The sequence below is a fragment of the Silicimonas lutimaris genome, assembly GCF_047314965.1.
Taxonomy (GTDB): Bacteria; Pseudomonadota; Alphaproteobacteria; order Rhodobacterales; family Rhodobacteraceae; genus JAVJUV01.
This window is the reverse complement of the sequence record NZ_JBLBVK010000050.1, coordinates 1-110,516: the sequence shown is the minus strand read 5'-3', so window position 1 is coordinate 110,516 and position 110,516 is coordinate 1. Positions and strand designations below refer to the sequence as shown.

At 60.7% G+C, this 110,516-nt stretch carries 116 protein-coding genes and 1 tRNA gene (1 of these 117 running past the window's edge); 87 read left to right on the top strand and 30 right to left on the bottom strand.

What is annotated here, in order from left to right:
- From ACKLNI_RS12220 to ACKLNI_RS12200, 5 genes are all read right to left on the bottom strand, one after another.
- On the bottom strand, positions 1 to 1,032 hold the 5' portion of the coding sequence (locus ACKLNI_RS12220) for a tripartite tricarboxylate transporter permease (protein WP_413719348.1). 471 nt of this gene lie to the left of the window's left edge; only the first 1,032 of its 1,503 coding nucleotides appear in the window; the start codon lies at positions 1,030 to 1,032; its stop codon lies beyond the left edge, outside the window.
- Positions 1,033 to 1,599, bottom strand: a complete 567-nt coding sequence (locus ACKLNI_RS12215; protein WP_413719347.1) for a hypothetical protein — start codon at positions 1,597 to 1,599, stop codon at positions 1,033 to 1,035. It lies immediately after the preceding gene.
- Between the two features lie 52 nt (positions 1,600 to 1,651).
- A complete protein-coding gene (locus ACKLNI_RS12210; RefSeq protein WP_413719346.1) occupies positions 1,652 to 2,767 on the bottom strand; it encodes a Bug family tripartite tricarboxylate transporter substrate binding protein in 1,116 nt (371 codons plus the stop codon).
- 31 nt (positions 2,768 to 2,798) lie between these two features.
- Complete coding sequence (locus ACKLNI_RS12205; protein WP_413719345.1) at positions 2,799 to 3,392, bottom strand: carboxymuconolactone decarboxylase family protein; 594 nt, start codon at positions 3,390 to 3,392, stop codon at positions 2,799 to 2,801.
- 125 nt (positions 3,393 to 3,517) lie between these two features.
- On the bottom strand, positions 3,518 to 4,204 hold the full coding sequence (locus ACKLNI_RS12200) for a FadR/GntR family transcriptional regulator (RefSeq protein WP_413719344.1): 687 nt from the start codon (positions 4,202 to 4,204) through the stop codon (positions 3,518 to 3,520).
- A gap of 199 nt (positions 4,205 to 4,403) precedes the next feature.
- Between ACKLNI_RS12200 and ACKLNI_RS12195 the strand changes: the two genes are divergently transcribed.
- The 10 genes from ACKLNI_RS12195 (at position 4,404) to ACKLNI_RS12150 (ending at position 14,339) form a co-directional block, all read left to right on the top strand.
- Entirely contained in the window at positions 4,404 to 5,567 is a 1,164-nt protein-coding gene (locus ACKLNI_RS12195; protein WP_413719343.1) for a zinc-dependent alcohol dehydrogenase, read from the top strand.
- An 11-nt stretch (positions 5,568 to 5,578) separates the two neighbouring features.
- Positions 5,579 to 6,493, top strand: coding sequence for a dihydrodipicolinate synthase family protein (locus ACKLNI_RS12190; protein ID WP_413719342.1), 915 nt, complete (start codon positions 5,579 to 5,581; stop codon positions 6,491 to 6,493).
- A gap of 141 nt (positions 6,494 to 6,634) precedes the next feature.
- Positions 6,635 to 7,696 (top strand): C4-dicarboxylate TRAP transporter substrate-binding protein, encoded by a 1,062-nt coding sequence (locus ACKLNI_RS12185; protein ID WP_413719341.1) that lies wholly within the window; start codon positions 6,635 to 6,637, stop codon positions 7,694 to 7,696.
- Positions 7,697 to 7,762: 66 nt separating this feature from the next.
- On the top strand, positions 7,763 to 8,263 hold the full coding sequence (locus ACKLNI_RS12180) for a TRAP transporter small permease (RefSeq protein WP_413719340.1): 501 nt from the start codon (positions 7,763 to 7,765) through the stop codon (positions 8,261 to 8,263).
- Between the two features lie 4 nt (positions 8,264 to 8,267).
- Positions 8,268 to 9,623 (top strand): TRAP transporter large permease, encoded by a 1,356-nt coding sequence (locus ACKLNI_RS12175; RefSeq protein WP_413719339.1) that lies wholly within the window; start codon positions 8,268 to 8,270, stop codon positions 9,621 to 9,623.
- A 9-nt stretch (positions 9,624 to 9,632) separates the two neighbouring features.
- Positions 9,633 to 9,938 (top strand): DUF1330 domain-containing protein, encoded by a 306-nt coding sequence (locus ACKLNI_RS12170; RefSeq protein ID WP_413719338.1) that lies wholly within the window; start codon positions 9,633 to 9,635, stop codon positions 9,936 to 9,938.
- Between the two features lie 13 nt (positions 9,939 to 9,951).
- Complete coding sequence (locus ACKLNI_RS12165; protein ID WP_413719337.1) at positions 9,952 to 10,923, top strand: quinone oxidoreductase family protein; 972 nt, start codon at positions 9,952 to 9,954, stop codon at positions 10,921 to 10,923.
- A gap of 10 nt (positions 10,924 to 10,933) precedes the next feature.
- A complete protein-coding gene (locus ACKLNI_RS12160; RefSeq protein ID WP_413719336.1) occupies positions 10,934 to 12,310 on the top strand; it encodes an SLC13 family permease in 1,377 nt (458 codons plus the stop codon).
- Between the two features lie 83 nt (positions 12,311 to 12,393).
- A complete protein-coding gene (locus ACKLNI_RS12155) occupies positions 12,394 to 13,467 on the top strand; it encodes a Gfo/Idh/MocA family protein (protein ID WP_413719335.1) in 1,074 nt (357 codons plus the stop codon).
- Between the two features lie 11 nt (positions 13,468 to 13,478).
- A complete protein-coding gene (locus ACKLNI_RS12150; RefSeq protein ID WP_413719334.1) occupies positions 13,479 to 14,339 on the top strand; it encodes an NAD(P)-dependent oxidoreductase in 861 nt (286 codons plus the stop codon).
- Between the two features lie 2 nt (positions 14,340 to 14,341).
- Here the strand turns inward: ACKLNI_RS12150 and ACKLNI_RS12145 are convergent, their stop codons facing one another.
- The gene (locus ACKLNI_RS12145; RefSeq protein WP_413719333.1) at positions 14,342 to 15,229 is read right to left on the bottom strand and encodes an AEC family transporter; all 888 of its coding nucleotides are present in this window, start codon (positions 15,227 to 15,229) and stop codon (positions 14,342 to 14,344) included.
- Between the two features lie 319 nt (positions 15,230 to 15,548).
- Here ACKLNI_RS12145 and ACKLNI_RS12140 point away from each other — a divergent pair, with 319 nt between their 5' ends.
- From ACKLNI_RS12140 to ACKLNI_RS12125, 4 genes are read left to right on the top strand one after another with little or no spacing between them, the layout of a single operon-like run.
- Positions 15,549 to 16,103, top strand: coding sequence for a tripartite tricarboxylate transporter TctB family protein (locus ACKLNI_RS12140; RefSeq protein ID WP_413719332.1), 555 nt, complete (start codon positions 15,549 to 15,551; stop codon positions 16,101 to 16,103).
- Complete coding sequence (locus tag ACKLNI_RS12135) at positions 16,100 to 17,578, top strand: tripartite tricarboxylate transporter permease (protein WP_413719331.1); 1,479 nt, start codon at positions 16,100 to 16,102, stop codon at positions 17,576 to 17,578. The genes ACKLNI_RS12140 and ACKLNI_RS12135 overlap by 4 nt, the downstream gene beginning before the upstream one ends.
- 40 nt (positions 17,579 to 17,618) lie before the next feature.
- Entirely contained in the window at positions 17,619 to 18,578 is a 960-nt protein-coding gene (locus ACKLNI_RS12130; protein WP_413719330.1) for a Bug family tripartite tricarboxylate transporter substrate binding protein, read from the top strand.
- A gap of 55 nt (positions 18,579 to 18,633) precedes the next feature.
- Entirely contained in the window at positions 18,634 to 19,113 is a 480-nt protein-coding gene (locus ACKLNI_RS12125) for an OsmC family protein (RefSeq protein WP_413719329.1), read from the top strand.
- Positions 19,114 to 19,117: 4 nt separating this feature from the next.
- Here the strand turns inward: ACKLNI_RS12125 and ACKLNI_RS12120 are convergent, their stop codons facing one another.
- A complete protein-coding gene (locus tag ACKLNI_RS12120) occupies positions 19,118 to 20,170 on the bottom strand; it encodes an Ldh family oxidoreductase (protein WP_413719328.1) in 1,053 nt (350 codons plus the stop codon).
- 44 nt (positions 20,171 to 20,214) lie between these two features.
- Between ACKLNI_RS12120 and ACKLNI_RS12115 the strand changes: the two genes are divergently transcribed.
- On the top strand, positions 20,215 to 20,619 hold the full coding sequence (locus ACKLNI_RS12115; RefSeq protein ID WP_413719327.1) for a cupin domain-containing protein: 405 nt from the start codon (positions 20,215 to 20,217) through the stop codon (positions 20,617 to 20,619).
- On the opposite strand, the gene ACKLNI_RS12110 is transcribed toward ACKLNI_RS12115, so the two are convergent.
- From ACKLNI_RS12110 to ACKLNI_RS12100, 3 genes are read right to left on the bottom strand one after another with little or no spacing between them, the layout of a single operon-like run.
- Positions 20,592 to 21,404, bottom strand: a complete 813-nt coding sequence (locus tag ACKLNI_RS12110; RefSeq protein WP_413719326.1) for a beta-keto acid cleavage family enzyme — start codon at positions 21,402 to 21,404, stop codon at positions 20,592 to 20,594. The genes ACKLNI_RS12115 and ACKLNI_RS12110 overlap by 28 nt on opposite strands.
- Complete coding sequence (locus ACKLNI_RS12105) at positions 21,401 to 22,429, bottom strand: Gfo/Idh/MocA family protein (RefSeq protein WP_413719325.1); 1,029 nt, start codon at positions 22,427 to 22,429, stop codon at positions 21,401 to 21,403. The genes ACKLNI_RS12110 and ACKLNI_RS12105 overlap by 4 nt, the downstream gene beginning before the upstream one ends.
- Complete coding sequence (locus tag ACKLNI_RS12100) at positions 22,426 to 22,932, bottom strand: flavin reductase family protein (RefSeq protein ID WP_413719324.1); 507 nt, start codon at positions 22,930 to 22,932, stop codon at positions 22,426 to 22,428. Before ACKLNI_RS12100 ends, ACKLNI_RS12105 begins: the two co-directional genes overlap by 4 nt.
- Positions 22,933 to 23,048: 116 nt before the next feature.
- Here ACKLNI_RS12100 and ACKLNI_RS12095 point away from each other — a divergent pair, with 116 nt between their 5' ends.
- Positions 23,049 to 23,954 (top strand): LysR family transcriptional regulator, encoded by a 906-nt coding sequence (locus tag ACKLNI_RS12095; protein WP_413719323.1) that lies wholly within the window; start codon positions 23,049 to 23,051, stop codon positions 23,952 to 23,954.
- Positions 23,955 to 24,071: 117 nt separating this feature from the next.
- Here the strand turns inward: ACKLNI_RS12095 and ACKLNI_RS12090 are convergent, their stop codons facing one another.
- Positions 24,072 to 24,719, bottom strand: a complete 648-nt coding sequence (locus ACKLNI_RS12090) for a hypothetical protein (RefSeq protein WP_413719322.1) — start codon at positions 24,717 to 24,719, stop codon at positions 24,072 to 24,074.
- Between the two features lie 231 nt (positions 24,720 to 24,950).
- Positions 24,951 to 28,253 (bottom strand): lectin-like domain-containing protein, encoded by a 3,303-nt coding sequence (locus ACKLNI_RS12085; protein ID WP_413719321.1) that lies wholly within the window; start codon positions 28,251 to 28,253, stop codon positions 24,951 to 24,953.
- Between the two features lie 499 nt (positions 28,254 to 28,752).
- Between ACKLNI_RS12085 and ACKLNI_RS12080 the strand changes: the two genes are divergently transcribed.
- The 3 genes from ACKLNI_RS12080 to ACKLNI_RS12070 are packed head-to-tail and all read left to right on the top strand — an operon-like array spanning position 28,753 to position 31,045.
- Entirely contained in the window at positions 28,753 to 29,553 is an 801-nt protein-coding gene (locus ACKLNI_RS12080; protein ID WP_413719320.1) for an amidohydrolase family protein, read from the top strand.
- Positions 29,550 to 29,921 carry a hypothetical protein gene (locus ACKLNI_RS12075; protein ID WP_413719319.1) on the top strand — a complete coding sequence of 124 codons (372 nt, stop codon included), beginning with the start codon at positions 29,550 to 29,552 and terminating at the stop codon, positions 29,919 to 29,921. Before ACKLNI_RS12080 ends, ACKLNI_RS12075 begins: the two co-directional genes overlap by 4 nt.
- On the top strand, positions 29,918 to 31,045 hold the full coding sequence (locus ACKLNI_RS12070; RefSeq protein ID WP_413719318.1) for a cytochrome-c peroxidase: 1,128 nt from the start codon (positions 29,918 to 29,920) through the stop codon (positions 31,043 to 31,045). The genes ACKLNI_RS12075 and ACKLNI_RS12070 overlap by 4 nt, the downstream gene beginning before the upstream one ends.
- 234 nt (positions 31,046 to 31,279) lie before the next feature.
- Here ACKLNI_RS12070 and ACKLNI_RS12065 read toward each other — a convergent pair whose 3' ends face one another.
- The 5 genes from ACKLNI_RS12065 to ACKLNI_RS12045 all read right to left on the bottom strand — a co-directional run bounded on the left by ACKLNI_RS12065 (position 31,280) and on the right by ACKLNI_RS12045 (position 37,784).
- Positions 31,280 to 32,350 (bottom strand): ABC transporter ATP-binding protein, encoded by a 1,071-nt coding sequence (locus ACKLNI_RS12065; protein WP_413719317.1) that lies wholly within the window; start codon positions 32,348 to 32,350, stop codon positions 31,280 to 31,282.
- Complete coding sequence (locus ACKLNI_RS12060) at positions 32,347 to 34,566, bottom strand: ABC transporter permease (protein ID WP_413719316.1); 2,220 nt, start codon at positions 34,564 to 34,566, stop codon at positions 32,347 to 32,349. Before ACKLNI_RS12060 ends, ACKLNI_RS12065 begins: the two co-directional genes overlap by 4 nt.
- Positions 34,567 to 34,569: 3 nt before the next feature.
- Complete coding sequence (locus ACKLNI_RS12055; protein WP_413719315.1) at positions 34,570 to 35,595, bottom strand: ABC transporter substrate-binding protein; 1,026 nt, start codon at positions 35,593 to 35,595, stop codon at positions 34,570 to 34,572.
- A gap of 63 nt (positions 35,596 to 35,658) precedes the next feature.
- A complete protein-coding gene (locus tag ACKLNI_RS12050) occupies positions 35,659 to 36,126 on the bottom strand; it encodes an NUDIX hydrolase (protein WP_413719314.1) in 468 nt (155 codons plus the stop codon).
- A complete protein-coding gene (locus ACKLNI_RS12045) occupies positions 36,123 to 37,784 on the bottom strand; it encodes a Na/Pi cotransporter family protein (RefSeq protein ID WP_413719313.1) in 1,662 nt (553 codons plus the stop codon). Before ACKLNI_RS12045 ends, ACKLNI_RS12050 begins: the two co-directional genes overlap by 4 nt.
- A 169-nt stretch (positions 37,785 to 37,953) precedes the next feature.
- Between ACKLNI_RS12045 and ACKLNI_RS12040 the strand changes: the two genes are divergently transcribed.
- From ACKLNI_RS12040 to ugpC, 10 genes are all read left to right on the top strand, one after another.
- Complete coding sequence (locus ACKLNI_RS12040) at positions 37,954 to 38,769, top strand: DeoR/GlpR family DNA-binding transcription regulator (RefSeq protein WP_413719312.1); 816 nt, start codon at positions 37,954 to 37,956, stop codon at positions 38,767 to 38,769.
- A gap of 48 nt (positions 38,770 to 38,817) precedes the next feature.
- Positions 38,818 to 39,792, top strand: a complete 975-nt coding sequence (gene phnD, locus ACKLNI_RS12035; RefSeq protein WP_413719311.1) for a phosphate/phosphite/phosphonate ABC transporter substrate-binding protein — start codon at positions 38,818 to 38,820, stop codon at positions 39,790 to 39,792.
- Between the two features lie 63 nt (positions 39,793 to 39,855).
- On the top strand, positions 39,856 to 40,653 hold the full coding sequence (gene phnC / locus ACKLNI_RS12030; RefSeq protein ID WP_413719310.1) for a phosphonate ABC transporter ATP-binding protein: 798 nt from the start codon (positions 39,856 to 39,858) through the stop codon (positions 40,651 to 40,653).
- On the top strand, positions 40,650 to 41,465 hold the full coding sequence (phnE, locus tag ACKLNI_RS12025; RefSeq protein ID WP_413719309.1) for a phosphonate ABC transporter, permease protein PhnE: 816 nt from the start codon (positions 40,650 to 40,652) through the stop codon (positions 41,463 to 41,465). Before phnC ends, phnE (ACKLNI_RS12025) begins: the two co-directional genes overlap by 4 nt.
- Positions 41,465 to 42,280, top strand: a complete 816-nt coding sequence (phnE, locus tag ACKLNI_RS12020) for a phosphonate ABC transporter, permease protein PhnE (RefSeq protein ID WP_413719308.1) — start codon at positions 41,465 to 41,467, stop codon at positions 42,278 to 42,280. The genes phnE (ACKLNI_RS12025) and phnE (ACKLNI_RS12020) overlap by 1 nt, the downstream gene beginning before the upstream one ends.
- Entirely contained in the window at positions 42,244 to 43,182 is a 939-nt protein-coding gene (locus ACKLNI_RS12015; protein ID WP_413719362.1) for a TIGR01459 family HAD-type hydrolase, read from the top strand. The genes phnE (ACKLNI_RS12020) and ACKLNI_RS12015 overlap by 37 nt, the downstream gene beginning before the upstream one ends.
- A 97-nt stretch (positions 43,183 to 43,279) precedes the next feature.
- Positions 43,280 to 44,581 (top strand): sn-glycerol-3-phosphate ABC transporter substrate-binding protein UgpB, encoded by a 1,302-nt coding sequence (gene ugpB, locus ACKLNI_RS12010; protein ID WP_413719307.1) that lies wholly within the window; start codon positions 43,280 to 43,282, stop codon positions 44,579 to 44,581.
- Positions 44,582 to 44,631: 50 nt separating this feature from the next.
- Entirely contained in the window at positions 44,632 to 45,513 is an 882-nt protein-coding gene (gene ugpA, locus ACKLNI_RS12005) for a sn-glycerol-3-phosphate ABC transporter permease UgpA (protein ID WP_413719361.1), read from the top strand.
- A gap of 17 nt (positions 45,514 to 45,530) precedes the next feature.
- Positions 45,531 to 46,367, top strand: a complete 837-nt coding sequence (ugpE, locus tag ACKLNI_RS12000) for a sn-glycerol-3-phosphate ABC transporter permease UgpE (protein ID WP_413719360.1) — start codon at positions 45,531 to 45,533, stop codon at positions 46,365 to 46,367.
- Between the two features lie 5 nt (positions 46,368 to 46,372).
- Positions 46,373 to 47,377: a sn-glycerol-3-phosphate ABC transporter ATP-binding protein UgpC gene (gene ugpC / locus ACKLNI_RS11995; protein WP_413719306.1), complete on the top strand. Its 1,005-nt coding sequence runs from the start codon at positions 46,373 to 46,375 to the stop codon at positions 47,375 to 47,377.
- Here ugpC and ACKLNI_RS11990 read toward each other — a convergent pair.
- Positions 47,309 to 47,761 (bottom strand): hypothetical protein, encoded by a 453-nt coding sequence (locus ACKLNI_RS11990; protein ID WP_413719305.1) that lies wholly within the window; start codon positions 47,759 to 47,761, stop codon positions 47,309 to 47,311. The genes ugpC and ACKLNI_RS11990 overlap by 69 nt on opposite strands.
- A 228-nt stretch (positions 47,762 to 47,989) precedes the next feature.
- Positions 47,990 to 48,079: transfer RNA gene (locus ACKLNI_RS11985), tRNA-Ser, on the bottom strand.
- A gap of 123 nt (positions 48,080 to 48,202) precedes the next feature.
- Here ACKLNI_RS11985 and ACKLNI_RS11980 point away from each other — a divergent pair.
- The 8 genes from ACKLNI_RS11980 (at position 48,203) to ACKLNI_RS11945 (ending at position 55,422) form a co-directional block, all read left to right on the top strand.
- Positions 48,203 to 49,027 (top strand): hypothetical protein, encoded by an 825-nt coding sequence (locus ACKLNI_RS11980; RefSeq protein ID WP_413719304.1) that lies wholly within the window; start codon positions 48,203 to 48,205, stop codon positions 49,025 to 49,027.
- A 209-nt stretch (positions 49,028 to 49,236) separates the two neighbouring features.
- Positions 49,237 to 49,902, top strand: a complete 666-nt coding sequence (locus tag ACKLNI_RS11975) for a 50S ribosomal protein L21 (protein WP_413719303.1) — start codon at positions 49,237 to 49,239, stop codon at positions 49,900 to 49,902.
- A 6-nt stretch (positions 49,903 to 49,908) separates the two neighbouring features.
- Positions 49,909 to 50,178: a 50S ribosomal protein L27 gene (rpmA, locus tag ACKLNI_RS11970; RefSeq protein ID WP_413719302.1), complete on the top strand. Its 270-nt coding sequence runs from the start codon at positions 49,909 to 49,911 to the stop codon at positions 50,176 to 50,178.
- A gap of 154 nt (positions 50,179 to 50,332) precedes the next feature.
- Positions 50,333 to 50,872, top strand: coding sequence for a GNAT family N-acetyltransferase (locus ACKLNI_RS11965; RefSeq protein ID WP_413719301.1), 540 nt, complete (start codon positions 50,333 to 50,335; stop codon positions 50,870 to 50,872).
- 4 nt (positions 50,873 to 50,876) lie between these two features.
- On the top strand, positions 50,877 to 51,908 hold the full coding sequence (locus ACKLNI_RS11960; protein ID WP_413719300.1) for a GNAT family N-acetyltransferase: 1,032 nt from the start codon (positions 50,877 to 50,879) through the stop codon (positions 51,906 to 51,908).
- Entirely contained in the window at positions 51,905 to 52,939 is a 1,035-nt protein-coding gene (obgE, locus tag ACKLNI_RS11955) for a GTPase ObgE (RefSeq protein ID WP_413719299.1), read from the top strand. The genes ACKLNI_RS11960 and obgE overlap by 4 nt, the downstream gene beginning before the upstream one ends.
- Positions 52,927 to 54,027, top strand: coding sequence for a glutamate 5-kinase (proB, locus tag ACKLNI_RS11950; protein ID WP_413719298.1), 1,101 nt, complete (start codon positions 52,927 to 52,929; stop codon positions 54,025 to 54,027). Before obgE ends, proB begins: the two co-directional genes overlap by 13 nt.
- Before the next feature lie 129 nt (positions 54,028 to 54,156).
- Positions 54,157 to 55,422, top strand: a complete 1,266-nt coding sequence (locus ACKLNI_RS11945) for a glutamate-5-semialdehyde dehydrogenase (RefSeq protein ID WP_413719297.1) — start codon at positions 54,157 to 54,159, stop codon at positions 55,420 to 55,422.
- On the opposite strand, the gene ACKLNI_RS11940 is transcribed toward ACKLNI_RS11945, so the two are convergent.
- Entirely contained in the window at positions 55,412 to 56,008 is a 597-nt protein-coding gene (locus tag ACKLNI_RS11940) for a histidine phosphotransferase family protein (RefSeq protein ID WP_413719296.1), read from the bottom strand. The two genes, ACKLNI_RS11945 and ACKLNI_RS11940, sit on opposite strands and share 11 nt — an antisense overlap.
- Positions 56,009 to 56,044: 36 nt before the next feature.
- On the opposite strand from ACKLNI_RS11940, the gene ACKLNI_RS11935 reads away from it, so the two are divergent.
- From ACKLNI_RS11935 to olsA, 3 genes are all read left to right on the top strand, one after another.
- Entirely contained in the window at positions 56,045 to 56,230 is a 186-nt protein-coding gene (locus tag ACKLNI_RS11935) for a DUF3553 domain-containing protein (RefSeq protein ID WP_413719295.1), read from the top strand.
- Positions 56,231 to 56,350: 120 nt separating this feature from the next.
- The gene (gene olsB, locus ACKLNI_RS11930) at positions 56,351 to 57,127 is read left to right on the top strand and encodes an L-ornithine N(alpha)-acyltransferase (protein WP_413719294.1); all 777 of its coding nucleotides are present in this window, start codon (positions 56,351 to 56,353) and stop codon (positions 57,125 to 57,127) included.
- Positions 57,127 to 57,957, top strand: coding sequence for a lyso-ornithine lipid O-acyltransferase (gene olsA, locus ACKLNI_RS11925; RefSeq protein ID WP_413719293.1), 831 nt, complete (start codon positions 57,127 to 57,129; stop codon positions 57,955 to 57,957). The genes olsB and olsA overlap by 1 nt, the downstream gene beginning before the upstream one ends.
- A gap of 214 nt (positions 57,958 to 58,171) precedes the next feature.
- Here olsA and ACKLNI_RS11920 read toward each other — a convergent pair whose 3' ends face one another.
- A complete protein-coding gene (locus ACKLNI_RS11920) occupies positions 58,172 to 58,792 on the bottom strand; it encodes a thiamine phosphate synthase (protein ID WP_413719292.1) in 621 nt (206 codons plus the stop codon).
- A gap of 93 nt (positions 58,793 to 58,885) precedes the next feature.
- Complete coding sequence (locus ACKLNI_RS11915; RefSeq protein ID WP_413719291.1) at positions 58,886 to 59,215, bottom strand: TfoX/Sxy family protein; 330 nt, start codon at positions 59,213 to 59,215, stop codon at positions 58,886 to 58,888.
- A 68-nt stretch (positions 59,216 to 59,283) separates the two neighbouring features.
- Between ACKLNI_RS11915 and ACKLNI_RS11910 the strand changes: the two genes are divergently transcribed.
- The 4 genes from ACKLNI_RS11910 to ACKLNI_RS11895 are packed head-to-tail and all read left to right on the top strand — an operon-like array spanning position 59,284 to position 63,093.
- A complete protein-coding gene (locus ACKLNI_RS11910) occupies positions 59,284 to 60,018 on the top strand; it encodes an RNA methyltransferase (RefSeq protein ID WP_413719290.1) in 735 nt (244 codons plus the stop codon).
- A gap of 54 nt (positions 60,019 to 60,072) precedes the next feature.
- Complete coding sequence (ctaA, locus tag ACKLNI_RS11905) at positions 60,073 to 61,212, top strand: heme A synthase (protein WP_413719289.1); 1,140 nt, start codon at positions 60,073 to 60,075, stop codon at positions 61,210 to 61,212.
- Complete coding sequence (locus ACKLNI_RS11900; RefSeq protein WP_413719288.1) at positions 61,212 to 62,681, top strand: carboxypeptidase M32; 1,470 nt, start codon at positions 61,212 to 61,214, stop codon at positions 62,679 to 62,681. Before ctaA ends, ACKLNI_RS11900 begins: the two co-directional genes overlap by 1 nt.
- The gene (locus tag ACKLNI_RS11895) at positions 62,671 to 63,093 is read left to right on the top strand and encodes a PaaI family thioesterase (protein WP_413719287.1); all 423 of its coding nucleotides are present in this window, start codon (positions 62,671 to 62,673) and stop codon (positions 63,091 to 63,093) included. The genes ACKLNI_RS11900 and ACKLNI_RS11895 overlap by 11 nt, the downstream gene beginning before the upstream one ends.
- 9 nt (positions 63,094 to 63,102) lie before the next feature.
- Here the strand turns inward: ACKLNI_RS11895 and ACKLNI_RS11890 are convergent, their stop codons facing one another.
- The 3 genes from ACKLNI_RS11890 to moaA all read right to left on the bottom strand — a co-directional run bounded on the left by ACKLNI_RS11890 (position 63,103) and on the right by moaA (position 64,668).
- A complete protein-coding gene (locus ACKLNI_RS11890; protein ID WP_413719286.1) occupies positions 63,103 to 63,294 on the bottom strand; it encodes a hypothetical protein in 192 nt (63 codons plus the stop codon).
- A 51-nt stretch (positions 63,295 to 63,345) separates the two neighbouring features.
- Complete coding sequence (locus ACKLNI_RS11885) at positions 63,346 to 63,516, bottom strand: hypothetical protein (RefSeq protein ID WP_413719285.1); 171 nt, start codon at positions 63,514 to 63,516, stop codon at positions 63,346 to 63,348.
- Between the two features lie 144 nt (positions 63,517 to 63,660).
- Positions 63,661 to 64,668, bottom strand: a complete 1,008-nt coding sequence (moaA, locus tag ACKLNI_RS11880; RefSeq protein WP_413719284.1) for a GTP 3',8-cyclase MoaA — start codon at positions 64,666 to 64,668, stop codon at positions 63,661 to 63,663.
- A gap of 112 nt (positions 64,669 to 64,780) precedes the next feature.
- Between moaA and ACKLNI_RS11875 the strand changes: the two genes are divergently transcribed.
- Both ACKLNI_RS11875 and ACKLNI_RS11870 read left to right on the top strand, forming a co-directional pair.
- Positions 64,781 to 65,194: a hypothetical protein gene (locus ACKLNI_RS11875; protein ID WP_413719283.1), complete on the top strand. Its 414-nt coding sequence runs from the start codon at positions 64,781 to 64,783 to the stop codon at positions 65,192 to 65,194.
- Positions 65,184 to 66,788 (top strand): AMP-binding protein, encoded by a 1,605-nt coding sequence (locus tag ACKLNI_RS11870; RefSeq protein WP_413719282.1) that lies wholly within the window; start codon positions 65,184 to 65,186, stop codon positions 66,786 to 66,788. The genes ACKLNI_RS11875 and ACKLNI_RS11870 overlap by 11 nt, the downstream gene beginning before the upstream one ends.
- Before the next feature lie 124 nt (positions 66,789 to 66,912).
- On the opposite strand, the gene ACKLNI_RS11865 is transcribed toward ACKLNI_RS11870, so the two are convergent.
- Entirely contained in the window at positions 66,913 to 67,218 is a 306-nt protein-coding gene (locus ACKLNI_RS11865) for a hypothetical protein (protein WP_413719281.1), read from the bottom strand.
- Between the two features lie 124 nt (positions 67,219 to 67,342).
- Between ACKLNI_RS11865 and ACKLNI_RS11860 the strand changes: the two genes are divergently transcribed.
- Entirely contained in the window at positions 67,343 to 68,305 is a 963-nt protein-coding gene (locus tag ACKLNI_RS11860; protein WP_413719280.1) for a LysR family transcriptional regulator, read from the top strand.
- Positions 68,306 to 68,340: 35 nt separating this feature from the next.
- Here the strand turns inward: ACKLNI_RS11860 and glmS are convergent, their stop codons facing one another.
- Both glmS and glmU read right to left on the bottom strand, forming a co-directional pair.
- Complete coding sequence (gene glmS, locus ACKLNI_RS11855) at positions 68,341 to 70,155, bottom strand: glutamine--fructose-6-phosphate transaminase (isomerizing) (protein ID WP_413719279.1); 1,815 nt, start codon at positions 70,153 to 70,155, stop codon at positions 68,341 to 68,343.
- A 5-nt stretch (positions 70,156 to 70,160) separates the two neighbouring features.
- On the bottom strand, positions 70,161 to 71,510 hold the full coding sequence (gene glmU / locus ACKLNI_RS11850; RefSeq protein ID WP_413719278.1) for a bifunctional UDP-N-acetylglucosamine diphosphorylase/glucosamine-1-phosphate N-acetyltransferase GlmU: 1,350 nt from the start codon (positions 71,508 to 71,510) through the stop codon (positions 70,161 to 70,163).
- Positions 71,511 to 71,632: 122 nt separating this feature from the next.
- Here glmU and ACKLNI_RS11845 point away from each other — a divergent pair, with 122 nt between their 5' ends.
- The 40 genes from ACKLNI_RS11845 to ACKLNI_RS11650 all read left to right on the top strand — a co-directional run bounded on the left by ACKLNI_RS11845 (position 71,633) and on the right by ACKLNI_RS11650 (position 106,566).
- The gene (locus ACKLNI_RS11845; RefSeq protein ID WP_413719277.1) at positions 71,633 to 72,298 is read left to right on the top strand and encodes an HAD-IA family hydrolase; all 666 of its coding nucleotides are present in this window, start codon (positions 71,633 to 71,635) and stop codon (positions 72,296 to 72,298) included.
- Between the two features lie 73 nt (positions 72,299 to 72,371).
- Positions 72,372 to 73,163 (top strand): GNAT family N-acetyltransferase, encoded by a 792-nt coding sequence (locus tag ACKLNI_RS11840; RefSeq protein ID WP_413719276.1) that lies wholly within the window; start codon positions 72,372 to 72,374, stop codon positions 73,161 to 73,163.
- Positions 73,164 to 73,230: 67 nt separating this feature from the next.
- The gene (locus ACKLNI_RS11835; RefSeq protein WP_413719275.1) at positions 73,231 to 74,394 is read left to right on the top strand and encodes an isovaleryl-CoA dehydrogenase; all 1,164 of its coding nucleotides are present in this window, start codon (positions 73,231 to 73,233) and stop codon (positions 74,392 to 74,394) included.
- Positions 74,391 to 74,513 (top strand): hypothetical protein, encoded by a 123-nt coding sequence (locus ACKLNI_RS11830; RefSeq protein WP_413719274.1) that lies wholly within the window; start codon positions 74,391 to 74,393, stop codon positions 74,511 to 74,513. Before ACKLNI_RS11835 ends, ACKLNI_RS11830 begins: the two co-directional genes overlap by 4 nt.
- 5 nt (positions 74,514 to 74,518) lie before the next feature.
- Positions 74,519 to 74,800 (top strand): hypothetical protein, encoded by a 282-nt coding sequence (locus tag ACKLNI_RS11825; protein WP_413719273.1) that lies wholly within the window; start codon positions 74,519 to 74,521, stop codon positions 74,798 to 74,800.
- Between the two features lie 214 nt (positions 74,801 to 75,014).
- Entirely contained in the window at positions 75,015 to 75,833 is an 819-nt protein-coding gene (locus ACKLNI_RS11820; protein ID WP_413719272.1) for an EcsC family protein, read from the top strand.
- Positions 75,830 to 76,327, top strand: a complete 498-nt coding sequence (locus ACKLNI_RS11815; RefSeq protein WP_413719271.1) for a lysozyme inhibitor LprI family protein — start codon at positions 75,830 to 75,832, stop codon at positions 76,325 to 76,327. Before ACKLNI_RS11820 ends, ACKLNI_RS11815 begins: the two co-directional genes overlap by 4 nt.
- Entirely contained in the window at positions 76,324 to 77,928 is a 1,605-nt protein-coding gene (locus ACKLNI_RS11810; RefSeq protein WP_413719270.1) for a carboxyl transferase domain-containing protein, read from the top strand. The genes ACKLNI_RS11815 and ACKLNI_RS11810 overlap by 4 nt, the downstream gene beginning before the upstream one ends.
- Positions 77,929 to 77,998: 70 nt before the next feature.
- Positions 77,999 to 79,921, top strand: a complete 1,923-nt coding sequence (locus ACKLNI_RS11805) for an acetyl/propionyl/methylcrotonyl-CoA carboxylase subunit alpha (RefSeq protein WP_413719269.1) — start codon at positions 77,999 to 78,001, stop codon at positions 79,919 to 79,921.
- Positions 79,918 to 80,586 carry a glutathione S-transferase family protein gene (locus ACKLNI_RS11800; protein ID WP_413719268.1) on the top strand — a complete coding sequence of 223 codons (669 nt, stop codon included), beginning with the start codon at positions 79,918 to 79,920 and terminating at the stop codon, positions 80,584 to 80,586. Before ACKLNI_RS11805 ends, ACKLNI_RS11800 begins: the two co-directional genes overlap by 4 nt.
- Complete coding sequence (locus tag ACKLNI_RS11795) at positions 80,579 to 81,436, top strand: hydroxymethylglutaryl-CoA lyase (RefSeq protein WP_413719267.1); 858 nt, start codon at positions 80,579 to 80,581, stop codon at positions 81,434 to 81,436. Before ACKLNI_RS11800 ends, ACKLNI_RS11795 begins: the two co-directional genes overlap by 8 nt.
- A complete protein-coding gene (locus ACKLNI_RS11790; RefSeq protein WP_413719359.1) occupies positions 81,433 to 82,221 on the top strand; it encodes a crotonase/enoyl-CoA hydratase family protein in 789 nt (262 codons plus the stop codon). Before ACKLNI_RS11795 ends, ACKLNI_RS11790 begins: the two co-directional genes overlap by 4 nt.
- A gap of 62 nt (positions 82,222 to 82,283) precedes the next feature.
- Positions 82,284 to 82,712: a hypothetical protein gene (locus ACKLNI_RS11785; RefSeq protein ID WP_413719266.1), complete on the top strand. Its 429-nt coding sequence runs from the start codon at positions 82,284 to 82,286 to the stop codon at positions 82,710 to 82,712.
- Positions 82,713 to 83,183: 471 nt separating this feature from the next.
- Entirely contained in the window at positions 83,184 to 83,549 is a 366-nt protein-coding gene (locus ACKLNI_RS11780) for an NADH-quinone oxidoreductase subunit A (protein WP_413719265.1), read from the top strand.
- A complete protein-coding gene (locus ACKLNI_RS11775; RefSeq protein ID WP_413719264.1) occupies positions 83,540 to 84,073 on the top strand; it encodes a NuoB/complex I 20 kDa subunit family protein in 534 nt (177 codons plus the stop codon). Before ACKLNI_RS11780 ends, ACKLNI_RS11775 begins: the two co-directional genes overlap by 10 nt.
- An 18-nt stretch (positions 84,074 to 84,091) precedes the next feature.
- Complete coding sequence (locus ACKLNI_RS11770) at positions 84,092 to 84,700, top strand: NADH-quinone oxidoreductase subunit C (RefSeq protein WP_413719263.1); 609 nt, start codon at positions 84,092 to 84,094, stop codon at positions 84,698 to 84,700.
- 6 nt (positions 84,701 to 84,706) lie between these two features.
- Positions 84,707 to 84,892: a hypothetical protein gene (locus ACKLNI_RS11765; RefSeq protein WP_413719262.1), complete on the top strand. Its 186-nt coding sequence runs from the start codon at positions 84,707 to 84,709 to the stop codon at positions 84,890 to 84,892.
- Entirely contained in the window at positions 84,889 to 85,746 is an 858-nt protein-coding gene (locus ACKLNI_RS11760) for a sulfotransferase (RefSeq protein ID WP_413719261.1), read from the top strand. Before ACKLNI_RS11765 ends, ACKLNI_RS11760 begins: the two co-directional genes overlap by 4 nt.
- Positions 85,747 to 85,750: 4 nt before the next feature.
- A complete protein-coding gene (locus tag ACKLNI_RS11755) occupies positions 85,751 to 86,959 on the top strand; it encodes an NADH-quinone oxidoreductase subunit D (protein ID WP_413719358.1) in 1,209 nt (402 codons plus the stop codon).
- Between the two features lie 75 nt (positions 86,960 to 87,034).
- A complete protein-coding gene (gene nuoE, locus ACKLNI_RS11750) occupies positions 87,035 to 88,093 on the top strand; it encodes an NADH-quinone oxidoreductase subunit NuoE (protein ID WP_413719260.1) in 1,059 nt (352 codons plus the stop codon).
- Between the two features lie 110 nt (positions 88,094 to 88,203).
- On the top strand, positions 88,204 to 88,830 hold the full coding sequence (locus tag ACKLNI_RS11745) for a hypothetical protein (RefSeq protein WP_413719259.1): 627 nt from the start codon (positions 88,204 to 88,206) through the stop codon (positions 88,828 to 88,830).
- 125 nt (positions 88,831 to 88,955) lie between these two features.
- Entirely contained in the window at positions 88,956 to 89,180 is a 225-nt protein-coding gene (locus ACKLNI_RS11740) for a DUF5337 domain-containing protein (RefSeq protein ID WP_413719258.1), read from the top strand.
- 45 nt (positions 89,181 to 89,225) lie between these two features.
- A complete protein-coding gene (nuoF, locus tag ACKLNI_RS11735; RefSeq protein ID WP_413719357.1) occupies positions 89,226 to 90,521 on the top strand; it encodes an NADH-quinone oxidoreductase subunit NuoF in 1,296 nt (431 codons plus the stop codon).
- 5 nt (positions 90,522 to 90,526) lie between these two features.
- Positions 90,527 to 90,862 (top strand): hypothetical protein, encoded by a 336-nt coding sequence (locus ACKLNI_RS11730; RefSeq protein ID WP_413719257.1) that lies wholly within the window; start codon positions 90,527 to 90,529, stop codon positions 90,860 to 90,862.
- 6 nt (positions 90,863 to 90,868) lie between these two features.
- On the top strand, positions 90,869 to 91,096 hold the full coding sequence (locus ACKLNI_RS11725) for a hypothetical protein (protein WP_413719256.1): 228 nt from the start codon (positions 90,869 to 90,871) through the stop codon (positions 91,094 to 91,096).
- A 117-nt stretch (positions 91,097 to 91,213) separates the two neighbouring features.
- Positions 91,214 to 91,615, top strand: a complete 402-nt coding sequence (locus tag ACKLNI_RS11720) for a DUF5333 domain-containing protein (RefSeq protein ID WP_413719255.1) — start codon at positions 91,214 to 91,216, stop codon at positions 91,613 to 91,615.
- Positions 91,616 to 91,660: 45 nt separating this feature from the next.
- Positions 91,661 to 93,664: an NADH-quinone oxidoreductase subunit NuoG gene (gene nuoG, locus ACKLNI_RS11715; RefSeq protein ID WP_413719254.1), complete on the top strand. Its 2,004-nt coding sequence runs from the start codon at positions 91,661 to 91,663 to the stop codon at positions 93,662 to 93,664.
- 88 nt (positions 93,665 to 93,752) lie between these two features.
- Positions 93,753 to 94,790, top strand: coding sequence for an NADH-quinone oxidoreductase subunit NuoH (nuoH, locus tag ACKLNI_RS11710; RefSeq protein ID WP_413719253.1), 1,038 nt, complete (start codon positions 93,753 to 93,755; stop codon positions 94,788 to 94,790).
- A 3-nt stretch (positions 94,791 to 94,793) separates the two neighbouring features.
- Entirely contained in the window at positions 94,794 to 95,288 is a 495-nt protein-coding gene (gene nuoI, locus ACKLNI_RS11705; protein WP_413719252.1) for an NADH-quinone oxidoreductase subunit NuoI, read from the top strand.
- Complete coding sequence (locus tag ACKLNI_RS11700) at positions 95,285 to 95,692, top strand: carboxymuconolactone decarboxylase family protein (protein ID WP_413719251.1); 408 nt, start codon at positions 95,285 to 95,287, stop codon at positions 95,690 to 95,692. Before nuoI ends, ACKLNI_RS11700 begins: the two co-directional genes overlap by 4 nt.
- The gene (locus ACKLNI_RS11695) at positions 95,689 to 96,303 is read left to right on the top strand and encodes an NADH-quinone oxidoreductase subunit J (protein WP_413719250.1); all 615 of its coding nucleotides are present in this window, start codon (positions 95,689 to 95,691) and stop codon (positions 96,301 to 96,303) included. The genes ACKLNI_RS11700 and ACKLNI_RS11695 overlap by 4 nt, the downstream gene beginning before the upstream one ends.
- 3 nt (positions 96,304 to 96,306) lie before the next feature.
- On the top strand, positions 96,307 to 97,161 hold the full coding sequence (locus ACKLNI_RS11690) for a hypothetical protein (protein ID WP_413719249.1): 855 nt from the start codon (positions 96,307 to 96,309) through the stop codon (positions 97,159 to 97,161).
- A gap of 13 nt (positions 97,162 to 97,174) precedes the next feature.
- A complete protein-coding gene (gene nuoK / locus ACKLNI_RS11685) occupies positions 97,175 to 97,480 on the top strand; it encodes an NADH-quinone oxidoreductase subunit NuoK (protein ID WP_413719248.1) in 306 nt (101 codons plus the stop codon).
- Between the two features lie 7 nt (positions 97,481 to 97,487).
- The gene (gene nuoL, locus ACKLNI_RS11680; protein ID WP_413719247.1) at positions 97,488 to 99,617 is read left to right on the top strand and encodes an NADH-quinone oxidoreductase subunit L; all 2,130 of its coding nucleotides are present in this window, start codon (positions 97,488 to 97,490) and stop codon (positions 99,615 to 99,617) included.
- A gap of 4 nt (positions 99,618 to 99,621) precedes the next feature.
- On the top strand, positions 99,622 to 101,190 hold the full coding sequence (locus ACKLNI_RS11675; RefSeq protein WP_413719246.1) for an NADH-quinone oxidoreductase subunit M: 1,569 nt from the start codon (positions 99,622 to 99,624) through the stop codon (positions 101,188 to 101,190).
- Entirely contained in the window at positions 101,190 to 102,626 is a 1,437-nt protein-coding gene (gene nuoN, locus ACKLNI_RS11670) for an NADH-quinone oxidoreductase subunit NuoN (RefSeq protein ID WP_413719245.1), read from the top strand. Before ACKLNI_RS11675 ends, nuoN begins: the two co-directional genes overlap by 1 nt.
- A 95-nt stretch (positions 102,627 to 102,721) precedes the next feature.
- Positions 102,722 to 103,474 (top strand): biotin--[acetyl-CoA-carboxylase] ligase, encoded by a 753-nt coding sequence (locus ACKLNI_RS11665; protein WP_413719244.1) that lies wholly within the window; start codon positions 102,722 to 102,724, stop codon positions 103,472 to 103,474.
- Positions 103,475 to 103,484: 10 nt separating this feature from the next.
- Complete coding sequence (locus tag ACKLNI_RS11660; protein WP_413719243.1) at positions 103,485 to 104,258, top strand: type III pantothenate kinase; 774 nt, start codon at positions 103,485 to 103,487, stop codon at positions 104,256 to 104,258.
- On the top strand, positions 104,255 to 105,919 hold the full coding sequence (locus ACKLNI_RS11655; RefSeq protein ID WP_413719242.1) for a ribonuclease J: 1,665 nt from the start codon (positions 104,255 to 104,257) through the stop codon (positions 105,917 to 105,919). The genes ACKLNI_RS11660 and ACKLNI_RS11655 overlap by 4 nt, the downstream gene beginning before the upstream one ends.
- Positions 105,916 to 106,566, top strand: a complete 651-nt coding sequence (locus tag ACKLNI_RS11650) for an HAD-IA family hydrolase (protein WP_413719241.1) — start codon at positions 105,916 to 105,918, stop codon at positions 106,564 to 106,566. The genes ACKLNI_RS11655 and ACKLNI_RS11650 overlap by 4 nt, the downstream gene beginning before the upstream one ends.
- On the opposite strand, the gene ACKLNI_RS11645 is transcribed toward ACKLNI_RS11650, so the two are convergent.
- Both ACKLNI_RS11645 and ACKLNI_RS11640 read right to left on the bottom strand, forming a co-directional pair.
- Positions 106,563 to 107,984: a DEAD/DEAH box helicase gene (locus ACKLNI_RS11645; protein WP_413719240.1), complete on the bottom strand. Its 1,422-nt coding sequence runs from the start codon at positions 107,982 to 107,984 to the stop codon at positions 106,563 to 106,565. The genes ACKLNI_RS11650 and ACKLNI_RS11645 overlap by 4 nt on opposite strands.
- Before the next feature lie 413 nt (positions 107,985 to 108,397).
- The gene (locus ACKLNI_RS11640; RefSeq protein ID WP_413719239.1) at positions 108,398 to 110,212 is read right to left on the bottom strand and encodes a creatininase family protein; all 1,815 of its coding nucleotides are present in this window, start codon (positions 110,210 to 110,212) and stop codon (positions 108,398 to 108,400) included.
- Positions 110,213 to 110,516 lie beyond the last annotated feature (304 nt).

Sequence of the window (110,516 nt, the reverse complement as noted above, 5' to 3'; positions counted from 1 at the left end):
CTCAATCGTCGGGCCAACCACGACGTTCTTCAGTGTGAGCGCGGCCAGAAGTGCCGCCGCCGCCGCGTTGCCCGGAATGCCGAGTGCGAGGGTTGGCAACATCGATCCGCCGATGTTGGCGTTGTTTGCCGTCTCGGCGCAGACCAGTGCCTGGTAGCTGCCTTTGCCCCACTTTTCGCGCTCCTCCGGTTTCGCACGACGGCGCCCGATATCATACGCGAGGAAGGAGGCGACGTTCGCTCCTGCGCCGGGGATCGCTCCGATGAAGGTGCCGAGTATGCCGGAACGCGCAGCCGCGGGCGAGTATTTCGCCAGGAGACGGAATGGCGGGAAGACGCGCCCCACCTCTGATGGAATCGTGGGCAGTTCCTTGTTGGGCAGGGTGCGCAGGATCTCGGCCAGACCGAACAGCCCGATCAGGACTGCCACATAGGATATCCCGTCGAACAGAGCGAATGAGTCGAAGGTGAAGCGCGGAACGCCGTGGATTTCGTCCAGCCCAACGAACGCGACGAGCATGCCGAGCCAACCTGCGATCCAGCCTTTCAGGGGCATTGACCCCGCCGCCATGGTGCCTGCGACCATGATTCCGATCACGGAGAGCCAGAACATCTCCCACGATTTGAAATTCAGGGCAAAGGTCAGGATCAGTGGAATGAACATGATGAGAAGAATGATCCCGATACCACCGCCGATGAAGGACGAAGCGATGGCCATTCCAAGAGCCTGGCCGCCTTCGCCGCGCTGTGCCAGTTGATGCCCTTCGATCATCGTCGGCACTGCGTCGGGCGTTCCGGGGATATTGATCAAAACCGCCGAGATCGCGCCGCCGAACACGCTGCCTGTGTAGACCCCCAGCATGAAGGAAATGGCGACATCCTGGCTCATCCCGGCCGAGAGGCCGATCAGAAGGCCCATCGCCATAGTGGTCGAAAGGCCGGGCAGGGCGCCCCAGATTATTCCAAGGCAGACCCCGGCAAGGGTCATGAAAAGCAGGCTTGGTGAAAGCGCCAGCAGAAGTCCGTCGATCATCTAGAAGCTCCCCGGCAGGGGAATGCGGAAGATCAGCTGAAAGACCAGTGACAGGATGACCGTCCATGTGACGCTCACAGCGACGGTGATCCAGATCGGGCCCCGCCAGCTGACATGGATGATCGCTGCAAGTGCAATGATCGTCGCCGGTTCGAACGCTGTCAGGCGAAGCGTCGTGCCAAACACGGAGAAGATGTATTGAAAGGCCAGAAACTGGAGTGCCGCGATATAGACCGCGACGGCGATGGCGAGCAGGAGCGATCGCAGGTCGGTGCCGAGGTCCCGGTCCGAGAAAGCCGGCAGGTGGATGCCGCTGCGGCGCCGGGCCAATGCCGAGGCGCCAAGTCCAAGGGCCATGAGCAAGAGTGACGCCGCCACGATGAAGGGCAGAAGACCGGGCGCGGTGGTGAGTGCGCCGGGGACCGGAAGCGCGACAGACGCGGCCATGATGACCAGTGAAATCGCGATCAGGACCGCCGAGGCGATCAGATCGAGAGTGGGAGAGGCAAAGCCGGATCCGGCTTCCTCTCCCTCAAACTTGACGTCGGGTTGATCGGTGTTGGTCATGGTGTGCTGGAGGTTTGCCGGAGCCGGCGTAAAGTCGGCTCCGGCAGTTCCGTCAGGAGTTGGCTTTGATCGGCGGAGCGACATAGCCCTCGGGCGGCCACCAGGTGTCGAAGTCGGCTGGCGCCGGCAAACCCAAATCAGCGGCGGTCTTCACTTCGGCGCCGATCTGATCTTTGTACTTGTTGAAGACTTCGGTCGTGATCGCTTCCATGAGTGCGCCTTCACGATCCGCTTCCTCGCCGATTTTCACATCGGAGATGAAGTACTGGGACTCGAGCATCTCGAGGAACCCTGCGGAAGTCGCGGCGGCGACGAACGCATCAGAGATTTCCTGAAGCACTTCCGGCGGCAGGTCCCGCTTGACCATGAAGTTGTAGGTGGCGCCAACCGGCGTGCCGGACGCGGACGGAATCGCCGTGCCGAGAGTCGGCAGCACTGTTCCGTCGTCGAGCGTGATGTCCTTGCCGGTCGTTTGCAGGAGGTTCCGCAGTTCGCCCGAGCGGATCAGGTCGATATGCTCGTGCAGGCCGCCGCCGGCGATGTCGGTCTCGCCTTGCAGACCCGCCAATGTGGCAGGCTGGCCGCCCTTGTAGGGCACGTATTTCAGCTCGATACCCGCCGCGTTCGCGATGATGAGCGCCAGTTCGTGCCAGACGCCGCCGGTGCCCGAGGTGGAGATCGTAAGCCCGCCGGGATTTGCCTTGGCGGCGGCGATCACGTCGTCGATGGTCTGGAACGGGCTGTCCTTGCGGACCGACCAGGATGCAGACGCAGCGCCGGCCTTGAACGGCAGCCAGTCCTTCCAGGGTGTGAAGTCAGCGTGACCCATCACGCGAACGAACCGGTTGTAGTTCGCTCCGCCGAGAATGGTGTAGCCGTCCGACGGTGCTGCGGCGACAAACTGGGTGGCGACGCCGCCGACCGCGCCGGGCTTGTTCAGAACGTTGATCGTCCAGCCTTTCGCGGCGGCCATCTCTTCGGCCAGTTTGCGCATGATCGTGTCGGTGCCGCCGCCGGGCGCATACATCACCACAACGTTGATCGGGCGTTCCGGATAGGACTGGGCGAAAGCCGCAGTCGGGATCGTAATCTGAAGCGCAGTGAAACCTGCCGCCGCCCCGCCGATAAATGACCGACGGCTGGGTCCTTTCTTGATTGAGTTTGACATGTTTTCCTCCCTTATTTTGATCTCGGAGAGATCAGCTCTGGCCTGATTTCAAGGTTTCGGGCCCATGATAATTCTTTGATTTCACGAAAGAAGTTACGCTGTCCTCGATGTCGGTCTCCATCAACGCATTCCAGCGGTTGTTGAAGCCGAAGAGCGAGATTACCGCGCCGATCTCGACGACCTGTTCGGGTGAGAAGTGACGGCGGAGTTCGGCCATGTCTTCGGCGGTGGCGAAGGACGGGCACTGTCCGCCGGTGACCGCGACGCGAAGGGCGGCGCGTTCTGCGTCCGAGAAGACCGGATTGGTCTCGAACTCCCACAATGCTTCAAGCTTGTCCTCGGGAACGCCGTTGTCGGCACCGTTCTTGAACGTATGGGCCGAGCAGTATTGGCAGCCGTTCGAAAGGCTGGTGACGTGGGCGACCATCCAGCGGAGGGCCGGGTCGACTGTTCCGGGCGAGCGGACGACGGCTCGGATCAGACCCAGCACGGCCTTGGCGATTTCGGGGCGGTGCGAGAGCGTCAGCATTGAATTCGCGACGAAGCCCGTCGCGGATGCCAGCCATTCGATATCCGCTTTCGCGTCTTCCGACGCTGCGAGATCTACGGGTGCGACATGGGGCATCGTGCTTCTCTCTTCGTCGGTCAGGGGGCCGGGCTGGCCGTCAGATCGGGATGGCCCAAGAAGACGGGCAGTACGGCTTCGCGCGTCGTATGTGGAATGTTCCGGGCGTCGGTAGCCATCACGTGTCAGTCATCCTTCAGGAATGTCGCGCGCACCGATTTCAGGTGGTTGCGCATAGCGGCGTGGGCGGCTTTTCGGTCACGACTTTCAAGTGCAGAGATGATTTCGTCATGTTCCGCGAAAGAGTGGTAGTCGGCCGGTGGTCCATCTTGTGGGAGTTCAAGCTTGGACCACACGACCGATACCCGGACCGCGTTAACGATCCTGTGCAATTCGGCCAGTAGGGGGTTGCCGGAGGCTACGGCGATCAGTTCATGCAGGCGTGCATCCAGCTGTTCATATTCCGTCCAGTCGGCGGCATTGCGCATTCCCTCGGAAAGTGCGCGGGCCTCGGTCAGGTGTCGCGGCGCGGCGTGGATGGCGGCGTGCGCTGCGAGTTCCGGTTCCAGAGAGAGGCGCGCCATCATCGCGGCGTGCGGGCTGGTGATCTCCGCCAGACGCATTACAAGCGGTTCACTGCTCTTGTCGGCGGCGGCGGGCGCGCGAAGGAACGTGCCGCGCCCCACATGGCGCTCGACGACACCTTCGGCCTCGAGTGCCGTCAGCGCCTTTCTCAATTCGCCCCGCGATACGCCCAATTGCACGCTGAGATCCCGTTCCGGTGGCAGCCTGTCACCAGGCGTCGCGCCGGAATTGGCGAGCCAATTCGCCAATTCATCGCGGGATGTTTTTGTCGCACTGAAGTAGTTCATTGGTTAACCAATTTGTGTCGACTCGTATTCTAGAAAGAGTGCAGACCAGTTATGAAGTCAACAGTATTATTTTGTTTACCTGACCTGATCGTCCGGGTAAGTAAATTACAAAAGGATCCGGTTTGGTCCAGATTTGCGCATATTGGTTAACCAATATGCGAACGACTCGACCGGAAAACAGGGGGAGGTCAGCGTCATCATGCGCAACGCCGACGGTGTGAAATACTCTGATGCGATGCCAGTGCCGGAGCATATGAAGGCCTGGGTATTGGGAGACCCCGACGAGTTGAAACTTGTCGACAAGGTTGTTCCCGTGCCGGGGCGGGCCGAAGCCTTGGTGCGGATCGATGCCGTCGCAATCTGCGCGACCGATCTTGAGATCATTACTTATGGCACGCCTGCCATGTTCGAGGGGGGTGCGCCGTTCAACAAGAACTTCACGCCGGGCCACGAATACATGGGCACGATCGCAGCCCTGGGGCCGGGTGTTGACGAGTTCGAGATCGGCGACCGGGTCACGGTCGAAATTCACGCAGGCTGCGGTCAGTGCAAGCGTTGTCGCATGGGCATGTATACCTCGTGCCACAACTACGGGCTCAACTACGGCGAGAGAAACAAGGGGCATCGCGCCAACGGCTTCACGACCAATGGCGGGTTCGCCGAATATGCCGTCAACAACATCAATACGATGATCAAGGTTCCCGACGACATGTCGGATGCCGAGGCGACGCTGGTGGTCACGGCAGGGACATCGATGTACGGCCTCACCGAACTTGGCGGTCTGGTTGCCGGCGAGAGCGTGGTGGTGATCGGACCGGGGCCAATCGGGCTTCTGGCAGTTGCGGTTGCAAAATCGCTGGGCGCCAGTCCGGTGGTTTTGGTCGGAACCCGCGAGAACCGCAACAAGATTGGTCTGGAGCTCGGCGCAGATTACGCCATAGACGCGCGCAACGAAGACGTCATGGCAAGGGTCAAGGAGATCGTCGGACCCAAGGGGGCCGACTATGTCGTTGATTGTGCCGGCAGTGAGCAGACGGTCAATCAAGCCATTCATATGACCAACCGCGGCGGCAAGGTGTGCCTTGCGGCGTTTCCGAAGAAGCCGGTTCAGTTCGACCTGGGCTATCTTGCGGTGAACAACATCTACCTTTACGGCATCCGGGGCGAAGGGAAATCAGCCACGCACCGGGCCATGGCCTTCATGGCCGAAAAGCGTTTCGATGCGACCAAGGTCCATACGCACACGTTCCCGATGGACGATCTTCCGAATGCGCTGCGCCATGCGCGCGAGCGGATAGACGATGCCATCAAAGTGGTCGTATCGATGCGAGACAGCAATACTAAGGCGGCAGCCGCAGAATAGGACGAACCAATATGTCGAAGGCAATACGAGGGATATACGCGGCGGCAGTCTCGCCATTTCGCGAAGACGGATCGCTCGATATCCCGAAGCTGATCGCTTATTGCAATCATCTCATCACCGATGGCGGGTGCGATGGCGTGGCTCCGACCGGAACGACGGGCGAGGGCAATTCGATCTCGATGCGCGACCGTCTGGCATTGCCCGGTGCCTTTGCGGAGGCGGGGTTCGATCCGAGCCGCGCGATCTTCGGAACCGGCGCATGTGCTACCGGTGACGCTGTCGAGTTGACTTCGACGGCCGTCGCGGCCGGCTTTACGAACGTTCTGGTTCTTCCGCCGTTCTACTACAAGAACCCCAGCGACGAGGGGCTTTATGCCTATTTCTCGCAGCTTGTGGAGAAGGTGGGCGATGACCGATTGCGCGTCTATCTCTACCATTTCCCGCAGATGTCGATGACGCCGATCCCGGTCGATGTCGTTGTTCGTCTCAAAAAGGCATTTGGGCCGGTGATCGCAGGTCTGAAGGACTCGAGCGGAGACATGTCGCAGTCGCTGGCCTTTGCCAAGGCCACGGGCGGTGTCGATGCAGACTTTGACGTCTATCCGTCGAGTGAGGCCTTCCTGTTCGAAGGGCTTGCCGGTGCGTGCGCCGGCATCATCTCGGGTTCGACGAATGCTTTTGCGAACTATGCCAAGCAGGCGAAAAGCGAAGGACCTGACAGCGAGGCATTCGCTCTTGTAAAGGCAGCCCGTGCGGTGGCGTCGAAATACCCCCTCATGGCTGCCATGAAGCAAATGGAAGCGTGGCGTACTGGCGATGACAGCTGGACGCGCATGGCGCCGCCGCTGGTTCCGCTGACCGCGGAGCAGCGCACTAATCTCAAGGCCGACGTGGACGGGCTGAAGGCCCCTGCGCCGGCAGCATGAGGACGACACGACCAACAAAGCGGAGGCGGGTGGCCACACATACCAGCCGAGTGAGCAGTGAGATAATCGAGAGTTCCGCGCCGTGATCCCTGCAAATTGGAGGCGGCGAAATCGGATAAGGGTCATCCAAGGGAGGAAGAGATGAACAAACTATTCGCAACTGGTGCCGCTGCTATCGCGGCATTGTCCTTCGGGACGGCAGCCAAGGCGGAGGACATCACACTACGGATCGGGTCAGGACACCCGCCGGGCGTGGTTTATGCCGGGCTCATGATCAACTATTTTCAGAAAGAGCTGAAGGAACGCGTCGAAGCCCGCACCGACCACACGGTGAATTTCGTCGAGGGCTATTCCGGCTCGATCGTGAAGGTCACTGAGGTGCTTGAAGGCGTTCAGGACGGTATCATCGACATCGGTGGTTTCTGCTTCTGCTTCGAGCCATCGAACCTGCCTCTGCATGCCTTCCAGGTGATGATGCCGTTCGGGACCATGGACCCCGAAATGTCGCTGAAGATCGCTCAGGAAGTCTATGCCGAGGTTCCGTACCTTACGGACGTCTTCGAGGACAAGTTCAACCAGGTGCTGCTGAGCCGGATCGCGGACGGCGGCTATAACCTTGGTACATCGTTCCCGTGGGACGATCTTTCGGACCTTCAGGGCCAGAAGATCGCGGGTGCCGGTCTGAACCTGAACTGGCTGAAGCTGGCGGGTGTGTCGGAAGTGCAGTCGTCGCTGGCGACGGCTTACACCGAGATGAACACAAACGTTTATGAAGGCTGGATTATGTTCCCGTCGGCTTGGGTGAACCTCAAGCTCTACGAGCCGGGTCCTTACTACACGCTGATTGGTTTTGGTTCGATGACGTGGCACGGACTTACCATCAACAAGGACACCTACGACGCGCTGCCCGACGACTTCAAAGAGATCCTTCACGAAGTCGCCGCCGACTATGAGCAGCAGACCGGGATCGTGAATGCGTCGGAGTACGATCGTCTTGTCGATGAACTCCGCACGCTGATCACCGTGACCGAGATCGACCCGGCGGTTCGCAAGGCATGGGCCGAGAGCCTGGCAGCATGGCCGCAGTCGCTGGCCGACGAGCTTGAAGCGCAGGGGCTTCCTGCCAAGCAGGTCCTGAACCTCGTGCTCGACCGGGCTGAAGCGAACGGCTACGAGTGGCCGGTGCGCTACGTGGTCGAGTAACCGAAAGAGCCGGACGCTTCGCCTCTTTGGCGGAGCGTCCAGAATTCTCCAAACGCAGAGGCCGCGATGGCATTGGTTCGACTGAGTGACCGGCTCACCAAATTCTTGATGATCCTTGGTGCTGTCTGGGCATTCTTTCTGTGTTTCTTCATTCTGGCTGACATCATCACTCGGGCGCTGAACATACCTATCTCGGGTACGAAGGAGATCGTGGCGAATTCGGTGGTGATGATCGTCTTCCTTCAGATCGGATACGCTGTTCGCAGCAACTCGATGCTTCGGGCGGATTTTCTGGTCACGGCGATGCCTAAGCCGGTGCAAAAGCTGTTACTGATCTTTGCTTTCGCACTGGGCGCCGCGCTGTTCTTTTTCCTTCTGAAAGCCGGGATCAAACCCGCGATGCGATCCTTCACGAACTGGGAGTTCGACGGCGAGGGCGCCTTGCGGGTTCCGGTCTGGCCTACGCGGTGGATGATCATCTTTGGAGCGGGACTCGCGGGTATAAATTACATCCTGTTGGCCATTGTCGAAATCTTCGACCTTCGGGTCGAGCGTATGGAACTCTGAAGCGATGTTCGATTTCGGAACTGCCGGACTGATAATCGCTCTCCTGATGGGGCTGGTGCTTCTGGGCGTCCACGTCGCCGTCGCGTTGGGCGTCACTAGCGCGGTCGGCATCTATCTTGTCACCGGCAAGATGCGCATCGTCGAGGCGACCCTCGCTTCGACAGCTGCCGAGGCGCTTAGGGATTTCACCTTTGCGGTGATCCCCCTGTTTATGCTGATGGGAGAGTTCATCGGCAGATCCGGGGCGATCACCGACATTTATGTGGCGATAAACAGGGGACTGAAAAAGATCCCTGCGCGCCTGGCCATTGCCACCGTGCTTGGCAACACTGTCTTCTCGTTCGTGACGGGCGTTTCCATTGCTTCCGCTGCGGCCTTCAGCCGGATTGCCTATCCCGAGATGAAGGCGCACCGCTATGACCGCGGTTTCTCGCTGGGGGCAATTGCCGGCTCCAGTTGCCTGGGCATGCTGATCCCTCCTTCGGTTCTGATGATCGTCTGGGGCATCCTGACGGAGCAGTCCATTGGTAGGCTGTTCCTGGCCGGAGTCCTGCCGGGTATCCTGCTGGCGACATTGTTCATTCTGTACATTGTCGTCCGAGCCTTGATGAAGCCCGAGTTGGTGGGAGAGGGCTCGGCCCATATCGATCACGACAAGGTGCGTGTCGAAGACGGCTTCGACAGCACCCAAGTCGAGCTTCCGACCGGACAGTTCCTGACCTCACTGGCCGGTGTCGTCGGCATCATCGGCGCTGTTCTCGGCGGTATCTGGTTCGGTGTCTTCACACCGACAGAAGGGGCCGGTGCCGGCGCGGCGCTTGCGCTGATCCTTGCATGGATCAAGGGGATGCGCTGGCGCGAATTCATCGACGCCATCTACTCGGTCGGCAAGACCGCGGCGCCAATCATGATCCTGTTGTTCGCGGCAGCGCTTTATTCCCGGACGCTGGCCATGACCGGTGTCACCAATGCCATCCGCGAGTTCTTCATGGCGAGCGGTCTGGAGCCCTTTGTGGTTCTGGCGATCATTATCCTGATCTGGTTCATCCTTGGAATGATCATCGACTCGATCTCGATCATGTTGCTCACCGTGCCAATCGTGGAACCTGTCGCTCTCGCCTTTGGCTTTGATCAGCTGTCCTTCGCCATCGTCGGCATCATCGCCATCGAAGCCGGCCTGCTAACCCCGCCTTTCGGTCTTCTGGTCTATACAGTCAAGGCAGCGATCAATGACGACCAGATCGGCGTTCAACGGATCTTCTACGCCTCGATACCCTATTGGCTGGTGATGCTGATCGCGGTTCTTCTGATCATAATGTTCCCCAGCATCGCCAATTTCCTGCCCAATCTTCTGATGTGAGGACCCGACATGCCCGCCTACTGGATTGCCCGCGCCAAGATCAACGATCCCGTGGAATACAAGCGCTACACCGATCTTGTGCCGGCCATCATCGAGAAATGGGGTGGCAAGGTTCTGGCGCGGGGCGGCAAATACGAGATCATGGAAGGCCCGGAGTACTTTCACCGTTTCGTCGTGATCGAATTTCCGACGCTTGAAGCTGGGACGGCATGTTTCAAGTCCGAAGAGTACAATGCCGCCGCCGCCTTCCGCCGTGCCAATGGCGCCGGTGAGGTGCAGACCGTGGTGGTTGAAAGCGGCGACGCTACGACCTGAGGAGAAGAGCAACATGTCACAACGCGTAATCATGAATGAGACGGGCGCGCCCGAGGTCATGCAGATCGAGGAAATCGAACTGCCGCCGCCTGGCGAGGGAGAAGTGCAGATCCGTCAGACCGCCATCGGTTTGAACTACATGGATATCTATCAGCGCTCTGGCTACTATCCGATGAAAGTGCCGAGTCCGCTGGGACTGGAAGCGGCGGGTGAGATCATTGCGATCGGAGCCGGCGTGACCGGGCTCAATGTCGGTGACCGGGTGGTCTATGGCGGTGTTCTGGGAGCATATGCGTCTGCCCGAAATGCGCCTGCGGCCCGTGTCGTGAAGATTCCGGACGGCATTTCCGACGAGATCGCGGCGGCGTCCCTGATGAAGGGCATGACCGTCGAGTACCTGCTTGAGCGGACTTACAAGGTGAAGCCGGGGGACAAGGTTTTGTTCTATGCGGCGTCCGGCGGCGTGGGACAGATCGCAGGGCAGTGGGGCAACTACCTTGGCGCCGAGATGATCGGCGTCACCTCAGGGGCAGAGAACTGCAAACGTGCGCTTGAGCAGGGGTATGCCCATGCTATCGACCGCAAATCCGAAGACATCGTCCAGCGGGTCAAGGAAATTACCGGAGGCGTTGGTGTTCCCGTTGTCTACGACAGCATCGGGAAGGCGACGTTCGAAGCGTCTCTGGCGTGCCTTGCCACCTATGGCATGTTCGTCTCCTTCGGCGCTACAACCGGTGAAGCCCCGGCCGTCGCCCCAAGCGTGCTGCAGCACGGCGGATCGCTTTACTTCACGCGGCCGACGCTTGCCAATTACGTGGGACCGCGCGCCGACCTGGAGCATTCGGCGGGCCGGGTATTCGAGATGATCCTCGGCGGCCACGTCAAGGTGAACATCAACCAGCGACGTCCTCTTTCCGAGGTTGCGGCAGCGCATGCCGATCTGGAGGCGGGGATGACGACCGGTTCGACGATCTTCTTGCCGTGAGCCGGGCATCTTGCGTGGATTGACCGCCAGCGGAATTGCGAGCCTTGGTGTCGCCCTGGGGGCCACGATTTCCTTTTGGGGTCTTTACCAGGGGGACGCCGGTGACATCTGGAAGGCCGCCGGTATCGGCTGCGCCGCGCTTGTCCTCTTCGCGACACGGGCGGTGCCCGAGATCGTCACGGCGTTCGGCATCTTTCTTGCCGCTCTTTCGCTTGGAGTGGTCCCACGTGAAATTGTCTTTTCCGGCTTCATGTCGGGCGGTTTCTGGCTTTTGGTTTCGGGCATCATTCTCGGAGCCGCGATCACTGCGACAGGCCTTGCCGCGCGCATTTCGGAACGGATGATCGAGTTTACCGGCCCGTCCTATCCGAGAGCCATTCTTGTGATCGCAACTGCAGGAATGGCATTGGGCGTTCTGATCCCGTCAACCATGCCACGCATTGTGGTGATGATTCCTATCGCCGTGGCTCTTGGCGAGCGGCTTGGTCTTGCCTCGGACGGGCGTGGTGCGGTTGGATTGATCGCAACCGCCGCAACGGCCACGCTGCTGCCGACCTATACCATTCTGACCGCGAACCTTCCGACTATCGTCCACGTGGGGGCGATGGATCAGCTCTATGGAATCCACAGCACATATTCCGGATATCTGCTCCAGCAGTTGCCAGTGAACATCCTTAGGTTCGGGCTGCTGGTTGCGCTTATGGTTACCTTCACGAGAGAACCGGTCTCTTCGATCGCTTCGGCTGACGGTGGAAATGAGCCGGTCCGGCCTGAGCAACGCCGCCTTCTCGTCGTGCTGGCTGCGGCGATCCTGATGTGGATGACCGATTTCATCCATGGGATCCCCCCTGCGTGGGTGGCGCTTGCGGCGGCCACAATCGTGATCTGGCCGCGGTTCGGAATGCTGAAACCGACAGCCATGCGGGAACAGATCGACCTGACGCCAGCGATCTTCTTTGCCTCGATCGTGACAGTTGTAGCCGTTGCGCGAGAAGCCGGACTGGACCAGCGCCTTGCCGACATCATCATCGGCGCGCTGCCGCTGAACGGGCAAGGCGGGCTGTCGTCGGTCTATGCTGTCTACGGTTTCTCGTTGGCGCTGTCGCACCTCACGACCGCGCCGGCTGCACCCGCGGTACTCGTGCCCTTCGCCGCGCCGCTGGCTGAGACAACCGGGTTGTCGCTTGAGGCGATCTCGATGACCCAGATCATCGGCATTTCCACGCCCGTGATCCCGTATCAGGCCCCGCCGCTGATCGTGGCAATGTCGCTTTCGAAGGTGCCGAATGCGGTATTTCTGCGCCTGTGCCTCTGGCTTGCCCTGGCGATCACCGTCGTGGGGATTCCTGTGACATACTTCTGGTGGCAACTCATTGGTTTTGCTTGATGTCAGGCATAAGAATTTATTGTTGGCGGCCAAAACGGGCGCGGGCTAACTGAGCCTAGGGCGGTCATAATGGGAGGAGATCGATGGCGAGCACAGAAGTAGCGGTAATCGGAACCGGTTGGTGCGGGGGCATCAGGGCCGAGATGCTGTCGAAGTCGGCCCTCGTCGATGCTCTGCATATCTGTGAAATCAAGCCGGAGCGTCTTGAAGAGGTTCGCGCGCTGACAAATCCGGCAACCGCGACGACTGATTACCAGGAGATTGTCGCCAACCCGAATATCAGCGTTGTCTATATTTCGACCACGCCGGAGCCGACCCATTATCCGATCGCTCGAGATTGCCTGAAGGCGGGCAAGCACGTTCTTCTGGAGAAGCCGATCGCGCTGGAGTTCTGGGAAGCAGACGATCTGATCGCGCTGTCGAAGGCGGGCAATCTGAAGTTCACGATCGGGTATTCACAGCGGTTCAATCCCAAGATCGCGTATGCCAAGAAATCCATCGCTGAAGGCAAGCTGGGCAAGATCGTCAACGTGATGGTCAGCCGCCACTTGTCGCGCAATCTTGGAAAGAAGATCGCCAATCGCGTGAAGCTTTCGCCGGCTGCAATGGAGTCCACTCACGATCTCGACTTCGTGTTCTGGCTTCTGGAGCACACCAAGCCTGTCAAGATCTACAGCCAGGGCGCCTACGGCTACATGAAGGAACTGAACGGCTCCTACGATTGCATGTGGTCTACCATAAACATGGAAGACGGTACGCTGGTTGTGGTTGGCGGCGGTTGGAACCTGCCTCCGAGCTATCCGAACTACTGCGGGACATGGATCGAGATCACTGGTACCGAGGGCGCTCTAATCCTCGACGATACGGCGCGGGATCACTGGTTGAACACCGTGGCAGAGGGGACGCAGTATCCCATGTCGACCATGCCGGGTGAGCACTTGGATCATGTCTTTGCAGGGCAGATGGGCCCCGAGACGATCCATTTTCTCGAAGACGTCCTGATGGACCGCCCCGTGATGGTCGAGGGAACCCATGCGAGGATGGTGATGGAAACCTATTCGGCGGCCGATCTATCGGCGGCGATCGGAGAGCCTGTTTCGCTTCCCCTTTCGAACCACTCGATTGCCCAACTGGCCGATCTGAAGGCCTCGACATAAGGGGGCGCGCCGTGGTGAGGACGGTTGGACTTTTCGGGCTGGGGCTGATTGGCATGGCCCTGGCGCAGCGGTTTCTGGCGGCGGGCCACGATGTCCTTGGTTTCGATGTGGACGGGACACGGAAGGCGCTGCTCGAGCAGAAGGGCGGGACCGCTACCGATCCGACGTCGATCTGGCAAGCCGACATAGTCCTTTCGGCCGTCTTCAGTACTGAGCAGCTTGCGGACATTATCGCCGACGCGCCGGACGGCACCGGGAAAGTCCTGGTGTCGATGAGCACGTGCGATCCGGACCAGATGGCTGATCTGGAACGCGCAGCCCAAACCCGTTCAATCTGTCTTGTCGAGGCGCCGATCTCGGGCACGAGCCTTCAGGTCCAGAACGGTACGGCGCTCCTCTTGCTGGCCGGGGTGTCCGAAGGGCTTGATCTGTTTGAGGAAATCGCCGATGCGATTTCGCCCAACCGAGAGCGGGTCGGCGAGATCGGCGATGGTAACAGGACCAAACTGGCAATCAACTGCGTGCTTGGTCTGAACCGTGCCGCAGTTGCCGAAGGGCTGGTATTCGCGGAGGCACTTGGGCTTGACCCCGAGACTTTTCTGCAAACCGCTTTGCGGTCAGCGGCGCGGTCAGATGTAATGGCCGCGAAAGGGTCGATGATGGTCGCACGGGACTTCAAGCCGCTTGGCCGGATCGTTCAATCGCAGAAGGATTTCAACCTGATCCGAGAAATGGCCGCCCGGAATGGGCATGGCCAATTGCCGATGGTCAGCCGCTACCTCGACCTCATGGAGAACGCAGTGGGCGCGGGCGAGGGCGACCTCGACAACTCCGCGGTATTGCTTGCCGTGGAGCGGGTGGCAAAATCCTGAGCCTAGCCTGCCAGATAGATCGCCGTTGTGATCAGGAAGGGCAGGCAGGCGAAGTTCAGAACTGTTGAACTGACGACGAGCCCCGCCACTCGTTCGGGGTTGCGGCCGTAATGTTGGGCGATGACATATGTGATGAGCGCGGAAGGCATTGCCGAGAGAAGGAAAATCGCGCCGGCCTCGACACCTTCAAGCCTGAAAAGCATGACCAGAGAGAGCCCGGTGGTCACGCCGACCGCCAAGCGCACGCCTGCAAGAAAGATCGACGTCTTGATGTCGCTGACCTTAAGGCGAACCAGCGCGCCTCCCAAAAGGATCAACATGATGGGGATCATTATGCCTCCCAAAAGCGCGGTCGTGTCTGCGATGACAGCCGGGACGGTCAGATTTGTGGCGCGGAACACGATCACTGCGATAATTGCCCAGACGAGAGGTTCCCGAAACAGTTTGCGAAAGCCCGGGTTGCCTGTGACGACGGCCGGAACAACCGTGTATTGCACCAGTGCGATCATGAAGAAGAAGGCTGCTCCGATTGTCAGGCCTGGCTCGGCAAAGGCGAAGAAGACAAGCGGCAGCCCGGCATTTCCGGCGTTGGGGAGTGACAGCGGAGGCAGAAATGTTCGAAGGGGCAAGCGCAGGGCAGACAGAATTGCCGTTGCAAGCGCACCTCCCACAATGACTGCGGCAACCGATATGACGACGATGCGCGCCAGAGACTCGTCTGGAAGGCTGGTGCTTGTCAGTGACGAAAACACGAGCGACGGCGTGCCGATCATCATCGCTAGTCGGCTCAGTGTTTCGGATTGAAAGCCAATACCTCGATATTCAAGGAAAAACCCGATTCCGGCCACGACGAAGACCGGGGCGATGATGTTCAGGATTTCGCTTGTCACCTAGACCCGCTTCCGGAGTTTATGGCTTTCACCTCTTGTGGTACCGGGGCGACGAAAGGTCAAATGCCAAGCGGCCCGGGAGCGTTCAAATAAGCCACTAACACCCATCACGATTCGTAATTTCCCAGTGACAGGAAGCGGATCTATCCATTTAATATAAATAATGAAACCGGGGAGGAGGTCTCCGCAAAATCGGCCATTGAGAGAGGACGCAGCGCCTCTCGTCACGTGGGATTTTGTCGGAAATTCCTGCTTCTCGCGCAGCGCGGCCCGGAAGCCGAAGCTGCTTCGATAGGGGGAGATCGCGGGTGGTTGAAACATGAAGTATATCAAGCTCCTCACCGCGGAAGCCTGGCTGGCCGGCGGTCTGGCGCTTTTGGGACTCCTCGGCTTCGTTTTCATGTCGCAGCTGGTGGCGCCTCCCAAGCTCTTGTTCGGACGCTCTCTGACGGCAATTCCACCATCCTTGTTCCCTGCGCTTGTCCTCGGATCGCTGGCCGTTCTGGCCGCCGCATTGCTTTATTCGCGGCGTGGCTCGTTGCTGGCATCGGAGAGCAAAACCTTCGAAGAGGGCGCGTTGCGCCGCGTGGTGATGCTGTTCGGCGTCATGTTTTTCTATGCGCTGACAATGCAACCTTTCGGCTTCTTCATCTCGTCGGCTCTCTCCATGGCCGCGGTTTCATGGATAGCAGGTAACCGATCGGTTTTTCAGATTATTGCCGTTTCCGTGCTCTGCCCGATAGGACTTTACCTTGTTTCGACGCGAGGCCTGGCTGTTTCGTTACCGGAACTCAGTTCAATCGAGTTTCTCTATGCCCGGGTTTTCGATCCCTCGCCGGTAGCCGGGATCGGTGCTGAGGGAGCCTCGCAATGATTGAGCAGTTTGCAGAAGGCGCTGTCATGGCATTCCGCGCCGACACGATGCTGATGATCGTGATCGGGCTGTTTTCAGGAATGCTGGTTGGGGCGCTTCCCGGTTTTACGACACTGATGGCGATGGCCATTCTGTTGCCCCTATCGTTCTTCCTTGATCCGCTGGTCGGTATCCCGTTCCTTCTGGGCGTCTACAAGGGGGGTATTTTCGGAGGTTCCATCCCGGCAATCCTAATTTCCATGCCGGGGACTGGGGCCGCGGTTGCGACATCTATCGACGGGTACAAGCTGACCCAGAAGGGCGAGTCTCGGAAGGCGCTGGACATGGCGCTGTTCTCGTCGGTCATTGGCGACACGTTCAGTGACATTTTCACGATCCTAATGATCTTCCCCATCGCCATCCTGATCATGCAGTTCGGGCCGCCCGAATTGTTTGCCGTCCTGCTATTGAGTCTCGTGATCATCGTCGCAACTTCCGGCAGTAACCCATTGAAAGGGTTGGTGATGGTTTTGTTCGGTCTTTGGCTGGCGCAGATCGGAACGGACCCGATGGGTGGCGTCGAGCGCTTCACCTTCGGCATCTTCGACCTGAAATCAGGCATACCGCTTCTTCCCATGCTGATCGGCGTCTTCGCTTTGCCCGAACTTGTTTATGCAGTGATGCGAAATGAGAAGGTTGGCAGCTTCGCCAAGCTGGTTGGCGCTCGGTTGAGCATGGCTGAGTTCAGGCGTTGCATCCCGACCATCCGTCGCTCGACCCTGATCGGGACCGCGATCGGCATTGTTCCTGGCCTTGGCCAAGTCGTCGCGGCGGTTATGGGATATTCCGCAGCCAAGAACGCCTCCAGTCATCCCGAGACGTTTGGCGAGGGAGAAGTTGAAGGCGTGGCCGCCGCCGAAGCAGCCAACAACGCCGTCAACGGGCCGACGCTTGTTCCTCTGCTCACACTGGGCATACCGGGGGACAACGTCACCGCGATCCTGCTAGGCGCTTTCGTGGCGCAGGGGTTGAGGCCCGGACCGCAACTCTTTGAAGAGCAAGGCGCAATTGTTTTTGGCATTTTGGTGGCGATGGTGCTGGCGAACCTGATGTTCTTGATCGTCGGATATTTGTCCATCCCGTTTTTCGCGCGCATAGTGACCGTCAAGACGGGGCTTCTGGTTCCTATCGTGGTGATGTTCGCTTTCGCCGGCGCTTACGTCTTCCGTTCTGAAACGACCGATGTTCTGATGCTGGTCGGTTTCGGCCTGTTCGGGCTACTGGCGCGGGCGGCGAGGTTCGACGTGATGCCCATGGTGATGGGATTCATTCTCGGCGGGCCGCTTGAATACGCCTTCGGCCAGACGGTCGCAATGGCCGGAAACACACCAATGAGCTTCATATTCACAGAAAGACTGGGCATGGTCTCTGTACTGATCGCAACGCCGATCATCGGCTATGTTCTTTGGCGAAGAATGAAAACCGTCACATCCTAGAATGACGGAGACTTAATCAGATCCAACCGAGGAGGACGATATGTTTCTGAAATCTCTTAAGAAAACCGTGGGTGCAGCGCTTGTTGCTACGCTCGGTCTCGGGACCGCCGCATATGCGGAATACCCGGAAAAACCGATCACGCTGGTCATTCCGCTGGGTGCGGGCGGGTCACATGACCTGAACGCGCGAGTAATCACTTCGATCATCCCGCAGTACCTAAACCAAGCGATGATCGTGCGCCTCAGCCCCGGCGCAGGCGGACAGAAAGGCACCCAGGAGGTCGCCAATTCGGCAGCGGACGGATACACGCTGCTATTCTCGCACAACTACATCGACATGCTGCAGCAGCACGTCGAAAACCTTCCCTATGATCCGAACGCGGACTTTGTTCCTGTGGCACGCGTGAACTATGCGCCGATTGCAGTGGTTGTGCGCGGCGACAGCGAATTCAACACCTTCGAGGAACTGATAGCCGCAGCCAAGGCCAATCCGGGAAGCATCGACATGGCTCACTCGGGCAACTGGGGAGCGCTCTTCGTACCTGCTGCCCAGATCATGAAGGCCACGGATTCGGTCTTCAACCTCGTGCCTTTCCAAGGTGGCGGCCCCGCCATGCAGGCGCTGCTTTCAGGTGACGCCGACATGACCATGGCTTTCCCGTCCACGCTTTCCGCGCTGCTTGAAGCAGGGAAGGTCAAGGTTCTTGCGACCGCTGGCGACGAGCGCATTTATGAGGATGTGCCGAGCTTCGCCGAAGTGGGCGTTGGAGGCGACGTAGGCTTCATGCACCGTGTGGTTCTGGCACCTGCCGGAACGCCGGAAGACGTTCTGGATAAGCTTGAGCAGGCTTTCACCGCCTTGCAGGAGGACACGACTTACAAGCGAATGATGGAACGCCTTGGTGAGAACACTGACCACATCGGTCGTGGGCAGTACCAAGAGATGCGCAAAGCGCAGAACGGTGCCTACAAAGACCTCGTGTCGTCCATCACCCAGTAGTCGAGTGATGCCGGGCAGCCGTGACTGCCCGGCAACCGCCAAGCGGAGCAAGTGAATGGCGATCAAGGAAAAACCGATCTGGACGTTTCGCACGCTCGCCCGTCAGGAGACGCGGACCAAGTCCCGTGCCTGGTCAAGGGATGTCGAGATGGTCATCGACGAGCCCATAGAGCGGGGCGGAACCAACGAGGGGCCGATGCCGGTCGAGATGGTTTTCGCCGGTCTCGCCGGGTGCACACACGTCATTTCGAACAAGTTGGCCAAGGCCAATGACGTGGTGATCGAGGACATGGAAATCGACATTGTCACCACGATGGACAGCCACGGCACCCGCCTTATCAAGCCCATCGACGTTCCTTTTCCGAAGGTGATCATTAACATAACTGCCACGATGAGCGGTCATCCCGAGAATATCTCAGAAATCGTGACGAAGCTGAAGGAGCACTGCGCACTTGCCATGATGCTGCGCCAGTCCGGCAGCGAAGTGATCGAGCACTGGACCATCAACGGAGCCATCTGGAACGAGGCTGCATGAGCCGTCAGAGACGGTCTATTCCCAAATCATCAGCGAGGGCATCGAGACGCGCTCCCAGGGCCTGAGGTATCGGAATCCCGTTCGCCTGACGCTCAGCGGTCGTGGCTGCCAGTCTTTCGCCCGGTAGCCTGATCGCATCTACGCCGGGGAGGAGGGCAGAGGATTTCATCTCTTCCCAGATTTCGTCGACCTGCGTCTTGAAGGCTTCGACATCCGCGAAGGCAGCGATATCGAGCGCGATTACAAACTGACCGGTGTTGGTTGTCGCTTTGGGGTCGGCGTTGAAGTCGACCACGTCCTTGCCGAAGGCAGCACCGTTGAGCGTACCGGCCAGAAGCCCGAAAATTAGCGACAGCCCATAACCCTTGGGACCACCGATAGGCAGGAGCAGGCCTTCTCCGGACCGCCTCGGATCCGTGAGGGGCTGTCCCTGTTTGTCGATCATCCAACCCTCGGGCATCGTCTCGCCGCGGTCAGCCGCGGTTTTGACCTTTCCGTAGGCGGCAACCGTGGTCGCCATGTCGAGTACGATGGCCGGTCGGGTGTTGGATGGTATCGCGACTGAGATCGGGTTGGTGCTGAGGAGCAAATCGGTGCCACCCCAGGGAGGCATATGGTTAGCGCTGCCAACCGCCACGTAGAGACCGATCATGTTGCGTGCCAGGGGCATGCGCGCATAGAGGAACGCTGGCCCCGCATGGTTGGAGTATCTCGCTCCAACCCAGGCCACGCCACAGGTCTTCGCTTTTTCCATCGCCAGTTCTGCCGCCCGGGACATCACCAGATGACCGGGTCCGTTGCCGCCGTCCAGAAGCGCGGTGGCAGTTCTTTCGGAGATGATTTTGATCTCCGGGTCGACCGACATGCCTCCGGCGCGAATGCGCCCGATGTATTGCGGAAGGCGAAATACCCCGTGTCCATCCTGTCCGCCGATATCCGCCTCGGTCATCAACTCGGCCATGCGCGCGGCGTTGTATTGAGGCATGTCGCAGGCCCGAAACGCCGAGGCTATAAAGCTGCGAAGGCGATCTGCTTTGACGTTGCGCTTCTCTGTCATTTCTAATTCACTCCCCTTTGAAGGCCCCCACGCGGAGATATCCCATGAGCACGCAAGCTATTGTTTCCTATGACTCGATTTCGCCCTTCGCCCGCGGCGACGGTGTTGAAACCCGCCTGATGATCGGGCGCGAGCGTGTCGAGAATCCACCATTTACCACGGGCACGACCGTCTTTCCTGTTGGTATGAAGGCCCCCATGCACAGCCACAACTGCGACGAGCAGGTCACGGTACTCGAAGGCCGGGCCCTGGCGGAAGTTGCGGGTGTTCAGACGGAGCTTGGTCCCATGGACACGAGCTTTATCCCCGCCGACATGCCCCATCGCTTCCTGAACATCGGCGATACCCCTCTGAAGATCCTCTGGATATACGCGGCGGCCGAGGTCACGCGCACCTTCACTGAGACAGGGGAGACCGTGCCTCATCTGTCGTCCGGCGACAAAGTCTGAGATAGCGCATTCAACGCGGCACATACCTCGGCGACCCGCTCAGCGTTGTCTTTGGCGACCGAACCGTTGGCGTTCCAAAGTGAGTTCTCGAACCCGACCCGCATCTTTCCGCCTCTGCGCGCCGCTTCCACAAGGCAGGACGTTTCCGCCGTCCCGAATGCGCAGAGCATCCAGTCGAACGACAGGGCGTCCTCCTGCTGTGGCTCGATCAGGGACAGGAAGCCATCAAGGTCGGATGGGCTAGGGAGGTCGGTTCCGGTGTAGGAGCCAAGGACCAACTGCAACTGGTGCTTTTGGCCGGGGATCAAGCCATCGCGGATGCAAGACAGAAGCCAGCGCAGTTCGTCTGGCGAATAGACGATGTGATGAACGCCCACCCCTTCGTTCATCGCCCAGTAATAGAAGGCCTGTGCCTCGTCCGCATCGCTTGGGTTGGCAAGCATCTCGCGCAAGGCTACCGACACCGAGGCGGGCTTAAGATCGCGGATCATGGCTCGTTGGGCGTCGGCGTCGTACCGGCCTCCAGCCTCGCTCGTGACTTGCAGGAACAGCCCCGGGGCCGCCTCGGATAGCGCGGCAAGTGCTTCGCGGTATAGACCGGCATCGAGACTGTGCCGGACGTCCTTATCACGCACGTGCAGGTGAATGCCGTCCGCGCCGGCTTGCTGGCAGGCAATGGCGGTTTCAACGGTCTCGTCGATCGTGATCGGCAGCGCCGGGTGGTCGGCCTTGCTGCGCCTCGCGCCGTTCGGCGCGACCATCAATCGGGGCAGGGGGGCTGTCATTCCAGTTCGGAGATTTCGACTGTGCGCCGGTCTTCGGCCGAACGCGTAATGGCTTCCAACACTTCGATGTTATGTACCATCTGCTCGGTGGTGAATGGATAGTCTGCCTGTCCCGCGATCGCTGCCGCAAAGGACTCGAGGTTGCGTACGACCGAGTCCTCCCAGGCGAGCACCTTGTGAACCGTGTCTTTGCCAGTCTCGGCCACGAGGTAATTCACCTTGCCACCCGGCGTGTCCGGATGGCTTTCGTTCAGGATTTCGATCCACTGCCTCGTCCCAAAGACATGCATCCGGATGAAATGCGGGGTATGCAGAACCGCTGACAGCGTCGCCGTCATGCCTTCTTCAAAGCCGAGTTGCGCGGTGACGACATCGCCTGTTTCCCAACCGAGGGAACGGCTGGCTGTCATCGCCTGCACGGTCTTCACCCGTCCGAAGAAAGAAATCAGAAGATCTGTCAGGTGAATGCCCATAGCGGTCATGCCGGCGGCAGGCGCGACGGCTTTCGACGTCCGCCAGTCGCCTTTCGGGACGGCGATCAGCTTGTCATGCGAAAAAGCGGCTTCGGCATGCATGATCGTTCCAAGTTCGCCGGCGTCGATGGCCGATTTCAAGGAGACCATCGCAGGTTCGAAGCGCCGTTCGTGGCCGATGCCCAGTTGCACGCCTGCACTTTCAACCGCCGCGACCGAGCGGCGCGCACTGGCGGCCGTCAGTCCCAATGGTTTTTCGCAGAAGACATGCTTGCCAGCGCTGGCACAGGCGATCACCTGTTGTTCGTGAACGGGGTTGGGCGTGGTCAGAACAACCGCATCGATATCGCTGCGCGCCAGTGCGGTATCCAGATCTGAAAGTGGTTCCAACCCTTCCGCACGAATGTCGGCATGCACGGACAGCACAGGCTCGATGATCGCGATGACGGAGATGCTGTCATGCTGCCTGAGCCGGTTCACCATATGACGCCCCCACCAACCGAAACCGGCGATGGCGATGCGCAACGAATTATTCTCAGCTGATCCGCTCATTCGGCTGCCCTCAATGACGTGAATTGACCACGGAAGAAGACGAGCGGCTCGCCCTCTCGACCGTGGATGGCCCGGACCGAGCCAACGATGATGTGATGATCTCCGCAGGGGATCATCTGTTTGACGTCGCATTCCAAGGTTGCAAGGGCGTGTTCCAGAACCGGTACACCGCGCCATCCCCGTCGCCACGCAATCCCTTCGAACTTGTTTTCCAGAGGCTTCGCGAAACGAAAGACCTTGTCCTTATCCTGTTCCTGCATGACGTTCACGGCGAAGGCGCTGTGTTGTTCGAAGGCGGGACGAGAGGGCGCTGTCGAGACAATGCTCCAAAGGATTTCAGGCGGGTCCAGCGACACCGATGCGAAGGAATTGACAGTAAGTCCCAGCGGCTGGTCCTTGTCGCCGCAAGTGGTAATTACCGCGACTCCCGTTGCAAAGCGGCCAAGGACATCGCGCAGTTCCCGCGAGTCGAACGGGGCTGAATGGGAGCTGTGCATATTCATCCATTTCTCCAGTTTACACCCTCATAGATAGCGGTCTGAGGGTGTTCAAAAACTAATAATTGATGATAATCTCGATCTGAACTTCTGATAGCGAAACGGTAGCTGGCGGGGATTTTGTGAAACTTCAGCACCTGAAGTACTTCTTGGCCGTTTTCGAGGAGGGTTCGTTTTCGGCCGGGGCGCAGCGCGTGAATGCGACGCAGTCGGGGCTGTCGATGCATATTCGCCAGCTTGAGGACCGCTATCAGGTCCAACTGCTGCACCGCAGTTCGACCGGCGTCACGCCGACCGAGGCGGGTAAGCGCTTCTATCGCGATGCTGTTCGGGTCGTTCACGCCGCAACCGAAGCAGAGGCAAATCTTCGTGCGTTGTCCGGTGCGGTCACGGGGCATGTCACTGTCGGTTTGATGCCTACATTCACGCGCGCGGTGCTGGGACCGGCAGTGGTTCGTTTCGCGGAAGAGTATCCCAACGTGAAGATCACCGTCCGCGAAGCTTATTCCAGCGAACTGTCGCGGCAGATTCTTGCAGGCGAGCTGGATTTTGCGGTGGTCCCTGCATTCGATGTAGACGTCCGGTTGCGCGCGAACCTTATGGGATCGGATCAGGAGTATCTTGTCGTTTCCAAGGATAGCCCGATCAAGTCGGACGGTCCCGTTCATCTTGCCGATCTTCCACCCTTGAATCTGGTTCTGCCCAGTCCTGAAAACGTCCGGCGCCGCAAGATCGATCAGTACTTTGCGACGAACGGGATCGAGACCGGACGTCTCATGGAACTCGACTCCATGTTCTCGACACTTGATCTCGTGGCCCGGTCGGATTGGGCAACGATCCTACCAGGTATCATGTGCCTGCCGGATCTAAAGGGTGAACGGCGTCGTGTCATTCCGTTCACGGGGCCGCGGCTTTCGGTTGACTACATAAGGATTGAACCGATGTCTGTTCCCTTGAGCGATGCGGGGCAGGCGTTCTACGGCTTTCTGATGGACGAATTGGTGTCGGCTCTGGACGAACTCGGCTAGCCGGCGCCGGTAAGAGGCATATTGCAGCCACTGCGATATAACCGGAGGAATTCCGTCAGTCTTCTATCACTTGCCTCTATGCGCATCCTTCCTGAAGGCGGGGATGCGAGTCGGCGCTCAATTGAAAGACATTCGAATGAACCGGCCGGTCGTTTGGGTGCGAACACGCCGATTTTTCATCTTGGGAGGTCGGAGCGTCAGGGTTATCCGCTCGAGAATTGGGACGAGAGACTTCTCGGGGCCTTCGACGACACTTATCGTTTGCGTTCCTGTCTTGAGGCGCATTTTCAGTTTTGCCGGTAGCGCTGCGTCCCCGGACCTGATGATGAAGAAGCTTTCGATGTCGGAGACGGCATAGGTCGCCCGCAAGTGGAAATCGCCTTCAATGTTCACCGTTCCGATACGGATTTCACTGCGCGCCGCATCTACCTGAATTCTTTGGCGAAAGCCCTTGTTTGCCCATCGATGCAAAGCAACGCCCACAAAAATGAAGGCTGCCAACAACGCGACCTGGCTTGTCCAGAGTGCTGTTCCGTTTGTCGTGCTTGGCAGGAACATCATGGGCAAGAACAGAAAGATTCCTCCTGCGGGAATGAAGAGCACCCCGGTCAGTTTGAACAGGAATTCCAGGAGAAACGCACGGTCATACCTGGATGTCGGCATCGCTGCGACGTTGAAACCCGAGTTCGTGACATTCACGCGAAGCTGAAGTGAATCCCGTGATCTGCTCGCTGAGGCCCATAGTCCTCCGACAAGTGCGTTCATATGTCCGGCTACCCAAATATCTCAGTATTAATCTCTATTGACCAAGAATCTGACCATTGTGGGGCGAGGGCTGTTGACCACCGGAATTGGCCAATTCCCTCAGGCAGGACACTCGCCAGGCAAGCTCGTTGAAACGAACAAAGATAAAAAAAGTTTGGCGGTGAGGTTATACCTCATCGCCGTCAGTGAAAGAGCGCGACCGTATGGCTCCGCTTCAGAAGGTTGTGGGAACTACCCCAAAATCACATCGCCGAAGTCGCTGTCGAGCGCGAGCTCGAACTCGTCAGCCGTGACCGTAAACGTGATCATTGCGGATGCCGTCCGGCCGTTGCCGTCGGAGATCGTGTACTCCAAGGATGTATCGATTGCTTCTCCCGGAGAGAGGTCGGCGAACTCGAACTCGGCATCGCGGAAACGGACTCGACCGTCCGTGTTCAGAGCGATCTGACCACCGTTAGAGGCATCGCGCCATCCCTGCCAGCCACTCGTTGTTACGGTGTCGCTGCCAACTGCAACGATAGCCACAGCGTCGCCATCGGGATCGCTGTCGTTTGCGAGAACGTTTTCACCTTCGAGTTTCCGCGCAGTGCCAGTGCCGTCGTATAGTTGCGAGGCCAGGATCGTGCCATTTTCGTCGTCGTTTGCAACTGGCGCAGCATTCGGGCCGGTGATCGCATCGCCTTCAATCACAAAGGTAATCGTTCCAATATCTCTTCCGCCATTTCCATCGGAGACAGTGTACGTGATCGATGTCTCGACCACCTCTCCAAGTCGCAGATTGGCGAAGTCGCCGTCGGCATCCCGAAACTGAACCCGGCCGTCGGTATTCAGGACGATCTGCCCGCCTTGCGACGCATCCCGCCAGCCTTGCCACCCAGCCCCGGTGACCGCCACACCGTCGATCGCAACGATGGTTAAGCTGTCGCCATTCGCGTCGCTGTCATTCGACAGGACATTCGGGCCGCTGATCTTAACTGCGGTTCCGTCGGAGTTAAGCGAAGAGGCAAGGATGTTCGACGACGTGTCATCGTTGGCTTCCGGGGAAGAATTCACTCCAACAACGGCAATACCCTCAATGACGTAAGTTACGGTTGCATCAGAGGTTCCGCCATTCCCATCGGAAATCGTGTAGGTAATCGATGTCTCCGCCCGTTCGCCAAGGGGAAGTTGACTGAAATCGCCATCGGGATCGCGAAACTGGACCCGCCCGTCGGTGTTCATGGCAATCTGGCCGCCGTTGGAAGCATCCCGCCACCCTTGCCATCCGCTACCCGTTACCGCGACACTATTGATTTCAACGATACTTAACCCATCGCCATCATCATCGGTATCGTTCACAAGGACATTCGTTCCATCAACCTTCAGCACTTGACCTGTTGACGAGGTCAGTTCCGAAATAAGAAACGGACCGTTCTCATCGTCACTTGCCAGAGGCGTGGTGTTAGTTGACGTCTCGCCTTCGAAGTAACCGGTGAACCCGTTGATGCGAACAGCCTGATTGTTCCCTGCGCCACCGGTGGATGCCGTGATTGCAAGATAGGCCGCAGTTTGTCCGCCGAAGTGGGTTCCTGTCAGATCACCTGTCAGGCTGTCGATCAGAATTCCATCAAGTGTATAGCTTATCGTCTGCGTCTGGGCGTCCCAGATCACCACGACATCGTGCCAGAGGCCATCTTCAAGCGGAGCCAGCGCCGTATGCGCTCCGACTTCGGTCAGCGCTCCACCATTGGTCGTTATGAACCCGGAATGGGTGTCGCTGACTTCGGCGCCAGCGTTATTCCAGGTGTCGAATTCGATCCCGAACACATTGGCAATTCCGGAAACTCCGAGACTCCCGCCCTGACCACCGACCGCGTCCGAGGTGTACGGGTCGTTGTGGAACGCAATCGCCATCCCATCGGCTGCGTCCTTGTCACCCAGATAAAGCGAAACGTTGAGGGTGAAGTCCTGTGCGAAATCTATACGTTGATTGGTCACAACGCTACCGGAAGACCAAGTTTGGTCCGGTGTCAGGAGAAACTCGTTGTCGGCGGCCTGCAAGTCGGCTTCGCCATTCAATGTCACGAAAGCGCCAAGCTGCGGCAGGTACCGCTCGCCGCCGAGCCCGACCATGATGGTGGCGGCCTCCGATGGAACTCCATTTTCATCCAGAACGAAGACCATCCAAGCGCCCGGCGTGAGGATATTCGAATTGCTGCCCGGATCGACCGTGACGATGCCGGAGGCATTGTCGACAGAGAAATTCGCTTCGATAAATCGCGTTTCCATGTTCAACGTGTGCGTGACGGTCCCGCTTTTCACCATGGTTACGCGGGTAACGCTTGTCGGGTCATCGACGGTGAGCTGAAAACTTGCCCTTTGTTCGATGGTTCTGGGCGCCTCGAGGATGTCGATCGCATCCGCCCGCGCTCCGGCGCCGCTCTCGAACAGCATTTCAGGGTAGTAGAACTCGCCGTTCAACTGTGTGAATGGGCCAGGCGCGCCGCCTCCCAGGGACAGGACAGAGCCATCGGGCAGGAGAATGGCGGTGGAGTGATAGAGCCGTCCATTGGCTTCGCCATCGCCGATCGTGACTGTCCCGGTCGAAGGCGAAAAGATCACCGCATCGGTGTAGAGTGTACCCAACCCGCCGACATCCGTCGCGCTGCCGCCTCCGAACACACCGACGTTGCCGTTGGCGAGGACCGTCATGTTCGAGAAATATCTGGGCGCTCCAATATCCGCGACCATGGAAGCGACCGGAGAGGCGCCCGAGACATTCACCGACCAGAGTTCGCCTGCAGTCGACATGATCAGGAATGTATCCACGCCGTACATGACCGCCGGCAGATTATTGGCAGAACTGAATGGCAGATCACCGTAATACGCGATTGATCCATCCCCGGATGGATCAAGGCGATACATCGTGCCTGCGCCAAGATTCGTTATGATGGCGACGTCACCGTCGGACGTCTCCCAAGCGCGGGGGTAGAACCAGCCCGATGCAATTGCGCCCGAGGCTGCGCCATCGAGCGTCTTGAAGCCGCCTCCCGGTGTGTAGAGCTCGGGGGTTCCCTGTCCGACCTTGTTCTCATCGATTCCGCCCAGAACGAGGATCTTGCCATTGGAAAGCGTCACGGCAGTTGCATACCACCGGGCGTAAGTCAGACCGGTTTCTGTGGTCGGCAGTGCGGATAGGGCAAGTGTCTCCGTGTCGAGGACGTTCACATCCTTGACGCCCGCGTTGACGGTTCCCAAGGGCCGTGCATCACCGCCAATGATCAGAATGTCGCCGGTTTCGGGTACGAGTACCGAGACTGAGCAAAAGATGTCGGTGCCCGTGGAGTTGGGCAGCGTATAGTGCGTGTCGGTCTGGTAGTCCCAGATGTCATAAAAAACCTGGCCGCCTTGCATGCCCAGTTCATCGGTCCCGAACGTCAGCAGCTGGTTGTCTGCCGTCAAGGTTGCGTGGATGCCGATCAGCGGCCACTCCTGCACGCCGGTCCATACACCGCCACCGTCAACATCAATTGAAGGAGAGAGAGAATCTGACATTTGAAATACCCCAACTCATAAAAAAGCGGGGCTTCGGGGTGTGTTCACCCTGGCTCTCTGAATTGAGAAAATTGCCCCACCCAACTCAACTGCGGGCACGCTATCCGAACTCGTCATCTTTGCAAGGTTTTTTTGCGGGCTGCACTAACGCCAGGTACGTTGCGGATTTATCTTTGAAATCCAGATTGATAGCCGGAAAACCTCAAAATCGCAGGCCATTTAAGAAGTGTTAGTTGAACCCACGATTGCGCGAAGTGGATTGAACCTGCAGCGTTCGTATCGATTTGCCTGCAACCTTGGGTGGAACATGGACTCTTGGGCGGAATGACCGCATTCCGACGACCTTCGGGAGCGCAAGCTTCCGAACAGGGAATTGCCATATTTTGAGTCTCCCATTAATAATATCGATAATTTTTGGTGACTTGCAGGGGCGCCGGTGTCCTTACCAGTCACTTCGGTGTCAGATGGGGCCATTTGCCTGAGGAGTTGAGGTATTTCGATGTTTAGAGCTTTGATCTTTTGGATATTTGCAGGTGGTTTCGCCGCGGCCGAGCAGTTGCCGATATTCGATGCCCATATCCACTACAGCCATGACGCCGTGCGCATGGTGCCCCCCGAACAGGTGGCGGCCATTCTGCGCGAGGCAGGCGTGGTTAAGGCGCTTGTGTCGAGTTCCGACGATGACGGAACGCAAAGGTTGCAAGCCGCCGCGCCGGAAATTGTCATGCCGGCGCTGCGGCCCTATCGGAGAAGAGGGGAAACCGGTACATGGATGCACGATCCTGAGGTGATCGACTACCTCGAAGCTCGACTGGCCGAACATGAGTATCATGCCATCGGGGAATTTCATGCGTTTGGCGACGACATCAAGACTCCGGTCGTACAGCGCATGATCGAATTGGCTCGGGAACGCGATTTGCTTTTGCATCATCACGGTGACCGCGAGGCATTGGATTTAATTTTCGAGGCTTGGCCGGAGGCGCGTGTACTTTGGGCACATTCGGGCTTTTCCCGGCCAGATCAAGTTGCAGACGCTCTGGCCAACTATCCTCGACTTTGGGCCGATCTGGCTTTCCGGTCGGACATGGCCGGGCGAGACGGGGTTGATCCGGAATGGGAAAAGGTATTTCTGGCTTATCCAGACCGCTTCATGGTGGGCACCGATACATACACGCCGGAACGCTGGTACTTTGTGGGGCCGCATGCGGACATGTCGCGCGCGTGGCTGGCGGGTTTGCCCGACGAACTTGCGCGCAAGATCGCTTTCGAAAATGCGCAGCGGATGCTTTCTCCGGAATGAAGGCCACGGTTTGCGCGATCTGCATGCCGTGCATCGGTTGGGCCTGCGATGCCGGGGGCACGCCGATGGCACCGCTGAGCTTGGGAGCGCCGGAGGTATCGGTAAGTTTTGGCCGTCCGCCGGTAGCCCGGCCGTTCTCGATGGAGCTGACATTCTGTGAAGGTGCGCCTGACCGGTTCGAGATCGACGTCTCCATGCCGGCTCACCAACACGGCATGAATTATTCGCCCAAGATATCGGAACTGGGCGAGGGGCGGTTTCTGGTGGAGGGTATGTTCTTTCACATGCCCGGCGTGTGGCAGATTCGAGTTGATGCCGAAACGGCTCGCGGGCCTGTCGGCTATGTATTGGATATCCGTGCTCAATGAGGCGATTATTTTTCGCGCTGTGCCTGATGTTCGTGGCGGGCGGAGCCTTGGCGCAGGTTATCCTTTCCGATGACGAGATCGCCCTTGCGCTGGCTCATGGACCTTGGCCCTCAGAGTGGAGGCCTGATTCATCCAATCGCGTCTCGGGATTGTCTAAGGCCGTGACACTTGGCGAGGCGCTGTTTCACGATCCGATTCTGTCGCGGGACGGAACTATGAGTTGCGCCACCTGCCATGTTCCAGAAAACGGCTTTTCCGATGGCCTCACTCGAGGTCAGGGCCGCGTCGCACTTGATAGAAATACCCTGTCACTGTGGAACCTGACCCAGCACCGGTGGTTCGGTTGGTCTGGCGATACCGACAATCTCTGGGCGCAAAGCATGACGCCCATCCTGAACCCCCGAGAGATGGGCCACGATACGGAAAGCCTGAAGGTTGCACTTTCTTCATCACCCCATGTCGAAGCCTATGAAGCGCTATTCGGCAGGTTGGACCAGCATGAAGGTCAAACCATTGCGGTCAATGTGTCGAAGGCGTTGGCGGCGTTCCAGGAAACTCTCGTCACCGGGGTCACGCCGTTCGACAGTTTCCGACTCGCGTTGGAAAATGGGGACGTCGTGACAGCGGGTCTCTATCCGCTGGCGGCCCAAAGGGGATTGCGCATCTTCGTGGGAAAAGGTCGTTGTGCTGTCTGTCATTTTGGGCCGGCCTTCACCAACGGTGAGTTTCACGATGCGGGCGTGCCATACTTCATGGCCGGCGCTGGCGTTGATCAGGGGCGCTTTGGCGGGCTGACAGCGCTCTTCGCCAGCCCGTACACACTGGACGGGGCGTTTAGCGACGATCCTGACAGAACCGGAGCCTGGGCGGTACGTGGAGTACAGAGATTGCCGAACGATTTCGGCTTGTTCCGCGTCCCAGGACTTCGGAACGTTGCTCTGACCGGACCTTACATGCACGACGGAAGCCTTCCCGATCTTCATGCCGTTGTCAGGCACTATAACGAAATCGATCTCGAGCGCATGCATGCCGACGGTGAAGCGATCCTGCGTCCGCTTGGTCTGTCGGATGGCGAAGTGAATGACCTTGTCAGCTTCTTGGAGAGTCTGACTGAGGGGCGATGACGCGGGACTTCTAGCCATTGATTTGAAGCCCACCAGTATTTCCCAAGACCAATGCCGTTCCTTCTGTTTTCGCAGAAACATTTGAACAGCGTTTTCCGCTGGGCGTCGGTCTTACGTTCAAAACCAAAAGAGAAGGGAACAGGCGCCAGACGTCGCATTGCTTCTGCGATATCGGCCTCAGTCACTCGGTTTGCACGGTGACATTGGGTTGTGCGAGGAAAAGTGGCGTCGGCCTCATTCAGGGAGCAGGACGGGTCCCTTTTCGGCCAGGCCGAGGCGGATTTCGGTTCCCGGTTCCAACGGCGCGTCGACATCGTCGTGGACCGCGAATACCTGTCCGAAGTCACCCGTCAGCGTATATTCCATCCGCACGCCTACATAGGTCGCCTTGGCCACTGTAGCGGCGAAGCCTTCCTCGGTGCCAATCCGGAGTCGCGAAGGCCGTACTGCAAGCGTAGCGTTGCCAGGCGAAAGGCCCCGCGCTGGCAACACGTGGCGGTGGCCGCCAATCTCGATTGTGGCCATATCGCCATCTACGCTGACAATCTGGCAGGCTAGCAGATTTGCCTCGCCAATGAAGTCCGCGACGAAACGATCATTTGGTGCGTCGTAGAGTTGTCGGGGTGTTCCGATTTGCGCGATGGCAGCATTTCGCATGACGACGATTTCGTCCGAAACCGCCAGCGCCTCCTCCTGATCGTGAGTGACGTATACTACAGTGAGACCAAGGTCTTGCTGGATGGCGCGTATATCCTCACGCACCTGACGGCGGAGTTTGGCGTCGAGGTTCGATAAGGGTTCGTCAAAGAGGAGTACCTGCGGTTCCAGTACCAGCGCACGTGCCACGGCTACGCGCTGTTGCTGGCCGCCAGAGAGTTCGGACGGCAAGCGGTTGTCGAAGCCTTTGAGGCCAACAAGGTCCAATCCGGTCAGCGCCCGCGACCGAGCTTCGGGTTTTCCGAAACCGGAGAAGGTCAGGCCGTACATCACGTTCTCGAGAACGGTCATGTGCGGAAACAGTGCATAGGACTGGAAAACCATCGAGACGTCGCGGTCGGTGGCCGGCAGTTTCGTCACGTCGCGGTCTCCGATCATGATCTTGCCGGACGTCGCCATTTCAAGGCCTGCGATCATTCGCAGAGTCGTGGTTTTTCCGCATCCCGAGGGTCCGAGGAGGGTGACGAGCTTTCCCGCCTCGACGTTGAGGTTGATCGCGTCAACGGCGACGACGTCTTTCCCGAAGACCTTGGAGACGTTTTCGAAGCGGACCGGTGCGGCTTTGGAGCCGATTTTCGTGTCGGTCATTTTGTCTTCTCCGTTCCGTGATGGGTGCGCCGCCCGATCTGCACCCGGCCAACAAGAAGCTGCAGTAGTCCGACTGCCGCTAGCATCACGAAGATCAGCGTTGTGGAATAGGCGATGGCGAGGCCGTAGTCGTTATTCTCCACGCGTCCGATGATGTAGCTGGTGGCCATGTCGTATTCCGCCGACACGAGGAAGATCACCGCCGAGATCGCCGTCATGGCGCGTACGAAGCTGTAGACAAGCGCGGCGAGGATCGCCGGGCGGAGCAGGGGCAGGATCACGCGGCGGAAGGTCTGCCACGAGTTCGCGCCAAGGGTGAGGGAGGACTCATCTAGGCTGCGGTCGAGCTGGCTCATGGAGGCAATTCCGGCCCGGACGCCCACGGGCATGTTCCGGAAGATGAAGCTGATGACGAGGATCACCCCGGTGCCGGTGATCTCGATCGGGGGCACGTTGAAGGCGAGGATGTAGCTCACTCCGATGACCGTTCCGGGAATGGCGAAGGACAGCATCGTGCCGAACTCGAATGCGTTTTTTCCTGCAAAGCTTTGTCGTGTGAGCAGGTAGGCGGTCACGAGGCCGACCGCTGCGGTTAGTGGCGCCGCGATGGCTGCGATCATGATCGTGGTCCAAAAGCTGTCCCAGGCCGCGCCAGTCCACCGGATACCCTCGTCCTCGAAGCGGACTGAAAAGGCCGTAACATAGTGTTTGAAGGTCAGCGAGTTGTTGAGGCCCCAAAGCTCTACCATGCTGCCGTAGATAATCATCACGTAGACGATTGCGGTGAACAGCGCCCACCCGATCGCGATCACGAGAACCGGTATTGCAAGGCCTCTGGGCATCGGCGGATGAACGCCTGCATCGCCTTTGCCGGTCACGGTCGTATAGCTCTTCTTTCCGAGCCAAGCGCGCTGGGCATAAAAGGCCGAAAGCGTGAAGAAGAGGAGCACCATCGCGAGGACGGCGGCGCGGCCCTGATCGTATTGTGCGCCAACGATGGCGAAGAAGATCTCCGTCGACAGAACGTCGAAATTGCCGCCAAGAACCAACGGGTTGCCGAAGTCAGCCATGCTCTCGATGAAGCCCAGCAGAAAAGCATTGGCGAGACCCGGGCGCATCAGCGGAAGTGATACCGTGCGGAACGTCTGCCATTTGTTCGCGCGAAGCGTTTGTGCAGCCTCCTCCATCGAGGGGGAAACACCTTCCACGACGCCGATGAGGACGAGGAAGGCGATGGGCGTGAAGGCAAGGGTTTGGGCGATTAGAATGCCTGGCAGCCCGTAGAGCCAGCGCGTGGGCTGAATGCTGAACAACTCGGCAAAGAAGACAGTCACCGTTCCCGAAAGCCCGAAGAGCAGGATCAGTGCGAGGCCGATTACGAAGGGCGGCGTGATGATCGGGAGGACGGTCAGCGCCCGCAGCGCGCGCTTGTATCGGAAGCCCGAACGGGTCACGACCAACGCAAAGGCAAGCCCCAGAACTGTCGTGATAAGGCCGACCGCGATGGCGAGAAAGAGCGAATTCCACGCCGCTCCGCACCGCGCGCCCCAAAAACATCCAAGCCCCCAAAGCCGATCATCGAAGAATTTGGACAGGAAGACCGCGACGGAATAGGCGCCGTCCTCGGTGATGAAAGCAGCGAACAGCATCTTCGCGATGGGAAAGAATACGAAGGCAGTGACAATGGCGATAATGCCTCCGATGGCACTGACCACGAAAACGTCGCCGTTGATCGCCCCCCGCGCGGCAATGCCTTGGGTCAGCAGGAAAAGGAAGGCGGCGGCACATATCATCGCGCCGTATCCCATGCCGAACTGCCTGTCGCCGAGTTCGCCGAAGAGCGCCTCGAGCCAGCTGTAGGTGTAGCCGCGCACACCGATCCCGAAGCCCTGCGCGATGAGCCATCCGAAGCCGAGAGCACCGGAAAGGATCAGGATGCGGGCATAAAGCGGATCGGATTTGAGGCGTCCGACGACCAGGAAAGGCAGTGTCAGAGGAACGAGAAGCGGCGACAGCCAAAGCTTTTCGCCTTGCCCGATCAGGAAGGCGGCAGGCGCGTAATCTTCATCGAATGGATATCCGTCGGTAAGCCAAGCGAACGACCAGAGGCCATCCTCTACCATATACCATGGCAGCAGGCAGAACCCTACCCACCCGGCGAGGATCCAGAAGATCAGAACCGGGTGGGCGGTCTTGTTTGAAGTGTCGACGCGCACGTCTTACTGCGGCAGGACCGAAACTTCTTCGTCCCACTTTTGCAGCAGGCGCTTGCGCTCATCGGAAGAGCCGTACTTCACGAAGTCGTAGTCGATGAGCTTGATCGTGGACATGTCCGGCGCCTTGTCCGAGGTCATGGCACCCTTGTTCGACGGAACCTGGAACGCATTGACCTGAAGCGCGAGGTTCTGCGCTTCGGCCGAAAGCGCCCAGTCGTAGAACTTCTTGGCTTCTTCCTCGTTCCGCGCGCCGTCGATGATCGACATGGAGCCGATCTCGTAGCCGGTGCCTTCGCACGGCGCCACGACCTTGATCGGGAAGCCTGCGACCGCTTGTGCCACAGCATCGTGCATGAATACGATGCCGATGGTATTTTCCCCGAGACCGGCAGCCTTAATCGGGGCGGAGCCGGACTTGGTGTACTGGTTGATGTTGGCGTGGAGCCCCTTCATGAACTCGAAACCTTCATCTTCACCGAAGATTTGAACCATCGATGCAAGGGTCGTGTAGGCGGTGCCCGACGAATTCGGGTTCGCCATCTGCACATGTCCCTTGTACTCGGGTTTCAGAAGGTCGGCCCAGCACGCGGGTTCCGGCAGGCCGTTCGATGCCAGCAGATCGGTGTTGTAACCATAGCCAAGCGCACCGGAATAGATTCCGATCGTGCGGTTGCCGGCGCTTTCGGCCTGGCTGATCGCCCAGCCATGAAGCTGATCGCGCATCGGCGAAATGTATTCCATCGTCAGGCCTTCTTCGGCGGCCTGAAGATGGGGATCTCCGGTGCCACCCCACCAGACGTCGCCTTTGGGGTTCGATGCCTCGGCGCGGATCTGGGCGAAGGTCTCGCCACTCGACTTCCGCGTCATGTCGACATCGATTCCGGTGGCGTCCTCGAAGCTACGCGCCATGAGTTGGCACCAGTCTTCCTGCGCCGAGCAGTACAGTGCCAGCCTGTCGGCCTGAGACGCGCTGACCGATGCTGTCAGAGCAATCAACGAGCCCGCGAATGTTGCAGTAATTTTTTTCATGTTTCTCCTCCCTTGGAATTCAGATTGCCCGGTTTGACCGGTGCGTTTTCAGTTTGCCCGCTTTCACGAGGCCTTTCGCATGTCTTCAATGATCGCCAACCTGCAGGTGTCCTTTCCCAGTTCCTTAAGCAGATCAGACAGTTCCTCCTCATTCACGAGTTTCGCCGCCTTTCGCGGCGAGAACCAGTGCCTTTTTCTCTCGTTGCGCTCTTTCCAGCGCTTTTTCAACCGCTCGACGATCATGGGATAGACGACAACCCGGCATCGGACATGTGTCCGACGGTTCAGGCGCTTGTCATAGTGATAGGTGCCGATCGGGTTTTCCGAGATGAATCCCACAGCGCCTGCTTCTTCCAACGCCTCAATCTCGGCGGCTCGCCAAGGTTTCTTTCCGTCCATGAGCCAGCCTTTCGGCATCACCCAGCGCCCGCTGTCGCGGGAGGTAATCATGAGAACGCGTAGCTTGCCGTTCCTGTCCCAGTGAACGGGCAGGGCGGCGATCTGCTCAATAAGGTCCTTCCCGACGCTCATGCGGGCCCCTTCGCGCCATGCGGCTGGACCAGCCGGCTATCCAGAAGGTCGCCGGTTTCCTCGGCTATCGGATACGCCACGTAGCTGAGGGCTGCATTGATCTGCTTGAGAAGCCGGAGTGTCTCTTGGTGGATATTGGTGGTCTCGATGCTGGCGGTTGCACCCTGCTGCAGGCGCTTGAGGTGCTTTTCCTGCAGCTTTTGCTCTTCGAACCTGATCCTGTCCTTTTCCGCGACAAGCTGCCTGGCGGCCTCGGCATCGCCCGTCGTCAGAACGCTCAAAGCCAACTGGCCGTTTGTCGAGACCTGGTCATGAAAGTTCTCGATGTCCTTAAGGCCTTCTGGCGAGAAGGTGACAGCTTCATCGTGCAGTTTGCGCGCCAGGGCCAACAGGCTGACCGCGATCCGGTCCGCCGCTTCCTCGAGATTGTTCGCCGTCGCAACGATCTCGAGAGTTCTTTTGTCGTGAACTTGCGGAAGTTCGTTTTCGCGTAACTGCGAGATATAGATCTTGGTCTCGAAGTGCATGCGGTCGATGTCATCCTCGCGCCGCTCGATCATGCGCGCGAGATCGGGATCCCATTCCCGGAAAAGCCGCATGACGGGAACCAGTATGGCCTGCACGGTCTCGGCCATTCGCAGCAGTTCGCGCTGGGCGCAGGCAAGCGCCAGAGGAGGATGGTCAAGCGCACCTTTATCCAGTGCGCTGACAGTCTCGGTCGAGGTGTCAGGGTGTCTTGGCAGGACTTTTTCCGCCAGCCTGGTCATCAGGCCGACGAGTGGCAGGGCGAGCAACAGAAGAGTGGCGTTTAGAAACAGGTGAAGCAGCACGGCCTGTTGGCCGGGCGGGAGTCCAAGAGTCGCGAGGTTAAGAGTGCCAGCGATAAGCAGCCCGAGAAACAAGAGCGTGATCCCCCCGCGCGCCAGAAGATTCCCGAGAACCAAAAGCCGTGCGGGACGTTCTGCGGACCAGAGCAGTACGAATGGAATAACCGCGCCGCCAAGGTTCGCTCCAATGACCAGAGCCAGGGCCACCGGAGCCGCGATAACATTACTAGCCGCAAAGGTCGCGAATGTTAGAACCGCCGCCAGGCTGGAATGCATCGCCCAAGCAAGAATTGCACCGATGACATATGCGCTTACAAGATCGGCTTCGAAGTAGGCCGTGATCGCCAAAACGATCTGGTTTTCGACAATGGGTTCCGCCGCATCGCGTATCATGCCGAGCGCGATCAGAACTAGCGCGAAGCCGATAACGATGCGGCCGATCTGCTTGGTCTTGCGCTGGCGTGCATTGAAGAAGATGGCGACACCCAAGAGCAGGACAAATGGTATCAACGCCTTAATGGGCAGAAAAAGGACCTGCGCCATCATCGCCGATCCAAGATCGGCTCCCAAAAGCAAAGCGAGGGCGGAATGAGGGGGCAGCATCCCAGATACCGCGAAGCCAGCGCCGATCAACGCCACTGCAGTAGAGCTTTGCATCAGCATGGCCGCCAGGCCGCCGCCTGCCGCTGCCGAAAGCGTATTGTTCGACAGGTTTTTGAGGGCGCGCTTCAATTCGGGTAGGAAGGCGCGTTCGACACCTGTCCGAATGAGCCGAACGGACCAGAGCAGAAGGGCGACTGATGCCGCGAGGTTCACGGCAAGGACTATCATCCGCTGGTGTCTCCGGTCTTGGTTTTCCGGCGCATTTGGTGTCGAGGACCCCTCAAACTCCTGAGTCTGGTCAAATTCACACCACCCATTAGAGGCTTATGCAACAAAAATATTTGCAAAATGACAGAAACACCACAAAAGTGCATCGGGAAGGAAAGCGGTATTTTGAATGTCGAAGGCAAAAACGCTCAAAACCGATACGGAAAAAAGGCGCGACCGGCTGAAGAAATCCGATCGCCGGAGACAGATTTTGCTGGAACTCAAGTTGCGTCCGCATGTCCGTATCAGTGAGTTGGCGCGGCGGTTCAGTGTTTCGACCGAGACGCTCCGTCGTGATTTCGACGCACTGGCTGACGACGGCCTGATCGCGCGCGACCACGGTGGAGCCTCAGCGCCCACGCAGGGGCACTATCCAAGCCTGGATGAAAGAACGAACGCACGGATCGAGGAGCGAAAACGCATCGGGCTGGTCGCAGCGGGTCTGATTCAGGATGGCGAGACGGTGATGATCGATTCCGGCTCCACCACGATCCAGATGGCGCGCGCGCTGGCCTACCGCGGCACGCAGTGCACTGTCATCACGAATTCGATTCCAGTGGCCATGACGATAGGGCACGGTGCGACTGAGGTTCTTTTGTGCCCGGGCGAATACCTTGCCGCCGAATCAGCGGTAATTGGTACAGAAACGCTTGAATTTCTTGCGCGGTTCAACGTCGATCGATGCATGATCGGCGCGTCAGGCCTTTCGTCGGAGGGGCCGTCCGAGACGATCCGGGGATTCGCTGCGGTCAAACGAATGATGCTTCACAGAGCGGCCAAGCGTCATTTGCTGATCGACTCGCATAAATTCGGATACAAAGGACTGGCACAAGTCGGCGAGATTGCCGATCTCGACTCGGTTGTCATGGACGCGCGACCGCGGGGAGACTTGCTGGCCGCTCTTGAAGGGGCCAATGTAGAAATCATCATTGCTGATGCGGAGTAACAGAAAACTTAAAGCGGCGGTGAAGCCGCGTTACTGGGAGGAACCAAAATGAAACTGGATATCAAACTCTTGCTGGGAGCCTCGGCGATTGCGCTTCTGTCTCTTGGCAGCACTGCCACGGCACAGGATTGTCCGCGCGGTGACCTGGACGAGCGGTTTTGCGATGTCGACGGCGACCTGATCGCGGATATACCGACCGATCCGGCGGATCAGATCGACCCTGACACGTTGATTTTCGCCTACACGCCGGTTGAAGATCCTGCGGTCTACAAGACCGCGTGGTCGGATTTTCTTGAGCATCTTGAAGCCGAGACGGGCAAGGACGTTGTTTTCTTCCCTGTACAGAACAACGCAGCGCAGATTGAGGCGATGCGGTCGGGCCGTCTCCACATCGCGGGCTTCAACACCGGATCGAACCCCCTTGCGGTGAACTGCGCCGGTTTCCGGCCCTTTACCATCATGGCCTCGAAGGACGGCAATTTCGGATACGAGATGGAGATCATCACCTATCCGGGCTCGGGAATCGAGAAGGTCGAGGATATCAAAGGCAAGCAATTGGCCTTTACCTCGCCCACGTCGAACTCCGGTTTCAAGGCGCCGTCCGCGATCTTGAAGGCTGACTATGACTTGATCCCCGACCGTGACTTCGAACCGGTGTTTTCGGGAAAGCACGACAACTCGATCCTCGGTGTGGCCAACAAGGACTATCCTGCGGCTTCGATCGCAAACTCGGTCAAGTCGCGAATGATCAGCCGGGATGTGATCAAGGAAGATGACGTCATCACGATCTACAAGTCGCAGACCTTTCCGACGACCGGGTTTGGCGTGGTTTATAACCTGAAGCCGGAGCTTCAGGAAAAGATTCGCAACGCCTTTTTCAATTTCGAGTGGGAAGGCACGACGCTGCAGGCCGAGTTCGAGAAGTCGAACGAGGGTCAGTTCCTTGAGATGACATACCAGGAGTTCTGGGAAGTGATCCGCAAGATCGATGCCGCCAACGGTGTATCTTACGCCTGCGAGTGATCCGCTGAGCAACAGACAGGCCCTTTCAGGGCCTGTCAGACCGCCGCGTTAAAGGGCAATTTCATGCTGCGTCTTCAAAAGCTTACAAAGACATACAAGACAGGCGATCAGGCGTTGAAGGCGATTGATCTGGACGTACCAAAGGGGCAGGTTCTCGCGTTGATCGGGCCATCGGGCGCGGGCAAGTCCACCATGATCCGCTGCATTAACCGTCTGGTCGAGCCGACCAGTGGAGCCGTGATGCTTGACGACACGGATCTGGCAAAGCTGGGCTCGGCTGCTCTGCGGAGGGCGCGACGTGAGATGGGGATGATCTTCCAGGAATACGCGCTAGTCGAACGGCTAACGGTCATGGAAAATGTCCTGTCGGGCCGGCTTGGATATGTTGGATTCTGGCGGAGTTTCCTGCGCCGCTATCCGCAATCCGATGTGGATGAGGCGTTCCGCTTGCTGGATCGCGTTGGACTTCTCCACATGGCCGATAAGCGGGCTGACGAATTGTCCGGTGGTCAACGTCAGCGGGTTGGCATCTGCCGCGCGCTTATCCAAAACCCGAAGCTGCTGCTGGTTGACGAACCGACCGCTTCGCTCGATCCCAAGACCAGCCGCCAGATCATGCGGCTGATTACCGAACTGTGCCGGGAGCGAGGTTTGGCAGCCATCATCAACATCCATGATGTAGCGCTGGCGCAAATGTTCGTGCCGCGCGTTGTCGGGCTTCGGTTCGGCGAGATCGTCTACGACGGCGGTCCGACCGGGCTGACACCGGACAAGCTGACCGAGATTTACGGAGAGGAAGACTGGGAAGCGACCATCGAAACAGTCGAGGAAGATGACGACGATATCGAGGCAGCAGTATGAGCCACCGTGAACTGGACGATATGCTGCGCAAGGGATGGCGGAAGCCGCACTTCGTCCGCAACCCGCTTTTGCGCTGGGGGCTGGGTGCGGGCTTTGTCGCTTATCTGATTGCCGCCTTCATGACGATCGAGGTCGATTGGGGCCGGGTCTATGAGGGGCTGGATCGGGGATGGGCGTTCGTCCTGGCGTTCTCCAGCCCGGATTTTGTGTCTCGTTGGAGCGACATCTGGGATGGCCTTCTTGAGAGCATCGTCATGACGGTGGCGGCCTCGGTGGTGGGTATCCTGATATCCATTCCGATTGGGCTGGGCGCCGCGCGCAACATCGCGCCTTTGCCGGTCTACGTCGTTTGTCGCGGGATCGTCGCGATCAGCCGGGCCTTGCAGGAAATCATTGTCGCAATTCTTCTCGTCGCGATTTTCGGGTTTGGGCCGCTGGCGGGTTTCCTCACACTTTCGTTCGCGACCATCGGGTTCCTTTCGAAGCTTCTGGCTGAAGATATCGAGGCGATGGATAAAGCGCAGGCTGAAGCCATCAAGGCCAGCGGTGCACGCTGGATGCAGTGGATCAACTATGGGGTGCAGCCTCAGGTGATGCCGCGACTGGTGGGACTGTCGATGTACCGGATCGACATCAATTTTCGAGAGAGCGCCATTCTTGGCCTGGTGGGTGCGGGCGGGATTGGCGCGACGTTGAACACTGCATTCGACAGGTATGAGTACGACACGGCAGCAGCGATCCTGATCCTGATCATCGGGATCGTGATGGCGCTTGAGTACCTCTCGGGCATAATCCGCGCGAGGGTTCAGTAATGCCGGTGCTGGATCAAGGAAATGTGCAGGTTTGGCGCCGCCGCACCTCGGTCGAGGCTCTTGTCCGCTGGTTTGGATGGCTGATCGGGATCGCGGTCTTTCTTTACTGCTGGCAGAAGATTTCCGAGGCCACGACCTGGTTCTTCGTCTGGGATGCACCGCGCATTGCGGGGGATATCTGGACGAGGGCTACTCCGCCGCGGTGGGAATATATCACACAGTTGGGCCGACCTATCTGGGATACGCTGAACATAGCGACCCTAGGCACGCTTATTGCCTTGTGTATGGCAGTGCCTGTGGCTTTCCTTGCTGCACGGAATACCACTCCGTCGGCACTTTTCATCCGACCTATCGCGCTTCTGATCATTGTCTCTACCCGTTCGATCAATTCGCTGATCTGGGCGCTCTTGCTGATCGCGATTATCGGGCCTGGGGTGTTTGCGGGGGTCGTCGCGATCGCCATTCGTTCCATCGGGTTCTGCGCAAAGCTTCTTTACGAAGCGATCGAGGAGATCGACCATTCACAGGTCGAGGCGATTGCAGCAACCGGGGCAAGCCGCTGGCAGGTCATGGCCTACGGGATCGTGCCTCAAATTCTGCCCGCGTTTGCGGGCATCGCAGTCTTTCGGTGGGACATCAACATCCGCGAATCCACGGTGCTGGGACTTGTCGGCGCGGGCGGCATCGGTTTGCAGCTTTCGGCCTCCTTGAACGTTCTGGCTTGGCCGCAAGTGAGCCTGATCCTCATCGTCATTCTGGTGGCCGTCATCATCAGCGAATGGGTTTCTGCAAAGGTGCGGGGAGCGATCATTTGATATCGATCTCGGCAGAAGAGGCCTTCAACGCCTACGAGGCTGTCAGGCACAGGCTGCCCATTTCAACTGGGAACGCGAGTCGTGCCGAGAAAGTTGAGACATTGGCAGATATAGCCGACCGGTTCGATGTTTTTCTTCTGGACGCTTTCGGTGTGTTGAACATAGGAGAGACTGCAATCCCCGGAGCCTGTGTCCGGGTGGAATCCCTCAAAGCTGCCGGCAAACGGGTTCTTGTGGTGTCAAATGCCGCGAGCCTTCCAGAAACCGAATTGCTGAAAAAGTACAATAGTCTCGGGTTTTCCTTCGTGTTGGAAGATATCGTGACCAGCCGCGCGACACTAGCGGCCGCAATGCCGGACAAAAAGGGCACCCGTTGGGGCGTCATGGCGGCAAGCTCGGCGCAGCTTGATGATTTGGGCGATATGCGCTTCTGCGTGCTCGAGGATGATCCACAGGCGTTCCAGCTGGTGGATGGCTTTCTTCTGATCGGTAGCGCGTCGTGGACGGAACACCGGCAGTTGATGCTCGAGGATGCTCTTAGCGAAAGGCCGCGCCCGGTTCTTGTCGCCAACCCTGATATCGTGGCACCGCGTGAGACCGGATTTTCAGCCGAGCCGGGTCATTTCGCCCACCGATTGGCAGACCTGACCGGCGTGACTCCGGAGTTTTTTGGCAAACCTTTCCGGAACATCTTCGATCTGGCCTTTGAGCGCCTTGGGACGGTCGACAAATCACGGGTTGTCATGGTGGGCGATAGCCTTCACACCGACATTCTAGGTGCGCAGGCGGCGGGGGTTTCTTCGGCGCTTATGGCAAATTTCGGCTTTTTCGCGGGCCACGACATTGAGCGGGCAGTCGCCGCTTCCGGGATCGTGCCCGATTTTATTGTGGAGCGTCCATGACATATTTTTCTGTCATACGCTGTTCACAGAGCGCGATGATAACGCGCGGCACGGGATGGAATTTCCATCCAAACACGCAAACAAAAGGGAGAGTTACATGAAACACACCGTCAGTATTCTTGCCGCTTCGGCGGTTCTGGGTTCCGCGCAGGTCGCCATGGCCCAGACTGAGATCGAATTCTGGCATGCCTTCACCGGGCGTCTGGGCGATTTGGTTGCCGAGCAGGTCGAGACGTTCAACGCGTCGCAGTCCGACTACAAGGTCGTGGCCACGCACAAGGGCAACTATTCGGAGACGCTGAACGCCGGGATCGCGGCGTTTCGCGCGGGCGAACAGCCCGACATCCTGATGGTGTTCGAGGTCGGTACCGCCACGATGATGGCCGCCAAGGGTGCGATCAAGCCGGTCTATGAAGTCATGGGCGATGGGTTCGACCAGTCAAAATATATCGGTTCGGTCAAGGGCTACTACACCTCGCCCGATGGCAACATGCTGTCCTTGCCCTTCAACTCGTCCACGCCTGTTCTCTGGGTCAATCGCGACAAGCTGTCGGAAGCAGGCGTCGACCCTGATACCGACTTGTCGACCTGGGAGCAGGTTGGTGAAGTGCTTGACCAGTTGAAGGCGGCGGGCGTGGATTGCCCGATGACCACTGCGTGGCAAAGCTGGATTCATCTGGAGAACTTTTCGGCCTATCACGACACCCCGTTCGCAACGAAGTCGAACGGATTTGACGGTGCCGATACAGAACTTGCGTTCAACAGCCCGGCGCAGGTGGCGCATATCGGAGCGATGGGGGAGTGGGCCAAAGACGGCAAGTTCATTTATGCCGGACGCCGGAACGAGGGCGGTGCGAACTTCCGCGCTGGCGAATGCGCTCTCTTCACCGAGTCGTCGGCAGGTTACGCCGGCATCAAGTCCGAGGCGCAGTTCGATTTCGAAGTACGTCCGCTGCCCTATTGGAAGGCAGTGGCCGCCGAACCGCAGAACACCATCATCGGTGGTGCCTCGCTTTGGGTGATGGAGGGCCAGTCGGACGAGGAATATGCCGGCGTCGCCGCCTTCATGGACTTCCTGTCGTCTCCCGAGATCCAGGCTAAGTGGCATCAGGACACCGGCTATCTGCCGATCACCGCCGAGGCCGGCGACCTTACGCGGAGCCAGGGCTTCTATGACGCGAACCCCGGCACCGACATTGCGGTAATTCAGATGACGGCGAAAGAGCCTACGGCGAACTCAAAGGGCCTTCGGCTGGGATCGTTCGACCAGATCCGCGGGATCATCGACGAAGAGCTTGAAGCTGTCTGGTCGGGTGACAAGGACGCGCAAACGGCGCTCGACTCGGCGGTCGAACGCGGAAACGCGCTGCTGCGTCGTTTCGAGCAGGCCTCTCGCTAAGCATTGGTGTGCCGCCCCGGCTTTTGTCGGGGCGGCCCTTCTGAATGACCATGGAAAAACGCGTCACTTTCAAGGGAATCTGGCTGCCGCTTCTGCTGGTTCTGCCGCAGATTCTGATCACCGCCATTTTCTTCTTCTATCCGGCCGGGCAGGCGATCTGGCAATCGCTGTTCATCCCCGATCCCTTTGGTCTGTCCATGCAGTGGGTCGGACTTGGCAACTTCGAGTTCCTGCTTTCAGACCGGTTTTATCGCGCGTCCTTCGTTACGACGGCGGTGTTCTCGATCCTTGTCACCCTGGTGTCGATGGGGGTCGCGCTTTATCTTGCGGTTCTGGCCGACCGACTGATCAAAGGGTCTGGCACCTATCGCACGCTTCTCATCTGGCCCTACGCCGTTGCTCCGGCGGTCGCGGGCGTCCTGTGGCTGTTTATGTTCAACACGCGCGTCGGCGTGGTGACGTGGTATCTGGGCCTGCTGGGCTATGACTGGAACCACGTCCTGAACGAGGGCGAGGCTATGGGCCTTGTCGTGGTCGCCAGCGCTTGGGGGCGGATCAGTTACAATTTCCTGTTCTTCCTTGCCGGGCTTCAGGCGATCCCGAGATCGGTGATCGAGGCCGCCGCGATAGATGGCGCGCATTTCTGGACGCGTTTCCGAACGATCGTCTGGCCGCTTCTGTCGCCCACCACCTTCTTCCTGCTGGTCGTCAACATAATCTATGCCTTCTTCGAGACCTTCGGGGTGATCCACACGATTACCAGCGGTGGACCGCAGCAAGCCACCACGATCCTCGTCTACAAGGTCTATGCCGACGGGTTCGTCGGCCAGGATCTGGGATCGTCCGCAGCGCAATCTGTCATCTTGCTGTTCATCGTGTCGATTCTGACCGTGGTGCAATTCAAGTACATCGAACGCAGGGTGCATTACTGATGGCTGAGCGGAACGGTATGGTTGAGAAGCGTGGTGCGGGCCTCTGGCTGACCCATCTGGGGCTGATCATCGGTGTTGCCTTCATCTTTTTCCCGATCTGGCTGGCTTTCGTCGCTTCGACCGTCGAACAGCAGGAAATCGTGCGGCCGCCGATGCCGCTCTGGCCAGGCGACCAGTTCTTTGAGAATTATTCCAAGGCACTGACTTCGGGCGTAAATGCCCCGGTTGCGGCGATGTTGGGCAATTCTCTGATCATGGCGATGGGTATCGCTTTGGGAAAGATCGCGATCAGCCTTCTGTCGGCCTTCGCGATCGTCTACTTCCGGTTTCCAGGCCGTAAACTGTTCTTCTGGCTGATTTTCCTGACGCTGATGTTGCCCGTCGAAGTCCGGATCGTGCCGACCTACGAGGTGATTGCCAACTTCGGGATGCTGAACAGTTATCAGGGCCTGATCCTGCCGCTCATCGCCTCGGCCACCGCCACCTTCCTCTTCCGCCAGTTCTTCATGACGGTGCCGGATGAACTCGCCGAAGCAGCGCGGGTCGACGGTGCGGGGCCGATGCGGTTCTTTTTCGACATACTTCTGCCGATGAGCCGAACAAATATCGCGGCCCTGTTCGTGATCCTCTTCATCTATGGCTGGAACCAGTACCTCTGGCCTCTGCTGATCACGACCGACCCCGAAATGAATACGATCGTCATGGGCATCAAGCAGATGTTCCCGTCCGGTGACGATATCGCAGATTGGCCGGTGATCATGGCAACCTCGATCCTTGCGATGGTGCCCCCTGTGATCGTGGTCGTGGGGATGCAGAAGCTCTTCATCCGCGGACTTGTGGAAAGCGAGAAGTAAGATACATGGCGACGCTGACACTGAAAAAAGTTAAGAAATCCTTCGGAAATACCGATGTTATTCATGGGGTTTCTGTGGATGTGGCGGACGGCGAGTTCATTGTGATCGTCGGCCCATCCGGCTGTGGCAAGTCCACTCTACTTCGAATGGTTGCAGGGCTTGAAACGGTGACCTCCGGCGACATCCTGATCGGCGGGCGGCGGGTGAACGATGAGGAGCCGATGGACCGGGACATCGCCATGGTTTTCCAGAACTACGCGCTGTACCCCCATATGTCAGTATTCGACAACATGGCCTACGGGCTGAAGATCGCAAAGGTTCCCCGGTCCGAAATCGAAGAACGGGTGGCTCAGGCGGCGAAGCTTTTGCAGCTTGAGCCCTATCTGCGGCGCAAACCTCGTGAATTGTCCGGAGGTCAGCGTCAGCGGGTTGCCATGGGGCGGGCCATTGTGCGGAAACCGGCGGTATTCCTGTTCGACGAACCCTTGTCGAACCTTGATGCCAAGCTGCGCGTCCAAATGCGGTTGGAGATCAAGGCGCTGCAGCGAGAACTGGGGGTGACGGCACTCTACGTTACCCACGATCAGGTCGAGGCCATGACCATGGCCGACCGGATGATTGTAATGAACGGCGGGGTTGCCGATCAGATTGGTGCCCCTTTGGAGGTCTATGCCAATCCGGCGACCGAATTTGTCGCGGGATTCATTGGTTCGCCTCCGACGAACTTTCTGGTCCAAGGCTTGATCGGGGGAGATGGCGAACATCGCATCGGTATCCGTCCTGAACACATGCGACTGTCCGGCGCCGGTGCCGGGAAGCTCGATGCGCGAGCGGCCTATAGCGAGGCGCTTGGTGCCGAGACGTTGGTGCATGTCAAATGCGCCGACGGAACGCAGGTTACCGTCCGGCAGGACGCCGCTTTAGATATACCGGAAGAGGGCTCAGAGGTGGGACTTGACTGGGACAAGCCGAACGAGATGCGTTTCGATGCCGAGGGCAAGCGCCTCTGAGCGATGGCTGTTGCCGGAAATGGAGGATCGATCGAGATTCTCGGTCCTGCGGATCTGGACTAAAACATCAAGGTGCGCCTTGGCTCGGTTCATCTCGGCTCTGAACTGAGACCGAGCAAGATCGTGGAGACGTTCGCAGTGGTATTGGACGGCATTGAGGCGGCGGTTCTGTCGCTTCTTCTGCCAATCCGCCAGATTCGCCCGCGCAGCGAAGCACGGCTGGCGATTGGTGAAGCCGCTATGGCGCGAGAAGAAATCCTGATCACCAATATCGCTAGTGTTGAACAATGGCGCATGGCTCCAGGCAAGGGAGACGACCTTGTTGCCGTTGCCGCCCCGAAGGCATCGCGGCGAATTGCCTTGGCGAGCTTCCTGCAAAGGCATGGGCTTGTCCGCATCCTGCGGGGAACAAGGCTGCGTCATCGCGGACCTCGGAGCAAAGCCCGTAATCGCCAGATGCACCTTGAAACGCGGTCTTTGACGCCTTCGGACAGAATCGGCACAATCCCAGCGCCAAACGTAAGTGGTGGTATGTGGAGCAGCTTAGTAGTCCCCAGAAATACCGGATAACTCCGGCTTCGTCAAAAAAAGCAAGGCAGAAATGGGGAAGAGTGGCGGAGAGACAGGGATTCGAACCCTGGGTGGACTTGCGCCCACAACGGTTTTCGAGACCGCCCCGTTCGACCACTCCGGCACCTCTCCGCGGGGGTCTGGAGTGGCGGAATAAGTGAAGCTTGAACGCCGCGCAACCCGTTTTCGCAAATTTTGCTTCGATGACCTTTAACGAGTGGATAATGGCCCCTAGTTTCAAATCAGGAGGGCAGAATGACCAGATCGCCCGTTGCCGTCATCGCTGTCGTTTTTTCCATCCTATCCGGTCCCGGTTGGGCCGCCAGCAAGGCTGAACTCGACCTCTTGCGCAAAGCGATGTCCATTGAGCGGCTTCTCGAAATCATGCGCGAGGAAGGGTTGAGTCAATCCGAAGATCTGCGCGAAGATATGTTTCCCGGACGCGGGGGGACAGCATGGCGGATGGCCATATCTGGCATCTATGACGTGCCGGAAATGCAGACACGGTTCAGCGAGGCCTTCGACAAGGAACTGGCCGACACAGACGTGACGCTTCTCATCGATTTCTTCACGTCGGCGCGGGGACGGGAGATCGTGCGGCTGGAGCTCGAGGGCCGTTCCGCTCTTCTGGAACCGGGCGTTGAAGATGCGGCCTACGAGGCGTTTTCGCGTATGGAAGCGGAAGGTGGACCGCGGGTCACGCTGTTGCGTGACTTCGTCGAGGTCAATGACCTTGTCGAATACAACGTGATGGGTGCGATGAACGCGAACCTGTTCTTCATGCGCGGTTTAAGCGACGGGGACGGTTTCGAAATGAGCGAGGCCGACATCCTGGCCGATATCTGGTCCCGCGAGGCGGAGATTCGCACGGACACATCGGACTGGCTGTTCGCGTACCTTGCGATGGCGTATCAGCCACTTGGTTTCGAGGACTTGCGCGCGTACTACGAGTTTTCGGCAAGCCCGGCTGGGCAGGACTTGAACCGGGCGTTATTCGCGGGCTTCGACACCATGTTCAACGAGATGTCATTCGCGCTTGGTCGGGCCGTCTCGCGCTTCATGATCGGCGAGGACCTCTAGCGTCTGACGGTTTTGGCGCGGGGTGTTCTTGAGCGGAAGACAGGGCTTGACTTGGCGGCCCGTTCTGACGATAAGCCGGGCTTCGGCGGGCAGGTCCCGCCTTCTCATGTTAAAAACCGTCCCGCAAGGGCGCGCTGTTCGAGGTGGCGAGACGCCGCAAACGCCGGGAAGCCGGGACCGAAGGACGCGGGATACGAAAGGAATATCAGATGTTTGCGGTCCTGAAGACCGGCGGCAAGCAGTATCGGGTTCAGGCGGGCGATGTGCTCCGCGTCGAGAAACTCGCAGCCGATGCCGGCGAAAAAGTTCAGTTCAACGAGATTCTGATGGTGGGCTCCACCGTCGGTACCCCCATGGTGGACGGTGCGGCCGTGCTGGCCGAGGTCATCGATCAGATCAAGGGCGACAAGGTCATCCACTTCGTCAAGCGTCGCCGGAAGCACGGCTCGAAGCGCACGAAGGGCCATCGTCAGCAATTGACGCTGCTGCGCGTGACCGACATCCTGGAGAAGGGCGCCGATAAGTCGGGCGTGAAGGCCGCTATCGGTGCCGGTTCGGTGTCGACTGCCGCAGTTGCCGCCGCAAAGCCCGCCAAGAAGGCCGCCGCATCCAAGGAAGAGGCTCCGAAAGCCGAATCCAAGAAAGCAGCGCCCAAGGCCGCCGCTGGCGCCGCCGACGACCTGAAGCAGTTGTCGGGTGTCGGACCGGCGCTGGAGAAGAAGCTGCATGAAGCCGGTGTCACCTCTTTCGCGCAGATTGCCGCGTGGGGCGAAGCCGAGATCGCCGAGTTCGACGAAAAACTGTCGTTCAAGGGCCGTATCGAACGCGAGGGCTGGGTCGAGCAGGCCAAGGCACTCGCAGCCGAGAAGGAGTAACACAGCATGGCACACAAGAAAGCAGGCGGTTCCAGCCGTAACGGCCGCGACTCAGCCGGTCGTCGCCTTGGTATCAAGAAGTTCGGTGGTCAGGTTGTGATCCCGGGCAACATCATCGCGCGCCAGCGTGGTACCAAGTGGTGGCCGGGCGAGGGCGTCGGCATGGGCAGGGATCACACCATCTTCGCGACCGTCGAAGGCAACGTGACCTTCCACAAGGGCCTCAAGGGCCGCACGTTCATTTCGGTGCTTCCGGAGGCTACCGCCGCAGAATAAGCCGATCCTGAACAGGCTGAAAGCAAGGGGTCGGCGCAAACCGGCCCCTTTGCTTTTTTGGCCCGGGTTGCGTCATACGGCTGCCATACCCATTTTCTAAACGCAGGAAGATCAGAGGGGGATCCGTCTGCGGCACGCGCAAAGGAGGAGCCGCGTGAAGTTCGATACTATTGTGAATCAACCGGTCATCGAGACCGAAAGGCTAATCCTGAGACCCCTCCGGCGTTCGGACACCGGATTGCTGGAGTTGTACGGTTCTGACGAGCGCGTCGCGCGGATGACGCGATCGATTCCGCATCCTTTGCCGCCGGGCGCAATTGATGCATTCATTTGTCGTTCCCTTGCCGACGGCAGGGATGAGGATGTCTGGGTCATGGATGGCTCGGGCAAGGGGTTGGGCGAACTTCTTGGCCTGATCGCTCTCGAGCGTATGGACCGCGAGCAATCTGAAATCGGCTACTGGGTGGCGCCTGCCTTCTGGAACACCGGGTTGGCCTCTGAGGCCGTGCGTGCTCTGGTCGAGGCAAACCCGCAGGAAAACCGGACCATGTTCGCCAGCGTTTTCCAGGACAACCCGGCTTCAGCGCGTGTGCTGACCAATACCGGTTTTCAGTATCTTGGCGACGCGGAGGCGTACTCGGTTGCCCGTGGGGCGACGGTGCCAACCTGGACCTATCTGAAGCGCTACGCGTGATCCGATGTCATACGCCGCGCTTCCCTTTATCAGGACGCCGCGGCTTACCCTGCGGCCCCTGACGGACCACGACACCGAGGCCATCGTTACGGGCATCGGCAATTTCGATGTGTCCAAATGGTTGGCCGTGGTGCCCTATCCCTATGGTCGCAACGATGCTGCCTCGTTCATTCGCAGGGTTAGGCAAAGTGGCAAACCCTTCTGGGCGATCTGTGATGCGGAAGGGCTTCAGGGCATCGTGTGTCTTGATGACGAACTGGCATATTGGCTGGCGCGTCCGGTCTGGGGTCGTGGCTACGGGTTCGAGGCTGCACATGCGGTCGTTGGCCACTGGTTTTCGGATCCGGAAGCGGGTGACCTTGTTTCGGGCTACTTCGAAGGCAATGACCGGTCGGGCCGACTTCTGAGATCGCTCGGTTTCGTGTTCGAATACAGAAGTATGCGGCATGCGCGCTCGTTCCGGCAGGATGTGGTCTCGAACAGGATGAGACTGACGCGCGTGCGCTGGAACGAGCGGCAGGACTTCACGATGTACACACCGCGCTTGGTACTGCGCGCGTTGGAGATGCGTGACGCGCCTCGACTTTCGGCAATGGCGGTGCCGGAGGTCGCGCGGAACATGTCGACCATTCCCATCGGCATGAGCGAGGCGGATGCCCGGGAATACATTGCTGACAGCCACTTCCGCGGGCTGCCGGGCTTTCGGCTGGCTATCGAGCGAGAGGGCTGGATGGTGGGCTTTTTGGGGCTCGGTGGTAAGCCGGTTGGCCTGGCGTATCTCATTGAGCCGGACCATTGGGGGCAGGGCATCGCCAGCGAGGCACTGTCGGCATTCCTGCCCGAGGTATTCGAGCGGTTCCCGTTGAACCGGATCGAAGCCGGTCTTTTCGAGGACAACGAGGCATCGGCGGCAGTTCTGGGCAAATTCGGCTTTAAAGAGGATGGTCGCAGGATGGGAACTTCCAAGGCAAGGCTTGAGCCTGCGCCTGTGATAACATACGCCGTGACGCGAGAGACGCTGAGGGTGCCGCTATGAAATTCCTGGACCTTGCAAAGGTGACGATCCGGTCGGGGTCGGGCGGCGCCGGCTGTGTCAGCTTCCGACGAGAGAAATTCATCGAGTACGGCGGTCCGGACGGCGGTGATGGCGGTCGTGGCGGTGACGTCTGGGTCGAGGCCGTGGACGGGCTGAACACGCTGATCGACTTTCGCTATCAGCAGCACTTCTTCGCGAAGAATGGCCAGCATGGTATGGGGCGTCAGCGGACAGGGAAGGATGGCGAAAGTGTAACCCTCAGGGTGCCGGTCGGGACCGAAATCCTGGACGAGGACGAGGAAACCGTGCTTGCCGACCTCACGGCGGTGGGGGAGCGCGTTCTCCTGGCAAAGGGCGGCAATGGCGGTTTCGGAAACCTGCATTTCAAGACGTCAACCAACCAGGCACCTCGCCGGGCCAACCCCGGACAGGAGGGTGTCGAACGCGAAATCTGGCTGCGACTGAAGCTTATCGCCGATGTTGGGTTACTGGGCCTTCCGAACGCAGGGAAATCAACGTTCCTTGCCGCAACCTCGAATGCGCGGCCCAAAATCGCGGATTACCCTTTCACGACGTTGCACCCGAATCTTGGCATTGTCGGGGTGGACGAGGTGGAATTCGTTGTGGCCGATATTCCTGGGCTGATTGAAGGCGCGCACGAAGGGCGTGGGCTGGGCGACCGCTTTCTTGGCCATGTCGAGCGCTGCGCCGTCTTGCTGCACCTGGTCGACGGGACGTCTGAAGACGTTGCCGGCGACTGGCAGACGATTATCGACGAGCTGGAGGCTTACGGTGGTGAACTGGCCGACAAGCCACGGATCACTGTCCTGAACAAGATCGACGCGCTGGACGACGACGAGCAGGCCGAGCGGAAGGCAGAGTTGGAAGAGGTTGCAGGCGGGGTGATGACCATGTCGGGAGTCAGCCACGAGGGTGTCATGGATGTTCTGCGTGCCTGCCGACGGATGATCGACAGCGATAGGCTGCGCCGCAAGGACGAAACCGAGGAGCCCGGACCGTGGCGACCCTGAAAGACGCGAAGCGTATTGTAATCAAGATCGGCTCAGCCCTGTTGGTTGAGGGCGGCAGGCTGCGCGCGAACTGGCTGACCTCCTTGGCTGAAGATGTCGCGGTACACCGTGCGCGCGGTCAGGACGTCATCTTGGTCTCGTCGGGTTCTATCGCTCTGGGCCGTGCGGTATTGGGGTTGCCTGCGGGAGCTCTTCCTCTTGAACAAAGCCAGGCAGCCGCCGCAGTGGGGCAGATCCGTTTGGCGAGGGCCTATGAGGAGGCGTTGCAGCCCCACGGGATCATCACTGCGCAGGTTCTGGTCACTCTGGAAGATAGTGCCGATCGGAGGCGTTACCTGAACAGCCGTGCGACCCTCGAGACGCTCCTGTCGCTTGGAACGGTCCCGATCGTGAACGAGAATGACACGGTGGCGACGGACGAGATCCGGTTTGGCGACAACGACCGCCTCGCGGCGCAAATCGCCGTGACCGTGGGGGCCGATGTACTGGTGCTGCTGTCGGACGTCGACGGTTTCTATTCGGGCAACCCCAAGGACGATCCGCAGGCGGTGCGGTTCGACCGGATCGACCGGATCACTCCCGAAATCGAAGCCATGGCAGGCGACGCTGGCACTGGCTTGTCCAAGGGCGGTATGAAGACCAAGCTCATGGCGGCGAAGACCGCGATGGCGGGAGGAGCTGCCATGGCGATCACGCTAGGATCGCCGCTCAATCCATTGAGAGAGATGGAGAATGGCGCTCCCTCTACATGGTTTTCTCCTGAAACCGATCCACAGGTCGCGAGAAAGCGCTGGATCGCGGCGATGAAACCCAAGGGCGAAATCCATGTCGATGACGGAGCCGCCGCGGCGCTTCGACAAGGCAAGTCCCTGTTGCCCGCGGGAGTCAGCCATGTCGTCGGCCGCTTCGGTCGGGGCGATCCGGTGACGATCGTCGGTCCAATGACCGAGCGGATAGGTATCGGACTGACGCGCTATACCGCGGAGGAGGCAACCCAGATTCGGGGGCAGCGTTCGGATCGCATTGAATCCATTCTGGGTTATCCGGGACGTGCGGCGCTGATACATCGCGATGACATGGCGGTCTGAGGATCGCTTGAGCATGCGGCAATCCTTCGGGGCTCTTACCCGGACCGCGCCGTTTCTTGCACCAAGAAGAAAGATGGTAGAGCGGTTCCTGTTGCGGTATGAAAGACCGGACTGCGCGGAGATGGAAATATGAAAGACGCCACGGATATTCATGAAATCATGAGAGAAATCGGACGCAAGGCGAAGGCCGCCGCGGCCGATCTGGCGTTCGCTGATCCGGCGGCGAAGGCAGAGGCGCTGGCCGCGGCGGCCGATGCTGTCTGGGCGCGCCGTGCCGAGATCATTTCCGCGAACGAGAAGGATATGGCTTACGGTCGCGAGAAGGGCCTGTCGCCGGCGATGCTGGATCGCCTGATGCTGGACGAGGCCAGGATCGGCGGGATCGTTGATAGTTTGCGAACTGTCGCAGCCCAGGATGATCCAGTTGGCGAGGTCATCTCGGAATGGGATCGGCCGAGCGGTCTGCACATCCAGCGGGTGCGAACGCCCTTGGGCGTTATTGGCGTGATCTACGAGTCGCGCCCCAATGTCACCGCTGATGCCGGGGCTCTCTGCCTAAAGGCCGGAAATGCCGTTATCCTGCGAGGCGGTTCCGAGAGTTTCCACTCGTCGGGCGCGATCCATGCCTGTCTCGTCGAGGGGCTGAGATCGGCGGGCTTGCCCGAGGATGCCGTTCAACTGGTTCCGACACGCGACAGGGCGGCGGTTTCCGAGATGCTGACCATGACCGGGATTATCGATGTCATCGTTCCGAGGGGCGGCAAGGGGCTTGTCGGTCTGGTCCAGCGCGAGGCACGGGTGCCGGTGTTTGCACATCTGGAGGGGATCGTGCACATCTATCTGGACGCGGCCGCCGATCCCGAGAAGGCGCTTCGTGTGGTCATGAACGCCAAGACACGGCGGACGGGGATTTGCGGGGCGGCGGAATGCCTGCTGATTCACAAAGATATCTTGCCGACGATCGGCCAAGGCGTGGTACGCGCCCTGCTGGACGCGGGTGTCGAGGTGCGGGGCGATGAGGCTTTGCAGGCTATCGAGGGTGTTGTCGCGGCCACCGACGAGGATTGGGGCTGCGAGTATCTGGACATGAAGATTGCCGCGAAAGTTGTTGAAAATACGGATGAAGCAATCTCTCATATTCGCAGGTACGGGTCTAACCACACCGATTGTATCGTGACCGAGGATGACGAACAGGCAGCGCGTTTCTTCAAGCGCCTGGACAGTGCGATCCTGATGCGAAACGCGTCGACCCAGTTTGCCGATGGGGGAGAGTTCGGAATGGGCGCAGAGATCGGGATTGCCACCGGCAAAATGCATGCGCGCGGACCGGTCGGAGCGGCTCAGCTGACCAGTTTCAAATATCTGGTGACGGGCGACGGAACGGTCAGAAACTGACCGTTATGCATTTTGGTTCGGCGTGCATCGACACCGTCCGGCGCAGGCGGGCCGCAACCTTATGGGACAGCGCGAAGTGGACTTCGGAGGCGGTTACCTCGCTTTCCGACTGCGGATTGGCGACGAGATCCCAGAGATTTTCGTCGATCTTCTGCCGCTCGCCCATTGCGGTCAGGGTCCATCGGCCTGAGCCAGTTTGCGCGACAATGATCCTACCGCCCCACGGCAGGGCGCTTTCAAGGCAGAGGAGGAGGAGGAAGGCGAGCTTCGCCTCGGCGCGGGAGGGGTCTGTCTCGACCCGCCAGTCGACCTTCATACGGCTGCCGCGATACATGCCCGCAAGTATTGAGCGGATCTCGCCGTTTCCGAGAAGCGAACCCGAAGATGCGGCTCCGAAAGCGACACGGAAGAACCGAATTCGGGCGTTGGCGTTCTCGACAGACTCGCTGATCAGCGCGAATTCCGGTGACGCCGATGCTCCGGACATGGACAGGAGTTCCACTCCGTTGCCGATTGCGCCGAGCGGGCTGATCAGGTCGTGACATATGCGGGACCCTATGAGATCGTTGAGTATGCTGTCATTCATGATGGTTTGTGACTTCCAAGGATTAGAGATCGTTCAATGTCGGACCTGAATTCGCTGCTTGAACCCGGCATGCTGGTGTGCCATCCGGATCGACCGGATTGGGGGACCGGGCAGGTACAGTCGAATGTCGGCGGCCGCGTCACGGTAAATTTTCAGGATGCCGGCAAGGTCGTGATCGATGGCACGCGGATCGAGTTGATATTGGTTTTCGAGTCAAAATAGCATCCTGACGCTAGTACAACCTAAGATTGAAATCAAACATAATTACTCCCCTTTTTGGTGTTGTTGTCTTTGAACGCGCGGGACACTAGAACCGCGCCATTCGAGGCAAGCGGGTTCGGAATGCTGAGCAGCCATGATCATCTGGAGATCCGCCTGGCCGAGAGCGAAGCGGATCGCAGGGCGGCCGAGAGGTTGCGCTACCGCGTCTTTGTCGAGGAATTGGGCGGCGATGGCCCGCTAGTGGATCACGAGGAGCGCTTCGAACGCGACCGGTTCGACGAGGTCTATGATCATCTTGTTCTTGTGGACACACGGCGTGACGCGGATGCGCTGGATCACGTGGTCGGTGTCTATCGACTGATGCCGGGGGATAGGGCGGCGGAGATTGGGGGGTTTTACTCGGAGGATGAGTATGACCTTTCCGTTCTGAAGTCGTCGGGACGGAGGCTACTGGAACTCGGGCGCTCCTGTGTGCATCAGGACTATCGCGACGGACTGGCTCTATTGTTGCTCTGGAACGGGCTGGGGGACTATGTGCGGCGCAACAGGGCCGAAATCCTGTTCGGTGTCGCGAGTTTTCATGGCACCGACATAGATGCCCTGGCCTTGCCCTTGGCTCATTTGCACCACGCCCATCTTGCACCACCGGAATTGCGGGTGCGGGCCCGGGACGAGGTGTTTCAGAGGATGGACCTCGTGCCACCCGAGCGGATCGACCGGGTCGCGGCGATGCGTGCGGTCCCGTCGCTGATAAAATCGTATCTCCGGTTGGGTGGTTTCGTGGGTGACGGGGCCTTTGTCGATAGGGTCTTCAACACGACGGACGTGTGTCTCGTACTGGATACCGTCCGGCTGTCTGATCGCGATCTGCGGAGATTCTCGGGAGGGGCGGACTGATGTCCCAACCGACCTGGATATCCGACGACGATCCCGTCGTGGAGCCGCCGCGCGGGGCGGGGTGGCTGCTGGTGTTGCTGCGCGGGCTTTGTCTGGCCGTACTGTTGTTCGGCGGACTTGCGATTTTGCTGCTCGTCCGGCTGATCGAGCGTCCGGTGCACGGGGTCGATCGCCCCTGGACGCCGCATATCACGGTTTTCGTATGCCGGATGGCGTTCCGGATCATGGGAATCCGCTATACCGCACACGGTCATAGAATGGACATGCCCGGAGCCGTCGTGGCCAATCATTCTTCCTGGCTGGATATCTTCGCGCTGAACGCGGGCGAGCGCGTGTATTTCGTGTCAAAGTCCGAGGTGGCGGGCTGGCCCGGCATCGGCTGGCTGGCCAAGGCGACCGGTACGGTCTTCATCAACCGCGACCGGCGCGAGGCTGCGGTGCAGAAGGCGGTATTCGAGGAGCGGCTGGGCGCGGGGCACAAACTCTTGTTTTTTCCTGAAGGGACGTCGACCGATGGCATGAGAGTGCTGCCGTTCAAGCCAACGCTTTTTGCGGCATTCTTTTCCGATGAACTGCGGGACGCGATCTGGGTGCAGCCGGTAACGGTTGTCTACCACGCCCCCGAGGGCGGTGATCCGAGGTTCTACGGCTGGTGGGGCGAGATGGAGTTCGGCAGTCATCTGCTGGCCATCCTCGGGCAATGGCGGCAGGGCCGGGTCGAAGTGTTCTGGCATGCGCCGGTTCGGGTGGCCGACTTTGCGGATCGCAAGGGGCTGGCAAAGGCGATGGAGATTGCCGTTGCGGCGTCCCATCCCGCGGCACGCGGTTGAGAGCGGACGCCGCCAGGGGGTAGTTCGCAACGCCGGGCAGCTCAGGATATTGAAATTATTGGAAAACCCTCGTCGGAAAACCGTCTGCAAAGCGTCGGCAAAATGTATGGCAGTGCGTATGTCGGCGCGCGGAGCGAGGGGCGCTGCCCCTCGCGCTCCCCGAAGTATTTGAGCCAAGAGGAAGAGATGGCCGATCTGGGGAGGCGGCCCGTGTTCAGCCCATCCGGGCGGCAAGCCGGGTCAGGGCGGCCACGGCGTCGTCTTCGCGCCATATCTCCTCGCCGATGGCGAAGAAGTCCGTGACGGGGGCGAGGCGGGCGATGGTCTCTTCGTCGAGCGCGCCCTCGGCCACGACCGGCAGTTCGATCATCTGCGACCACCATTCGAAGAGATCGTAGTCGGCGATGGTGCCGTCGCCGAGCGCGGTCTGTCCCACGGGACCGAAGGCGATGTAGTCGGCGCCCGCTTCTCCCGCGTTCATGCCGTCGTGTTTGGAGGCGCCGCAAAAGGCGCCGACGATGGCATCCGCGCCAAGGTCCTTGCGCACCTTGCGCACCGAGCGAGCGCCGTCGGTCAGGTGAACCCCGTCGAGGCCCAGACGTTCCACAAGGCCGACATGGCTGTCGATCACGAGAGCCACGTCATGGGCATGGGCGATCTCGCGGACCGCGTCGGCAGAGCGCGCGATACGGTCCTCGTCGCGGGTGGCAAGGCTGAGGCGCAGGCAGGCGATCTCGTGTGAATCGAGCACTTCGTCCAGACGCGCGGGAAAAGCCGAAAGCTCGAACTCCGGCGGGGTCAGGAGGTAGATTTGCGGGCGCTCGGGAGTGGTCATGGATGGCTCCGGGTGATCGTCCGGTTGGCTATAGCGGCTTGAGCGCATGGGGGGAAGTATCCGCGGCGCGGTGCCGGGAGGCTGTGCCGAAGGTTACCTTGGACCGAGTTCGGCCACGTTCTCGAGCGCAAGCGCCATCAGGAGGCCGCGTCTTGTATCGTCGGCCAAGGCCTCATCGGTCACATCGACGAGCCCGCCCATGGGCCGGCCCGTGAATTTCATTGGCCCGGCGCCTTCGATGGCAAGGGCTGCGTCCTGACGGGGTTTGCCGACGCGGAACATGCCGCCCTCGGAGTGGACGCCGCAGAGCATGTGGCCGTCCTTCATGAAGCAGATGCCGCCGAACATGCGTTTTTCCACTATGTTGGGCACCTCGGCGAGGTCGGACCGGAGGATTTCGACAAGTCCTTCGTCATAAGCCACGGTGCGCTCCCTTGTGCTTCCGGGTTCCGAATCGTATCACCCGGCGACCCGCTGCAAGAGAGCCTAGCATGATCCAACCCGCCTTCATTCTTGTCCGTCCCCAGATGGGAGAAAACATCGGTGGCGCAGCGCGGGCGATGTGGAACTTCGGGTTGGACCGGATGCGGGTCGTGGCGCCGCGCGACGGCTGGCCAAACCAGAAGGCGGTTGCGATGGCCAGCGGGGCCGGGCGGCTTCTGGACGAGGCGGGGCTTTACCCGACGACTGCCGATGCGGTGGGCGATACGGTCCATGTCTACGCAACGACGGCGCGGAGCCGCGACCTGACCAAGCCGGTTTTCACGCCCGAAGCGGCGATGAAGGACGCCAGGGACAGGATCGCGCGGGGCGAACGGGTGGCGGTACTGTTCGGGCCGGAGCGCGCCGGGCTGGAAAACGACGACATTGCCCGTGCGAACGCAATCATTAGTGTTCCCGTCAACCCGGATTTCCCGTCGCTGAACCTGGCGCAATGCGTGTTGCTGACAGCCTATGAGTGGCGCCGCGCGACCGAGGCGGTCGAGGCCGTGGCCATGGAGATGGCCGGGACCGAGGCTGCGACGCATGTGGAAATCGAGAAACTTGCGGCCCATTACGAGGAGCGGTTGAGCGAGGCCGGGTTCTTCTTTCCCGAGGCAAAGGCCGAGGGCATGAAGCGGACTCTGCGCAATCTCTGGAGCCGGATGCCGCTGACACGGGCCGACGTGCAGATCCTGCATGGCATCCTGCGTCAGATCGTCCGGTGGAAAGAGCGGGGCGAGTGACTGGACGGCCCATGGTCGGCCCCCTACATTCCGCGCTGACTGAGGGAGCGGCTGATGGCTGAAAAACGCAGCATTTTCGAAGAGGTCGGCACGGATGCGAAGCCGAAGGTGCGGCCGGCCGGCGGGGTGATCGACGGCGCTCGCAAGGGCGCGCGGGGTGCGATCCGGCGCTGGCTGATGGTGCTCTTCGCACTTGTGGTGGTTATGATCGCAGTCGGCGGCCTGACGCGGCTGACGGATTCGGGCCTTTCGATCACGGAGTGGCGACCGGTGACCGGTGCGCTGCCGCCGATGAGCGCAGAGGCCTGGGCCGAGGAGTTCGACAAATATCGCGCGATCCCGGAATACCAGTTGCAGAACAAGGGGATGAGCCTGGAGGAATTCCAGTTCATTTATTGGTGGGAATGGGGTCATCGCCAGCTTGGCCGGGTCATCGGGCTGGTCTGGGCGGCGGGCTTCCTGTTCTTCCTGCTGGCGCGGAAGATACCGACTGGCTGGACCGGGCGTTTGCTGATCCCGGGCGTGCTGGGCGGCGTTCAGGGGGCCATCGGCTGGTGGATGGTGTCGAGTGGGCTGAGCGGCACGATGCTGGACGTGGCGTCCTACCGGCTTGCCACCCACCTTGGCCTGGCATTCGTGATCCTGGGCGTTCTGGCGTGGTACATCCTGCTTCTTGGCCGCAGCGAGGCCGATCTCATGCAGGCGCGGCGTGCCCGCGAGCCGAAGCTCTTTTCGATGTCGACCGGGCTGACGCATTTCGTCTTCCTGCAGGTTCTGCTGGGAGCACTCGTGGCAGGCATCGACGCGGGACGGAGCTATAACGACTGGCCGCTGATGTCGGGTGAGATTTTCCCGTCGAACGCCTTTGACTTCGAGCCCATGTGGCGGAATTTCTTCGAGAACCCGGGTCTGGTGCAGTTCATGCACAGGGTGGCCGGCTACCTGTTGTTCGCCTTTGGCATCGTGGTCTGGCTGCGCGCCCGGCGTTCGGCCAATGGCGAGACGCGGTTCGCGTTCAACGCGGTCATGGCGATGATGGTGCTGCAGATGGTGCTGGGCATCATGACGGTGCTTTACATGGCGCCGCTTGCGCTGGCGATCCTGCACCAGTTCGGCGCGGTGGTGCTGTATTCGCTGATCCTGCGCGGCCGGTTCCTGGCGCAATATCCGAAATCCCAATCCGTGAGGGGCTGATGTCCGCATTCGACGAGTTGATGGCGTTCCAGCGCGAGACAGAGGCGCTGGGGCAGGTGATGGGCCGTCTGGGTTGGGACATGGAGACGGTCATGCCCGAGGGCGCGGCCGAGCAGCGCGCCGAGGAGATGGCGGCGCTGGACAGTGTGCTTCATGCGCGGCGGACCGATCCGAGGATCGGGGAGTGGCTGGAGACAGCGCAGGCTGCCGACGAGGTGGGTGCGCGCAAGCTGGCTCTTATCCGGCGTAGTTACGAAAAGACGCAAAAGGTGCCGTCAAAGCTGTCGGCTGCGCTGGCACGGACGACCTCGCTGGCGCACCGGGTCTGGGCGGAGGCGCGGGCGAAAGACGACTTCGCGCTTTTCGCGCCGACGCTCGAGGAGGTTCTGAGCCTGTCGCGCGAGAAGGCGGATGCGCTGGCCGATGGTGGCGACCTCTATGACGCTTTGCTGGACGAGTATGAGCCGGGTGCGACGGGAGCCGAACTGGAGGCGATGTTCGGTGCGCTGAGGCCGCGTCTTGTGGCGCTGCGCGAAAAGGTGATGGGCGCGGAGCTTACACTGCCGAGAATCGGGCGCGAGTTTCACGAGGAGGGGCAGTTGCGCCTGTCGCGAGAGCTTGCGCTGGCCTTCGGCTACAAGCTGACCCATGGACGGATCGACAAGGCGGTGCACCCGTTTTCGTCGGGCTCGGGTCTGGACGTGCGGATCACCACGCGGACCGACCCGAAGCAGCCGTTTGACTGCTTCTATTCGACCGTTCACGAGGTGGGGCATGCGGCTTATGAGCAAGGGGTCGATCAGGCCTACCTTCTGACCCCGCTTGGAACGGGCGCGTCCATGGGCGTGCATGAAAGCCAGAGCCGTATCTACGAGAACCAGCTGGGACGCAGCGCTGCCTTTACCGGCTGGCTCCATGGCCGGATGCTGGACGAGTTCGGCGACTTTGGTGTGGGCCGTGAAGATTTTGCGCGCGTCGTGAACCGGGTCGAACCGGGGTTCATCCGCACAGAGGCCGACGAGGTGCACTACAACCTGCATGTCCTCTTGCGGTTCGATATCGAGCGCGAACTGATCGCGGGCCGTTTGAGTGTCTCCGATCTGCCGGACGCATGGAACACGCGCTTCGAGCGGGATTTCGGCGTAAAGGTGGACCGCCAGTCGAACGGGGTTCTTCAGGACGTTCACTGGTCGGAGGCTCTGTTCGGATATTTCCCGACATATTCGCTGGGCAACGTTTATGCGGGATGCCTCTATGCGGCGCTGAGGCGCGATGTACCGGATCTCGACGATGCTCTGTCTCGCGGCGACACCTCGCTTGCCACTGAATGGCTCCGCGAGAAGGTGCAGCGCCATGGCGGGCTTTACGAACCACGGGACATCATCGCCCGGGCGACGGGGGAAACGCCCAGCGAGGGACCGCTTCTGGACTACCTCGAAACCAAGTTCGAGGCGCTGTATGAGCTTTGAACCTGTTCTGTCGGTCGCGGAGGTCGAGGATTTCCTCGAGCGCGAGTTTCCTCAGGTTGCCGAGGATTATTTCGTCGAAGCGGTCGGACCCGGCTCTGCGCGTATCCGTATGAAGCCGGGGGATCGGCATTTGCGGCCGGGCGGAACGATTTCGGGCCCAACGATGTTTGCGCTTGCGGATTGCGCCGTTTACCTGGCGATCATTGCACATGTCGGCGCGGAGGCGCTGGCCGTTACGACCAACGCTTCGATCGATTTCATGCGCAAGCCACAGGCTGGTGTGCCGCTGGTGGCAGATGTCGAGCTTCTTAAGCTGGGGCGCGGACTGGCCGTGGGCGATGTGCGCCTGGTCTCCGGAGAGGAGCTGGTGGCGCGGGCGACCCTGACCTATTCGAGACCGCCCAAGGCCTGACGGGAGCTGTCAGCCAAAATAGGACTTGCGCCACTTCGCAGTGTCTTCCGCGCTGGGAACGACGGGATGCGAATGGTTGTCCGGTTCCCAGATCAGGACGACTTCCGCGTCCTTGTTCCGGGCATTCCGGATGCGGAGCGCCAAGATCAACATCAGGATTGCGGCGGCGGGAACGAGGGTGACGATATAGAACTCAAGCATAGGGTACCCCATTTCTGGATTTGGATGTCAGTGCGGCGGCGAAGCTTGCCGTCATGAAATCCGGCTGGGGATACGCTTGGAGGCGACCTTGCGCAGGCGGTAATCGCGAATCGAGTTCAGCGGGTCCTGCGCGTCGAAGCCGCGTTGGTACGCACGCGTCACCACGACTTGGCGCTTGGTCGGGAAGGTGCGGGGAAAGCTGTTGGGGGCTTGGCTGTTCATTTTTCCGGTCACTCTTCAGACAGATTCATCGTTAACTTTGGCCTTTATTCACCATAAATATGGCAGAAATTGGGCATATCTGCATTAAGTGACATTTTTTTGACATGCCATGCCCCGGCGAACTGTGTTCGGATCGGGGCTCTGTCAGCCGCCGGTATGGCTCATGTGGCGCGATACCTGGCCATCTGCCTGCTGGCGCGAATAGTCGAAATCGTGGCCCTTGGGCTTGCGCGAAATCGCGGCGCGGATCGCCTCTTCCAGCGGAGCGTCGGATTCGGAGGCGCGCAGCGGTGCGCGCAGGTCCGCGTTGTCTTCCTGGCCGAGGCACATGAACAGTTCGCCCGTGCAGGTGAGGCGCACGCGGTTGCAGCTTTCGCAGAAGTTGTGGGTCAGTGGAGTGATGAAGCCGACCTGCTGGCCAGTCTCCTCGGCGCGGACATAGCGGGCAGGGCCGCCGGTCCGGTGCGCGAGGTCGGTCAGTGCGTAGCGTTCTTCGAGACGAGCGCGCAGGTCCTTGAGCGACCAGTACTGGCCGACACGGTCCTCGCCGCCGAGGTCTCCCATCGGCATGACTTCGATGAAGGTCAGGTCCATGTCCCGGGACGCACACCATTCGGCGAGGGTGAACAACTCGTCTTCATTGAAGCCCTTGAGGGCGACGGTGTTGATCTTTACGCGCAACCCGGCCTTCTGGGCGGCGTCGATACCCTTGAGCACCTGGGGCAGGCGGCCCCAGCGTGTCACGCGGGCGAACTTGTCGTCGTCGAGCGTGTCGAGGGAGACGTTGATTCGTCGGACGCCAGCTGCATAGAGGTCGTCGGCGAAGCGCGCGAGCTGCGATCCGTTCGTGGTGACTGTCAGTTCCTTCAGCGCGCCGGATTCGAGGTGGCGCGTCATGGAATTGAAGAACGTCATGATATCGCGGCGCACGAGTGGCTCGCCGCCGGTAATCCGCAGTTTCTGCACGCCAAGTCGGATGAACGTCGAACACATGCGGTCGAGCTCTTCCAGCGTCAGCAGCTCCTTCTTTGGAAGGAAGGTCATGTTCTCGGCCATGCAATAGACGCAGCGGAAATCGCAGCGGTCGGTCACCGAAACGCGGAGATAGCTGATCGGCCGGGCGAACGGGTCTATGAGCGGAGCGTCTGACATAATTGGTAAGGTATTCTGAGCAGAGACCCGCTGCAAGGGCTGGTTGGCGTTGCGCGGCACAACGGCCGGGAATAGGTTCGTGTCATGAAGAGATTGTTTTTTTTTACCTTTGATGTTGGCCGCTTGTGCGGAGTTGTCGGGCGTTCGGACCGGACCGGTTCCCGATCCGACTGACATTGCCGCCGAGGGGCCGCCTCCGCCGCCGGTCAATGCCCGGTCGGTGGAGGAGTTCGACACAACGACGATAGAGCAGCGTCAGGCCGCGGCGGCGCCATCGTCGGGCGGACGTCTTCTTGGGACGACTGTCGCGTCGCTGGGTGATCCGTCCCGGCCGGGATTCTGGATCGAGACGGAACTGGTTGCGGCCGCGGGCAAGGGGCGGCTGGTCTATCCGGCCAATGGAAAGTCCGTGGAAGTCGACTTGCTGCCAAGCGGTTCGGGGTCGAGCCGCGTGTCGCTGGCGGCGTTCCGGTTGCTTGAGGCGCCCTTGACCGATCTGCCGGTGCTGGAGGTCTATGCGAACTAGTGTCCTGCCAGAGGGCGGTTGGGACGATATCGCCCGGGACTTTCGCTGGGACATCCCGGCGGACTTCACCATCCATCATGTCTGCAACACGCGCTGGGCGGAGGCCGATCCGGATCGCGTGGCTATCATCGATGTACCTGAAGGCGGCCTGCGTCAGGTCTGGACCCACGGGCGGCTGAAGGACGCGTCGGACCGGTTGGCCTCGGCGCTGGCGTGCTGGGGCGTCCGGAAGGGCGACCGGGTGGCGGTCCTGTTGCCGCAGCGCGCCGAAGTGATGATCGCTCATCTGGCGGCGCTGAAACTGGGTGCGATCGTTCTCCCGTTGTTCACCCTGTTCGGAGAGGAGGCACTGGCGTTCCGGCTGTCGGACAGCGGTGCAAAAGTCGTTGTGACCGATGACGACGGCGTGGCGAAGCTTGCCGAACTGGAGTTGCCCGCACTGGAACGGATCGTGACGGTTGGCAGTGCCGAGGATGCGGAGTCGCTGGCGGGGATATTGGCGAGCCAGTCGCCTCTGGAGGCGACCGCCGAGCTTGGGTCGGAGGACCCGGCCGTGCTGATCTATACCTCGGGCACAACCGGCCCGCCCAAGGGAGCGCTGCATGCGCATCGGTTCCTGATCGGGCACCTGCCTTGCGTGGAATTGTCTCTGGGCGGTCTGCCGCAGGAGGGTGATGTCGGCTGGTCGCCGGCAGACTGGGCGTGGATCGGGGCGCTGATGGACCTGGCGATGCCCTGTCTTTATTTCGGGATTCCGCTGGTGGCCCAGCGGATGCGAAAGTTCGATGCGGTGGCGGCATGGGACCTGATGGTCGAGGAGCGGGTGAGCGTGGCGTTTCTGCCGCCGACGGCGCTGAAGCTGATGCGCCAGGTGCCGGTGCCGGAGGGGCACCGGTTGCGGGCGGTGAATACCGGCGGCGAGAGCCTGGCCCCCGACCTTCTGGACTGGGGCGACCGGGTTGTCGGCGCGGCGTTCAACGAGCTTTACGGGCAGACCGAGTGCAATCTCGTGGTCTGTTCGGCGGCAAACAAGGGCGTCCGGCGGCATGGAGCGATCGGGCGGGCCGTCCCGGGGCATCGTGTGGCGGTGCTGTCGCCGGAAGGGCGCGTCATGGCGCCGGGCGAGGTGGGTGAGATCTGCGTGAAGGCCCCCGATCCGGTGATGTTCCTTGGCTACTGGAACCGGCCCGACAAGACGGCGGAGAAGTTCCTGGGCGACTGGCTGCGGACGGGTGACCTTGGGCAGATGGATGCCGATGGCTATGTCACCTTCGTGTCGCGGGACGACGACGTGATCAACAGCGCGGGGTACCGGATTGGACCGACCGAGATAGAGAACTGCCTGACGGGCGATCCGGACGTGGTGATGGCAGCGGCCGTGGGCGTGCCCGACCCGGAGCGGACCGAGGTGGTGAAGGCCTTTGTCGTCTTGCGGGTAGGGGCGGAGCGGGACGGTGTCGAGGCGCGGTTGATCGCGCGGGTGCGGGATCGGGTGTCTCCGCATGTCGCGCCGCGCATCGTCGAGGTGGTCGACAGTCTGCCGATGACGGCGACGGGCAAGATCATGCGGCGGGCGCTGAGGAAGGGCGAGTAGGGGGCGCTGCCCCCGTCCCGGACGTCGTCCGGGACTCCCCCGGAGTATTTCGGAAAAGAAGAAGCGTCCGGGTGGGGCATTGAGCTTGGCGGGGCGCGCCCGGGCCGGCGCTCCCCGTTGTATTTCAGGCGGCGATCATGACCGCGTCGTGGAGGAAGATCTCGATCTGGCCGATCTCGACATCGGGGGCGCCGTCGACAGCGTAGGCCTGACCCACGGTTTTCGAGAGTTCGGTCTCGCGGAAGGCGGCGAGGGCTTCGGCGCTTTCCCAGACCATGAAGCCGGCATAGGTATTGGGTTCATTCATCTCGACGTAGAATTTCTGCAGCAGCCCCGGGACCTTGCGGTATTCCGGTTCGCGCTCCCGGGCGACTTTCCAGAGGGTTTCACGGTCGAGGTTGGAACGGAACTTGACGCGGTGCATGATCATTTTCTGTCTCCTTTGATCCTGGTGTGGCCGGGTCATGTGACCCTGTGAGACGACTATGACCTGTTTGGTTTCGCAAAAATATTTGCTATTATGGCAAAGATGATTTGCAAAAACGGACAGGATCATGACAGCTTTTCCGGCGCGGGATCTGGAGTGGAATGATCTGAAACTGATCCTGGCGATCTGCCGGCACGAGAGCCTGTCGGGTGCTGCGCGTGAACTCGGGCAGACCCATTCGACGATCTTCCGGCGGATCAACTCGGTGGAGGAGAAGACCGGGGTGCGGTTCTTCGAGCGGTTTCCGACGGGGTATGTGATGACGGATGCGGGGCGCACCGCCTTGGCTTATGGCCAGCGGGTCGAGGCGGAGTTCAACGCGCTGGGGCTGGAGGTGCTGGGGGCGGACGGGAAGCTGACGGGCCGGGTGCGGTTGACCTGTCCGGAGGCGTTCGCGGAGGATCTTGCACCCGGGATCGTCCGGCGGTTCCGGGCGGAGCATCCGGAGATCAGGATCGACCTGTCGCCGGGTCACGCGGCCGTCGACATGGCGCGGCGGGAAGCGGAGGTGGCGATCCGTGCGACGCGGACGCCGCCCGAGGCGAGCTTCGGAAAGAAGATCGGAGATTTCCGGTTTGCTCTCTATGCTGCGTCTTCGTACCTGGAGCGCGCCGGCACGCGGACGCTCGATGCCCATGACTGGTGCATGATCGAGGGGACGCTGCCCTGGCTGGTGCCGTTGGTCTGGCCCACGGCGGAAGCAGGGTTGCCGCAGGTGGTTTTCATGAGCCGGGCCTCGCGGGCGGTGCTGAACGCGGTGGCCGAGGGTATGGGGATCGCGCTGTTGCCGTGCTATTTCGCGGATCGATACGAAGAGGTGGAGCGCGTCTCGGATACGGTTGCCGCTCTCGACCTGACGCTGTGGGTTCTGACCCATCCCGATCTGAGGGGTACCGCGCGGGTGCGCGCCTTGATGGCACATCTTTATGAAGAACTGGGCCGCGAGGCCAAGCTCTACGCCGGGAACACCCGGTCTCCCGGGGGCGTGAACCTGTTGCCGCGAACGGACAGAGGTTCAGGCCGCAGGTGAACGCGTTTCCTTGCCAATAGGCAAATTTGAGGCGCCTACTCGACCGTCACCGATTTGGCGAGGTTCCGGGGCTGGTCGACGTCGGTGCCCTTGGCGACGGCTGTGTGATAGGCCAGAAGCTGGGCCGGGACCGCGTAGAGGATGGGCGCGATCAGGTCGGGAACCTCGGGCATCTCGATCACGGCGGTCGTTCCGTCTCCGGCGATCTTCGCGCCCTTGCGGTCGGACACGAGGTAGATCTGGCCGCCGCGGGCCATGACTTCCTGCATGTTCGAGACGGTCTTGTCGAAGAGCGCGTCCTGAGGCGCCATGACAATGACCGGCACGTTGCGGTCGATGAGCGCGATGGGGCCGTGCTTGAGTTCGCCCGAGGCGTATCCCTCGGCGTGGATGTAGCTGATTTCCTTGAGCTTCAGAGCGCCTTCGAGGGCCAGCGGGTACATCTGGCCGCGCCCGAGGAAGAGGATGTCCTGTGCTTCGGCAAGGCGGCGCGCGGTGTCACGGATCGCCTCGGAGGTGGTGAGCGCCTGGCTCATCAGGCCGGGGAGCGCGCGGAGAGTGGCGATATGCTCCCTGAGTTCGCCGGGCGTGATACGGCCCCGGTCCGAGGCGGCGCGGAGCGCGAGCGTCAGAAGAACGAAGAGCTGGCAGGAGAAGGCCTTGGTGGAGGCGACCCCGATCTCGGCGCCTGCGAGGATCGGCAGCGCCACGTCGCTTTCCCGGGCGATGGAGCTTTCGGGCGCGTTCACGACCGAGACGATACGCGCCTTGTCGGCGGCGTAGCGCAGCGCGGCGAGCGTGTCGGCGGTCTCGCCCGACTGAGAGACGAAGACTGCGAGCGTGTTTGGACCGATGGGAGGTGTGCGGTAGCGGTACTCGGAGGCGATGTCGACCTCGACCGGGATGCCGGCGAGGCGTTCGATCCAGTATTTCGCGGTCAGGCAGGCGTAGAAGGCCGTGCCGCATGCGACCATCACCATGCGGTCGACCTGCGCGAAATCGGGCAGTGTGCCGGGCAGGTTCAGGGTATCGCCTGCGAGATAGTGGTTGGCAGCATCCGCCAGAACCGTGGGCTGCTCGGCGATTTCCTTGGCCATGAAGTGCTTGTGACCGCCTTTCTCGACAGCGGCGGTGTCGATCTGGATCGTGCGGATCTCGCGGTTCGCGCGGTTGCCCTTTGCATCGATGATCTCGACGCCCGCGCGTGTCAGGACGGCGAAATCGCCCTCTTCCAGATAGGTGATGCGGTCGGTGAGCGGCGCGAGGGCTATGGCGTCGGAGCCGAGGAACATCTCGCCGTCACCATGACCAACGGCAAGCGGAGATCCCTTGCGGGCTGCGATGATCAGGTCTTCCTCGCCATCGAAGAGGAAGGCCAGCGCATAGGCGCCTTCCAGCCGCGCGACGGTTTGTTCGGCGGCGTCGCGGGGGGCGAGACCTTGATCGAGAAAGGACTGGCAGAGAAGCGAGACGGTTTCCGTATCGGTTTCGGTTTCGGTGGTGTAGCCTTTTCCTGCGAGGTCTTCGCGGAGTGTCTTGAAGTTCTCGATGATCCCGTTGTGGACCACGGCCACGGGTCCGGACCGATGCGGGTGCGCGTTCAGTTCGGAAGGTGCGCCGTGGGTGGCCCAGCGAGTGTGGCCGATGCCAGCCTTTCCTGGAAGCGGATTGTGAACGAGAAGATCGGACAGGTTCACGAGTTTGCCGACGGCGCGGCGGCGGTCGAGCGTGCCGTTGTGAACGGTGGCAATCCCTGCGCTGTCGTAGCCGCGGTATTCGAGCCGTTTCAGCGCCTCGACCAGCGTGGGGGCCGCTTCGTGATCTCCGAGAATTCCGACGATGCCGCACATGGGGCTTATCCTTTCTGTTTCGCGGCCTTGGCGGCGCGGAGTCTCGAAAATAGCTTTCGGGCGTAGCCCGGCCTGTTTTCCTGTTTGCCGCGCGCGACGGCCAGATCGCCTGCCGGGACGTCCCTGTTGATTACGGAGCCCGTGGCGGTCATCGCTTCGTCGCCGATCGTGCGCGGAGCCACGATGAGGGTGTTCGAGCCGATGAACGCGTTCTTTCCGATCACCGTCCGGTGCTTGAAGACGCCGTCGTAGTTGCAGGTGATAGTGCCCGCGCCGATGTTGGTGCCGTCGCCAATCTCGGCGTCGCCAATATAGGTCAGGTGGTTGACCTTGGCACCTTCGCCGATCTGGGCGTTCTTCACCTCAACGAAGTTGCCGACGCGGGAGTTGTTGCCGAGTTCCGCGCCCGGGCGGAGGCGGGCATAGGGCCCGACCACGGCACCTGCGGAGACATGGCAGCCTTCGAGGTGGGAGAAAGCACGGATCGTGGCGCCGGATTCGATCGTGACGCCGGGGCCGAACACAACGTTCGGTTCGATGACCGCATCCCGTCCGATATGCGTGTCGAAGGACAGGTGCACCGTCTCGGGGGCCTGCATGGTGACGTCGTTCGCGAGTAGGTCGGCACGGGCGCGAGCCTGGAAGACTGCCTCGGCGGCTGCCAGATCGGCGCGGGTGTTGATACCGAGCGTTTCGGCCTCGTCGCAGGTCACCACCTTGACCGACATGCCTTCGGCCCGGCCCAGTGCGGCGATGTCGGTCAGGTAGTACTCGCCGGCCACGTTGTCGTTGCCAGTTGCTGCGGCAAGGCGCAGGAGCGTGTCGGTTGCCGCCATCACCACGCCCGAGTTGCAGAGCGTGATCGCCCGCTCGTCCTCGGTGGCGTCTTTCCACTCGACGATCCTGATGAGCGTGTCGCCGTCGGTGATCATGCGGCCATAACGCGCCGGGTCGGCTGCCTCGAATCCAAGAAAGACGATGTCGGCCCCTGCGGCACGGGCAGCGGACATTGCTTGAAGAGTCTCGGGACGGATGAAGGGCGTATCGCCGAAGAGCATCACGGTATCGCCGCCCGCGTCCTTCAGCGTGTCGGCCGCCATGGTGACGGCGTGCGCCGTGCCCTTTTGTTCGGCCTGTTCGACGCAGGTGAGCGTTTCGTCCAGTTCAAGCGCCGCCTTGCGCACCGAAGCCCCTTCATGGCCGGTGACAATCACCTTCCTTCCATCAAGGTCCGTTGCCGAGGCCAGCGCATGGGCAAAAAGAGGCGCGCCCGCAATCTCGTGGAGCACCTTCGCGCGATCCGACATCATTCTAGTTCCCGCGCCGGCGGCGAGGAGAATGAGATGAGTGGGCATACTGCTCTTTCCCTTTTTCCTGCGGTGTTTTAGCCGCTAGGTGTGGTCCTGCAAGACAGGCCGGCATCAACACTTGTTGCCGAAGATTACAGAAGAAGCGGGCTTTTGCCGAGGGTTGAGATATGAACACCGTGATTTTCGATTTGGATGGAACACTTGCGGACACAAGTGGAGATCTGATCGCAGCGGCGAATGCGTGTTTCGTCGGGCAGGGGCATGGGCCGCTTCTTGATCCTGTGGCGGACAGGTTGACGGCGTTTCACGGCGGTCGCGCGATGCTGCGTCTTGGCTTTTCCCGCCTTGAGGGCAGTTTCGGCGAAGACGAGGTGGACCGGTTTTACCCGGAATTTCTTGAGCGCTACGCAGAGAATATCGACCGTGAAACCCGGCTCTATCCCGGAGCGGAGGCGGCTGTAGAGTCGCTTCTGGCTGTCGGGATCAGGGTCGGGATCTGCACGAACAAGCCCGAGGGGCTGGCCGAGGCGCTGATGCAGAAGCTGGGAGTGCGCGGCTTGTTCGGGTCTCTTGTCGGGGCGGACACGTTTCCGGTCCGAAAGCCAGATCCCTTGCCATATCGGGAGTCGGTGCTGCGGGCGGGTGGCGATCCGGCGCGGTCGGTCCTTATCGGGGATACGGACACGGATGTGAAAACCGCGCGGGCAGTGGGGGTTCCGGTTGTGCTGGTTGCGTTTGGACCTGAAGGCCCGGGTATCGCTCGGCTGGAACCCGATGCGCTATTGCCCAGTTATCCAGACCTGCCGGAGGTCCTTTCGGCACTGTTGTCCTGACCGTTCTTTTCTTTCTGTTGCCGGACATTGCTTTCGTCTTCATGCTGCACTCAAAAAGGGCGGAGGCGTTCTGATGGCGGAGTTCTGGGGCGACGAAGCGGCGGTCGAACGGCAGAAGCGATTGCTGGCAAGGAAGGACGTCTTCGCCCGGTCGCCCTGGCTGGCTTACGGGAGCAGGTTGTTGGTCGTGGTGGACCCGGCTACCGGGGTCTGGCCTGAAATCAGCGAGATGGTCGAGCAAGACGGTATTGTAGCGCTCGTGCTGATGAGCGAAGCCGAGGTTGACGCTTGGGCGGCCCGGCATTTGGGAGCATCGTGGGAGGTTCATTCCTGGGATGCATTCATGGGGGATGCCGAGTGCATCGTTGCCGCTTCGGAAGCCGTGGTTGCGGCACGCAGTCTGCCGAAGGGTTGGACGGCGCGTGCGGTCATGGTGCCGGATGCTGAGGAAGTCGCGAAGATGCAGGCGCTGAATGCGGTTTGCGGTGTCTCGTCCAGTCCGGGGTTCGCGTTCAGGGGCGAGAATGTACCGGCGCTGAACGTCCTGATCGAGGACGGGGAACAGCGGCTGATGGCCATGGCCCATGCCACGATGATGTTTCACCCCGAGGGTCCCTTCGCCGATACTGCGTTCATCGGCCTTGTTTCGGTCGACCCCGGAGCGCGGGGGCTGGGACTTGGGGTCTATGCGAATGCGCTGTGCATCGTCGAGAGCCGCAAGGCGCTGGGCTTGGGGCGGGTGACCGAGTTCGTGGCGCGGGACAATCCGGCCTCGCGGGCAATGGTCGGGCGGTGCGGGCTGCATCTGGACGACGCGCTGGTGGCCGCGATCGCCACCCGGGGAGGCGGGCGATTCACGCGCTGAGGGAATTGACCGGTACCGGAAGATATGTCTTAATTGAACGGTCGTTCAATAATCGGGGGTGGCATTGATGTTCGTGGGCTCGATGCGGTTCGATCTGGGGGAAGACGTCGAGGCGCTGCGCGACATGGTGCACCGTTGGGCGCAGGAACGCGTGGCGCCGATGGCGGCCGAGATTGACCGGACCAACGCTTTTCCAGCGGAGCTCTGGCGCGAGATGGGTGATCTGGGGCTATTGGGAATAACCGTGCCCGAGGAATATGGCGGCGCGGGGATGGGCTATCTGGCCCATGCGGTTGCCGTCGAGGAACTGGCACGGGCCTCGGCCTCGGTCAGCCTGTCCTACGGGGCGCATTCGAACCTTTGCGTCAACCAGATCAAGCTGAACGGGACGGAAGCGCAGAAGGCGAAGTACCTGCCGCGGCTTATTTCGGGCGAGCATGTGGGTGCTCTGGCTATGAGCGAGGCAGGGGCCGGCAGCGACGTGGTCTCGATGAAGCTGAGGGCTGAGAAGCGGAACGATCACTACCGGCTGAACGGCACGAAGTACTGGATCACCAACGGGCCGGATGCGGATACGCTGGTTGTCTATGCCAAGACTGATCCCGAGGCGGGGTCGAAGGGGATCACGGCGTTTCTGATCGAGAAGGAGATGGCAGGATTCTCGACCTCACCGCATTTCGACAAGCTGGGGATGCGGGGCTCGAACACGGCCGAGTTGATCTTCGAGGATGTGGAAGTGCCGTTCGAGAACGTGTTGGGCGAAGAAGGGCGTGGCGTGGCCGTGCTGATGAGCGGGCTCGACTATGAGCGCGTTGTGCTGGCGGCTATCGGGCCCGGGATCATGGCGGCCTGCATGGATGCGATCATGCCCTACATGGCGGAAAGAAAACAGTTCGGGCAGCCGATCGGGTCGTTCCAGCTGATGCAGGGCAAGATCGCGGACATGTACACCGCGATGAACTCGGCGCGCGCCTATGTCTACGAGGTGGCCAAGGCCTGCGACCGGGGCGACGTGACGCGCCAGGACGCGGCGGCCTGCTGTCTTTATGCCTCCGAGGTGGCGATGACACAGGCGCACCAGGCGGTGCAGGCGATGGGCGGAGCGGGCTTTCTCTCGGATTCTCCTGTTGCGCGTCTGTTCCGCGATGCGAAACTGATGGAGATCGGGGCTGGAACGTCCGAAATTCGGCGCATGCTGATCGGACGCGAGTTGATGGGAGCAATGGGATGAAACTCTGGTTGCCGCAGAAACGGGGTCAGCATGGGCGCGATCCCAAGCTGGCGATAGGTGTGATCGTTGCCGCATTGGGGCTTCTGGCGATGGCCTTCTGGCTGGGATCGCAGGTCTGAGGCGGATGCCGAGGCCGGTTCTTGCCGTGACGTTCATGCTCTGCTGCGTGGCTGCGGTCCTGGGCGTCTGGGCGGGCATCCGCCCGGCGATCACGGAGACGCAGGTCATCGAAGCGGGCGCTGGGCTTTATGCCGAGGAAACCGGTGGTTCGCGGGCGGATTGCGTGGGAATTCCGGGGGAAGGTCGGGTCTGGATTGTCGTTCGCTGTGGTGCAAGCGGGAAGGTGCGTACCTATCTCTTTGACCGGGGAGGCACTTTGATCGTGCCGGAGGACGTGCGGACATGATTTACTCGAGTCCTGATAAATACCTTCTGTTAAGTGTCTTGCCTCGCGATGTTTCTGTTCTTGGAGCGGTGGTTGGGGCGGGGCGAACGGCGGGTCGTCCGGGCATGACTGATTGCATCCGTCGAAGGGAGGCAAACGATGCCCATGCCGACGACCGAACTGCAATGACGGCGGAGCGCGCACTCGAACTCAGGCGCACACGGGAGATACTCGGATGAGGACCAAGGGCGATATCGTGACCGTGCCGTATGTCGAGCAGGTATTGCGGGAGCAGGACAGCTTTCGCGCCGCAGGTCCGTCTCTGTTGCCCCGTGCCGTACGTTCGATCGCCAAGCCGGTTGCGCTCTTGACCAACCGGCTCATCCCTTCGGAGGTGATCGAGGCTGCGATCCGCGGAGCGGACTGGGCAGCGTCAAACACGATCCGTAAGGCCGCGATAGATCACGATTTTTCTGATCTGCAGGCCTGCGACGAAGCCGCTGCGGACGTGCGGCGCTGGGCGCTTGGCTATGCGGTGACCGGCGGTGGCGCGGCGGGTGCCTTTGGCGCGCTGGGACTGGCTATCGACGTGCCGGCGACGGTGGCTCTGGCGCTTCGGACCGCGCGTCTTACCGGGCTTTGCTATGGGTTCGGGGCCGATACCGAGGCGGAGCGGGTGTATATCCTCGATATTCTTCAACTGGCCGGGGCGAACTCGAAGGACGAGCGGGACAAGGTTATGGTTCGGATGGCGAAGGAGCGGAGCGAATTCGGGCGCGAGGATTGGCAGAAGATCGTGCGTCTGACGGGGCAGACCACGGGATCGGTCGCGGCGACGCAGCGGGTGGCGGCGACGCTGGGGATCAACCTATCGACGCGCAAGATGGCTCAGCTTGCGCCGGTGATCGGCGCGGCGGTCGGCGCGGGCGTGAACGCGGCGTTCCAGAACGACGTTGCGGCGGCCGCGCGGTTTTCCTATCGGGCGAGATGGTTGGAGGTGAACGAAGGGATCATCGAGGGGCATGTCATCGACGCGCGGGAGGATACGGCGTGAGATCATTGATATGTCTGGTATTTCTTGCTTCGCCGGTGATGGCGCAGGAACTGCCGTTCTCACCCGATGCCACTGAGGCATGTCTTGCGCAGGCCGAGGACCGGGGCGCGCGGGAGGCCTGCATCGGGCGGTCGGCCGAGGCCTGTTACTCGCGGGAGGGCGTATATTCGAATTATGCGATAGGGATCTGTTTCGGGGCCGAGGCGGACTATTGGGACGTGCGGCTCAACACGGTCTACACGGAGTTGATCAAAGCCGAGACCGCGATGCTGAAAGAGATGAATGACATCGGCGCCACGGTGCCGGACACGGTGACGGCTCTGCGCGAAATGCAGCGGGCCTGGATTCCGTATCGGGATGCAGCCTGCTGGTATGAATACACGACATGGGGCGGCGGTTCGGGCGGAGGACCTGCGAATGCCGCATGCCTGATGCATGAAACCGGTCGTCAGGCGCTTGAACTGGAAATGCGGCTGGGGGAGCGCGCACAATGAAGCTGGGCTCTTCTGTTTCGCGGTCTTCGGAGCAGTTCCGGGCCAACGAGTCGGCAAATCGCGCCCTTCTGGAGACGGTGCGCGATGCGGCTGCGCTGGCGGCGGCCGGGGGCGGCGAGAGGGCGCGGGAGCGGCATGTAAGCCGTGGCAAGATGCTGCCGCGCGACCGTGTGGCCGGTGTTCTGGATCCCGGCGCGCCGTTCCTGGAGATCGGTGCGACTGCCGCGCACGGGATGTACGGGGGCGATGCGCCCTGTGCCGGTGTCATCGCGGGCGTTGGCCGCGTTCACGGGCGTGACGTGATGGTGGTGGCCAACGATGCGACCGTGAAGGGCGGGACCTACTACCCGATGTCGGTCAAGAAGCACCTGAGGGCGCAGGAGATCGCTGCCGAGTGTCATCTGCCGTGCATTTACCTTGTTGATTCCGGCGGGGCGAACCTGCCGAACCAGGACGAAGTGTTCCCGGACCGGGATCATTTCGGGCGGATCTTCTATAACCAGGCGCAGATGAGCGCGAAGGGCATCCCGCAAATCGCGGCGGTGATGGGGTCATGCACGGCAGGCGGTGCCTATGTGCCGGCCATGTCGGATGTCTCGATCATCGTGAAGGAACAGGGAACGATCTTTCTGGCGGGGCCGCCACTGGTGAGGGCGGCGACGGGCGAAGTTGTCTCGGCCGAGGAATTGGGCGGCGGTGATGTGCACACCCGGCTGTCGGGTGTGGCGGACTACCTTGCCGAGGACGACGCACATGCCCTGGCGCTGGTCAGAGAGGCGGTGCGGCATCTGAACCGGGTGAAGCCTGCGACGGTGGACTGGCAGTCGCCGGAGCCGCCTGCCTATGACCCGGATGAGATGCTGGGCGTGGTGCCTTCGGACCTGCGCACGCCCTATGACATCCGCGAGGTGATCGCCCGGGTCGTGGACGGTTCACGGCTGGACGAGTTCAAGGTGCGCTATGGCGAGACGCTGGTGACCGGCTTCGCGCATATCGAGGGCTGCCCGGTGGGGATCGTGGCGAACAATGGTGTGCTGTTCGGGGAAAGTGCCGAGAAGGGGGCGCACTTCGTGGAATTATGCTCGCAGCGGGGGATTCCGCTGGTCTTCCTGCAGAACATCACCGGGTTCATGGTGGGCCGGAAGGCCGAGAACGAGGGGATCGCGCGCGCCGGGGCAAAGATGGTGACCGCGGTGGCGACGACAGCGGTGCCGAAGGTGACGATGGTTGTCGGCGGTTCGTTCGGAGCCGGGAACTACGGGATGGCGGGGCGGGCCTATTCGCCGCGCTTCATGTGGTCCTGGCCAAACAGCCGGATCAGCGTGATGGGGGGCGAGCAGGCGGCCGGCGTGCTTGCGACGGTGAAGCGCGATGCGATGGAACGCGCCGGGCAGGACTGGTCCGTCGAAGAGCAGGCCGAGTTCAAGCGTCCCACGATCGAGATGTTCGAGCGGCAGTCGCATCCGCTCTATGCCAGTGCACGGCTTTGGGACGACGGGGTCGTGGACCCGCGCCGTGCGAGAGAGGTGCTGGCGTTGTCGCTGGGGGCGGCGCTGAACGCCCCGATTGAAGAGACGCGCTTCGGCGTGTTCCGGATGTAGGCCATGTTGGTCGATTTGGTTCTGGGCAAATACTTCGAGTGCGGTGAGGTTCCCATGAAGCGGAGGCGGGATGTCATTTGACAAACTCCTGATTGCCAATCGTGGCGAAATCGCCTGTCGGGTGATCGAGACGGCGCGGAAGATGGGGCTGGGAACGGTGGCCGTCTATTCGGACGCCGACCGGGAAGCGCGGCATGTTGCACTGGCGGATGAAGCCGTGTGGATCGGGAGCGCTTCGCCTGCGGAGAGCTATCTTAGGGGGGACGCTATCATCGTCGCGGCGCAGGCGACCGGTGCGGGGGCAATCCATCCGGGATACGGGTTCCTGTCCGAGAACCCGGATTTCGTGGAGGCCGTCGAGGCGGCGGGACTGGTGTTCGTCGGTCCCTCTGCCAAGGCAATCCGGGCGATGGGATTGAAGGACGCGGCCAAGGCCCTGATGGAAAACGCCGGTGTGCCGGTCGTGCCGGGATATCTGGGCGCCGACCAGGAGCCGGGGCATCTGGAGGTCGAGGCGGCGGAAGTCGGCTATCCCGTGCTGATCAAGGCCGTCGCGGGCGGCGGCGGCAAGGGGATGCGGAAGGTCTTGCGACCGGAGGATTTCATCGACGCGCTGGAGAGCGCCAAGGCCGAGGCGCGGACGGCCTTCGGCAATGATGCGGTGCTGATCGAGAAATTCGTCGAGAAGCCACGGCATATCGAGGTGCAGGTTTTCGGCGACGGAACGCGAGCGGTGCATCTCTTCGAACGGGATTGCTCGCTGCAGCGGCGGCATCAGAAAGTGATCGAGGAGGCGCCTGCGCCGGGGATGACGTCCGAGATGCGGGAGGCGATGGGCCTGGCCGCGGTGCGCGCCGCCGAGGCGGTGGGCTATTCCGGGGCCGGGACGGTGGAGTTCATCGTGGATGCCTCGGACGGGCTCAGGCCGGACCGGTTCTGGTTCATGGAGATGAACACGCGGCTACAGGTGGAGCATCCGGTGACGGAGGCGATCACCGGGGTCGATCTGGTTGAATGGCAGTTGCGGGTGGCGGCAGGAGAGCCGCTGCCGGCACGGCAGGAAGATCTGTCGATCCGAGGGCATGCGATCGAGGCACGGCTTTATGCCGAGGATGCGGCGGCAGGCTTTCTGCCAGCGATCGGTCGTCTGGAACATCTGGTCTTTCCTACAAACGCGCGGATCGACACTGGCGTCCGGCAGGGTGACCGGATCACGCCGCATTATGATCCGATGATCGCGAAGATCACCGTGCATGGCGCTGACCGGGCGGCGGCGCTGCGGTCGATGGCGGTGGCGCTCGATGGGACGGACGTTGCGGGAACCGTGACGAATGTCGGCTTTCTCCGCCGGCTGGTGGACCATCCGGGATTCGTGGCGGGCGATCTGGATACGGGGATCATCGACAGGGATCTGGCCGGGCTGATCGCCGCCGAAGCGCCGTCGGAAAACGCCGTTGTCCTGGCGGCGTTGACGGCGCTGGGGGCCGACACTGGTCCGTTCGCCGGGTTCACGCTTTGGGGACCCCTTCGGCACGAGATTGCGCTAGGGGATCTTAGGGTCCAGGTGATACCGACGCGGGACGGTGCGGACGTGCGGATTGGCGGTCGCGATGCCCGCGTCGCGCGCGTTGATGGCGGGTGGATGATCGACGGTCAAAAGCTGACGCTGCGCGCGGTCAGGCTGCGCGAACAGGTCGTCGTGTTCGGTCAGGATGGCGGTGTGTTCCCGCTGGCCGACCCGCTGGACCGCGGGCAGTCCTCAGGGTCGAAGGGGGCGGTAGAGGCGCCGATGCCGGGCAAGGTGACGGCGGTCTACGTTTCCGCTGGAGATACCGTGTCGGAGGGCCAGCGCCTTGCGGTTCTGGAAGCGATGAAGATGGAACATGCGCTGGTTTCGCCCCGAGACGGTGTCGTGGCCGAGGTGATGGTGCGCGAGGGCGACCAAGTCGATTCCGGCGTGTCACTTGTGCGGCTCGAGGACGCGGAGGCATGATCACTCTGCATCACTGTCACCAGAGCCGATCGATGCGGGTGCTCTGGCTCCTGAACGAGCTGGGCGTCGACTTCGAGCTCCGGATACACCCGTTCGACAAGTCTCTGCGTGCGCCGGAATACCTGACCGTGTCGCCGGCGGGCCGGGTGCCTGCATTGGAGATGGACGGTGAGGTCCTTTTCGAGTCGGGGGCGATCCTTCAGGTCCTGTGCGCCAGGTTCCCGGAGGCGGGGCTGGGACGGTCCCCTGAGGACCCGGATTGGCCCGAGTGGCTGGTCTGGCTGCATTTTGCCGAGACCCTGTCGCAGCACCTCGCCGCGCTGACCCAGCAGCATATCGTGATCTACGAAGATCACATGCGATCGTCGGTGGTCATGAAGCTGGAGGCCGCGCGGGCGGCGAAGTGTTTAGATACTATCGAAGGAAGGCTCTCGACGCCGATCGAGAACCGGGACAATCTGCTGACCAGCGGGTTTTCGGCGGCGGATATAGCGGTGGGGCAGGCAGTTTACATGGCGCGGCATTTCGTGCGGCTGGATCCCTGGCCCGAAGTGTCGAAATGGTACGAGCGGATCACGGCGCGCCCGGCCTTTCAGGCGTCCTTGCCGCCCGATGGAGCCGAAATCTTGTATGCGCGGGATTTCTACGAGGCGTGGAATGGGTGAGTTCGTCGAAATCGTTGAAGTGGGTCCGAGGGACGGGTTGCAGAACGAGCCTCGACCGATACCGGTGGCGGAGAAGGTTGCGCTGATCAACCGCTTGTCCCGGGTCGGCTTTCGCCGAATCGAGGCGGCGAGTTTCGTCTCGCCGCGCTGGGTGCCCCAAATGGCGGGCTCTGCCGATGTGATGGCCCGGATCGAACGGTTTCCCGGAGTGATCTATTCGGCGCTGACGCCGAACCTTCGGGGTTTCGAGGATGCGCTGGAAGCGGGCGTGGACGAAGTGGCGGTCTTCGCTTCGGCTTCGGAAGGATTCAGCCGGGCGAATATCAACGCGTCGATCGCCGAAAGCCTGGCGCGGTTCCGTTCCGTAACGGATGCCGCCGGCGCGGCCAACATGCCGGTCCGGGGTTACGTGTCCTGCGTTGTGGATTGTCCCTATGACGGGCCTGTGGCCCCTGAAGCCGTTGCGGATGTTACGGCCGAGCTTCTGGCGATGGGATGCCACGAGGTTTCGCTTGGAGACACGCTCGGGCGCGCGACACCCGAAAGGGTGGATGCCATGCTTGGCGCCGTGCTGGAGGTTGCCGAGGCCTCAGACCTTGCCGGCCACTTCCACGATACCGCGGGGCATGCAGTGGAAAACGTGATGGTGGCCATCGGGCGGGGTTTGCGCGTGTTCGATGCCGCGGTCGGCGGCCTTGGCGGATGTCCTTATGCCCCGGGGGCCGCAGGCAACGTGGCGACCGGCGTGTTGGCCGAGGCGCTGGAGGCGCGGGGGTTCGAGCACGGGCTTGACCTTGCTCTTCTGTCGGATGCTGCCGGGATGGCCGCATCGATGCGGGTGGGCGGCTGATGGAGACTGTCCGGATCGAGTCGGATGAGCGCGGCGTTGCAACGCTCTGGCTGGCGCGACCGGAGAAGCGCAATGCGATGTCGGCGCGCATGATCGCAGAACTGACCGAGGCTGCTGCGCGGCTGGCCGAGGACAATGCGATACGCGCTGTGGTTCTGGCCGCCGAGGGGAGCGTCTTCTGCGCGGGAGGCGATCTGGGCTGGATGCAGGATCAGATGGCGGCGGATGGCGAGACGCGGCGGCGTGAGGCGATGGCCCTTGCGACGATGCTGAAGGCGTTGAACGAATTGCCGAAGCCGCTGATCGGGCGCGTGCACGGCAATGCGTTCGGCGGCGGTGTGGGGCTGATCTCGGTCTGCGATGTGGCTGTCGCTGTCGAGACCGCCCGCTTCGGGCTGACGGAGACGCGCCTGGGACTGATCCCGGCGACGATCGGTCCGTATGTCGTGGCGCGCATGGGAGAGGGCATGGCGCGGCGGGTGTTCATGTCGGCGCGGGTCTTCGATGCCGAAGAGGCTGTCGCACTTGGGCTGATACGTCGACTGGTTCCCGAAGAAGATTTGGATCAGGCCCTGGAGGATGAAGTTTCGCCCTACCTGGACTGCGCACCGGGAGCCGTGGCCGAGGCCAAGGCGCTGGCTTTGCGTCTGGGTGCCAGTCCGGGTGAGGCCGAGATCGCGGCCAGCATCGATGCGCTGGTGACGCGCTGGGAAACCGCAGAGGCTCGGGAGGGGACCGAGGCATTCTTCGCCAAGCGCAAGGCCACTTGGATGGCTGGCACTTAGGTTTTGTTCATCTCCTGCCGCTAGAAGGCCCTAGGACGGGACTTGGACAGAAAGGCAGGCGAATGATCGGAGCAGTTGGAAATCAGGCCATGGCCGTTAGGCAGGCAGAGGCGGGTGGACCGGGCAAGAGCATGCAAGGTGTCGGCCAGCAAGCCAAGCTGGCGGTGGCGGGGGCTCGCGAGGCAGGGCTGGAAGTGCCGGCCAACGCTCAGGGACGGATGGCTTCGGCCGTGGCGCGGGGAATCGATCCCGGAAGCTTTTTCAGCGCACGCGTGAGCGAACCCCTGCTGTCCGGCGTCGCGCCGGAAACGGAGGATGTTCCCGTTGTCGAAGTGCCGGAGTTCGAGGCTGCTGCGGGTGCGACAGAGGCGGGAACGGAGGCAGTGGAAACCGGTGTTTCGACATCCTTGATCCAAACGCAGGGGGTGGTTTCCGAAAATCTGACTGTTGGCCCTCCAATCGAATTGGAAACTCTGTCCACGGCTGTCTGATCAGGAACGGGACAGGCAACGGCACGGTTTGAACCGATCTGTCTGAAGCACCAATGGTAGGATAAGTCCTCGTGGCGGTGTGGGCCGCAGCAATCATCTGCGCCGGGTCCGGCTGGCTGGAAAAGGAAGTGTTCGCTGGCGAAAAGGGGCGCGCGAACGCGGTCCCGTCCGCCTCGCGGCTTGGTTGCCGACCTTGTCTGCGCCTTGCCATTGCGCTTCATGTCGAATTTGGGGCTGGCTGCGCCGCGCAGGAAGCGACCAGAACCGGCTGCTTAGCTCAGGGATCGAGTTGCTGGAGTTTCGTTGATTGCCTTGTTGGAGCTTTTTTCGGACCGTCTGCTACATTTTTGCCTGTGTCAAAAAGCGCCTCGGAGGCGCCTGACCGGCGTTGACCCTTCAGGAACACGGCAGTAGGTAGGGGCAAGACAAGCCCGCGCGACTAAAAGAAGTGGGCGTTGACGGAGCGTTCACGTGGAAGACATCCTTAGAGAATACCTGCCCATCCTTGTATTCCTTGGCCTTGCGGTCGGATTGGGGCTGGTGCTTATCCTCGCTGCTCTGGTGGTGGCACCTAGGGATGCCGACCCGGAAAAGCTCTCTGCCTACGAATGCGGTTTCAACGCGTTCGACGACGCCCGGATGAAGTTCGATGTCCGCTTTTACCTGGTGTCGATCCTGTTCATCATCTTCGATCTTGAAATTGCGTTTCTTTTCCCCTGGGCCGTGGCCTTTGGCGGGCTGAGCGATATCGCTTTCTGGTCGATGATGGTCTTCCTCGCGGTGCTGACCGTCGGGTTTGCCTATGAGTGGAAGAAGGGAGCGCTGGAATGGCAGTAAGCACCGCGCTGAACGATGCCGGCGCTGACCGTGAGGTCGCGACCCGGGCATTGAACCGGGAACTTCAGGACAAGGGTTTTCTTGTCACCTCGACAGATGACATCATCAACTGGGCCCGTACCGGGAGCCTGCACTGGATGACATTCGGCCTTGCATGCTGCGCGGTCGAGATGATGCACACGTCCATGCCCCGCTATGACCTGGAGCGTTTCGGCACCGCGCCGCGTGCGTCTCCGCGCCAGTCGGATCTGATGATCGTGGCGGGAACGCTGACCAACAAGATGGCGCCGGCGCTGCGCAAGGTGTACGACCAGATGCCGGAGCCGCGTTATGTGATCAGCATGGGCTCCTGCGCCAATGGCGGCGGATATTATCATTACAGTTATAGCGTGGTGCGCGGCTGTGACCGGATCGTTCCCGTGGACGTCTACGTGCCCGGCTGTCCGCCGACGGCGGAGGCTCTGCTTTACGGCATCCTTCAGTTGCAACGCAAAATTCGCCGGACCGGCACGATCACTCGCTAAGCTCCCAAGGAGACGGATATGTCCGAGGCATTGAAAGAACTCGCCCAGGGGATCGAGGCAAAGCGGCCCGACTGCGTGGTGTCGTGGGACGTCGCCTTCGGTGAGCTGACGGTCAACGTGGCGCTGTCCTCCCTGGTCAGTTTCGTCGAATTCCTCAAGTCGGACGGCGCCTGCCGCTTTTCGACGCTTGTCGACATCACGGCGGTCGACCACCCCGACCGTGAAGAGCGCTTCGACGTCGTTTATCATTTCCTGTCGATGTACCAGAACCAGCGCATCCGGCTGAAGGTGCCCGTTCGCGAAGATGGTATGGTGCCTTCGCTGACCGAGGTGCATCCGAGCGCGAACTGGTTCGAGCGGGAAGTGTTCGACATGTTCGGCATTCTCTTCTCCGGGCACCCGGACCTGCGCAGGATCCTCACGGACTATGGCTTCCGCGGCTATCCGCTTCGGAAGGATTTCCCCACTACGGGTTACACCGAGGTCCGGTACGACGAGGAACAGAAGCGCGTGGTCTATGAACCGGTCAAGCTGGTACAGGAATATCGCCAGTTCGACTTCATGAGCCCCTGGGAAGGCGCGGAATACATCCTTCCCGGCGACGACAAGAGCGAAGCGAAGGGCTGAACGATCATGGGCGGCGGCGGTCTGATCTGGTTCCTTGTGGTGGCGGTCCTGCTGATCGTCCCCTTCTGGAAGATTTTGCCGCGCTACGGGATCTCGAAGTATTTCGCGATCCTCACAATCATCCCGGCGATCGCGCTTGTGCTGTTGTGGATCATCGCCTTCAAGGACGATGTCGAGGGGGGCAGGGCGTGAGTGTTGTGTTCCTCTGCGTCGGTGCCGCCAAGGCGGGAACGAGCTGGCTGCACAGCCAGTTGGCGGTGCATCCGGGGTGTCATTTCCGGTCGATCAAGGAACTGCATTACTTCGACGCTTTGGACGAAGGTACGATGTCGCGCAACCTGCAGAGGATGCGCGCACGGCAGGTTGCACTTCTGGAGCGCACCAACGGCGGTCTGAATGCGACGCCGGAACAGGCCGCCCGTATCGCCGACGGCGGTGATTGGATGGACGTGCTGGAGCGCGGCGGCGAGGATATCGGAGCCTATCTGGGGTATCTTTCGGAGGGCGCCACTTCTGGACAGGTCGTGGGTGAAACCACACCCGCCTATGCGCTTCTTTCGGCTGACCGATTGGCCAGGATGGCGCGTATGGCGCAGGACGTGCGGTTTCTTTACCTGATGCGCGACCCGGTCGACCGGTTGTGGAGCCATGTGCGGATGATCGCCGGGCGGCGGGATGCGGACGGCGTCGTATCGGCGCGCCGGTGTGAGCGGATTCTGTCGAGGACGATTTCGGGCGAAGAGAGCCAGATCGTCCGGCGGAGCGACTATGCGGGCGCTTTGAAGCGACTGGCGGCAGCGGTGCCGGGAGGCAAGTTGCTGATCGAGGTGTTCGAAGAGATGGTGTCGGGCGAAGGCCTTGCGCGCATCTGTGATTTCCTGGGAATCGGACGGGTTGCACCCAGCCCGGCTCCCGTTCACGCGGGGCAGGCTCTGGCAATGTCGCCGGACCAGCGACGCAGGGCGGCGCATTGGCTGGCCCCGCAATACGAGGCAGCCCATGCCGCTCTCGGGCGGATGCCCGAGGCTTGGGGTCGGAAGGTGTGAGATGATGGACGGCAATTTCGAAGACGCTCTGACGGGCGAGCAGAAGATCCGGAACTTCAACATCAACTTCGGTCCGCAACACCCTGCGGCACATGGAGTTCTTCGGCTGGTGCTGGAGCTGGACGGCGAGATCGTGGAACGGTGCGACCCGCATATCGGTCTCCTGCACCGCGGCACGGAGAAGCTGATGGAGAGCCGGACCTATCTCCAGAACCTGCCGTATTTCGACCGGCTGGATTACGTGGCGCCGATGAACCAGGAGCACGCCTGGTGCCTTGCCATCGAGAAGCTGACCGGGGTCGAAGTTCCGCGCCGTGCCAGCCTGATCCGGGTCCTGTATTCGGAGATCGGACGCATTCTGAACCATCTTCTGAACGTGACGACCCAGGCGATGGACGTTGGCGCGCTGACGCCGCCGCTCTGGGGCTTCGAAGAGCGCGAGAAGCTGATGGTCTTTTACGAGCGCGCCTGCGGCGCGCGCCTTCACGCGGCCTATTTCCGGCCTGGCGGCGTCCATCAGGATCTGCCGCCCGATCTGATCGAGGACATCGACCAGTGGGCCAAGGAGTTCCCCAGGGTTCTGGACGACATCGACGGGCTTCTGACCGAGAACCGGATCTTCAAGCAGCGGAACGTGGATATCTGCGTCGTCTCTGAAGAGGAGGCGTTGGACTGGGGCTTCTCAGGCGTGATGGTGAGGGGATCGGGCATGGCCTGGGACCTGCGCCGGGCGCAGCCCTATGAATGCTACGACGAGTTCGAGTTCCAGATTCCCGTCGGCACCAACGGCGACTGCTATGACCGGTATCTCTGCCGCATGGCCGAGATGCGCGAGAGCCTGAAGATCATTCACCAGGCTTGTGAGAAATTGCGCAACGAACCGGGCGACGTCCTGGCGCGCGGCAAGATCACTCCGCCGTCTCGGGGCGACATGAAGACTTCGATGGAAGCGCTGATCCACCATTTCAAGCTGTACACCGAGGGTTTCCATGTTCCTGCGGGCGAGGTCTACGCTGCCGTCGAAGCGCCGAAAGGTGAGTTTGGCGTTTATCTGGTGGCTGACGGAACCAACAAGCCGTATCGGGCGAAACTGCGTGCGCCGGGATACCTGCATCTTCAGGCGATCGACCATGTGTCGAAAGGCCATCAGCTTGCGGACGTCAGCGCGATCATCGGAACGATGGATATCGTGTTCGGAGAAGTCGACCGCTGATCCGAGCGCAATCTTGTTCGAACAAATTTGCAGATCTCTTGAAGGGGATTTGCCACGAAGACCGAGGGAACCGAAATGCTTCGCCGCCTAGCCCACGAACAACCCGATAGCTTCGCCTTCACTCCCGCCAACCAGGCTTGGGCAGAGGCGCAGATCTCGAAATATCCCGAGGGCCGGCAGGCAAGCGCGATCATCCCGCTTCTGTGGCGCGCCCAGGAGCAGGAGGGTTGGCTCTCGCGTCCGGCGATCGAGCATGTCGCGGCGCTGCTGAACATGGCCTATATCCGGGCACTGGAAGTCGCGACGTTCTATTTCATGTTCCAATTGCACCCGACGGGCAGCATCGCCCATGTGCAGGTGTGCGGAACGACCTCCTGTATGATCTGCGGGGCCGAAGACCTGATCCAGGTCTGCAAGGACAAGATCGCGAACAGCGCGCACAAGCTGTCTGCCGATGGCAAGTTTACCTGGGAAGAGGTCGAGTGCCTTGGTTCGTGCTCGAATGCGCCGATGGCTCAGATCGGCAAGGACTATTATGAAGACCTGACCGCCGAACGTTTTGCCGAGATCCTGGACGAACTTGCCGAGGGCAAGGTTCCTGTGCCCGGACCGCAGAATGGCCGTTATGCCGCAGAGCCCCTCAGCGGCCTGACAAGCCTGAAAGAGTTCGACAGCGGCAAGCAGCGGTATAATGCGAGCGTGCAGTTGGCTGTTGAAATCGGCGACACCGTCAAGCGCATCGATGGCACCGAGGTGCCGCTGCGCGCGCCGTGGCGCGGAGCGTCGGGGACGATTTCGCCGTCCGAGGAGCGCGCGGCGACGAAGGCGGCGCGCAGCGCACCCAAGGCGCCTGCCGCACCTGCTGCAGAGGCACCGTCTTCGCCGGGCCGCAAACCCGAGGGGCTGAGCGAAGCGAGGGCAGGGCAACCCGATGATCTGAAGAAGATCAAGGGGGTCGGCCCGAAGCTGGAAAAACTGCTTCACAGCCTTGGCTTTTTCCATTTCGACCAGGTGGCCGCCTGGACCGAGGAGGAGATCGCCTGGGTCGACGAAAACCTTGAAGGCTTCAAGGGCAGGGTCACTCGTGACAACTGGGTTGCTCAGGCCAAGGAGCTTGCGGATCAGGGAAATTAAGCGGGTTTCGCGATTTTCCCTTCGGTATGAGCATCTCGAAGTCAGAAAATTTCCCCGACGCCAGATTTTTGCTATACGCAGTCTGAAGGATAACGTTAGGGAGGCGCTCCATGTCACGACACACCCAGGGCTCGCTTACAATCGTTGGCGCGATTGCGGCGGGTATTTTCCTTGTCGCCTTCGTGGCGCTCATGGTGCTGGGGGAATACGGCTTCTCCGCCGCAGCGTTCCTTGCCATTTTGATCGCGCTTCTGGCCGCGATCGTTCTTTATTTGGGATTCGGCGGCTCCGATCGGATCGCCATGCCTGCCAAGCCTGCTCCGGCACCGAAGGCCGCTCCTGCGCCGGTCGCCGCTAAGCCTGCTCCGGCTCCGGAACCTGCCGCTGTCGCAGCGACACCCGGTGGAGAGGACTTCGATGGCGACGGTGTCTTGGAGGGAGAAAACGAGGGTATTCGGCCTGCCGGACTGGACGCGCCTCGTGACGGGAAGGCCGATGACCTGAAGCAGATCAAGGGCATTGGTCCGAAACTTGAAAAACTCTGCAATTCATTGGGCTTCTGGCATTTCGACCAGATCGCGGGCTGGACGCCTGACGAGGTGGCTTGGGTCGATGCGAACCTGCAGGGTTTCAAGGGGCGTGTGAGCCGGGATTCGTGGATTGACCAGGCCAGGATACTTGCCGGTGGCGGAGAGACGGAATTCTCGAAAAGGGTCGAAGACGGCGACGTTTACTGACGCGACGCTTCGATTTTGACAAGAGCGGATCAACCGCTCCGGGGATCTGAAAGAAATACCGTTGCGCCTTGTTGGTGTGCAACGGTATACGCGCGGTGAAGCGCGCGACAGCGATGTGGAACGCAATGAGCGACGGAACCGACCCTGACAAAATTCTGGCGCGCCAGGCGCGGCTTGTGTCCATCGTGATCGCCGCGACCATGGTGGGCTGGATGGCTGCGCAATGGATAGGCGGACGTCTTGGTCTTCCGGACAGATATGTATTTCTTGTCGATCTTTTCGCACTTGCGGGTTTCCTCTGGGCGCTGTTCGTGACATGGCAAATCTGGCGGAAACGCCGGGACAATTGACGATGCGCGGCCGTGGTATCCCAGGCCGCGATGGACGAGGTGAGCATGCTCGAAGACAAGGATCGTATATTCACCAACCTGTACGGGATGCATGACCGGACACTGGCGGGCGCCAAGGCGCGCGGCCACTGGGACGGAACGGCCGGCATCATCCAGAAGGGTCGTGACTGGATCATCGACCAGATGAAGGCGTCCGGCCTTCGCGGTCGCGGCGGTGCCGGATTCCCGACTGGCCTGAAATGGTCTTTCATGCCGAAGGAATCGGATGGCCGTCCATCCTACCTTGTTGTGAACGCGGATGAATCCGAGCCGGGTACCTGCAAGGACCGCGAAATCATGCGTCACGATCCGCACACGCTGATCGAGGGCTGCTTGATCGCGTCGTTCGCAATGCAGGCGCATGCCTGTTACATCTACATCCGCGGTGAATACATCCGCGAGAAGGAAGCTCTGCAGAACGCCATCGACGAGGCGTATGATGCGGGCCTGCTTGGAAAAAATGCCGCTGGGTCGGGCTGGGATTTCGATCTCTACCTGCACCATGGCGCCGGCGCCTATATCTGCGGCGAGGAAACCGCGCTTCTGGAAAGCCTCGAAGGCAAGAAGGGGATGCCGCGGATGAAGCCGCCGTTCCCTGCGGGCGCGGGGCTGTACGGGTGCCCGACCACGGTAAACAACGTCGAATCGATTGCCGTCGTGCCGACGATCCTTCGGCGCGGCCCCGAGTGGTTCGCCGGATTTGGCCGTCCGAACAATTCAGGTACCAAGCTGTTTGCGATCAGCGGCCATGTGAACAATCCCTGTGTGGTTGAAGAAGCCATGTCGATCACCTTCGAAGAACTGATCGAAAAGCATTGCGGCGGGATTCGCGGCGGCTGGGACAACCTGAAAGCCGTCATTCCGGGTGGCTCTTCGGTGCCGTGTATCCGGGGCGAGAACATGCGCGAAGCGATCATGGATTTCGACTACCTTCGGGAGCAGAGGTCGGGTCTGGGAACCGCGGCCGTGATCGTGATGGATCAGTCTACGGACATCATCAAAGCTATCTGGCGGCTGTCCAAGTTCTACAAGCATGAGAGCTGCGGGCAGTGCACGCCTTGCCGCGAAGGCACAGGCTGGATGATGCGGGTGATGGATCGCCTTGTGCGCGGCGAGGCCGAGGTCGAGGAGATCGACATGCTGTTCGACGTGACCAAGCAGGTCGAAGGACACACGATCTGCGCCCTTGGCGATGCGGCTGCCTGGCCGATCCAAGGACTGATCCGCAACTTCCGTGACGAAATCGAGGACCGGATCAAGGCACAGAAAACCGGGCGTGTGAGCGCCGTCGCGGCGGAGTGACAGCCGTGAGGCGTTTGATCATCGGCGTTGCCTTGCTGTCGCTGAGCGGCTGTAGCCTGATCCGTCCCCAGGATGGAGAGGGCGTTGCGGCCGCTGCCCTGCCTTTTCGGGCGGAAATTCAGCGCGGCGAGGATCGCCGGGATGTCGCGGTAACTGTCCGGGCCGCGGAAGCGTCGGTTGAGGATGTGCGAGAATCGGCCCGTTTCCCGGTGACACGGTATTGCCTGTCTACCTTTGGCAGTTCGGCTGCCGACTGGACGGTCGACCCAGCAACCGGCGACTGGGCTTTCGTTCGCGAGGGCGAGAACATGGTGTTCACCGCTCGTTGCACCAATCGTTAACCTGCGATGATCCGTTTCTGGGACGGTTTCCTGAGCGCGTTGTGTGCGCTTGCGACCCTCGCAATCATTGGTCTGCCGCTATGGGCCGCCGTCCGGGCGACGGGGTCGAATCTGGTTCCGGTCTGGTACTGGGTCCCGATCGTTCTTCTGGGTCTTGTAGGTTTCGTCATGGCAGCGGCCTTCGGCAGAAAGGCAGTGCGCGGGGTGCATCCACTGCGCGACCGCCGGCGATAGGCGGCGAATCCTTGCCGGTTTCAAAGATGTTATCGCATAGCGGTCAGCTTTCGCTGCAATCTTTGCTCAAGACCACTATATTTGCGAACAAGGTCAGAGCAGAAGCCGAGTATGTTGATGCGTAGATTTGCAGCGATCCTTTTGAGCGCAGGCCTCAGCAGCGGCCCTGTCGCCGCCTTGCAGCCCCTCCATGAGAACCCGACCGTGGTGAACGGATTCTATGCAATCGGGCTTGCCGACGAGGTCCGAAAGAACTGTTCCAGCATCTCTCCACGCTGGCTAGCGGCATATAATTATCTGCGCGCGCTTGAAAAATACGCGCGAGATGAGGGTTACAGCGAAGCTCAAATAGAAGAACTTGTTGAAAACAAAAAAGAAAAAGAGGAATTGAGAGGTCGCATAAGGGCCGACCTGGCCGAAAGGGGTGCGACACCTGAAAATCCGGAAGGCTATTGCACTGTGGGCCGTGAAGAAATAGCCAAGGGCAGCGTTGCGGGGAAGCTTCTTCGCGCGAAATGACGGCCGCCGATGGAAGGCGGCGGAACCCAAGGGGACCAAAGCCTTATGTCCGACCTTCGGAAGCTGATTATCGACGACATCGAGATCGAGGTCGATCCGGCCCTTACGCTTATTCAGGCGTGCGAAGTGGCCGGAATAGAAATTCCGCGTTTCTGCTATCACGAACGGCTGTCGATCGCCGGGAACTGCCGGATGTGCCTTGTCGAAGTGGTTGGCGGCCCGCCGAAACCTGCAGCCAGTTGTGCGATGCAGGTGCGCGACCTGAGACCGGGTCCCGAGGGCCAGCCTCCTGTGGTGAAGACGAATTCTCCCATGGTGAAAAAGGCCCGCGAGGGCGTCATGGAATTCCTGCTGATTAACCATCCGCTGGATTGTCCGATCTGCGACCAGGGCGGCGAGTGCGACCTGCAGGACCAGGCCATGGCATATGGCGTGGACTTCAGCCGTTTCCGCGAACCGAAGCGCGCGGTAGACAACCTCGAGCTTGGCCCGCTGGTCAAGACCGAGATGACGCGCTGCATTTCCTGCACCCGATGCGTGCGGTTCATCACCGAGGTGGCCGGCATGCCCGAGCTTGGGCAAACCGGTCGCGGTGAGGATGCCGAGATCACGTCCTATCTGGGACAGACGCTGGACAGTGAGATGCAGGGCAATATCGTCGATCTTTGCCCGGTCGGTGCTTTGACCAGCAAGCCCTATGCGTTCACCGCGCGCCCGTGGGAACTGACCAAGACCGAGTCGATCGATGTGATGGACGCGCTTGGCTCCAGCATTCGCGTGGATACCAAGGGACGCGAAGTGATGCGGATCATGCCGCGGAACCATGACGGTGTGAACGAGGAGTGGCTGTCGGACAAGTCGCGTTTCGCGTGGGACGGACTGCGTCGCCAGCGTCTGGACAAGCCGTATATCCGTGAGAACGGAAAGCTGCGTGCCGCAAGCTGGCCCGAGGCTTTGGCTGCTGCGGCCGGTGCGATGAAAGGCGGAAGGGTGGCCGGGATCATCGGAGACCTTGCTCCTGTTGAAGCGGTTTTTGCCCTGAAGGAGCTGGTCGAAGGCCTGGGCGGTTCGGTCGAATGCCGCACGGATGGTGTGAAGTTGCCGGTCGGGAACCGGTCGGCCTATGTCGGAACGGCTTCGGTTGAAGACATCGACGCGGCGAAGGCGATCATGCTGATCGGTACGAACCCCCGGGCCGAAGCGCCGGTCCTGAACGCGCGTATTCGCAAAGCTTGGCTGAAGGGCGCGACGATCGGGCTGGTCGGGCAACCGGTCGACCTGACTTATGATTATGCCCATCTAGGCACCAGCCATGATGCCCTGAAGGGGCTGTTCGGGATGAACCCTGAAAACGCCCATGGCAAGGACACACTGGTCATTGTCGGCCAGGGCGTGTTGACGGGCGAGAATGGCGCGGCGGTTCTTGCCGATGCCATGCGCTATGCTGAGGCCACGCAGTCGAAGTTCATGGTTCTGCATACGGCTGCCAGTCGCGTGGGCGCTATGGACGTGGGCGCTGTATCCGACGGCGGGGTGGAGGATGCGGACGTCATCTTCAACCTTGGCGCCGACGAGGTTGAGATTCCCGCTGGCCCGACGGTGATCTACCAGGGCAGCCACGGCGATCGGGGCGCGCATCGGGCGGACATCATCCTGCCAGCCGCGGCATGGACCGAAGAGAACGGGTTGTTCGTCAACACCGAGGGCCGTCCGCAACTGGCGATGCGCGCAAGCTTCCCGCCGGGAGACGCCAAGGAAAACTGGGCGATCCTGAGGGCGCTTTCCGCGGAAATGGGGGCGACCCTGTCTTATGACAGCCTTGCGCAGTTGCGTGCGAAGCTGGTCGCCGAAGTGCCGCATCTGAAGGCAATCGACGAGGTGCCGGCGAATGAATGGCAGCCGGTCGAGGCGAGTGGAGATGCCGGGGAATTCGGATTGGCGGTCAGGGATCATTACCTGACGAACCCCGTTTTGCGGGCAGCCCCGCTGATGGCGGAATTGCAGAGTGCGGCCAGAGAGCGAAAAGCCGGAAAACTGGCAGCGCAATAGGCCATTCAGGTCTGGATTGTCAGGCCAAGATAAGGTTTAGAAGGGGCGGCGAAAATCGCCCCAAGGGAACGAAAAAACGTGGGGACACATGGCTGAGTTTCTGACGACACCCCTCGGCATTCTGGTGACCGTTGCGGCCCAGACACTTCTGGTCATCGGTTTCGTGATGGTCAGCCTGTTGTTCCTGGTCTACGGCGACCGGAAAATCTGGGCTGCAGTCCAGCTTCGGCGCGGACCGAACGTGGTCGGTCCCTGGGGCCTGCTGCAAACCGTCGCCGACGCTCTGAAATACGTGGTGAAGGAAGTCGTGATCCCGGCGGGCGCCGATCGCACTGTCTTCATGCTTGCACCGCTGATTTCGTTCGTGCTTGCCATGATCGCCTGGGCGGTCATCCCGTTCAACGACACCTGGGTACTGGCCGATATCAACGTGGCCATCCTTTATGTGTTCGCTGTGTCCTCGCTGGAGGTCTACGGCGTGATCATGGGAGGCTGGGCGTCGAACTCGAAGTATCCGTTCCTGGGTTCGCTTCGTTCCGCGGCGCAGATGATTTCCTACGAGGTCTCGATCGGTCTGATCATTATCGGGGTGATCCTTTCGACCGGGTCGATGAACTTCGGTGACATCGTGCGCGCCCAGGATGGTGACTGGGGCTTTTTCAGCTGGTACTGGCTGCCCCATTTCCCGATGGTGTTCCTGTTCTTCATCAGCGCGCTGGCCGAGACCAACCGTCCGCCATTCGATCTGCCGGAGGCGGAGTCTGAACTCGTCGCGGGCTACCAGGTGGAATACTCCTCGACGCCGTTCCTGCTGTTCATGGCGGGCGAATACATTGCGATCTTCCTGATGTGCGCGCTGACAACGCTGCTGTTCTTCGGCGGCTGGCTGTCGCCGGTGCCGTTCCTGCCGGACGGGCCGCTCTGGATGGTCGCGAAGATGGCGTTCTTCTTCTTCCTGTTCGCGATGGTGAAGGCCATCGTACCCCGCTACCGCTATGACCAGCTGATGCGTCTGGGCTGGAAATGGTTCCTTCCGTTCAGCCTGATCTGGGTCGTTCTGGTGGCGTTTTTCGCGAAATTCGAGATGTTCGGCGGCGCTTATGCCCGCTGGGCCGTGGGAGGCTGAGATATGGCATCCATAGACTGGAACCGCGCGGGCCGTTATTTCCTGCTGTTTGACATGCTGGGCGGCTTCAAGCTGGGTCTGAAGTACTTCTTCGGCCCCAAGGCCACCGTGAACTACCCGCACGAGAAGGGGCCGCTTTCTCCGCGCTTCCGGGGCGAGCATGCGCTGCGCCGTTATCCGAACGGCGAGGAGCGGTGCATCGCATGCAAGCTGTGCGAGGCAATCTGCCCGGCGCAGGCGATCACCATCGACGCGGAACCCCGCGAGGACGGGTCGCGCCGAACGACGCGGTACGACATCGACATGACGAAGTGCATTTATTGCGGCTTCTGCCAAGAAGCCTGTCCGGTGGACGCCATCGTCGAGGGACCGAATTTCGAGTTTTCGACTGAGACGCGGGAAGAGCTGTACTACACGAAGGAAAAGCTTCTGGAGAACGGCGAGCGCTGGGAAGCCGAGATCGCCCGGAACCTGGAAATGGATGCGCCGTACAGATGACGGACCAGAACAACCCTTTTGCGGCGATGATGGCCTTGGGCCAGGAGTGGGCGAAAGCGCTCAATCCGGCGCTTGAGTCGTTCACGCCGAAAGGGTTCGAGGCGCTGATCCCGACGATGCCCAAGGACATGATGGAAACCATGATGGGCAAGACGTTCAATCCAGAGGGTCTGGACGCGAAGACGAAGCTGCTTCTGACGCTGGGCGGGTTGACCATTCTGGGCGCGCAGGCGGAGGCACAGATCAGGATGACGGTGCGCCATGCTCTCGAGGCTGGTGCGACGAAACAGGAAATCGCCGAGACCATCGCGCTTGTCGGCGTTTTCGGGGGCATCCCCGCGATGACCAAGGCGATGGAACTGGCAAGCTCGGTGATGGACGCCGGGTCGGAGGATGACGCATGACGGCACAGGTTTTCGCTTTCTACCTTTTCGCCATCACCTGTATCGCGGGCGGGCTGTTCACCGTGATCGCCCGTAACCCGGTGCATTCGGTCCTGTGGCTGATCCTGACGTTCCTGTCAGCGGCCGGGCTGTTCGTTCTTTTGGGTGCGGAGTTCGTGGCGATGCTGCTGGTCATCGTCTACGTCGGCGCCGTGGCCGTGCTGTTCCTGTTCGTCGTGATGATGCTGGATGTGGATTTCGCCGAGCTGAAAGCCGAGATGGCCAAGTACATGCCTCTGGCCTTGCTGATCGGCGTGGTGATCCTGATGCAGCTCGCGCTGGCCTTCGGTGTCTGGACGACCGCCGAGGGCGTGGTGATGGCCGACCGGCCTGACGCGATTGCCGGAGGCGGTTCGCACAACACCGAGGCTTTGGGCCTGATCCTCTACGACAAGTACTTCCTTCTGTTCCAACTGGCGGGACTGATCCTGCTGGTTGCCATGATCGGCGCGATCGTTCTGACGCTGCGCCACCGCCAGGACATCAAGCGGCAGGACATCCTGCAGCAGATGTATCGCGATCCGGGCAAGGCGCTTGTCATGAAGGACGTAAAATCGGGGCAGGGGCTGTAAGCCATGGCGAAAGGCGGCGTATTTCAGGCCTTGGGCAACCTCTGGCGCTGGACCATCTGGGGTCTGGCGGCGATTCTGGTTGTCGCTCTTTGGCTCGGCTGGTCGAACCGGGATGCGGAAGTCGTTGCCGAATCCGAAGCGCCTGCGGAGCAGGAGGTCGCCGAACTGCCAGTGAGCATCGATGAGAGTGCTGAAGCGGCGTCGGAAGATGCGGCCGGGGCTGCGCCGGAAACCGCGCTCGAAGCCGTAACAGAAGAGGCTCAGGACGCCGCCGGCGAGGTGGCTGCCGCCGTCGAAACGGCGGCAGGGAAAATGGAAGAGGCCGCGTCCGAAGCGGTTGAGAGCACGGTAAATGAAGTTCAGTCGGCAATCGAAGGCGCTTTGGGGGCCGCGGGCGAGGCTGCAGAAAAAGCCGAGAGCGGACTGGCATCCATCGTCGAGAAAGCGGAAGCGGCGGTTGAACAGGTCGAAGGAGCGCTGGAGGGCGCCGATCCGGACATGGTTCCCGCGACAGAACTCGAGGAAGCTTCGGTTCCTGGAGGGGCGATCGCCGAGGAGCAGGCGAATCTGAACATCCTTTCACCGGAAATGGGCAATATCACTGTTCCCGGCGATACGGCGACCTATGCGCTGGTCAGTATTTTCCAGCGTGATGACGGCATGATCGAAGTCGTCTCGGACCGGACGGAGAACGGAGAGACGACACAAACCATCCGGCTGGTGACCTGCGCGCCACTGGCCGTGGGCGTGATTTCCGAGGGTGGAAGCCCCCGGAACGACGCGCCGGAACTCGAAAGAATACCGTTGGGCAGCGCCGCCGCGACTATCGCGGGGCTTGCCTGCGGAGCAATGAACTGAACGGACGATTGGCATGATCGGACTTGAACACTACCTCACCGTCGCGGCGACGCTGTTCGTCATCGGCATTTTCGGGATCTTCCTGAACAGGAAGAACGTCATCATCCTTTTGATGTCGATCGAATTGATGCTTCTGGCGGTGAACATCAACCTGGTCGCCTTTTCGGCCTATTTGCAGGACCTCACCGGACAGGTCTTTACCTTGTTCGTTTTGACCGTGGCCGCCGCCGAGGCTGCCATCGGTCTTGCAATCCTGGTCTGCTTCTTCCGGAACCGCGGCACCATCGATGTCGAAGACGTCAACGTGATGAAAGGCTGAGAGAGACATGGAAACCATCATCCTCTTCGCCCCGCTCGTCGGCGCGCTGATCTGCGGGTTCGGCTGGCGGATCATCGGCGAGAAAGCCGCGCAATGGGTGGCGACTGGCTTCTTGTTCCTGGTCTGCCTGCTGAGCTGGATCATCTTCCTGACCTTCGATCCCTTCGCGCACGAGGGCGGGCATTACACGGTTCAGGTTCTGCGCTGGATCGAGTCAGGCAGTCTTGCGACCGACTGGGCGATCCGCATGGACCGGCTGACGGCGATCATGCTTGTGGTGATCACCTCGGTCTCGGCGCTCGTCCACCTGTATTCGTTCGGTTATATGGCGCATGACGACAATTTTGACGACGAGAAGGAAAGCTATCGCCCGCGCTTCTTCGCCTATCTGTCGTTCTTCACCTTCGCGATGCTGATGCTGGTGACGGCGGACAATCTGGTCCAGATGTTCTTCGGCTGGGAGGGCGTGGGCCTGGCGTCGTACCTGCTGATTGGGTTCTATTTCCGGAAGCCATCGGCGAATGCCGCCGCAATCAAGGCTTTCGTGGTCAACCGTGTGGGTGACTTCGGCTTTGCGCTTGGCATCTTCGCGATCTTCTTCCTGGTCGACTCGATCAATTTCTCGGACATCTTCGCGGCCGCGCCCAAATTGGCCGAGACGGAACTGCACTTCCTCTGGACGACATGGAACGCGGCGGAACTGATCGCCTTCCTCCTGTTCATCGGGGCGATGGGCAAGTCGGCGCAATTGTTCCTGCACACATGGCTGCCGGACGCGATGGAAGGCCCGACACCCGTGTCTGCGCTGATCCATGCTGCCACGATGGTCACGGCCGGCGTGTTCCTGGTGTGCCGAATGTCGCCGCTGATGGAATTCGCGCCCGGCACAACGACTTTCATCGTCGTCATCGGGGCCTGCACGGCGTTCTTCGCCGCGACCGTGGGCCTGGTGCAGAACGACATCAAGCGTGTGATCGCCTACTCGACCTGCTCGCAGCTGGGCTACATGTTCGTGGCTGCCGGTGTCGGCGTCTATTCGGTCGCCATGTTCCACCTTTTCACGCACGCCTTCTTCAAGGCCATGCTGTTCCTCGGCGCTGGCTCGGTCATCCACGGGATGCACCACGAGCAGGACATGCGGAACTATGGCGGTCTTCGTCACAAGCTGCCCAAGACCTTCTGGGCGATGATGATCGGCACGCTGGCCATTACCGGCGTCGGTATTCCGCTTCTCTATATAGGGTTCCCTGTCGGTTTTGCCGGTTTCGTGTCGAAGGACGCCATCATCGAGAGCGCCTTCGCGGGCGGAACCGGAGCGTCGCTCTTTGCGTTCTGGGCGCTGGTCATCGCGGCGCTGTTTACCAGCTTCTATTCGTGGCGGCTGATGTTCCTGACCTTCTATGGCGAGCCTCGTGGCGACAAGCATACGCATGAGCATGCGCATGAAAGCCCGACGGTGATGCTGGTCCCGCTTGGCGTTCTTGCAGTGGGTGCGATCCTTGCCGGTATGGTCTGGTACAAGCCGTTCTTCGGTGATCACCATGCCGTCGAGAACTGGTTCGGGATCGCAAAGCACGAAAAGGAAGCGGTTCTTGTTCTGCCGGGTGCCGCGTTTGCCGCAACCGAAGCGGCCAAGGATGAAGGGCACGGAGACGAGAAGGCCGATCACGGCGAGGGTCCGACCCCTGGCCAGGGAGCGATCTTCATGGCCGCCGACAACCATGTGCTGGACGACGCGCATCATGTGCCGGTCTGGGTCAAGCTGATGCCGTTCCTTGCGATGCTCGTCGGGTTCCTGACGGCGTTCCAGTTCTATATCCGGCGCCCGGACCTGCCAGGCAAACTGGCCGCGAACCAAGCGCCTCTGTACAACTTCCTGCTGAACAAGTGGTATTTCGACGAAATCTACGATTTCGTGTTTGTCCGCCCTGCCAAGGCCATCGGCCATTTCCTCTGGAAGAAGGGCGACGGAGCGACCATCGACGGCTTCCTGAACGGGCTGGCCATGGGCGTAATACCGTTTTTCACTCGGCTCGCGGGCCGTGCGCAGTCGGGTTACATCTTCACTTACGCATTTGCCATGGTGCTGGGCATTCTTGTCCTGGTCACCTGGATGACGCTTTCGGGGGGCAACTGAGACCATGGATAACCTGATCTCCATCGTCACTTTCATCCCCGCCATCGGTGCCGCGATCATGGCGCTGTTCCTGCGTGGCGATGACGAGGCCGCTCAGCGGAACGCCAAGTGGCTGGCACTTGCCGCCACAAGCGCATCGCTTCTGGCCTCGCTGTTCCTTCTGGCCGGCTTCGATCCTCAAGACACCGGTTTCCAGTTCGTCGAAGAGGGCGAATGGATCATGGGTCTGACCTATCGGATGGGTGTGGATGGCATCTCGATCCTGTTCGTCATGCTGACCACCTTCCTGATGCCGATCACGATCCTGGCCTGCTGGGATGTGACCCACCGGGTCAAGGAATACATGATCGCCTTCCTGGTTCTCGAGACCCTGATGCTGGGCGTCTTCACGGCGCTGGACCTGGTCCTGTTCTACCTGTTCTTCGAGGGGGGGCTGATCCCGATGTTCCTGATCATCGGGATCTGGGGCGGAAAGGAGCGGATCTACGCTTCCTTCAAGTTCTTCCTCTACACCTTCTTTGGCTCAGTGCTGATGCTGGTGGCGATGATCGCGATGTATGTCGATGCCGGCACCACCTGCATCGGTGGCTGTGAAGGCACGTCGCTTCTGACCCACACCTTCGCCTCGGGCACCCTGGACATTGCGGGCGTGCAGGTGATCGGCGGGCTTCAGACGCTCCTGTGGCTGGCCTTCTTCGCCTCATTCGCGGTGAAGATGCCGATGTGGCCGGTGCACACCTGGTTGCCTGACGCGCACGTTCAGGCCCCGACGGCTGGGTCTGTCGTGCTGGCGGCGATCCTTCTGAAGATGGGCGGTTACGGTTTCCTGCGGTTCAGCCTGCCCATGTTCCCGGTAGCGTCGGACCTCCTGGCCGATTTTGTGCTGTGGCTCTCGGCCATCGCGATCGTCTACACCTCGCTGGTGGCGCTGATGCAGGAGGACATGAAAAAGCTGATCGCGTATTCTTCCGTCGCTCACATGGGCTATGTCACGGCGGGCATCTTCGCGGCGAACCAGCAGGGCGTTGATGGCGCGATCTTCCAGATGTTGTCGCACGGCTTCATCTCGGGCGCGCTCTTCCTCTGTGTGGGTGTCATTTATGACCGGATGCATACCCGCGAGATCGACGCTTATGGCGGACTTGTGAACCGGATGCCCGCATATGCGGCGGTGTTCATGTTGTTCACGATGGCAAACGTCGGGCTTCCGGGCACATCCGGTTTCGTCGGCGAATTCCTGACACTCATGGGCATGTTCCAGGCAAACACCTGGGTTGCAGCCGTCGCGGCGACGGGCGTGATCCTGTCGGCGGCCTATGCGCTCTGGCTGTACCGCCGGGTCGTCATGGGCGACCTGATCAAGGAAAGCCTGAAATCCATTACCGACATGACGACGCGAGAGCGGGCCATCTTTGCACCGCTCATCGTCATGACCATCCTGCTGGGTGTCTATCCCAGCCTTGTCACCGATATCATCGGCCCCTCCGTCGAGGCCCTTCTGGGCAGCTATGACACGGCGGTAGCCGAGCACGCCGCCACATCGATGGTCGCGTCGAACGGAGGAAGCCACTGATGCAACCCGGCGATCTTTCGATCATCCTTCCGGAGATCATTCTCTCGATCTATGCGATGGGCGCCCTTCTGATCGGCGTTTATGGCGGCAAGGACAAGCTGGCCCCGGCCCTTGTCTGGGGGACCTCCGCGCTGTTCGTTGTCGTTGGCGCCTGGATCGGGCTGCAGGGAACGGGCACGACTTCTGCCTTTGGCGGCATGTTCGTGGACGATGCCTTCGCGCGGTTCGCGAAGGTGACGATCCTGCTTTCGGCTGCCGCCGTTCTGGTGATGAGCGAAGGCTACATGGCTCGGCGCAACCTTCTGCGCTTCGAGTACCCGCTTCTGATCGCGCTGGCCGCGGTCGGCATGATGATGATGGTCTCGGCAGGAGACCTGATCGCGCTTTACATGGGGCTGGAGCTGCAGTCGCTTGCGCTTTATGTCGTGGCGTCGCTACGCCGTGACAGCGTGAAGTCGACCGAGGCCGGTCTGAAATACTTCGTGCTGGGCGCTCTTTCCTCGGGCCTGCTTCTGTACGGCGCGTCGCTGGTTTACGGCTTCGCTGGTACGACCGAATTCTCGGGGATCATCGCTGCGGCTCAGGGAGAAACGCCCCTGGGTCTGCTCTTCGGGTTGTCTTTCATCGCCGCGGGGCTTGCGTTCAAGGTTTCGGCGGCGCCGTTCCACATGTGGACGCCGGATGTCTACGAGGGCTCGCCCACGCCGGTCACGGCGTTTTTCGCGACCGCGCCCAAGATGGCGGCAATGGGATTGTTCGCCCGGGTCGTTCACGACGCCTTCGGCGGCGTCGTCGGCGACTGGCAGCAGATCCTTGCCTTCCTGTCGGTTGTGTCGATGTTCCTTGGCGCTGTCGCCGCGATCGGACAGACAAACATCAAGCGCCTGATGGCCTATTCGTCAATCGCGCACATGGGCTATGCGCTGATGGGCCTGGCTTCTGGTACCGCGGCAGGCGTCGAAGCGATGCTGGTCTACATGGCGATCTACGTGACGATGAACATCGGAACATTCGCCTTCATCCTTTCGATGGAAAAGGATGGCCAGCCCGTGGTCGAGATCGCGGCGCTGAGCCAGTACTCGCGCCGTGATCCTCTGAAGGCGTTGGCGATGCTGGTTCTGCTCTTCAGCCTTGCGGGCGTTCCGCCTCTGGTCGGGTTCTTCGCGAAGTACTCGGTTCTTCTGGCGGCGGTCGATGCTGGGCTTGCCTGGCTGGCAGTCGCTGGTGTGATCGCCAGCGTGATCGGCGCGTTCTACTATCTGCGCATCGTCTACCTGATGTATTTCGGGGCGGATGAGAGCGAATTGGAGGCGGGCGGCTCTCCGGTCCTGTCCGGTTTTCTCGTCGCCAGTGCCTTGATCATGGTGCTGGGTGTCGTGAACCTCTTCGGAATCGAAGGGGTGGCCGAGGCTGCCGCGGCGACGCTTGTCAACTGAGACCGAAGGTTTCGCGCCTGAGGCGCGACCCGCCGGGGGGCTCTGCCCCCCGGACGCCCCGCCGTATTTGAACCAGGAAGATGGGAGGGGCCACCATGGGGCTTGAGCCGCTTCCCTGGCCGGAGGGTGTCGGTCGTGTCATCCTGGACGAGGTTGACAGCACCATGGCAGAGGCGGCGCGACGCGCGCCGGCTCTGGATCGTCCGACCTGGATCATGGCCTACCGACAGACCGCGGCGAGAGGCCGGCGGGGGCGAGAGTGGGAAAACCCGCCGGGAAATTTTTCCGCGACCTTCGTATACCGGCCTGGCGGCACTCCGGCGAGTGCGGCGCTGCGCTCGTTCATGGCCTCGAACGCCTTGTTCGAGGCTTTGGCCATGAAGATCGACCGGGACCGTTTGGCATTGAAATGGCCCAACGACGTCCTTCTGAACGGCGGGAAGGTGGCGGGTATCCTGCTGGAATCGACGGGCAGCGCCGGGCAGGTGGACTGGCTGTCGATCGGGATCGGCGTGAACCTCGTTACTGCTCCCACCGGCGTGGAAGGGGCGAGCTTTCCGCCAGTCAGTCTGGAACAGGAGGGCGGGCAGCCCTGCGATCCACATGAGTTGCTGTCGATGCTTGCGTCGAACATGGCTACCGAGGAGCGGATTTTCACCGAACTTGGATTTGGTCCCATTCGCGAGAACTGGCTGAAAAAGGCCGCGCGACTGGGGGAAGTCATTACGGCGCGCACGGCGCGGGATGAGATCACCGGCAGGTTCGAGACGGTCGACGAGGCCGGACAGCTTGTGCTTGAGACGCCGAAGGGTAGGGTGACCATACCTGCGGCAGACGTCTATTTCTGAGGAGGCTGACGTGCTTCTCTGCATCGATACCGGAAACACCAACACGGTCTTTTCTGTCTGGGACGGGAAGCGCTTCATTGCCACCTTCCGGGCCTCGACCGAGCACCAGCGGACGGCAGATCAGTATTACGTCTGGCTGTCGACGCTAATGGCGCACAAGGGCTTCGACATGTCGATCGACGAGGTGATCATTTCCTCGACGGTTCCGCGTGTCGTGTTCAATCTCCGCGTCCTTGCCGATCGGTACTTCAAGACGCGTCCGATCGTCGTGGGCAAGCCGGATTGTCTTTTGCCGGTGCCGCCCAGGGTCGATGAAGGCGTGAAGCCGGGGCCTGACCGGTTGGCCAATGCCGCCGGTGCGTTCGACCGGCACGGAGGGAATGTGATCGTCGTAGATTTCGGGACGGCGACGAATTTCGACGTTGTGGCCGAGGATGGCGCCTATGTGGGCGGAGTGATCTCGCCGGGGGTGAACCTGTCGCTCGAGGCGCTGCACGCGGGTGCCGCAGCGCTACCGCATGTGGATATCAGCCAGCCGGCCAAGATCATCGGGACCAACACGGTGGAATGTATCCAGGCGGGTGTGTTCTGGGGCTATATCGGGCTGGTGAGAGAGATCACCGGACGTATCAAGGCCGAATATGGCAAGCCGATGAAAGTTATCGGAACCGGTGGGTTGGCCCCGTTGTTCAGCCAGGGCGATGTCCTATTTGATACAATTGAAGATGACCTGACGATTCACGGTCTGACCGTGATCCATCGGTTCAACAAGGAAAACGCATGAGTCGTGAGAGATTGATCTACCTGCCCCTTGGCGGGGCCGGGGAAATTGGCATGAACGCCTATGTCTATGGGTGGGGAAAACCGGGAGAGGAACGACTGATCGTCGTCGATCTGGGCGTCACCTTTCCGGACATGGACGGCTCGCCCGGCGTCGACCTGATCTTCCCCGATATCTCCTGGCTTGAGGAACGCCGAGACCGGATCGATGCGATCTTCATCACCCATGCCCATGAAGACCATGTGGGCGCGGTCGGGCATCTCTGGTCACGCCTTCGGGCGCCGGTTCATGCCCGGAAGTTCACCGCCTACCATGCCCAGAGGAAGCTGGAGGAGCAGGGTCAGGACCCGGAAGCGGTTACGATCGCCGAACCCTGGCCGGCGACGGTGACGGCGGGACCGTTCACAGTCGGGTTCGCGCCGATCAGCCATTCGATCCCCGAGTCCGCTGCCTTGATCATCGATACCCCCGCGGGACGCCTGGTGCATTCGGCCGATTTCAAGCTGGACGCTACGCCCTTGGTGGGGGAGCCATTCGATCCTGAGCTATGGGCGTCGATCGGGGAGACCGGGGTCAAGGTTTTGGTCTGCGACTCAACAAATGTTTTCGCGCCTCATCCCGGCCGCTCGGAAGCGTCGCTGCGCGATCCAATCACCAAACTGGTACAGAACGCCGGAGGCATGTTCGTTGCGACGACCTTCGCGTCGAACGTGGCCCGGGTGAAGACTCTGGCCGAGGCCGGGCAGGCCGCAGGGCGCTCGGTTTGTCTCATGGGGCGCGCGATGCGCCGGATGATCGAGGCTGCGGTCGAAACCGGGGTTCTGACCGATTTTCCAAAAACCATTGCTCCGGAGGACGCGGTCGACATTCCGCGTTCGAACCTGATGCTGATCGTGACCGGGAGCCAGGGCGAGCGGAGGGCGGCGTCGGCGGCCTTGAGCCGAGGCAAGTACCTCGGCCTGACTCTGGCTGAAGGCGATACGTTTCTCTTCTCGTCGAAGACCATTCCGGGGAACGAGCGGGGCGTGCTGCAGATCGTGAACGCGTTCTCCGAGCTTGGGGTGGACGTGGTCGATGACAGTTCTTCCGCGTACCACGTCTCCGGGCACGCGAACCGGCCGGACCTGATCGAGATGCATCGGTTGGTAAACCCGCGGATCGTGGTGCCGATGCATGGCGAGCATCGGCATTTGCGGGAACATGCGAAGTTGGCCGACGAGCATGGGCGAAAGGGTGTATTGGCGCCGAACGGGACGATGGTGGACCTGACCGGGGATACGCCGGAGGTGGTGGAATACGTCGAGACGGGAAGGACCTATCTTGACGGGTCCGTTCAGATCGGTGCGCTTGACGGGGTTGTGCGGAACCGGATCCGGATGGCGCTGAACGGGCACGCGATCGTGAGCCTGATACTTGAGGATGACGAACCCGTGGGGGACCCCTGGGTCGATCTGGTGGGATTGCCGGAAACCGGACAATCCAACGCGCCTCTCAGCGAGGTGATCGAGGAAGACCTGAGCCAGTTCGTTGGACGTGCGGGCCGAAGGACGTTGGCCGACGACGACGATCTTGAGAAAGAACTGAAACGCATCGTCCGGCAGACGGCATCGAACGAAATCGGCAAGAAGCCGGAAGTAACCATTGTCATCAGCAGGTTGTCATGACACCGGTAATCTTCGACCTTGATGGTACCCTGATCGACAGTCTTCCGTCGCTGACGAAGGCGGCGAATGAGCTTCTTGACCGAAGGGGATTGCCGGCGCTGGACATCAAGACCGTTGAGGGCTTTGTCGGGCGCGGCGAACGGGTTTTCGTGGAGCGAATGATCGCGGCGACCGCTCTTCGGCCGGAAGACTTCGAAGAGTTGCTGGCAGAGTACATGCCGATCTACAAGACGGCGGCGCTTGAGACCATCTTGATGCCCGGCGTTGTGGAGGCGCTGACCTCGCTCCGAGCGGAGGGCGTTCCGTTGGGGGTGGTCACGAACAAGCCTCGGGCTCCATTGATACCGACGCTTGAAACGGTAGCGCTGACGCCTTTTTTCGACGTGATCCTTGCTGGTGACGATCTCGAGCGGCGCAAGCCCGATCCCGAGCCGTTGTTTCACGCGATGCGGGTTCTTGGGGCGGAGAGCTGCATCTATGTGGGCGATAGCGACGTGGATGCCGAAACCGCGAAGCGGGCTGGGCAAGTGTTTGTTTTATATACAGAAGGCATTCGCACCACGCCGATGGAAGAAATTCCGCACAGCGTGGCGTTCAACGATTTCGGGATGCTTCCGGGGATCGTGCGGAAGTTAACGGAAGGTTAACTGGCCTTCCGCTCCTCGAAGCTCATCGCGATGAAGCTGGGCATGTGATCGCCCATACCCATCACCTTGTTCTCCTTGCCACGCCCACGATCGCGGCGATCGCGAGACCGGTCACGGCTTTCTACGGGTTCGGCTGCGGATTCGGAAATCTCTTCGCTGGCGACGACCGGGGCTTCTTCCACCGGCGTTTCCGGCGCCGCTTCAGCGGGTTTCTCCGTCTTGCGGCGGCGTTCGCGCTTCGGGCGTTCGGCGCGGGGCTCCGATTCTTCCGCCACCGGCATTTCCAGAGACGGAATTTTCTTGTCGATCAGTTTTTCGATCGCATCGAGCAGCTTCTCGTCGGCTGGTGCGCAGATCATGATCGCCTTACCGTCGCGTCCCGCCCGGCCGGTTCGTCCGATGCGATGGACGTAGTCTTCGGAGTGGCTGGGCACGTCGTAGTTGAACACGTGACTGACCGACGGAACGTCCAGGCCGCGCGCGGCGACATCCGAAGCGACGAGGAACCGCAGTTTGCCTTCTCGGAACGAGTCGAGTGTCCTGGTGCGCTGTGACTGATCGAGGTCGCCGTGAATTGGGGCCGCGTCAAATCCGTGCTTCTTCAGGGATTTCGCCACGATGTCCACATCCGTCTTGCGGTTGCAGAAGACGATGGCGTTGGTGCATTTGTCGCCTTCGCGGAGGATCAGCGAGCGCAGAAGATCGCGCTTCTCCTTGGCGGTGCGGTCACGCCGTGACGGTTTGATCCTTACAACTTCCTGATCGATCGTTTCGGACGCGGTGGCCTGGCGGGCCACCTCGATCCGGGCAGGATTTGACAGGAATGTATTTGTGATCCGTTCGATCTCGGGGGCCATGGTGGCCGAGAAGAACAGCGTCTGGCGGGTGAACGGCGTCAGGTTGAAGATGCGTTCGATGTCCGGAATGAAGCCCATGTCGAGCATCCGGTCAGCCTCGTCCACAACCATGATCTCGATGCCGGTCAGCAGAAGCTTGCCACGCTCGAAATGGTCGAGGAGGCGGCCGGGCGTTGCGATGAGCACGTCGACGCCGCGGTCGATCAACTGATCCTGTTCCTTGAAGGACACGCCACCAATCAGCAGCGCCTTGGTGAGTTTCACGTTCTGGGCGTAGGTGTCGAAATTCTCGGCCACCTGCGCGGCCAGTTCCCGTGTCGGGCAGAGAACCAGAGACCGGGGCATGCGCGCACGTGCGCGGCCCCGGGCCAGCATGTGGATCATCGGTAGGGTAAAACTTGCGGTCTTGCCCGTGCCCGTTTGCGCGATGCCGAGGACGTCGCGGCCTGCGAGCGCATGGGGAATCGCGCCTTCCTGGATGGGGGTGGGTGTTTCGTAGCCGGCCGCCTCAACGGCCTTGAGAATCTTGGGCGAAAGCGCCAGATCGGAAAATTTCGTCATGTTGGTCCATAGTTACGGACCAATCTTGGGCCCGTCGGATTACGCGGCATCGGTCCGGATGACCTCGAGCTTATCCACAAGCTGCCACAACTGGAGAGACACGTAGTGTATGGGCCTCTGGGCGTCAATGACCTGCGACGAAAGGTGATCAATAGGCCTTCTGAGGGTCGATTGTTTCCATTATTGCTTTAATTTTGAGCGAGATGTGAATCTTGCCTTTTCTTCAGCTATTCGCGGGCAAGTGATGCACAAGAGAAATGGCGTCGTACATCACGCGATGACTTGCCTGATCTGACCATGACGTCGAACACCGGATACCACGCGGTGTTTTCCACAAAGAACGCCACGGATACCACTGACAATGCGGGAAAATACCTCAACAGACTTATCCACAGGGGGCTGACGACCTGTTGTCAACTTCCGGCATCTGAGAGGCGCGAAATCTCGGCCAAAGCCGCCGCAACTTTCAATTCGATCATGCGTTCCCCGATCCGCGCCGAAGCTTCGGCAGGTGCGCCGTTGTAGCCGGGATCAAACCCGGGTCTGGTATCAACCGGATGGTCGCGCACGCCTTCCGGATGAACGGCCATCAATTCGGAGGTGTCGCGTATGCCGGCATGTTCACCGATCTGGTCGAAATTGAAGCCGTCTGCTTCGAGCGCGGCCCGCTGACGATTCGAAGAATAGTAGGCGCCAATCTGGAGAACGTTAACGCCGCGGCCGGACCACTCGCGCGAGAGCGCAGCGGCGACCTGTTCCTGGGCGGCCTGGTTGCCGCCGCTATCGCCGATGAAGATGATCCGCCTGAAGCCATGCGTCTCGAGGCTGCGCGCGGTGTGTTCTAGCAGGCTGGCGAAGACCTCTTCCGGCAGGCTGATGGTGCCGGCCCATTGCATGTGGCCCGTGGGATCGTCACCCGTCCGACCCTCGGGGACATGGGCGATCACGGGCGCGACCAGAGTCTTGCCGAGGCGGCCGGCGATGCGCTCGGCCGTGGCCTTCACGATGTAGTTGTGTTTGCCGAGGATGACGTGCGGCCCGTTCTGTTCGGTTCCACCCGTCGGGACGATCACGGTATCGAACCCGTCTTGCAGGGCGCGGTCGACCTCGGTCCAGGTCAGGTCTTGCAGGTGAAGGGACGGGAGGGATCGGCTGGACGCGGCAACATCGCCGCTGTTGCGGAGCGTGACCGCGCCAAAGGTTATGGCGCCGATCAGCGCGACGATGCCGAGACGTTTCGCGAGGCCGGGTTTGCCCTTTGTCGCCTCGACCCAGGCCATCCGGAAGGGTTTCAGATAGATCTCGATCACCGAACCGAAGGGGTTCGGCTCCTCGCGGCTGATGCCGAATTCCAGTTTCTCATAGCCCTTGGGCACGTAGAGCGTACCGAAGGCCCAGTCCCAGACCGCGAAGATCAGGCCCATGTTCCTGTCCCAGTGCTTGCGGTCGATGGAGTGGTGGACCTGGTGCATCGCCGGGCTGATCAGGATGTGGGAGAGCCACCGGGGATAGCCCAGCCAGATGTGCGAATGGCGCAGGTTGTAGCCGACGAGGTAGAAGGCAAAGATCAGCACGTTAACGTTCATCACCGAGATCTCGGTCGGCTCGGTCAGTGTGAGATAGGTGAAGCCGGCGAAGGCGAGGCCAACGAGCGCGGCGGTGACGATGCCGGTGAAGAACAGGTCGACCGGGTGCATCCTGTAGACGGTTGCGGGTGTCAAAACTTCTGCCGAGTGATGAACCTGGTGGAACTGCCAGAGCACGACGACCTTGTGCTGGAGGTAGTGCGTGGTCCAGACCGCGAGATCGATCGCAAGCACGACCACAAGCGTGTAGGCGGCAGCGGTGAGGGGAGATGGTGCGAAGATCGCGCTGTCGCGCGCGCCGAAGAGGGTTTCCAGAAATCCACCGAAAGCGTTGAAGAAAACATGTCCTGAAACAAGGAGTTGCGCGATGATCCCGTAGTAGATCAGCGCATTCAGGACGAAATACATGTAGTCCTGCTTCGCCGAGCGGTGGAACCAGATCTTTGGGTCGAAGACCCAGGCCAGAAAGCCCTTTTCAACACCGTCGGGGCGCGCGCTTTCCTCGCGGTGGGAGAAGTAGAGCCAGGAGCCGCCGGCGATGACGAGGGCGCAGAGGAGGTAGAGGTAGAAGGCTTTCTGCGACGGCAGAAGCGGGGCCATCCATGCCGCCAGCGTGCTTCCCAATGCGGTATCTACAAACATGTCGTGCCTCGTTGCCAGAAGAGCGGCAGCGATGGTGTGCCCCCATCGTTGGGCTCCGTTAGATCAGGGCAATGTGGCGGTATTTGGGCGGGGTTAACGGAGGATTGCCAGAGCGGGCGCGAAACCCGCCTTTTCGATTTTTCGCAACATGATTTTCGGGGGTTAACAGGCTGTGTTTATGGGAGAAGCGTTCTGTCGGAAAAGCGTATGCAAAGCGTCGGCAAAGTGTATGGCAGCCGGGTTCGGTGCTTGCGGGACGGGTGCTTCGTCAACACAGGGGACGGTGCTGTGGGGGAGCTCCGGA

Excerpts from the sequence above, each read along its gene's own strand:
- ACKLNI_RS11755 (WP_413719358.1), top strand. The coding sequence starts at position 85,751 with ATGGACGGCAATTTCGAAGACGCTCTGACGGGCGAGCAGAAGATCCGG.
- ACKLNI_RS11795 (WP_413719267.1), top strand. The coding sequence starts at position 80,579 with ATGGGTGAGTTCGTCGAAATCGTTGAAGTGGGTCCGAGGGACGGGTTG.
- ACKLNI_RS11835 (WP_413719275.1), top strand. The coding sequence starts at position 73,231 with ATGTTCGTGGGCTCGATGCGGTTCGATCTGGGGGAAGACGTCGAGGCG.
- phnC (WP_413719310.1), top strand. The coding sequence starts at position 39,856 with ATGCTGCGTCTTCAAAAGCTTACAAAGACATACAAGACAGGCGATCAG.
- ACKLNI_RS12100 (WP_413719324.1), bottom strand. The coding sequence starts at position 22,932 with ATGAATATGCACAGCTCCCATTCAGCCCCGTTCGACTCGCGGGAACTG.
- ACKLNI_RS12130 (WP_413719330.1), top strand. The coding sequence starts at position 17,619 with ATGTTTCTGAAATCTCTTAAGAAAACCGTGGGTGCAGCGCTTGTTGCT.
- ACKLNI_RS11895 (WP_413719287.1), top strand. The coding sequence starts at position 62,671 with ATGAGCTTTGAACCTGTTCTGTCGGTCGCGGAGGTCGAGGATTTCCTC.
- ACKLNI_RS12185 (WP_413719341.1), top strand. The coding sequence starts at position 6,635 with ATGAACAAACTATTCGCAACTGGTGCCGCTGCTATCGCGGCATTGTCC.
- ACKLNI_RS12140 (WP_413719332.1), top strand. The coding sequence starts at position 15,549 with ATGAAGTATATCAAGCTCCTCACCGCGGAAGCCTGGCTGGCCGGCGGT.
- ugpE (WP_413719360.1), top strand. The coding sequence starts at position 45,531 with ATGGTTGAGAAGCGTGGTGCGGGCCTCTGGCTGACCCATCTGGGGCTG.
- nuoK (WP_413719248.1), top strand. The coding sequence starts at position 97,175 with ATGATCGGACTTGAACACTACCTCACCGTCGCGGCGACGCTGTTCGTC.
- ACKLNI_RS11830 (WP_413719274.1), top strand. The coding sequence starts at position 74,391 with ATGAAACTCTGGTTGCCGCAGAAACGGGGTCAGCATGGGCGCGATCCC.
- ACKLNI_RS11820 (WP_413719272.1), top strand. The coding sequence starts at position 75,015 with ATGAGGACCAAGGGCGATATCGTGACCGTGCCGTATGTCGAGCAGGTA.
- ACKLNI_RS11845 (WP_413719277.1), top strand. The coding sequence starts at position 71,633 with ATGAACACCGTGATTTTCGATTTGGATGGAACACTTGCGGACACAAGT.
- ACKLNI_RS11745 (WP_413719259.1), top strand. The coding sequence starts at position 88,204 with ATGTCACGACACACCCAGGGCTCGCTTACAATCGTTGGCGCGATTGCG.
- ACKLNI_RS12210 (WP_413719346.1), bottom strand. The coding sequence starts at position 2,767 with ATGTCAAACTCAATCAAGAAAGGACCCAGCCGTCGGTCATTTATCGGC.
- ACKLNI_RS11870 (WP_413719282.1), top strand. The coding sequence starts at position 65,184 with ATGCGAACTAGTGTCCTGCCAGAGGGCGGTTGGGACGATATCGCCCGG.
- ACKLNI_RS12200 (WP_413719344.1), bottom strand. The coding sequence starts at position 4,204 with ATGAACTACTTCAGTGCGACAAAAACATCCCGCGATGAATTGGCGAAT.
- ACKLNI_RS11805 (WP_413719269.1), top strand. The coding sequence starts at position 77,999 with ATGTCATTTGACAAACTCCTGATTGCCAATCGTGGCGAAATCGCCTGT.
- ACKLNI_RS12120 (WP_413719328.1), bottom strand. The coding sequence starts at position 20,170 with ATGACAGAGAAGCGCAACGTCAAAGCAGATCGCCTTCGCAGCTTTATA.
- ACKLNI_RS11770 (WP_413719263.1), top strand. The coding sequence starts at position 84,092 with ATGTCCGAGGCATTGAAAGAACTCGCCCAGGGGATCGAGGCAAAGCGG.
- ACKLNI_RS12055 (WP_413719315.1), bottom strand. The coding sequence starts at position 35,595 with ATGAAAAAAATTACTGCAACATTCGCGGGCTCGTTGATTGCTCTGACA.
- ACKLNI_RS11765 (WP_413719262.1), top strand. The coding sequence starts at position 84,707 with ATGGGCGGCGGCGGTCTGATCTGGTTCCTTGTGGTGGCGGTCCTGCTG.
- phnE (WP_413719308.1), top strand. The coding sequence starts at position 41,465 with ATGCCGGTGCTGGATCAAGGAAATGTGCAGGTTTGGCGCCGCCGCACC.
- ACKLNI_RS11900 (WP_413719288.1), top strand. The coding sequence starts at position 61,212 with ATGTCCGCATTCGACGAGTTGATGGCGTTCCAGCGCGAGACAGAGGCG.
- ACKLNI_RS12170 (WP_413719338.1), top strand. The coding sequence starts at position 9,633 with ATGCCCGCCTACTGGATTGCCCGCGCCAAGATCAACGATCCCGTGGAA.
- ACKLNI_RS11720 (WP_413719255.1), top strand. The coding sequence starts at position 91,214 with ATGCGTAGATTTGCAGCGATCCTTTTGAGCGCAGGCCTCAGCAGCGGC.
- ACKLNI_RS11960 (WP_413719300.1), top strand. The coding sequence starts at position 50,877 with ATGTCATACGCCGCGCTTCCCTTTATCAGGACGCCGCGGCTTACCCTG.
- ACKLNI_RS11865 (WP_413719281.1), bottom strand. The coding sequence starts at position 67,218 with ATGATCATGCACCGCGTCAAGTTCCGTTCCAACCTCGACCGTGAAACC.
- ACKLNI_RS12040 (WP_413719312.1), top strand. The coding sequence starts at position 37,954 with ATGTCGAAGGCAAAAACGCTCAAAACCGATACGGAAAAAAGGCGCGAC.
- rpmA (WP_413719302.1), top strand. The coding sequence starts at position 49,909 with ATGGCACACAAGAAAGCAGGCGGTTCCAGCCGTAACGGCCGCGACTCA.
- ACKLNI_RS11690 (WP_413719249.1), top strand. The coding sequence starts at position 96,307 with ATGGCGAAAGGCGGCGTATTTCAGGCCTTGGGCAACCTCTGGCGCTGG.
- ACKLNI_RS12205 (WP_413719345.1), bottom strand. The coding sequence starts at position 3,392 with ATGCCCCATGTCGCACCCGTAGATCTCGCAGCGTCGGAAGACGCGAAA.
- ACKLNI_RS12085 (WP_413719321.1), bottom strand. The coding sequence starts at position 28,253 with ATGTCAGATTCTCTCTCTCCTTCAATTGATGTTGACGGTGGCGGTGTA.
- ACKLNI_RS11665 (WP_413719244.1), top strand. The coding sequence starts at position 102,722 with ATGGGGCTTGAGCCGCTTCCCTGGCCGGAGGGTGTCGGTCGTGTCATC.
- ACKLNI_RS12115 (WP_413719327.1), top strand. The coding sequence starts at position 20,215 with ATGAGCACGCAAGCTATTGTTTCCTATGACTCGATTTCGCCCTTCGCC.
- ACKLNI_RS11725 (WP_413719256.1), top strand. The coding sequence starts at position 90,869 with ATGATCCGTTTCTGGGACGGTTTCCTGAGCGCGTTGTGTGCGCTTGCG.
- ACKLNI_RS11645 (WP_413719240.1), bottom strand. The coding sequence starts at position 107,984 with ATGACGAAATTTTCCGATCTGGCGCTTTCGCCCAAGATTCTCAAGGCC.
- ACKLNI_RS12165 (WP_413719337.1), top strand. The coding sequence starts at position 9,952 with ATGTCACAACGCGTAATCATGAATGAGACGGGCGCGCCCGAGGTCATG.
- ACKLNI_RS12190 (WP_413719342.1), top strand. The coding sequence starts at position 5,579 with ATGTCGAAGGCAATACGAGGGATATACGCGGCGGCAGTCTCGCCATTT.
- glmU (WP_413719278.1), bottom strand. The coding sequence starts at position 71,510 with ATGCCCACTCATCTCATTCTCCTCGCCGCCGGCGCGGGAACTAGAATG.
- ACKLNI_RS11825 (WP_413719273.1), top strand. The coding sequence starts at position 74,519 with ATGCCGAGGCCGGTTCTTGCCGTGACGTTCATGCTCTGCTGCGTGGCT.
- ACKLNI_RS11990 (WP_413719305.1), bottom strand. The coding sequence starts at position 47,761 with ATGCCTTTGCAGGAAGCTCGCCAAGGCAATTCGCCGCGATGCCTTCGG.
- ACKLNI_RS11910 (WP_413719290.1), top strand. The coding sequence starts at position 59,284 with ATGATCCAACCCGCCTTCATTCTTGTCCGTCCCCAGATGGGAGAAAAC.
- ACKLNI_RS12135 (WP_413719331.1), top strand. The coding sequence starts at position 16,100 with ATGATTGAGCAGTTTGCAGAAGGCGCTGTCATGGCATTCCGCGCCGAC.
- nuoF (WP_413719357.1), top strand. The coding sequence starts at position 89,226 with ATGCTCGAAGACAAGGATCGTATATTCACCAACCTGTACGGGATGCAT.
- ugpA (WP_413719361.1), top strand. The coding sequence starts at position 44,632 with ATGGAAAAACGCGTCACTTTCAAGGGAATCTGGCTGCCGCTTCTGCTG.
- ugpC (WP_413719306.1), top strand. The coding sequence starts at position 46,373 with ATGGCGACGCTGACACTGAAAAAAGTTAAGAAATCCTTCGGAAATACC.
- nuoH (WP_413719253.1), top strand. The coding sequence starts at position 93,753 with ATGGCTGAGTTTCTGACGACACCCCTCGGCATTCTGGTGACCGTTGCG.
- ACKLNI_RS11650 (WP_413719241.1), top strand. The coding sequence starts at position 105,916 with ATGACACCGGTAATCTTCGACCTTGATGGTACCCTGATCGACAGTCTT.
- ACKLNI_RS11775 (WP_413719264.1), top strand. The coding sequence starts at position 83,540 with ATGGCAGTAAGCACCGCGCTGAACGATGCCGGCGCTGACCGTGAGGTC.
- ACKLNI_RS12080 (WP_413719320.1), top strand. The coding sequence starts at position 28,753 with ATGTTTAGAGCTTTGATCTTTTGGATATTTGCAGGTGGTTTCGCCGCG.
- ACKLNI_RS12195 (WP_413719343.1), top strand. The coding sequence starts at position 4,404 with ATGCGCAACGCCGACGGTGTGAAATACTCTGATGCGATGCCAGTGCCG.
- ACKLNI_RS11940 (WP_413719296.1), bottom strand. The coding sequence starts at position 56,008 with ATGAATGACAGCATACTCAACGATCTCATAGGGTCCCGCATATGTCAC.
- ACKLNI_RS11935 (WP_413719295.1), top strand. The coding sequence starts at position 56,045 with ATGTCGGACCTGAATTCGCTGCTTGAACCCGGCATGCTGGTGTGCCAT.
- ACKLNI_RS11890 (WP_413719286.1), bottom strand. The coding sequence starts at position 63,294 with ATGCTTGAGTTCTATATCGTCACCCTCGTTCCCGCCGCCGCAATCCTG.
- ACKLNI_RS12070 (WP_413719318.1), top strand. The coding sequence starts at position 29,918 with ATGAGGCGATTATTTTTCGCGCTGTGCCTGATGTTCGTGGCGGGCGGA.
- nuoG (WP_413719254.1), top strand. The coding sequence starts at position 91,661 with ATGTCCGACCTTCGGAAGCTGATTATCGACGACATCGAGATCGAGGTC.
- ACKLNI_RS11675 (WP_413719246.1), top strand. The coding sequence starts at position 99,622 with ATGGATAACCTGATCTCCATCGTCACTTTCATCCCCGCCATCGGTGCC.
- ACKLNI_RS12155 (WP_413719335.1), top strand. The coding sequence starts at position 12,394 with ATGGCGAGCACAGAAGTAGCGGTAATCGGAACCGGTTGGTGCGGGGGC.
- ACKLNI_RS12015 (WP_413719362.1), top strand. The coding sequence starts at position 42,244 with ATGGGTTTCTGCAAAGGTGCGGGGAGCGATCATTTGATATCGATCTCG.
- ACKLNI_RS12050 (WP_413719314.1), bottom strand. The coding sequence starts at position 36,126 with ATGAGCGTCGGGAAGGACCTTATTGAGCAGATCGCCGCCCTGCCCGTT.
- nuoE (WP_413719260.1), top strand. The coding sequence starts at position 87,035 with ATGCTTCGCCGCCTAGCCCACGAACAACCCGATAGCTTCGCCTTCACT.
- ACKLNI_RS12180 (WP_413719340.1), top strand. The coding sequence starts at position 7,763 with ATGGCATTGGTTCGACTGAGTGACCGGCTCACCAAATTCTTGATGATC.
- ACKLNI_RS12045 (WP_413719313.1), bottom strand. The coding sequence starts at position 37,784 with ATGATAGTCCTTGCCGTGAACCTCGCGGCATCAGTCGCCCTTCTGCTC.
- ACKLNI_RS11860 (WP_413719280.1), top strand. The coding sequence starts at position 67,343 with ATGACAGCTTTTCCGGCGCGGGATCTGGAGTGGAATGATCTGAAACTG.
- ACKLNI_RS11980 (WP_413719304.1), top strand. The coding sequence starts at position 48,203 with ATGACCAGATCGCCCGTTGCCGTCATCGCTGTCGTTTTTTCCATCCTA.
- ACKLNI_RS11875 (WP_413719283.1), top strand. The coding sequence starts at position 64,781 with ATGTTGGCCGCTTGTGCGGAGTTGTCGGGCGTTCGGACCGGACCGGTT.
- glmS (WP_413719279.1), bottom strand. The coding sequence starts at position 70,155 with ATGTGCGGCATCGTCGGAATTCTCGGAGATCACGAAGCGGCCCCCACG.
- ACKLNI_RS12125 (WP_413719329.1), top strand. The coding sequence starts at position 18,634 with ATGGCGATCAAGGAAAAACCGATCTGGACGTTTCGCACGCTCGCCCGT.
- ctaA (WP_413719289.1), top strand. The coding sequence starts at position 60,073 with ATGGCTGAAAAACGCAGCATTTTCGAAGAGGTCGGCACGGATGCGAAG.
- olsB (WP_413719294.1), top strand. The coding sequence starts at position 56,351 with ATGCTGAGCAGCCATGATCATCTGGAGATCCGCCTGGCCGAGAGCGAA.
- ugpB (WP_413719307.1), top strand. The coding sequence starts at position 43,280 with ATGAAACACACCGTCAGTATTCTTGCCGCTTCGGCGGTTCTGGGTTCC.
- ACKLNI_RS11920 (WP_413719292.1), bottom strand. The coding sequence starts at position 58,792 with ATGACCACTCCCGAGCGCCCGCAAATCTACCTCCTGACCCCGCCGGAG.
- moaA (WP_413719284.1), bottom strand. The coding sequence starts at position 64,668 with ATGTCAGACGCTCCGCTCATAGACCCGTTCGCCCGGCCGATCAGCTAT.
- ACKLNI_RS11840 (WP_413719276.1), top strand. The coding sequence starts at position 72,372 with ATGGCGGAGTTCTGGGGCGACGAAGCGGCGGTCGAACGGCAGAAGCGA.
- ACKLNI_RS12105 (WP_413719325.1), bottom strand. The coding sequence starts at position 22,429 with ATGAGCGGATCAGCTGAGAATAATTCGTTGCGCATCGCCATCGCCGGT.
- ACKLNI_RS11640 (WP_413719239.1), bottom strand. The coding sequence starts at position 110,212 with ATGTTTGTAGATACCGCATTGGGAAGCACGCTGGCGGCATGGATGGCC.
- ACKLNI_RS11785 (WP_413719266.1), top strand. The coding sequence starts at position 82,284 with ATGATCGGAGCAGTTGGAAATCAGGCCATGGCCGTTAGGCAGGCAGAG.
- ACKLNI_RS11695 (WP_413719250.1), top strand. The coding sequence starts at position 95,689 with ATGACGGCACAGGTTTTCGCTTTCTACCTTTTCGCCATCACCTGTATC.
- phnD (WP_413719311.1), top strand. The coding sequence starts at position 38,818 with ATGAAACTGGATATCAAACTCTTGCTGGGAGCCTCGGCGATTGCGCTT.
- phnE (WP_413719309.1), top strand. The coding sequence starts at position 40,650 with ATGAGCCACCGTGAACTGGACGATATGCTGCGCAAGGGATGGCGGAAG.
- ACKLNI_RS12215 (WP_413719347.1), bottom strand. The coding sequence starts at position 1,599 with ATGACCAACACCGATCAACCCGACGTCAAGTTTGAGGGAGAGGAAGCC.
- nuoL (WP_413719247.1), top strand. The coding sequence starts at position 97,488 with ATGGAAACCATCATCCTCTTCGCCCCGCTCGTCGGCGCGCTGATCTGC.
- obgE (WP_413719299.1), top strand. The coding sequence starts at position 51,905 with ATGAAATTCCTGGACCTTGCAAAGGTGACGATCCGGTCGGGGTCGGGC.
- ACKLNI_RS11975 (WP_413719303.1), top strand. The coding sequence starts at position 49,237 with ATGTTTGCGGTCCTGAAGACCGGCGGCAAGCAGTATCGGGTTCAGGCG.
- nuoI (WP_413719252.1), top strand. The coding sequence starts at position 94,794 with ATGGCATCCATAGACTGGAACCGCGCGGGCCGTTATTTCCTGCTGTTT.
- ACKLNI_RS12110 (WP_413719326.1), bottom strand. The coding sequence starts at position 21,404 with ATGACAGCCCCCCTGCCCCGATTGATGGTCGCGCCGAACGGCGCGAGG.
- ACKLNI_RS11885 (WP_413719285.1), bottom strand. The coding sequence starts at position 63,516 with ATGAACAGCCAAGCCCCCAACAGCTTTCCCCGCACCTTCCCGACCAAG.
- ACKLNI_RS12175 (WP_413719339.1), top strand. The coding sequence starts at position 8,268 with ATGTTCGATTTCGGAACTGCCGGACTGATAATCGCTCTCCTGATGGGG.
- ACKLNI_RS11800 (WP_413719268.1), top strand. The coding sequence starts at position 79,918 with ATGATCACTCTGCATCACTGTCACCAGAGCCGATCGATGCGGGTGCTC.
- ACKLNI_RS12065 (WP_413719317.1), bottom strand. The coding sequence starts at position 32,350 with ATGACCGACACGAAAATCGGCTCCAAAGCCGCACCGGTCCGCTTCGAA.
- ACKLNI_RS11740 (WP_413719258.1), top strand. The coding sequence starts at position 88,956 with ATGAGCGACGGAACCGACCCTGACAAAATTCTGGCGCGCCAGGCGCGG.
- ACKLNI_RS11700 (WP_413719251.1), top strand. The coding sequence starts at position 95,285 with ATGACGGACCAGAACAACCCTTTTGCGGCGATGATGGCCTTGGGCCAG.
- ACKLNI_RS11655 (WP_413719242.1), top strand. The coding sequence starts at position 104,255 with ATGAGTCGTGAGAGATTGATCTACCTGCCCCTTGGCGGGGCCGGGGAA.
- ACKLNI_RS11945 (WP_413719297.1), top strand. The coding sequence starts at position 54,157 with ATGAAAGACGCCACGGATATTCATGAAATCATGAGAGAAATCGGACGC.
- ACKLNI_RS12075 (WP_413719319.1), top strand. The coding sequence starts at position 29,550 with ATGAAGGCCACGGTTTGCGCGATCTGCATGCCGTGCATCGGTTGGGCC.
- ACKLNI_RS11810 (WP_413719270.1), top strand. The coding sequence starts at position 76,324 with ATGAAGCTGGGCTCTTCTGTTTCGCGGTCTTCGGAGCAGTTCCGGGCC.
- ACKLNI_RS12090 (WP_413719322.1), bottom strand. The coding sequence starts at position 24,719 with ATGAACGCACTTGTCGGAGGACTATGGGCCTCAGCGAGCAGATCACGG.
- olsA (WP_413719293.1), top strand. The coding sequence starts at position 57,127 with ATGTCCCAACCGACCTGGATATCCGACGACGATCCCGTCGTGGAGCCG.
- nuoN (WP_413719245.1), top strand. The coding sequence starts at position 101,190 with ATGCAACCCGGCGATCTTTCGATCATCCTTCCGGAGATCATTCTCTCG.